Consider the following 115,343-nt stretch of genomic DNA (forward strand, 5'->3'; position numbering starts at 1 on the left):
TATAACTCTTACCGCTGACCTCGGTCAGGGCGAAGAACTTGACGGAATTGAGGAAAAAGCCCTCAGAACCGGCGCAACCAAAGCTTTCGTCGAAGACCTGCGTGAAGAATTCGCACGTGACTTTATTTTTCCCGCTTTCCGTGCCGGTGCAATCTATGAAGGACGCTACCTGCTTGGAACATCTATTGCCCGTCCGCTGATTGCCAAAAGAATGGTTGAAATCGCGGAGAAGGAAGGCGCACAGGCACTTGCTCACGGTGCTACCGGTAAAGGTAACGATCAGGTACGTTTTGAGCTGGGCGGCATGGGTATGAATCCCAAGCTTCAGCACATTGCTCCCTGGCGTGAATGGGATCTCAAGTCCCGTACCGATCTTATGAAGTTCGCTGAAGAAAACGATATTGAAATTCCGAATACACGTAAGAAACCATGGTCCATGGATGCCAACATGCTGCATGTCAGCTTTGAAGGTGCTGAATTGGAAGATCCTTGGAATGCGCCTTCTCCCGAGTCATATCGTTACTGCCGTCCTCTTGAGCAGACACCTGATGAAGCTGAAATTATCACCCTTGATTTTGAAAAGGGTAATCCGGTCGCCATCAACGGCACAAAGTATTCACCGGCTGCGCTGGTTGAAAAGCTTAATGAGCTTGGCGGCAAGCACGGTATCGGCCGTGTAGATATGGTTGAAAACCGTTTCGTCGGCATGAAATCCCGCGGTGTATACGAAACTCCCGGCGGAACCATCATGCATATCGCCCATCGCGACCTTGAAGGTCTTTGCATGGACCGTGAAGTCATGCATCTGCGCGACAGCCTGATTCCCAAGTATGCGGAAATGATCTACAACGGTTTCTGGTTCGCACCTGAGCGTATCGCCCTTCAGGCCATGATCGATGAAACTCAGAAAACCGTTACCGGTACCGTAAGACTGAAACTTTACAAAGGTAACGCAATCCCCGAAGGACGTAAGTCTCCTTATTCTCTTTACCGCGAAGATCTCGCTACCTTTGAAGAAGATGAAGTATACAACCAGAAAGACGCTGAAGGTTTCATCAAACTGGTGGGACTGCGTTTGAAAGGTAAAACTTCTTCAGGTTCCGAGTGGATTAAAGAAGCTAATGTAGAAGACGTTGATTAATAATGTTTTATACAGCCCGGGCGGACGGAAGTTCGTCCGGGTTTGAAATATTTCCGCCTGTTCCCGGCACAAATGCTGACGACAGGCGTTTTCTTTGATATTTTTCATTGCGTGTCGCTTTACAGCGGATACGGAATAAAATTTCGCAAAAATCAAGCTCTCCGTCAGCGAAGCTCCGTCAAAAATGGTTTGAAATTGATGGAGTCTGGGGAGGCTTCCGAGGTAAAACATGGCAGATAATAAATTATGGGGCGGCAGATTTGCGGCTAAAACTGCTCAGTCTGTTGAAGACTATACTGAATCCGTAAGTTACGACCAGAAGCTTTACCGTGAAGATATTTCCGGATCCCAGGCTCACGCCCGGATGCTGGCCGAGCAGGGTGTGCTGACTGATGATGAGGCCGACACTCTGGTTAAAGGTCTGGATCAGGTTCTGGAAGAAATCGAATCCGGCAAATTTGAATGGAAAAAGGAGATGGAAGATCTCCACATGAATATCGAAAGCAGGCTGACCGAAATTGTCGGGCCTGTGGGCGGCAAACTGCATACCGGTCGCAGCCGTAACGATCAGGTCGCCACTGATTTTCGCCTGTATGTTTTGAATTCCCTTGAAGCATGGAAATCGGCTCTTGAAAAGCTTATCGCCGTATTTACCGACAAGGCTGATCAAAACAGGGAAGTTTTATTGCCCGGTTATACCCATCTGCAGCCTGCGCAGCCTGTCAGCCTTGCTCATCACATGCTGGCTTATGCGTGGATGTTCAAACGTGATCACAGCCGGGTTGTTGATTGTATTAACAGGGCGAAAGTATGCCCGCTGGGTGCTGCCGCTCTGGCCGGAACCACCTACCCGCTCAAACCGGCGACATCTGCGAAATTTCTCGGCATGGAAGAAACTTTCCGTAACAGTCTCGATGCTGTTTCCGACCGTGATTTTGTTATGGAAGCCATGTTTACCGGAAGTCTGGTTATGACCCATTTGAGTCGCATCTGTGAAGAGCTTATCATCTGGGCAAACCCTTGTTTCGGCTTTATTAAGCTGCCTGATGAATTTTCTACCGGATCATCCATCATGCCTCAGAAGAAGAATCCTGATGTCTGTGAGCTGATGCGCGGTAAAACCGGACGTGTCTACGGTGATCTCTTTTCGCTGATGACCACATGCAAAGGGCTTCCTTTGGCTTACAACCGTGACATGCAGGAAGATAAGGAACCGTTTTTCGATTGTGATAAAACTGTCCATGCTTCCGTAGTAATCATGGCTGATATGATGGATGCCATGGGTTTTAATCCTGAAAACATGGAATCTGCCCTCAAAAAAGGTTTTCTCAATGCCACTGAGCTCGCCGATTACCTTGTTGGTAAAGGAATTCCATTTCGCGAAGCGCACCACATTACAGGATCCGCCGTTGCAAGGGCGGAAGCTGAAAGCAGGGGCCTTGAAGATATGAGTCTGGAAGAACTTAAGACTTTTTCAGATAAAATTGAAGATGATGTCTTCGAGGTTCTTTCCTATGAAGCGGCAGTCAGACGCAGGGTTTCCCCCGGCAGTACCGGTCCGGAATCCGTAGCTGCCCAGATAGGCGAACTTAAAATATGGCTGAACGGTTAAATTCTATTATGGATTAAATAAAAAATGGCCGGATTCCGATAGCTCTGCTGTCGGATTTCGGTCTTTTTTTATTGCCAAGGAACCGTCCTGCTGATTATCATATGATATGTATGGGTAAATATTTAGGCTGAAAAATGAATGGCGGAAGTGTATAGGAGTCGAACCTACCGACGAGGGTTAACCCGTCCACTGGATTTGAAGTCCAGGCGCAACACCGGTTACGATACACTTCCTCTTTGAAGAAAAAATGGCTAACAATTTTGAAAGCAAAGGGCAAGCATTAATAATATTTTGGTTTATGACTTGCCTTTTCCTAAATTAGCCTTATTAATAGCTGATTGATACTGAAAAAAATGTAAATACAGTTCGGTGTTTGCCGCATATTGACAGGCTCTGGCAGGCCGAACGCATATCCAAGGAGATTGACTTTGAATAGTTTTGCCAAGAATCTCTTGGTCTGGGTAACCATCATGCTGGTTATGATTGTCTTGTTCAATCTGTTTAACCAGCCTCAGACTTCCCAGCTCAAACTTTCCTACACCGACTTTTTAAGCAGGGTCGATGAAGGAGAGGTCCTTCAAGTAAAGATTCAGGGGCAGAAAATCAGCGGTGTAATGGTCGGTGATAAGCGTTTTATCACCTTCAATCCCGATGATCCGTCCCTTGTTCAGCATCTGCTAAAAAACAAAATTGAAGTTGTGGCCGAGCCTGAAGAGGAGGCTCCATGGTATATGACTTTGTTCATTTCATGGTTCCCCATGCTGCTTCTGGTTGGGGTCTGGATCTTTTTCATGCGTCAGATGCAGGGCGGCGGTGGAGGAAAAGGCGGAGCTATGTCTTTCGGCCGATCCCGTGCAAGGATGCTGAATGAAGAGACTGCCAGGGTTACATTTGATGATGTCGCAGGCGTAGATGAAGCCAAGGATGAACTTTCCGAGGTAGTACATTTTCTAAGTGAACCAAAGAAATTTACCCGCTTAGGCGGACGAATTCCTAAAGGTGTTCTGCTTGTGGGCCCCCCCGGTACCGGTAAAACACTGCTTGCGCGCGCTGTTGCCGGTGAGGCTGGCGTACCTTTCTTCTCCATTTCAGGTTCTGATTTTGTCGAGATGTTTGTCGGTGTCGGTGCTTCCCGCGTGCGTGACCTTTTCGCACAGGGTAAAAAGAATGCGCCATGCCTGATCTTTATTGATGAAATTGACGCAGTCGGACGTCAGCGTGGTGCCGGACTCGGCGGTGGACATGATGAGCGTGAACAGACTTTGAACCAGTTGCTGGTTGAAATGGACGGTTTTGAGTCCAACGAAGGTGTTATTCTCATCGCCGCTACCAACAGACCCGATGTTCTAGACCCCGCATTACTGCGTCCCGGTCGTTTCGACAGGCAGGTTGTGGTTCCCACTCCCGATGTTCAGGGGCGTGCGCGTATTCTCAAGGTTCATACCCGCAAGACTCCTCTTGCCGGCGAGATCGACCTTGATGTTATCGCCCGCGGCACTCCCGGTTTTTCAGGTGCCGATCTTGAAAACCTTGTTAACGAGGCCGCCCTGTACGCGGCTAAGAACAATCAGGATCACGTCTTGATGGCTGATTTTGAGGAAGCCAAGGATAAAGTCCTTATGGGCCGTGAACGCCGCAGCCTGATTCTTACTGACGAAGAGAAAAAGACCACTGCCTATCACGAAGCAGGTCATGCTCTCATCGCCAAGCTGCTTGAAAACTGCGACCCTGTTCATAAAGTTACCATCATTCCCCGTGGCCGCGCTTTGGGTGTAACCCAGCAGCTGCCGGTGGATGATCGTCATAACTACAATAAACGCTATCTTGAAGATACTCTGGTAATGCTTCTTGGTGGTCGCGTGGCTGAAGAGCTTATCTTCGATCAGGTTACCACAGGGGCTAGCAATGACATTGAGCGTGCTACCAAAATGGCTCGTTCCATGGTCTGCCAGTGGGGTATGAGTGAAAAACTCGGTCCCATGACTTTCGGTGAAAGTCAGGATCAAGTCTTCCTCGGTAAGGAACTTGTCCAGCATAAGGACTTCAGTGAAGATACCTCCCGTCTTATCGACTCAGAAGTGCGAAGAATTATTGATACTGCTTACGTGACTGCTAAAAAGCTTCTTTCAGAAAATGAAGAATCTTTGCACGCAGTTTCCGAAGCCTTGCTTGAACGTGAGACTATTGATGCGAGCGACCTTGAGACTCTTATGACAGGTGGAGAACTTCCCCCGCTTGAAACTGTAGAAGCACCCAAGGCCGGTAGCGTTTCACGGGCATACGGCTCTACCACTAAAGCAGGCTATACCCCCGTAGATGAGTCAGGCAGGGAAGATGAAAAAACAAAGAGCGAATTCGCTTTTGAAGATCATCCCGCAGACGAATCAGCTGAAGAGGAAGAGCAGAGTGAAGTCTCTGCAGAATCCGCAACAGACGATGTTACTGAACAAAAAGAAGATAAAGCTGAAGAAGGTAAAACTTCTGACGATAAGAAAAGTTCTGAATAAGGATTTAGGATTTATGTCCCGTAGTTATTCATGGACCGTCAAGGGGGGCAGGGTGTTAGGCCCTGCCCCTTTCTTTATTGCCGGTATTGTTAATGTTACCCCGGATTCATTTTATGACGGCGGTCAGAATTTTGATACTCATAAAGCTGTGGAGCATGGTCGTTTGCTCGGCGCGCAGGGAGCAGACATACTCGATGTAGGCGGCGAAAGCACAAGACCTTTTGCTGATCCTGTATCGCTTGATGATGAACTTGCCCGCGTAGTTCCGGTTATTCGAGAACTAAGCCGTGATTACATTGTTTCCGTTGATACTGTAAAAAGTGAAGTAGCCAGATGCGCAGTCGAAGCCGGAGCGGCAATCGTGAATGATGTTTCCGCCTTTGCTCAGGACCCTGCTCTGCTGGAAGTTGTTGCTGATCTCAAGCCCGGTTATGTGCTTATGCACAGTCAGGGAACCCCTGAAGAGATGCAATTGTCTCCGAGTTATGATAATGTATTAGACGATATTTTGAGTTTTTTTGAAAAAAGTCTTGAAAAACTCATAAAGTCAGGCTTACCGGAAAATCATATAGTAATTGATCCCGGGATAGGTTTCGGCAAAACTCTGGAACATAATCTTGAGATTTTGCGCCGGATTGATCGTTTTGTGGACTTGGGATTTCCGGTCTACATGGGTCTTTCCAATAAATCGCTCTGGGGTAAATTGTTGGGATTGGAACCGGACGAACGGCAGAATGCCACTCAGGCTGCTACAGCTGTGCTGGCGGCCCGAGGAGTGCCTATACATAGGGTGCATGAAGTCGCTTTGACCAGCCAGACGTTGAAAATAGTGAAGGAGATCGGCAGGGGGGCTTGATGTTTGAATTTCTGGGTTTTCAAATTTCCTGGAAAGAGCTGCTGGATATCGGTCTGGTGGCAATTGTCTATTTCTATATTATTCTGCTTGTCCGCGGAACCCGTGCTGCTGCGGTTATCTGGGGATTGCTGCTGGTCCTGCTTGTCTACTATCTTTCTGATGTTTTCGGTCTGTATACACTCAATTGGCTTTTGACCAATTTTCTGAGTTCAATCTTTTTAGTTATCATCATCCTTTTTCAAAGGGATATCCGTAAAGGTCTGGCCCAGATGGGGGCAGGTCGTTTTTGGCATAAACAGGATTTTGAAATGGGCGTGATTGATGAGATCTGCTCAGCTATGGATTCCATGAGCCGCCAAAAGATCGGGGCGCTGCTGGTTATTCAGAAAAACGTACCGCTTGGTGATATCTTAGAAAAAGGAATCGAGATAAACGGAATGGTCAGCAAACAGTTGCTGATAAATATTTTTTGGCCCGATACCCCGCTTCATGATGGAGCTGTGGTTATCAATTCGAATAAGATTGTTGCGGCTTCCTGTATTCTGCCTCTGGCGCATGTCTCCACTAGGCAAAGTTCCATCGGAACCAGACACCGGGCCGCTCTCGGGATCAGCGAGGAAACTGATGCCATCGCACTTGTTGTGTCTGAGGAACGAGGGACCATGTCTGTCGCTATCGGTGGTAAGCTGACCACCAGTCTTGATCTTGTCCGCCTGAAAAGGGTACTTACAAACGTTTTGACGTGATTGCCATGAAAACACAGCACTGGAAGATCGCTTTCACCGCCCTCCTTATGTCCCTTTTAACCTGGTATCTGGTTACTGGGCGTGACCTTGTTGAGACATGGGTCGAATTTCCCCTCGAGATTATTAATCCTCCGCAGGGAATGATTATCCGTGATGGTATGATCAGCAAAGTCTCTGTGCGTTTGCGCGGCCCCAAAGGGCTGATTCGTAATCTCGATACGAAAAAGCTGGCCTATTCGCTTGATACCGGGCATTTGACTGTCGGTAACAATCCATTAACCATTGTGCCCGAGAATCTTGGGCTGGGAAGTGCCCTTGAGGTTGTGGAAATCAATCCTTCGCATATCAATCTGGTTATGGATATGTTCGTTAAGAAGCAGGTTAAGGTCATCCCTGTGTGGGAAGGTGATCTGCATCGGGATTATACCCTTAAGTCTAAATACAGCGAGCCGGACGAAGTTACCTTGCATGGGCCGGCCTCGGTATTGAAAAAGATTACACAGATTAGAACACAGCCCATCCTGCTGGATACTGATTCTCCGGGTTTTTCTCAGCTGGAAGTCCCGTTGCAATTGCCTGAAGCAGTGGAGTCTAATCCCTCTCTGGTCAATGTTACGCTTGATTTCGCAGTTATGTCCGGGAAGATGTGGGTTAAGGTTCCGCTTTACATTTTAGGATCGGATGATATTGACTTTACCGCCAGTCAGAATTACGTCAGGCTGCTTGTGGAGGGTCCCAAGCCCTTCTTCAGGAAAAAAGGGTTCAGAGATGAAATTACCGCTTCAATTGATTTGAGCACCACCATCCCAGAAGGCAAGAATGTTGTTCCTTTTGAAGTAAGTCTTCCCAAGGGATGTTCTGTGATAAAAAGAAAACCTGAAGCAATAACTGTAACTATATCAAGGCCAGAGCCGGAGGCGAATTGATCCGTGGCCTGTTTACTTTTGGAGATATGAATGAATAAACGTTTATTCGGGACCGACGGTCTGCGCGGTCAGGTTAATATTTTTCCCATGACTGCTGAAGTTGCCCTGCGTATGGGGCTTGCCGCCGGTTATTATTTCAGAAACGGAAAACAGCGTCATAAGGTTATTATAGGTAAGGATACCCGTCTTTCCGGCTATGTTTTCGAGTCCGCTCTTACTGCCGGACTCTGTGCTATGGGCATGGATGTTTTTCAGGTAGGGCCCATGCCTACTCCGGCTGTTTCTTTTCTGACCCGCAACATGCGGGCCGATCTTGGTATTGTAATTTCTGCTTCCCATAATCCTTTTATGGATAATGGCATTAAATTTTTCGATTCCAACGGCTATAAACTTCCCGATCAAACGGAAGACGAAATCGCCGAAATGGTTCTTTCACAGGACACTCAGTGGGCTTATCCGGAAGCGGAAAAAGTCGGGCGTGCCTTCAAAATTGAAGATGCCCGAGGACGTTACATTGTATATTTGAAATACAGTTTTCCGCAGGATATGACCCTCAAAGGCGTTAAAATCGTTCTTGATTTCGCCAACGGAGCAACCTACAGCCTCGGCAATATGTTTGAAGAGCTGGGGGCAGAAGTCGTGCGTATCGGCGATAAACCAAACGGATTGAACATCAATGACAAGTGCGGTTCGCTTTACCCGGAAATTCTGAGTCAGCGTGTAATTGAGGAACAGGCCGATATCGGTCTCGCCCTTGATGGCGACGGTGATCGCCTAATCGTTGTTGATGAAAAAGGGCAGGTTCTTGACGGCGACCTGATCATGGCCATGTGTGCTGCCGATCTTATGGAACGCGGCAAGCTCAACCATAATATGCTGGTTGCAACGGTTATGAGCAACATGGCTCTCGAAAATTTTATGAAGGAAAAGGGCGGAACCTTACTGCGTACCCCGGTCGGTGACCGTTATGTGGTGGAGGCTATGCGTCGTGAAGGAGCCATCCTCGGTGGGGAACAGTCCGGGCATTTGATTTTCAAGGAATTCAGTACCACAGGCGATGGGCTGCTTGCAGCCTTACAGTTATTGCGTATACTGTGTGTGAAGAACAGACCGCTTTCAGAACTTTCCGGACAGCTTGAACTTTATCCGCAAAAATTACAGAATGTTCATGTTAAGCGGAAAATTCCTTTTGAAGATGTTCCCGCTATACAGGAGGCTCTTAAGCAGGTTGAGAGTGATCTGGCTGGAAAGGGCCGCGTGCTTCTGCGTTATTCAGGTACTGAAGCTGTTGCCCGTGTGATGGTTGAGGCGGAAGACAGGTCTAAAGTTGATCTTTATACTTCCGAGCTTGCAGGAGTTTTGGAAGAATATTTACGCTGATAATTCTGATTGATTGCTTTACGCATCCAATATTTCAAGGAGATATGATCAATGGTCATCAAGAAAGTTATTATTCCGGTTGCTGGTTGGGGTACTAGATCATTGCCTGCCACCAAGAATATTCCCAAGGAAATGTTGCCGATCTTCAAAAAGCCTGTTGTGCAGCACGTGGTGGAAGAGGCCATGGCCAGCGGACTCACTGATGTTATTTTCATTAATAACCAGAACAAAAAAATTATTGAAGACCACTTTGACTACAACCTTTCCCTTGAAGATGTTCTTGAGCGTGGTGGTAAAACAGAAATTCTTGCGGAAGTAAGAAAAGTTGCGGAAATGGTAAATATCATTTCCGTACGTCAGAAAAAACAGCTGGGTCTCGGCCATGCTGTGCTTTGCGCCAAGGAAGTCTGTAAAAACGATCCCTTTGCCGTTATGGTCGGTGATGATCTTATGTTCGGCATTGAGCCGGGCATCAAGCAGCTTATTGATGCTGCCCGTACCGAAAATATGGCCGTTGTCGGCGTTATCGAAGTTCCTGAGAACAAAGTTAACCGTTACGGTATTATTCAGGGTGAGGAATTTGCTCCGGGTATGTACCGGGTACGTTCTCTGGTTGAAAAGCCCGCCATTGGTGAGGCCCCTTCAAGACTTGCCATCGTCGGCCGTTATGTTCTGCTGCCGGAGATCTTTGATCATCTGGAAAATCTTGAGCCGGGTGTGGGTGGAGAGATTCAGCTCACCGATGCTTTGCAGGGACTTGCAAAGGATAATAAATTGCTGGCCGTAAAACTGCGCGGACAGAGGTTTGACGCCGGTGATTGGGTAGAGTATCTTACCGCAAATATTTATTTCGCCCTTCAGGATGAAGAGTTGCGTGATGACATTGTATCCAGATTGCGGGAGCTTTTGTCTTGTTCTTAAAAAAAATTAATTGCTATATAGTACTTTCAGTCCTTGCCGTGAGCCTGTTTTTGAGCAGCCCGGCAAGGGCTTTTTTTCCTTCTGATGAGGCTGTAAATGATACCATGTACCAGAATTATGGTACGCTGACCTCATTTGAAGCGGAGTTAACCTTTCCCTCCGAGCCGGGTACTTCCCTTGTGATACGGCGCGGAAATGACCACTGGCAGCAGACTTTTACTGAAGCCGGAAGCAATTCGACCGTAAAAACTGAATCCGTGGGCCAGTATTTCAAAACTATCGCCCAGTGTCCTGCTGACGCGGGCATGCCTGTTTCTTTGTTTCAGCTCTGGACACCGGATGATCCCGTTGCCGATTGGATGGGTATGGGGGTGACTAACGCGACTCGAAGCTACGGATTTTACGATGATACTCCGGCCTTTGTTTTGGGCGCAGAGCAAGGTGATTTAAATTCTCCCCAGATCTGGTTCGATAATGAAAATTTTTCGCCTGTTAAAATCGTACTTGGTCCGCAGCGTGAGATTAGTTTTGGAACCTTTTCAAAATTTGCCGGTTTCATGCTTCCTCACACCGGTATCCTTCGGGTTGGCGATGAAACCCTTAACTTTCGGGTTGAGTGGAAGAGTATCCGTAAAAAGATATCTCCTTCAGTTTTTGCTCCTGCTGCAATCAGGAAATCCAAAGGTTGCGGCCAGCCTTCCGGGGCTGTTTTTAATTTTCTAAAAGAATGCCTTAAATTAGGAAAAGAATAGTAATGACTATACTCTGGCAGGCCTGCCTCGCCAGTCCTCCATATTCTATTTACACTTACGAAGCACCCGCCGATCTTCCTGAACTGATGGAAGGACAGCGGGTGCTCGTTCCTTTGGGGCGTTCCGTGCGGGTCGCTTTCCTTATTGAAAAAGTGGATCAACCTCCCGAAAACGTAGAGCTCAAATCCATCATCTGGCCTCTTGAACGTGAACCGCTTCTGAATGCCAATCATTTTAAACTTTACCGCAATATCGGGGCCCGCCAGATGCAGCCTCTCGGCAAGGTGCTGGAAAATGTGGTTCCCAAGAGATTTCGCAGTGCAAAGGTCTCCTTCAAAGTGGCGGATCGCTCATTCCCAGCGCGTCTGAAATCCCTTGATATCGCCCGGTTGCCATCGGAGCGCAGACTGGAGCTGGTTCGTATTTACGATGAAGGGCGTATGAATGTCAGCCTGCCTGCATCCATTGAAAAAGAAGAATATGTAAGCCTCACCTCCGACCCTCCGTGGCCGGTACGACCGAATGCTGTACGGCAGTTACAGATTCTTGAATTTATTTTCGAAAACGGTCCCCGTGAAAAAGGATTTCTTAAAAATGTGATGGGTGACTGGACCGTCGGGGTAATCAAGAAACTTCATTCCGATTCATTGGTTAAGATAGGGCCGCCTCCGGAAGAAGAGTGCGACCCGGCTGAAAAATGTATCGCCACAGGACCGAAGTGGGATTTTACACCCTCGGAGCAGCAGCAGGCAGCCATTGATGGATTGCTTTCCGCTCTTGATGAAGAGAAAAGCGCGGTCAAACTGCTGCACGGAATAACCGGGAGCGGCAAGACTCTTGTCTACATGACTGCGGCTCGTAAATGTATGGAGCAGGGCAAATCCGTTATCGTACTCGTGCCTGAGATCGCGCTTGCGTATGCGCTCTGGAACGGAATCTGTCCGCTTTTCCCTGAGACACGAAAATACCTTTATCATGGCTATCAGACTCCGGTCCGAAAAGAAGCAATCTTCCGTGCCTTGGCAGAAGATGACAGCCCGGCATTGATTGTAGGTACACGTTCAGCTCTTTTTCTCCCCGTGCGCAATCCCGGCTTGATAATTGTTGATGAAGAGCATGATGAATCCTACAAGCAGGAAGAACGATTGCCGTATCAGGCCAAGGAAGTTGCTTATGTGCTCGCTCATATGACAGGGAGCCTGCTTGTTCTCGGCTCGGCTACCCCGGACATAAAAACTTTTCACGCTGCTCAGCAGGGTGCTTTTGAAGTAATTTCAATGGAGAAACGGGTAGGTAAATCCAAACTTCCCGCGGTTAAGGTTGTGGATACCAGCTCTATTAAAGATCCTGAAAAACCTTTTGCCCCGGAGACGGAAGCCAGACTGAAAGAGGTGGTAGAAAAGGGTGAGCAGGCCGTAATCATGCTAAACCGGCGTGGATTTTCCCCGCTTATCTATTGCACTGATTGCGAAGAACCTTTCAAATGTCCGCATTGTAATGTCAGCATGACATATCATAAAGGGCGCGAACGGGTAATCTGTCACTATTGCGGCAACGCTTATCATTTCCCTCTGCCGTGCTCAACCTGCGGCGGCAGTAATCTCCTGCCGCTGGGCGGGGGTACGGAACGGCTGGAAGAACAGGTCGCTAAAGCTCTGCCGCCGGAAACGAAAATTTTACGCATGGACCGCGATTCTACCCGCAGGCAGGAACGGCTCGATGAAATCCTGAAAAGTTTTGCCCGTGGTGACGCGCAGGTTCTGGTCGGAACTCAGATGCTTTCCAAGGGTCATAATTTTCCCGGAGTGACACTGGTGGTTGTCTCCGAGGGAGATTTAGGACTCAACCTGCCGGATTACCGGTCTGCGGAGCGGACCTTTCAATTGCTGGTGCAGGTTTCAGGGCGTGCGGGCAGGGGAGAAAAGCCGGGTGAAGTTATAATCCAGACCCGTAATCCGCAAAATCCGATATGGTCCGCGGTAACTTCTGCTGATTATGCTACTTTTTTTGAAAAGGAAATTGAGAAACGCCGCCGGTTCAAATATCCGCCTTTTACCAAGCTGACCCTGATCCGCATCAGTCATCCCATGGGTTGGGAAGGGGAGCAGCTCTGTCCGCCTTTTTTCAGCCATATCCGTGAAGCGGCAAAACAATCCGGGATTATGGCCATGGGACCTGTTCCCGCCCCTCTGGCTCAGCTGCGCGGACGCAAACGTTTTAATTGTCTATTAAAATCTGATGATTGGCTGAAAACGCGTGAGCTTTACGCTGAAATATTGCGGCGAAATCCTGATAAAAAACAAATCCGGATAACTATGGATCTTGATCCGGTGAATATGCTTTAGCGGTTTATAGATCGTTTATTATCCCCGGAAAATCGTTAAAAATTACCGTTGCACCGGTTTTGTGGATGATGTTGGTAAAATTATCAGAAATATTACTGATAGTTATATTTTTACCTTGTTCACGAAATTTACGGCTCAGAAAACACAGTGTTTCAAGACCAGTAAGAGTAGCACCGCTGGTTTCTGATAAATCCAGAGCCGGTGAAAAATTACGCTTCAGCATCCTCATCCCGGCACGGAGAAGCTCAGGGGCTAAGTCTTCGTCAAGCACTCCTATAATTTCTATTCTGGGCGGAATGCAGGTCTCGGTGTAATTAACGGAAGAGCCCATGGATAATGTTCTTTTCCGGCTCAAATCTTCAAGAAAATTTATTTCATCACGCAGGAGCAGCAGCGGAGTCAGAATATTTTCCATCTTGTCCGTGAATTTGTTCTTGTCGAGATCCTGCGGAATGCAGATCAACATACCTCCATTAAGTTCATTATAGATATCGGCAAGATGCCTGCCGATTGATTCTGGTGGAGCGGAAATAAGCACGATATCAGGCTGTAGATCGTTCGCGCTGGCTACAATGGATTGCGCATCAAGCTCGTCCAGTTCCCCTGCGGTTTTAAAATGGGTGAATAAATCCCATGACAGGGGAACAAAACCATCCCGCACTAGGATATCCGTTTTTAGCGCCGTTTCAGAAACATGGAGCATGCTGAATCCGTAATGGGCGCATATACGGGCTATCTGTTCAGGAAATTCAAAATACTCTATGGGCATTTTAAGTTTAATTCCGGCTTTCTCGGCTATGGCGAGCAGAGACGAGTCCGCAGGAAGGATGAAATCCGCCGTAAATGGGCAGAAATCAGGATGCTTGGCATAATCCAGCATCCACGGAAAAGAGGGCGCGAAGATCATGCTTTTATCTTTTATGCCTGCTTTTTCGCCCACGGTAAGCATCAGCTCATTGAAATCCATATTGAAGAATGGGATTCCGAAGGCCAGCTTTATACGGTCCGGGTTATCAAAAATGTCCATGTACAGGACCTTAATTTATTAAATTGTTGGTTGGTTTCAGAGTTGTATAACCATTAAGCATCCCAGTCGATGCTTTTAGCCCATTGCACCTTGCCCTTAACCTTTTTCTGCTTGCGTAGAAGGATGTAGATGGCTCCTGCTCCGCCGTCCTTGGGTTGGGCAGTGCAGAAAGCGAGTACTACGCGGCGGAAAGGTTCCCGGGTCAGCCATTCCTGAATTTCTCTTTTGAGAACTGAGTGCCCTCCGGGGGAATTCTTGCCCCTGCCGGTGACCGCCAGAACACATCGCTTACCCTGCAGGAATGATTCGCGGATGAAGAAAAGCAGGTTGTCATAAGCCTGTTCAGAATTCATGCCGTGCAGATCTATATGAGATTCATAGCTGAATACGCCCATTTTCAGCTTTTGGAAAACTTTTGAGTCTGTGCCGCGTACAAAACCGAACATAAACTCATCGGAATATTCCATTTCAAATTCAATTTTTCCGGACACAAGGCTGCTCAGGTATTCTTTGCCTTCGTCTTCTTCTGATTTTTTTGTTGCAGGTGCCGGTTTGGGAGGTGTTACCGCTACAGTGGAATTGTCCATACGATCAACACCGACCATGGCGTCCATGAACGCCTGATCATCATTCACTTCTACTTCCTTTTCCTGCGGTTGAACGGGGGCCGGTTTTTGTTTTACAGCTTCAAGTGCCTTTCTAACCGCTTTGGATAAATGCTTATCTTTTTTATCATCTTTGAACTTCAAACCTTTCAGATCAGAAAGGGAGTTCATTTTTTTCTTAGCCATACAAGTTTCTCCTGAAAAAATAAGCTATCAAATTAGTCATAATCCTTATCGAAGTAAATCTTTGTATTCAGTAAATTTGAGTTTTTATTTTTTGTGTCTTGACTTTTTTGCAGCCGTGACCATTTTTTTTCATGGCGCGTGCTGTAAGTGGCAGGTCCGGTCATTTTGAAATTATTAATTATTTATTCTGGACTTGAAATGTTAATTTTATTAGCTCTTCAGTGCGTACTAAATTCGAATAAATAAATCCATTTTTGGTTTTCTCTTATAAAGTGAGGAATTTCAATGCTTAAGATAGAAAACTTGCACGTCAGTATTGGCGATAAGGAGGTCATTAAGGACCTCAACCTGCATATAAAAGAAGGGGAGACCTTCATCCTTTTCGGACCTAACGGTTCAGGTAAAACTTCCCTGCTCATGACTCTCATGGGCTTCAGTAATTATAATGTTACCAAGGGCAAAATCACCTTTAAGGGCGAAGATATTACTTATGCTCCAATCTATGAGCGCGCCCGTCTCGGTATCGGCATGTCCTTCCAGCGCCCGCCGACCATCCACGGATTGAAAACCCGTCATCTGGTAAAAATGTGCGGTAACGGTTCCAATGTTGATGTTGAAATGCTGGCCCAGCGAGTAAACATGACAAATTTTCTCGATCGCGATATTAACTCCGGTTTTTCCGGTGGTGAGATCAAGCGTTCCGAGCTCCTTCAGCTCATGGCCCAGAATCCCAGCCTGCTGCTTTTTGATGAGCCCGAATCCGGTGTTGACCTTGAAAACATGCACCTGATCGGTAAAATGGCCCGCACTCTGCTGGATGGCGAAATTAAGCCGAGCATTGATCTGAGCATGAAAGAGCAGAAAATCAAACAAGGTACTGATACCTGTGGTTTGATCATTACCCATACCGGGCATATCCTTGATTACATTAATGCTGACCGTGGACAGGTCCTTTTTAACGGACATCTCTGCTGTGAAGCCAGACCCCGCGATATTCTGGAGCACATCCGCAAGTACGGATATAAAGAATGCGTGAAATGCTTGAATTAGCAGTGTAAATCCACGGAGAAATATCATGAGTAAAGTTGATCTGAACGATTTTAAATTTGAAGGTCTGGAACACGCGGTAATTGAAGATCTGACTTCAATTGAAGCTGATGAAAAAGAGCAGTTGATCATGGCCGGTGTGGACGTAGATTCCAAAGACGTCAGTGCTACCTTTATGCAGGTGGACCACTCCAACGTGCACTGCGGCAGTAACGATAAAGATGTTGAAGTTATGGACATCAAGAAGGCACTTGAAAAATACGACGGCCTTCCTGACTACTACTTCAAGCTCATCGATAAAGACAAAAACGAAATTACCCGCAATGCAGCAGAAAATCTGCACGGCGGTTATTTTGTCCGCACCAAGAAGGGTGCCAAGGTCGAGAAGCCTGTTCAGTCCTGTCTTTTCCTTAAAGCTGAAAATTCCGGCCAGAATATTCACAACATTGTTATAGTAGAAGAAGATTCCGAACTGCACATTATCACTGGTTGTGCCGCCGCTCACGAGAAGTTTTCCGGCGGACATTTCGGACTTTCTGAAATCTACGTTAAGAAGGGCGGTAAGCTGACCTTCACCATGGTTCATAACTGGGGTGAAAACACCGTTGTACGTCCCAGCACCATGGGTGTTGTTGAAGAGGGCGGAACGCTCATCAACAACTACGTGCTGATGAAAAAGGTTAAGGACTTACAGTCCTACCCGACTATTTTTCTGAACGGTGAAGGCGCGGTTGCCCGTTTCAATTCTGTATTGGTTGCTCCTGAAGGTTCCTATGTTGATACCGGAACCCGCATCATTCAGAACGCGCCTGATACAAAAGCGGAAACCATTTCCCGGACCATTACCACCGGCGGCACCATCATCGCCCGCGGTCATATTCAGGGTAACAATGTTCCCGCACGCGGACACATCGAGTGTCAGGGACTTATCCTCGGCGGTGGACGCATTCATGCTGTTCCCGAGCTGGAAGCTACTGTGGAAGGTGTCGAACTTTCCCACGAAGCCGCAGTCGGTAAAATTGCTCAGGAAGAGATTGAATATCTCATGGCTCGCGGAATGGATGAGGATCAAGCGACCTCAACCATCGTTCGCGGTTTCCTGAATGTTGATATTATGGGACTGCCTGAAAAATTGCAGAAGGAAATTGATAAGCAGATCGAGGAACTTGATTCCAGTGATGCTATGTAGACCTATACTCATACGATAATTCAGATGGTGCCATTCCGCCCGGGATGGCACCATCTTTTATTTTTACGATCACTGGTTAAGCGTAGAAAAATTCATCAGATGGACAATTTGAACTTTATTAAATATATCCATGTGCAGAAAGTTTATGTTTTACTTTAAGTTTATTTCATTTAAAAATAAGTGGTTATAAAATGCCTGGATATAAAGTTCATATCAGTGGCTCCTTTGTTGCCGGAATTTTGGTTTTATTGGGATTAGTAAATATCGGGTTGTATGTGATTGATCCGGAACAGGTGGTGGCCCTGCTTGTGGTCTGTGTGCTGGGGGGGCTTTTTCCTGATATTGATACGGATTCAAAAGGTAAGAGGCTTTTTTATTCCGGGATGCTCATGCTCGCCTTGGCGCTGATTTATCTAAAACATTTTCAGTGGGCGGCTTATCTCGGAGTTCTGGCTATGCTGCCCGGGGTAAGCGCTCATCGCGGCTGGACTCATACATGGTGGGCCATGCTTCTGGTGCCGATGCCCATGCTTATTCTGCCGTATTATATTTACGGGCACCCCCTTCCTACCTTGCTGCCATATTACGTGGCCTTTGTTACCGGGTATTTTTCACATTTATTTTTGGACCGTGAATTTTAAAAAATAAAAGGAATTGAGTGTGGCGCTCAATTCCTTTTATTATTAATACGTGAAAAACCAGTGCGGAAGTTTCCGCCTGATTCTTCAGGAGGAGGGCTGGTTAATCATCGCTATTTTCCAGTGCATCCATAAGGCTGATTGTCAGTTTCAGGAAATCAGCTTCGGTAAGGATGCCGATAAGTCCATTCTTTTCATTCACAACCGGGAAACAGCCGTATTTATGGTCGAGCAACGCTACCGCTGCATCTTTCAAAGAAGTATCTTCGGAAATAGTCTTGATGTCAGTGCGCATAATTTCCCCCACGGGAATACCGGAATCAATTTCTCCTTGTGTTTCCGGGTCGATATCCGCAAGCTGAGAGATGGTGGCACGCAGAATATCCCTATGGGTGATCAGACCTATGAATTCGCGTTCTTCATTTACAATTGGAATATGTCTGATGCGTTGCAGGTCCATGAGCGACCTTGCCATTTTCAAATTATCGGATTCGCTAAGGGTGAATAGTTCCTTAGTCATCAGGTCGTTTACTTTCAGCATGTGGTCCTCCTTTTGTCCTTACTATAATCTCTCTTTATGTCGCTTTTGTGTCAAGTTGTAAGTGGAAAAAGGGTCTTTAGCCCTCATTTTGAAGCATTCTGGTTGACTTGATCGCTAAAATCTGATTTGCAACTGCAAACAATGAATTATTACGGTTGATATGATCGGGCCGGTAATTCGTAGTTCAAAATTTATTTCAGGCATTGCCTACCGAATAGAATGGGGTGCCTTACGGGGGATATGTGCGTATCGATCCTAAAAGATCCAGGAAGAAAATGGTGCAGGAACAGATTGAGGCCCGTGGAGTGGCTGATAAAAATGTTCTGGATGCCATGAGTAAAATACCCAGACACCTGTTTGTGCAGGATGCCCTGGCTTCACGCGCATACTCCGACAGTGCCCTGCCTATCGGAGAAGGGCAGACCATCTCTCAGCCGTACATAGTAGCCGTTATGTCAGAGCTGCTTCGGATTGAACCGGGACATAAGGTTCTGGAGATCGGAACAGGATCAGGCTATCAGGCCGCGGTGCTGGCTGAAATGGGGGCGGATGTCTTTTCCGTTGAGCGCATTCGAAAGCTCTTCATCGCCGCGCGTAAACTGCTCTTTGATATGCGGTATTTTAACATTCAGCTCAAACTTGATGACGGTACCATGGGTTGGCCGGAAAATGCACCGTATGACCGTATAATCGTAACCGCCGGGGGGCCGGAAATCCCGGATTATCTCATTGAACAACTGGCTGATCCGGGCATACTGGTTATCCCGGTCGGCGGCCAGAGACGGGTGCAGCGGCTTATGCTGGTAACCAAAACTGACGGTAAAATCGAAACCACAGACATGGGCGGATGCGCCTTCGTAGATCTGGTTGGTAAACAGGGCTGGTAGGTTATAATGAATTTTATTCAAGCTTGGAAAGAAGGCCCGGGACCAGACTCCCCGCGTGATTACCTTGTGCTCGTGCTCAAAGGAATTTGTATGGGGGTAGCGGACATCATTCCCGGAGTTTCCGGCGGAACCATGGCCTTTATTACCGGAATTTATGATAATCTGATTGACTCCATTCGCTCTTTCAACGGCAGTTTTATTAAAAGCCTGCTTAAACTGGACCTGACCGGAGCCATCGCCGAAGCACATCTTAAATTTTTATTGCCTCTGCTGTTTGGCATCCTGATGGCAATGGTCTCCATGGCCCGGGTGATCCATGCCTTGTTGGGCAGCCATCCTGTGCCTGTATGGTCATTGTTTTTTGGACTTATTGCCGCTTCGGTTCTGGTGGTAGGCAAAAGGGTGGGTGAGGTTTCCGCGAAGAATGTTTTTGCGGGAATCTTTGGAGCCGCATTCAGCTACCTTTTGGTGGGATTGATTCCTGTGACCACACCGGATACCCTCTGGTTTGTGTTTCTCTGCGCTTCTATTTCCATTTGCGCAATGATTCTCCCCGGCATAAGCGGAGCTTTCATTCTTCTCCTTTTGGGGAAATATGAATTCATCACCGGGGCGATACGCAATCCCGCGAGTATGGAAAACGGCGCTATCCTGCTGGTATTCGTCTGCGGGTGCGCTTTCGGTATTTCTCTTTTTTCCCGTGTTCTGCATTTTTTGCTGGAAAAACATCACGCGATTACCGTGAGCCTGTTGACCGGATTCATGGCCGGGGCCATGCGCAAGATCTGGCCATGGAAAGAGGTTCTCGATTCGGTGGTGATACGGGGTAAGGTTCATGTCCTGAGCGAGGCCAATGTGCTGCCTCCGGCTTATGATGTGAAATTTGCAACTGCCGTGCTCCTGATGGTTGCCGGATTTGCAGCAGTGATTATCTTGGAATGGGTATCTTCAGCCAAGGACAGCTGAAGTTGAACGGAGACAGTTCTCCCTGATCTTTTAATATACAACAAAGGCATTGATATGAGTTCATCATGCAGTTCCTGTTCTTCCGGCTCACAGAAGAACGGTGACAAAAAGGCAAGTGCTGCCCAGGCTTTGCAGAACGAGTTGATTTCCTCGACTCTGCAGAAGATTAAATACAAAATTTTTGTAATGAGCGGCAAAGGCGGCGTAGGTAAGAGTTCCGTGGCTGTAAATATCGCCGCAGCCCTCGCGGACAAAGGGTTTAAGGTCGGTATCCTTGATGTTGACATCCATGGCCCCAGTGTTCCGCATCTGCTTGGCATTACCGGCCAGCTCGATGTTGAGCGCGGTAACCTCGTAGTTCCTAAAAAAGTAAATGATAACCTGCATGTTGTTTCCATGGAATCACTGCTCAAGGACCCTGATCAGGCTGTCCTCTGGCGCGGTCCCATGAAAACTTCCGCCATCAGGCAGTTCATTTCCGACGTACAGTGGGGCGAGCTTGATTTTCTCGTGATCGATTCCCCTCCGGGTACCGGTGATGAGCCTATGACCGTTCTGAAAACCATTCCGGAATCTCTTGCCGTGGTCGTAACCACTCCGCAGGAAGTTTCCCTTGCGGATGTTCGTAAGGCTATCAACTTCCTGCAGTACGCCAAGGCCAACATCATGGGCGTGGTTGAAAATATGAGCGGACTCGTCTGCCCTCACTGTCATGAGAATATCGACCTTTTCAAGAAGGGCGGCGGTGAAGAGCTGGCGGCTAAGTACAGCCTGCCGTTCCTCGGGGCTATTCCTCTGGACCCGACAACTGTTGTTGCCGGTGATCTGGGCAAGCCTGTGGTACTTCTTGATGAGGATTCTCCTGCAAAACTCGCCTTCCGCAAGGTTGCTGAGGAGATTGCAGATGCAGCCGAAAGCAGTTTTGAAGTAGCTTCCAGCACTCATACTTAATAAAAATCACCTTTTTTTGGGTGTAAATCAAATGCCGGGTTGACATACTGTCTTCCTCGGCACAGAATCATGCAGTTTCCGCGGGGTCCGTTTAATACGGTCCCCGCGTTACGCAAAAGCTCAATAGGTTTCAGGGCCGCCGCCCTGACTAAATGAATTTCTCGACCCGGGACACTTTATGTTCAATCTTGCCAATTCCCTTACTCTTGGACGTATTCTTGCGGTACCTTTAATCGTTGCTCTGCTTTATTATCCGAATAAGCTGACCATGTTTCTGGCGGCTTTTGTCTTTTTTCTGGCATCGCTGACCGACTTTTTTGACGGCTATATCGCCCGGCGTAGCAATCAGGTTACTAATCTGGGTAAATTTCTCGACCCTCTGGCAGATAAACTGCTCATCTGTTCCACCCTTATCATGCTCAGCTACATGGGTTATGTAAGCGGCTGGATTACAGTAGTTATTGTCTGCCGCGAATTGGCAGTTACCGGACTGAGAGCCATCGCCGTGGATATGGGGCTGGTTCTGGCTGCTGATAAGTTCGGCAAGCTCAAGACTCTCGTCCAGAGTTTCGCTCTCGGACCTCTGTTGCTGCACTACCCGTACTTCGGTATTGATATGCACCAGCTCGGCACCTGGATTCTTTACGTAGCTGTATTCCTGACCGTATTTTCCGGTGCTAATTATATGTACAATTTGCATAAAGTCTGGTTAACTAGCGAATAATTAAAATTTATTAGAAAAAGTTTACAGACAGGATTATCAATGAACGGTAATGACCGACAAAATCTGGTACTCAGACTCAATAATTGCCTCGAAACAATTATTGAGATGGAACAGGAACTTGAAAGACTTGACTTAAGTCGCAAGTTCCTAGAAGAACTTGAGGTCCTTAAGAGGTTTATGAGCAAAATGGAAAAAATCAGGGTTAGCGAGGCCGAAGTGGAACGGATCGAAACCGCAACTGATAATTTTTTGGTTGAGCTCAGGGTTCCGCTGGGGCAGGTTGATTCGTCCAGAAAAATGTTTACCCGGCTTCAGTAAAGGAACGTTTGATGCTGAGGCGTAGAGCTTTGCTGGGATTGCTGGTTGTAATCAACCTTGTGCTTCTTATTCGCTTGGGATTAAGTGAACAGGGTTTTTTAGGTTATCTTGAACTTGATGATAAAGTTCAGGAACTTGAGCATAAAATCGAAGCCGCTGACAACCGGACCCTAGAGCTGAGCAGAGAGATCCGCAGGCTTAAGAGTGACCGTGCCTATCAGGAGAAAATCATCCGTAGCAGGATGAATTACGTCAAGGGAAACGAAGTGTTGTACATTTTTCCTGATTCAGGAAAAGAAAAGACCCAGGGAGCAGGTACAGATGCAAAGCAAGATTGAGTGGTATCAGGAAGTTCTGGCTCTGGAGCCCAGCTCCAAAGTTTTTTTCCCTCTGGCCCGCCTTTATGTCGAAATGGGCAGTCTTGAGAAAGCAGTGACCACTCTTCGGATGGGTCTTGACCGCCATCCTGACTACCTTGAGGCTCGTCTGCTGCTGGTTGAAACTCTTGCTAAACTTGATCGCGAATCTGAAGCGAAGGCAGCTGTTGCGCCTTTGACCAGACTCTTTTCTTCATACCCCTCATTCTGGAAAATGTGGGGTGCTTCTATTTCTGAGGGTAACAGCGATGTTGCCGGAGCTATGGCTTTTCTGTTTTCGGCTCTGCACGGTTCCCCTATGTCATGGTCAGACGTAATGGCCGAGGGGATAAAACAGCTTACCGGTATTGCTTCCGGCAAAGAGACGGATGAATCTTTCTCGGCAGATGCAGCTGAAAGCGAAGTTCCCGCAGGCAATTATGCGCGTCCGGCACCTGAAAACAGTGATTTGCTTGTTGATGAAATTTCTCAGGCCGCAGCCCGTGTTGATGCAGACGGTGAAAGTGACGAAGAGCTGACCAGCCAGGTTGCTATGGACAGCCTCAAGACCAAGACCATGGCCGAAGTTCTGGCCTCTCAGGGAGATCTTGAGGGCGCTCTCGAAATTTACCGCGAATTGCTTTGCAAAGCATCTGATGACGAAAAAGATGAGCTTATGTCCTTTATGGCAGATATTTCAAGCAGGATAAGTAATGCTCCGCTTGATGATGTCGCCGGAGATGATGCAAGTAAAGATCCGTACTTCAAACACGCCAAAAGTAAGCTGATGAGTACCCTTGAACTTCTTGCGGACCGTCTGGAAGCCAGGGTTTCCAGATAAACTACCTTGTTTCGGCCTTATTTAAAGATACAATTTAATAATATGCATAAGGATTTGTGCTGTGTAAGCACAAAATCCAGGTATTAATTATGGAATTTAAAAATTCAGTGCGATCTTTCGCACTTTTTGCTTTTCTGTTGCTGCTCCTGTGCGTAAGCGGGTGCGAATACGGCAGTAAGGTCTGGCACGAAGCCCAGCAGACTGTAGACCCCAATCCCGAAATTAATTTAAAACACGGCGGGCTCGAAAACCCCGACGATAATAAGCTGGCTCTACTTTTTACCCCTGTGGATGCTAAGATACTCTCTCTGTGCGAAGTCTTATCCACAGTGGACTCACATCCCGATGAAAATTGGTTTAAGCTGCTTTTTATGCGTTTTCCTTGGATCAGTGGTGTTCTTACCGTTGATGATGAAGCCAGTATTCTGGTCAAACTTCCCGAAGTTGAGATCAAGCCTTTCAAGCCGGGGCCGCTCATCGAATACGAAGGAGACTGGAATGAGATCAAATTGAAATCATTTGTCAGTTACTCCGAATTCGGTCCTGAAATGTATCTCGCCACTCCCTTCTTTAAAGATGCCGTCTTCAAAGGGCTGGTGGTGGTCCATTTTGATCCTCGCATTCTGCTGAATTTTTGTCCTGATCCTAAACAGCTGATTATTATGCAACCCGATGGCGGCGGCGTATGGACCGGGGCTGAAGATATTAATAAAAAGGCACTACTGCAAATAGACTGGGATGAGTTGCTGGATGAAAATGTCAGAGGCGTTGTTACAGTTGACGGGCAGAGATATGTCTGGCTTTCCCGCTATATAGGGGATACTCAGATCGTATACCTGACTAAAGCTATATCCAAGAAAGACGAAGATGATGGCTTACTGTTTTTTTAAAAACGTAGGTCTTATCTGAAAATTATGATATAGAGCTTATTACTTTCTGATAATTGCGCAGCAGGGACATTCCGAAGGAGGATTAATGACCCAGCAGATCACTGTTACAGAGCACCTGTTATTGCACCAGAAGCAGATTCCCGGAGCTACCGGACAGTTTACCCACCTATTCAATGAGTTGGTTCTTTCGGCCAAGATTATTTCAAGGGAAGTGAATAAGGCCGGTTTAGTTGATGTTCTCGGTTTTACAGGTGAGATCAATGTTCAGGGCGAGGAAGTAAAGAAGCTTGATGAATACGCCAACCGTATTCTGATCCACCGTATGGCCCGTTCCGGTGTGCTTTGCGCTATGGCCTCAGAGGAAAATGCTGATATAATCGAGATCCCGCACGGTCTTCCACAGGGGAACTACATCATCATTTTTGATCCTCTGGACGGTTCTTCAAATATTGATGTTAACGTCAATATAGGAACTATTTTTTCTATTTTTAGACGTAAAAGCAAACTGGGAACTCCGGTACAGTCCACAGATGTACTGCAGGCAGGGTGTGAGCAGGTCGCAGCCGGTTATATTTTATACGGTTCGTCCACCATGCTTGTCTTCACTACTGGAGACGGTGTCCATGGTTTCACCTTAGACCCCGGTGTCGGCGATTTTCTTCTTTCCCATCCGAACATACAGATTCCGGATCGCGGAAAAATCTACTCGGTTAACGAAGGCTATTGGCCTTACTGGTCCGAAGCTACCCAGAAGGTTGTCCGTCATTTCAAGTCTACGGATAATATTCATGGCAAGCCGTACAGTCTGCGTTACATAGGTTCGCTGGTTGCTGATTTTCACCGTAATCTTATTTACGGTGGAGTATTCATGTACCCTGCGGATAACCGGGACCCCGCTAAGCCGAATGGCAAGCTGCGCCTTCTATGCGAAGCTTCGCCCATGGCCATGCTTATAGAACAGGCCGGAGGCCTTGCAACGGACGGTACCCAGCGTATACTTGATATCGTGCCGGATGATTTGCATCAGCGCGTTCCCCTCTTCATAGGCTCACGCCACGAAGTAGAGACGATCAGTTCCATTTATAAGGAGCATGACGGATAATGCTTTGTCTTGGTATTGAGAGCTCCTGTGATGAAACAGGACTCGCTCTTGTGCGTGACGGAAAGCTTATTGCCGAAAAGCTAGCATCACAGGTCGATGTTCATGCCCTCTTCGGTGGTGTTGTACCTGAGATAGCTTCCCGCGAGCATCTGCGCGCTTTGCCTGTCCTGATGCGTGAACTTCTTAGAGAACAGAATCTGACTACTGATGACATTGACGTTGTCTCAGTGGCAAGAGGGCCGGGGTTGCAGGGCTGCCTGCTTATGGGGCTGAGCTTTGCAAAAGGTCTGGTTCTTTCCACCCGGGCGAGGCTTGCCGGGGTCAATCATCTCTGGGCGCATCTTACAGCCGCCGGGCTTGAACAGGAGTTACAGTATCCTTCGCTTGGATTACTTGTTTCCGGCGGGCATACTCATATCTACCTGATTGAAGGGCCGCTCGAATTTACATTGCTTGGGCGTACTCTTGACGACGCCGCCGGTGAAGCCTTTGATAAGACTGCTAAATCCCTGAATCTTCCATATCCTGGCGGTAAGCTTGTTGATGATCTGGGCAGGCAGGGAGTGGTCAATAAAAAGCTTTTTCCGGTTCCTTACGTTAATAACGACAATCTCGATTTCAGCTTTAGCGGCTTGAAAACCGCAGTGGCCACTTACGTGAACCAACATTCCCATCTGCGACTCGACGTGATGGGCCAGCCTGATGATCGTGATGAGGACCCGGCCATTGCGCAAGAGCGCAAAAATATGCTGGCCTCCTTTAACTATACCGTCGGGCGAACTCTTGAAGTGAAAGTTAAGCGGGCTCTTGAACGCAACCGAGGTGTTAAATCTTTGATTGTTGCCGGGGGAGTCGCCGCCAATTCAGTGGTTCGTTCGGTGATGGCCGGTGTTGCGGATAAATTTTCCATTCCGCTGGTTTTACCCCCAATGCATTTATGCACCGATAATGGAGCCATGATCGCCTATGCCGGGTATTTAATGGCGGAGGCAGGATGCTGGCACGATTTAGATCTCGATGCTATCCCGCGTGGGCGGGTGGTTCCGTGTGATTGGATCTGTGATGCCTAATCTGCCGCGAGGGTGTTGCCTTTGCCGTTAAGGGTGGGTATTATCAAAATTAAGTTATTAGCAGTTGTGTCTGTTCGTCTTGACACACCGGTTAACCATAATTAGATTTAAAAATTGAATAGCACTCTTAAAGAGTGTTCCGGAAGAAGATTATTTGGTGTGACTCTTCTCTACAGAAGGGCATAACTACCAGAATACTGTAACAAGGAGAAAATCATGGCTCTGCAGGTAACCGATTCCAGTTTTCAAGAAGAAGTTCTCAATAGCGATAAGCCTGTTCTAGTTGATTTCTGGGCTCCGTGGTGTGGCCCTTGTCGTGCAATGGGTCCTGTGATTGATGAATTGTCTGAAGAATTTTCCGGTCAGGTAAAAATTTGTAAGATGAATGTTGATGACAACCCCGCATCTCCCGGAAAGTACGGCATCCGTGCAATTCCGACTCTCATCCTCTTCAAGGGTGGCGAAGTTGTGGACCAGACTACCGGTGCAGTTTCCAAAAGCAGCATTAAGGAAATGATCAGCAGCAAGGCTCTGTAAAGAATGAAGTCTTATGACGCCGTTGTTATCGGGGGCGGCCCTGCCGGAATGGCGGCCGCCCTTTATCTTGCGAGGGCAGGAGTAAATTTTCTCGCCCTTGAAAAGATGTCTCATGGCGGACAGATGCTCCTTACGGATGAGCTCGAAAATTTCCCCGGATTTCCTGATGGGATCAAGGGGTACGAGCTGGCTGACAGAATGGATAGGCATGTTAAGCATTACAAGTTTGACCATGTTTATGATGAAGTTTTGCAGCTTATTCCCGGTGAGGAGTTTCATGAAGTTGTGGTTGCCAGCGGTGATCATGTAAAAAGCCGGGTGGTTATTATCACCTCCGGTGTTGCTTTCCGGAAATTAAAAGTTCCCAACGAGGAAAAATTGCTCGGGCGTGGGGTTTCTTACTGCGCTTTGTGTGACGGCAACTTTTATCGTGATAAGGTTGTTGCTGTCATCGGTGGCGGCAATTCCGCTCTTGAGGAATCAATCTATCTTTCAAAACTAGTAAAGAAGCTGTATCTAGTGCATCGCAGGGATGAATTCAGGGCTGATGTGGTCTATCGGGACAAATGCCTCGCGAATCCTGTTATTGAACCGGTACTGAATTCAGTTGTTTCAAAGATTATTGGTGATACGGAAGTTACCGGTGTTGAGATTAAAAATGTTGATACTGGAGACTACTCCGTCCTTGATGTGGATGGAGTGTTTATTTTTGTTGGTTTTAACGCCGTATGCAGCTTTTTCCCTGACGAATTGGCGCTCGATCAACATGGATTTATAAAAACAACCTGCGAAATGGAATCAAGTATTCCCGGAATTTACGCCGCCGGTGACATCCGCTCTAAAAAATGTAGACAGGTTGTCACGGCAGTGGGAGATGGCGCTACTGCAGCCACTGCCGCTTATGCGTATCTGGAACACAAATAATGCGAAATAAATTTTTTTCTATTGTTATTGCTTCTCTTCTCCTTATCAGCCTTTCCGGCTGTGGACTCATCGACTATTACTTCCTACCCAAACCTGAAGATACCGCGCAGGAACTTTATGAAGCCGGCGTGGAAGCGATGAAAGGTAAGGACTATTATGATGCTGCCGATTATTTTTCTAAACTGAAGGATCGCTATCCTTTCAGTCCGTATACCTTGAAGGCCGAGATCAGCCTCGGTGATGCGTATTTTCTTGATAAGAAATATTTTGATGCCTCAGAAGCCTACAAGGAATTTTCCGCACTGCATCCCGGTAACGAAGAAATTCCGTATGTGCTTTATCAGATCGGCCTGAGTAATTTTAACCTTTTCAGTTCCATTGATCGGCCTCAAAGCAATATCAATGAAGCATTGGTTTATTTTTACAGGGTGGAGGAAGCGTACCCGGACAGCGAGTATGCAAAAGCCGCAAAAGAATACATCGTAAAATGTCGTCGTGCCTTGGCTGACCATGAATTGTATATCGCCGATTTCTTCTGGAGATCGGAAAAATTCGGATCAGCTTGGAAACGCTATGCATACGTTGTACGCAATTTTAAGGACCTGCCTAAAGTTCGCAAATATGCCATGAAGCAGGCCGAGATGTCTTATTATGAATACCAGAAGACTCTTTCTCAGGAAGAACGCGAAAAATTGCAGGGAAGCTGGAAAGAGTTGATGAACTGGCTTTAAGCCTGTTCCCAACGATTCAAATAAAGCCCGACAGACCAGTGTCTGTCGGGTTTTTTTTAGTGATAAATGTTGCTAAGTTTAGCATACGCATCTAAACATAACTTATCCATAACCACGCATAGTTATTTTCTTTAATTAATTTTCGGATTAATAAATCCTTTTGTTAAGGGATGAAGCCCCGGAGGCATTACATATGTTTGAATTTCCTGAATGGCTGCATGATTATCAGATAGAAGACACAACCTTCGGCGATGCTTATGAGGATACATTGCCTCCGAAACGGGCATGGCTTAAAAAGACGATTGCGCAGGTCTATGGAATCAATTCCCCTGATGCCCCCGGTAAAACATGGAATGTTAATACATGGCGTGGCGGTTTTGAGACCGAGGTTTCAACCGAACCTTTGGAGTGGGCTGTGTTGCTTCTTGATGCAAAGTCAGTTTCTCCTGTACGCATTCTGGCCGCTCTGGTGCCCGCTTTTGCCGCCGGAGTGAAAAGCGTGCTGGCTGTTTTCTGCGGAGAAGGTGAGATATCCCGGTCAGTGCTGGCCGGATTCGAGCTTGCCGGACAGGAGAATGTGGTCAAACTGCCGGTGGATAAAGTTGACCTGCTTCTCGGCGAGATAATTCATTGCGGTATCGACGGGGCACTGCTCGATCTGCGCGGTGAGCCGGGTTACGTAAAGCATGGTCCGGGGGTGCGCTACTGGCGTGTGCCGGAAATTTTAAGTATATCAGTCTGCAGGGAAGATGATGCCCCGGATATGGAAGTACTTGCTTTTGCTCATCCTGATGTCGAATTTGTTGAAATTGACGAGGATTCCATCGCTGAATCAGAATCCGACGCAGTGGTTGTGCCTGCCGAATTAGTGGGTGATGGACTGATGAATTTCAGTATAGTACTTTCCCACGGTCAGGAAGGCTGCTGGGCTTGGAACGGTTTTAACAGTTCTTTTTTTAAACGCGAATGTGTTGCTCTTGCTGTTGCTGAATAAGTTTTACTCAGGGAAGGTGCTCCGTGAATATCAAGCCTGATTTTTCTGTGAAAGGTATTGGAAAAATACGTAATATCGGCGTCATTGCCCATATTGACGCGGGTAAGACTACGGTTACTGAACGTATGCTTTATTTTTCAGGCCGAATTCACCGTTTAGGTGAAGTTCACGAGGGAACCGCAACCATGGATTATATGCCTGAAGAGCAGGAGCGCGGAATCACGATCACTTCCGCGGTGACCACCTGTTACTGGGGTGCGAACACTATCAATATAATCGATACTCCCGGCCATGTGGATTTTACCATTGAAGTAGAACGTTCCCTGCGCGTGCTTGACGGCGCTGTTGGGGTTTTCTGTGCAGTCGGCGGTGTGGAACCGCAATCGGAAACCGTCTGGCGTCAAAGTGAGTCTTACGGCGTACCTAAGCTTGTTTTTATCAACAAGATGGATCGCTTAGGGGCAGATTTTGAGGCTGTACTCAAATCCATGTCTGATAAACTTGGAATCAGGAGCCTGCCCGTGCAGATTCCGGACGGCGCTGGCGAAGATTTCAGCGCTGTTTACGATATCATTCGCATGAAAAAACTGGTTTTTGATCAGGAGAGCAACGGTGAAGAGTTTGAGGAACTTGATCTGGATCAGCAGGATGAAGAATTTGTAGCGCCGTGGCGTGAGCAGATGTGCGAAGTGCTTTCGGAAATTGATGATGAATTTATGGAACGTTATCTTGAGGATGACATTGAGCCCGCGTACATTGATGAAGTCATCCGTAAGGCTACTCTTAAACTGGCTGTGGTTCCGGTCTTTTCCGGTTCGGCATTGAAAAATTCGGGTGTACAGCCGTTGATGGATGGAGTCGTTAAATATCTTCCCAGTCCGCTTGAAGCGCCTAAAGTCAGCGGTATAAATCCACAAACAGGGGTTGAACAGGTAGTGGAGCCGGAAGCCGGCGGTCCGTTTCAGGCTCTTGCGTTCAAGGTTGTTATGGACTCGGGACGCAAGATGGTCCTTATGCGAATTTATTCCGGTAAAATCAACGCCGGAGATACCGTCCGAAATTTTACACAGGGTAAAGATGAACGCATTGCGCGTCTTTTTAAGATACATGCCGGACGCAAGGAACGGCTCGATATTGCCGGTATCGGCGATATCGTAGGGGCTGCCGGACTGAAAGAAACCCGTACCGGAGACACCCTTTCCACGGCGGAAACTCCGCTGGTGCTTGAACAGATTGAGATGTACAAACCTGTTATTTCCATGGCGATTGAGCCGCGCAATGTAGAAGAATCCAACAAGCTTGAAGATGTGTTGGATAAGTACCTTCAGGAAGATCCCACCCTCACTTTGAATACAGATGAGAATACCGGACAGATCATTCTTTCCGGTATGGGGGAACTGCATCTTGAAGTTGTTCTGGACCGCATGCGCCGTGAATACAAGCTTGATCCGCGGGCTGGTAAACCGCAGGTTGTTTATCTGGAGGTTCCCGGCGGCAGCGCAGAAGCGGAAGAAGAATTTGACAAGTTTCTCGGTGAGGACAAGCACTACGGATATGTGCGTCTTTCAGTTGAGCCGCGGGAGCGGGGAGCAGGCCGGGATGTTGTTTTTGAAATCGATACCGGTGAATGGTCCTCTGAGTGGATGGATGCCGTAGCCGAGGGAATTGATGACGGTTTACAAAGCGGCGTAATCAAAGGATTTCCCGTTCAGGACGTAAAAGTGCGCATCCTTGAGCTGCGTAAACGGGATGGGGAATCATCAGTTCCCGGATATCATATGGCTGCCGGCAGGGCGTTGAAATCCGCCTTGAATGCTGCTTCTCCGCAGCTTATGGAACCTATTATGGATGTTGAAATTTCTGTTCCCGAAGAATTTGTAGGCGATGTGATCGGACTTCTCGGGGCTAAGGGCGCTCGCATAGAAAATATGCTTGATCGCAATAAGCAGAAGATTGTGCAGGCTTTGTCGCCGTTGCGGAATATGTTCGGTTTTTCCACCCATCTCAGATCGGCAACACAGGGAAGAGCCGGTTTTGCTATGAAATTTCACAGCTTTGATGTGTTGGATTAATCCCTCAGCCCGTAAGGTGTAAGTAAAACAAAATCAACAAAGGGAAGTTGATGCAGATTAATTATAGCAGAAAAGAGAAGTTCAAACGGCTTTTCAAATTATATTACCTTAAGGTTATGCGGATTAATGCTTCGCCTCATAATATTGCCTTGGGGGTTGCATGCGGGGTTTTCGGTGGCTGCTTTCCCGTTATTCCCGGGTTGCCGCTGCAGACTGTTATCGCGGTGGTTTTGGCCTTTATAACCCGCAGCAGCAAGATCGCGGCAGCTATTGCTACCTGGATTTCCAATCCTTTCAACTGGCTGCTCTTCTACTACATTCAGTTTAAGATAGGCACATTTTTTCTGCCCATAGATTTAGCTTTTGACCCGGCCAAGTGGCAGGTTTCTGATTTTATGGATATCGGCTGGCAGGGGTTGAGTATTCTTATCTTCGGTGGAGCGGTGCTCGGCATTCCTCTGGCAGTAATTTCATATTTTATCGCCTTGTATTTTGTGCGTCGTTACCGCAAACGCAAAACCATGCGTATGCTCTCCAAGCGTAAGAAATTATAAGCTTATCCAATTAAATTGGCGCTAGGTAACAATGCTTTTTGCCACTTGTTTAATATTTATTCACAATTAAGGCTCTTTGATGACAAAGAGTCTTTTTTTGTTTTTTTCGAGTATGATAATTATACTGCTTGATTGAAACTGATTAAGTGTTTAAAAATAGAAGTGATTCTCAGCCTACTTAAATGATTTGGAGATTTTTTTATGTCAGATGATATGACAACTCAAGTTTTTAAAGAAGAAGCGTATGAACTACTGGGCGAGCTTGAAACCTCTTTGCTTGAGCTTGAGGATATTCCTGATGATATGGATACGATCAACCGTGTTTTCAGAGCCTTGCATACTATTAAAGGTTCCGGGTCCATGTTTGGCTTTGAAGCCATTGCTGAATTTACCCATGAGGTTGAAACAGTATTCGATAAGGTCAGGAACGGAGAATTGGCCATATCAAAACCACTGCTGACTTTATCACTTTCAGCTCGCGATCATATTTATTCTATGCTCGAGTCGCCCACCGGAGAAGGCGATTTTGCTCTTGGGAACGGTATATTGGACGGGCTGAAGGATATATCCTCCGATTCATTGGAAGAAGGGAAACCGGACGATGGGAAACCGGAAGAGGCTGAGTCGTCCGATGCAAAGCCGCAGGAACCGGAAACGAAAGTTTCTGCCGCTGAGGAGTCTGGTTATAAGCCTCCGAAAACTCTTTTTCAGGTTATAATAAAGGTCGCAGCCGGCGGCGATGTCGATGATGACAGTCTTGAGCCTCTGTTGAAGGAATTGGAAAAACTGGGTGAAATTCGTTTTAAAGTTGTTCATACTGAAGCTGAACCTTATTGGGATATTATTTTTGAAAGCAACGCCGAATCAACATCCATTGAGGAAATCTTCTTTTTTACCGATGTTCCGGTAACAGTCAGTATCAGAGAAATCGCCCGGGAAAATGCTGCCGATTTTCTGGATTTTTATGATGATAGCGATGAGGATGATCAACCTGCTCCGACAAAGAAACTTGGTGAGATACTCGTGGAAAGAGGGGATGTTCCGGCGGAAACTATTGATGCCGCGCTTTCCACCCAGAAGCCACTTGGTGAACTGCTTACCGAAAGAGGCGTTGTCAGCAGAGATAAAGTGGACAGTGCCCTTGCCGAGCAGAGCGCAGCCACTCAATTTAATAATTCTTCCAAAAAAGCACGTAAAAAGGTCGATACCGCCTCATCCATAAGGGTCTCCGCCGAAAAACTTGATTATCTTGTCGATCTTGTCGGTGAACTTGTTATCGTTCAGGCCCAGATAAGCCAGGTGGTAGGCTCGAAAGGTGATCCTTCTCTGACCGCACTTTCCGAGGAACTTGAGCGCCTTTCAGATGAACTTCGCGACAGCACACTTGGAATCCGTATGCTGCCCATAGGTACCACATTCAGTAAATTCAGACGGTTGGTCCGTGATCTTTCCGAAGAATTGGGTAAAGAGATAGACCTGCATACCAATGGCGCCGAGACTGAACTGGACAAGACCGTCATCGAAAGACTTGGTGATCCTCTGGTTCATCTGCTGCGTAATTCTATTGATCATGGAATTGAAGATCCTGATACTCGCGGTGCACGGGGTAAATCCCGCCGCGGAACCATTACTCTTTCTGCGGAACATTCCGGCGGCGATGTCATGATTCTTATAGAAGATGATGGCAAGGGAATGTCAACTGAAGCCATCAAAGCCAAGGCCGTAGAAAAGGGGCTGATTTCATCTGATCAGGATCTTTCTGATAAGGATATTTTCAACCTTATTTTTGAACCCGGTTTTTCCACGGCCCAGAGTGTTACGAATGTTTCCGGGCGCGGAGTCGGAATGGATGTCGTTAAACGGGCTATTGATTCCCTGCGCGGCAGCATCGATATTAACAGTGTGGAAGGCAAAGGGACAATTATCACTATCAGGTTGCCTTTGACCCTGGCTATTATCGATGGACTGCAGGTGCGGGTGAATAATGATTTTTTTGTTATCCCGCTCTCACTTGTTGAAGAGTGCGTGGAACTTACCCAAAAAGATGTGGAGGAAGCCAATGGTCAGCAGTTTGTGAATCTGCGCGGAGAGATAGTTCCTTATATCAGAATCCGTGAGTGGTTTGAAGTGGAAGGAGAATCTCCGCCCATAGAACAGATAGTTATTACCGGGCTTGACGGCAGCAGGGTAGGGGTTGTGGTTGATACTGTCATCGGTGAACATCAGACGGTAATCAAAAGTCTTGGTCGTGTTTACAGAGATGTGGACGGAATATCCGGGGCAACCATCAAAGGTGACGGAACCCTTGCTCTGATTTTGGATATACCTAAGCTCTTCCGTACAGTTCTTACGGAATTAAAGGCGGCAGGTTGATGGCTTTGAAAAAAGATAAAAATGAATCCGAGCAGAGGTTTCCATGCTTGAATCCCAAAATGTCGGATTCTGATTTTGGAAAATTCAGCAAATTGATCAAAGAAGAATTCGGGATCAAGATGCCGCCTACCAAAAAGACCATGCTGGAAGCTCGTCTTCAAAAAAGGCTGCGTGCTCTAGGGTTTGATAACCATGCGCAATATTGCGATTTTTTATTCAGCCCCGGTGGGTTTGAAAGGGAACTGACCCAGCTTATTGATGTGGTCACGACCAATACCACTGATTTTTTTCGGGAGCCTAAGCATTTTGAGCTGTTGCTTAGCACTGTTCTGCCCGATTTATGCCAGCGTAGCAGAAGGCCGGTCAAAATATGGTCTGCCGGTTGTTCCAGCGGTGAGGAGCCTTACACCCTGTGTATGGTTATGAATGAGTTTGCTGAAAATAATCGGGATTTTAACTATTCTTTATTGGCAACGGATATTTCTACTGACATTCTGCGTAGAGCCATGAACGCTGTTTACCCCATGAGCAAGGTGGAAGTGGTCCCTATGGCGCTGAAGAAGAAATACCTGCTCAAAAGCAAAAATAAGGCTAAGCCGTTAGTCCGGGTTAAGCCTGAGTTGCGCAAAAAAGTTGATTTTCGAAGATTGAATTTTATGGAATCTTTTCCGTTCAAGGATCATAAAGATATAATCTTTTGTCGTAATGTGGTCATCTATTTTGATAGAGCGACCCAGTATACTCTTTTTAAAAAGTTCTGTGCCACGCTTTCCAAAGGTGGTTATCTGTTTATCGGTCATTCAGAGAGTATTTCCGGAATGGAGCTCCCCGTCCGGCAGATTGCTCCTACTGTTTATCAAAAGGTCTAGCCATGAAAAAAATAAAGGTTTTGATTGTTGATGACTCCGCTTTGGTTCGTCAGGCTTTGCAGCAGCTGTTTTCCACCGACGGTTCTATCGAAGTAATCGGCAGTGCCGGGGATCCGTTTGCCGCTGCTGAAATTATGAAGCGGGTTGTTCCTGATGTGATTACCCTCGATATTGAAATGCCCAGAATGGACGGGCTTACTTTCTTACGCAAGCTGATGAGTCAGCATCCATTGCCTGTGGTAATTTGCTCCACACTTACAGAGCAGGGGTCCGATGCGTATATGAGAGCTCTTGAATATGGCGCTGTTGAGGTGATTACAAAACCTAAAGTCGGGACTAAGACCTTTTTCGAAGAATCAAGTATCAGGGTTTGTGATGTGGTCAAAGCGGCTGCAATGATCAAACCGCGCAAACTTTCCGCGCGGCCTATGGCTGTTCAGCCCAAGCTTTCCGCAGATGCGGTCCTGCCAAAATCAAAACCGCGAAGCGTTCCTTTACAGACTACGGAAAAAGTAGTGCTTGTAGGAGCTTCTACCGGTGGGACGGAGGCTATTCAGAGTTTTTTACAAAGTATGCCTTTAGATAGTCCCGGTATAGCCATAGTTCAGCATATGCCTGAAAAATTTACTGCCGCATTTGCTATGAGATTAAATTCCATATGCCGCATTAATGTAAAGGAGGCATGTGACGGGGACAGTATATTAAGGGGTCAGGCTTTAATCGCCCCGGGTAATAAGCATATGCTGCTCAAACGTTCCGGTGCCCGTTACTATGTCGAGATTAAGGATGGCCCACTGGTCAGCCGCCACAGGCCTTCGGTAGATGTTCTTTTCCGTTCCGGGGCATCCAGTGCCGGGAATAATGCGGTTGCGGTAATAATGACCGGAATGGGTGATGACGGTGCCAAGGGCATGAAGGAATTGCACGATACCGGTACGTATTGCATCGCGCAGGATGAAGCTTCCTGCGTTGTTTTCGGAATGCCGCAGGAAGCCATCAAGCTTGGTGGGGTTGATAAAATTATGCCGCTTAAGAATATCCCCGGAGCGGTAGTTAATTCATGTAAATAAGTTAGATAAAACTACTGCTTAGCACCTTCGTTGTGTTTATGAATTTCAATGTTCACCTCTTCTGAAGTGACCAGTCCTTCAGTCATGCTTTCATTTAGGAATGCTTTGAAGCTCTCAATTTTTTCAGCTTTGTCGATAATTTCGATGATCAGAGGTAAGTCTTCGGAAAGTCTTAGGATTGAGGTTGTGCGAACTTGACTGTTGGCCCCGTAACCCATGACTCCCCGGTAGACCGAAGCCCCGGCAAGACCTTGCTTTCGCGCCTCTTCTACGATTACTTCGTACAGGGGGCGGTGTTTGAGCCTGTTTTCTTCACCTGTGAAAATTTTGAGTCTTACAGCCTTTTCGGTTAATGTCATAACAGGTTCTCCGTTTAAGTGGGTTATTTGAAATCAGGAAACTATGAGTCTGCCAAGTGCCAGGCCGCCGACTATGCACAAAAATCCCAATAAGCTTTGTCCACCGACATTTAGGGCAGCCATGACCCATTGGCCTGATTTTACCAGGGTTGTGGATTCAAACATATATGTTGAGAAAGTGGTAAATGCTCCCATGAAGCCGGTCAGGATGAACAGTCGCATCTCAGGTGGAAAGCCGAGGCGTTCTTCAAATAAACCGGTTACAATGCCGAAGAAAAGACAACCAAGCATGTTTACAGCAAATGTTCCTGCCGGGAAAGAGGAATCGATCATGCGCTGGACCATTCCTGAAACCAGATAGCGGGAGAGGCTTCCGGCTGCCCCGCCTGCCGCGATGAATAAAAATTTATGCATATCAAAGTCCTTCAATAACTTTCGTTTATTAATTTTATGTAGCACTTCAAGCTGAGAGAGAAAAGCAAAATGGCTCTTGAAACCGAATTGAAATATCTGAACGCGGACCATGATGAAGTCCGAAATTTTATGCAGAGGCATAGCGGTAAATTTTTAACCCGACACTATGAACGTAATATTGTTCTAGATGATCCGGGTCGGACCCTTTATAAAAGATCGGCACTTCTGCGGGTACGGCAGGCGGAAAAAATAACCATGACCGTTAAACGTATTCCGGCCGGCCCGGCTACCGGCAAGGCCAAGGTGTACGTTGAGCATGAAACCGAGGTCTCGAATTTTGACGAAACGGTGGCCGCCCTGCAGGTGCTGGGCTACGCGCCGGTTTTTAGTTACGAAAAAATCCGGGAAGAGTGGCTTTTTGAAGGCTGCCATATATGTCTGGATATTCTTCCCTTTGGCCCGTTTATTGAAATTGAAGGATCAGAAGACGAAATTTTGGCTTGCGCCGGTCTGTTGAAGCTCAAGCCGGAAAACGCATCTAAAAAGACTTACCATGAGCTGAATAAGGATTATAGAAAGACGAATGGACTTGATCCGGATGAGAATTTTATCTTTAAACCGGAAGAAGTAAAAACACTGCTTTAAAGCGGACAGCAGCATACAATAAGTTTTTCATAGCTTAAAAATAAGTAAAACTTCCTCGACAGGTGGGGAAATAGTTCTTATTGTTAACTATAGTCAAACATAAAAATATTTATAGTAAAGAAAGATGCCTGAATATAAAGAAAATTTTGAGTCAGATGTACTGCTTGAGGATGATCTCAAGGAACCGCGGAAGTTCCGGGTGCTGCTGCACAATGACGATTATACTTCCATGGAATTCGTTGTGGCCGTGCTCATGCAGGTTTTCAGGAAAACAGAAGAGGAATCCACGAAAATAATGCTTCAGGTCCACAATGACGGGGTCGGGGTTTGTGGAGTTTACACGGCCGAAGTTGCTGAAACACGCGTTGAAATGGTCAAGCAGCTTGCACAGCAGGCAGGCTACCCGCTGAAATGCACAATCGAAGAGGTCTAGTATGCTCAGTAAGACATTGGAACAGGCATTGACTTCTGCGGTTAACGAAGTCAGGCTCAGAAATCACGAGTTTCTCACTCTTGAACATCTGCTTTATGCGATAGTTCAGGAGGAAATGGGAGCGGACATCATTGCCGGATGTGGCGCAGAGCTTCCAAAGCTCCGTAGCCAACTGGAACGTTTCTTTGACGAAAACCTTGAACCTCTGCCCACCGGGGTTGATACCGAAGTCATCCAGACTCTCGGAGTTCGACGGGTATTGCAAAGGGCGATTTGGCAGAAGAAGGCCGCCGGAAAGGATGTGGTCGAGGTTGGCGATGTGATTGCCGCCATGTTTGAAGAGGAAGATTCCTACGCTGTCTATTTCCTCAAGACTCATGATATTTCACGGTTGGATATTCTTGAATATATTTCCCATTCCATGAGCGAAGGCGGCGACTGGGCAGAAGGTTTGGACATCAGTCCCAACCCGCGTACCGGAGACGGCGGTTCTTCCGCTGAAGGAAGACCTTCATCCGGTGCCGGCGACAAGCCGTCCCCGCTGGAGGAATTTACCACGAATCTCACCCAGCGCGCCCGCGACGGTAAGATCGATCCGCTTATAGGACGAGACAATGAGGTTGAGCGCACCCTGCAGGTTCTTTCCCGTAGACGCAAGAACAACCCTATTTTTGTAGGTGATCCCGGCGTCGGTAAGACTGCCATGGCTGAAGGTCTCGCCCTAGCTATCGCCAAGGGTAACGTGCCTGCCGCTTTTGAAGATACCGACGTCTTTGCCCTTGATATGGGCTCGCTGCTGGCCGGAACCAAGTACCGCGGCGACTTTGAATCCCGGCTTAAGGGCGTGCTGGCCCAGCTTAAGAATATGGATGGAGCGATCCTTTTCGTGGATGAAATCCATACCATCGTAGGGGCCGGAGCAGTAAGCGGTGGTTCCATGGATGCCTCTAATATTCTCAAGCCCTTTCTGGGATCAGGTGAAATCCGTTGCATCGGAGCCACGACTTACGAGGAATATAAGAATCATTTTGAGAAGGACCGGGCTCTTTCCCGTAGATTTCAGAAGATCGACATCACCGAACCTTCGGTGGAGGAGACCATTGAAATTCTTAAGGGCCTCAAGCCTTATTACGAGGAACATCATAATGTTTTTTACGCTCCGTCGGCAATCAAGGCCGCGTCGGAGCTCGCAGCAAGGCATATTAATGAGCGTTTCCTGCCTGACAAGGCTATTGATGTTATTGATGAGGCCGGAGCCTTTTATAATCTCAGCCAGCGCAAGCGTAAGGATAACCGCATTGTCGTAGCTGATGTTGAAAAGGTTATCTCCAAGATGGCCCGCATCCCGACAAGGCGAATCACCATGTCCGACCGTTCCCGTTTGCAGGAACTGGATGTGAACTTAAAGAATGTTGTCTTTGGTCAGGATAAGGCTGTTGATATCATCACTAAGGCTATCCTGCGGTCCCGTGCGGGCATGAAGCAGATCGGCCGTCCTACCGGTTCTTTCCTGCTTACCGGTCCCACCGGTGTTGGTAAGACTGAGCTTGCCAAGCAGCTGGCTTCTACCATGGGTGTTCATTTCATGCGTTTTGATATGAGTGAGTACATGGAAAAGCACGCTGTTGCCCGCTTGATCGGTGCCCCTCCGGGCTATGTGGGATTTGATCAGGGAGGATTGCTCACAGAGGGTGTGCGTAAGAATCCGCATTGTGTAATTCTTTTTGATGAAATCGAGAAGGCCCATCCGGATGTGTTTAACATTCTGTTGCAGGTCATGGATTACGCCACCTTGACTGATAATAACGGCCGCAAGGCCGATTTCAGGCATGTTGTCCTGCTCATGACCTCCAATGCCGGAGCGCGTGAAATGGCCAAGGGCGGAATCGGCTTTGGTGCCAGCGTGAAGGGCGGCGAGGATAAGGGACGCGGACTTAAGGCTGTGGAAAAGATTTTCAGCCCTGAATTCCGCAACCGGCTTGATGCTATCGTGCCTTTTAATTCCCTGCAGATTGATATCATGGAGCTTATCGTTGAAAAGTTCATCAAGGAACTCAACGGACAGCTGCTTGATAACAAGGTAACCATCGAGCTGGATAAGAAGTCCCGCCGCTGGTTGGCCGAGAAGGGACACGATCCGGCATATGGGGCAAGACCCATGGCCCGTTTGATTCAGACTTCCATCAAGGATGAGATCGCCGATGAAATTCTCTTCGGTAAGCTGGTCAAGGGCGGAACAGTTCAAGTTTCTACCAAGGGCAAGGATGAAGACGAGAAGCTCAGCTTTAAGTTTAAAACTTCGACTAAGAATTAGGGTTGTTTGACCCGTATGATATATTAACTTCTACAGGGGAGGCTTCCGCAGGGGAGCTTCCTCTTTTTTTGCTTAATTATAATAATAGCAGCGAATATAATAAGTTTAGCTCTATTGCCAAAACATAATAATCGTTTATTATTAGAGAGAGTCTGCAAGTCCAAGGATTATTATGGTTGTTTATAGACTGATAGAAGAACCCATTTTCCCGCATCCGGATGAAGCCGAACCGGATGGATTATTGGCCGTTGGCGGTGATTTAAGCCCCGAGCGCTTACTTTCCGCATACGCAGCGGGTATTTTCCCGTGGTATGATGAGAAATCCCCGATTCTGTGGTGGTCGCTTGACCCCCGCTTGATATTGAATCTGGATAAACTGCACATTTCACGCCGCGTAAAACGCAAGATCAGAAATCAGGAATATACCGTTACCTTCGATCATGATTTTGAAAGCGTAATTTCCAATTGTGCCCGGAAATTTCGTCCGGGTCAGGCTGGAACATGGATTTTACCCGAAATTATTGAGGCTTATGTGAAATTGCATAGGCTTGGTTTTGCGCACAGCGTTGAAGTCTGGAATAGTCATGGCAATCTTGTCGGAGGGCTGTACGGAGTCTCGCTGGGTAGAATTTTTTCCGGTGAATCCATGTTTTTTCTTGAGCCGGATGCATCAAAATTCGGTTTTTCCTATCTTGTGCAGTGGCTTAAAAATCGGGAATTTCACTTTGTTGACTGCCAGCAGCCCACGGATCACCTTAAATCTCTCGGAGCAGAGGAGGTAAGTCGGGAATCTTTTCTGGAGAAACTTGATGCGGCTCTGGAGTTTCCTGCCTTGCGTGGACAATGGGAGTTTATGGAAGGTGAATACCGGCTGATAACTAAAATTCTGAGTTAGAATAATAACAGCGGAGGATTCTTGAAGAATCCTCCGCTGTTAAAATTTAGACAAAATATTGAAGAGCTTTCGACAAATTCTACTTATTGAAAATGCTGTGAATTTTAGGCTCTGTGGAAAAAGCTTAAGCCGTATGTTTTAATTGTCATCGTTTTCGCGGGTTTCAACCAGCGGGCGGTGCGCGCCGAGGTTGTATAGGCCGCGCAGAGCGAAGGGCAGGTCGAAATGAGGTACTTTTTCAAACTTGATCAGCCCGATATCTTTACCCTCAGTGATGGAGGAAAGCGGCGGCAACCCTGTGGGCACGGGGAATTCCATGGGAGTGGAGAAGATTGATTCCAGCCTTGAGGAGTAGTGATCTTTTAGATAATCAACAACCTGATCACGTTCTTCCACGGTGAATGATTCAAGGATGATTTTGCGATCTCTCTCTTCATTGGGAACAGCATCAAGAGTAGCGGGACCGCCGAAAAGATTATCCCACTTTATTTCAGTTTCATCCGCGTCATTCCATTCGGGACGGAAAAGGTGTACTTCAACGTCGCGGCGACCTTTGAAGCTTTTGATGACCATGGATACCGCGTATCCGCGCGTACTGGGGATTTCCCCGTTTTCAATCTGGATTATAGGAATCATTGCTACCTCGCAAAATGAATGTTTTAATGAGCATATCTGCTTGTTAATCTATTCTACATAACTATTTTAATTTAACAGCACAAGTCGGGAACCTAGCATAATGGCGAACAATTTTGAGCTTGTAAGTGAATATACACTCAAGGGCGACCAGCCTGAAGCGGTGAGAGAACTGGTCGAAAATATAAAGCACGGTGTGCAGGACCAGGTCCTGCTCGGCGCGACCGGTACCGGTAAAACCTTTGCCATGGCCAATGTGATCAAGGAATTGAACCGTCCCACGCTGGTTATGGCTCCCAACAAAACTCTCGCGGCCCAGCTTTTTAATGAATTCAAGGCCTTATTTCCGCATAACGCCGTTGAATATTTTGTCAGTTATTACGATTACTATCAGCCGGAAGCCTATCTGCCGCATTCCGATACCTACATTGAAAAAGATTCGTCCATCAATGACGACATCGATAAACTGCGTCACTCCGCTACCCATGCACTGCTGACCCGGCGGGATGTTTTGATCGTAGCCTCTGTTTCCTGTATTTACGGTCTTGGTTCGCCGGAATTTTACGCCAAAATGATAATCCCGGTGGAAGAGGGGCAGGAAATGTCCATGGAAAAGCTCATGGACCGGCTGGTGGAGGTCCAATACGAGCGTAATGATTACGATTTCCATCGCGGAACTTTCCGGGTGCGCGGTGATGTTATCGAGATCATTCCGGCATACAGTCGCGAACAGGCCCTGCGAATCGAATTCTTCGGGGATGAAATTGATTCCATACTTGAAACAGACCCGCTTACCGGAGAAGTCACCGGACGCAGGCGTAAGACAGTAATCTATCCGGCAAGTCACTTTGTTTCCGATCAGGATAACCTTGAGCGCGCAAGGGAAGACATCCGAAATGAACTTTCCGAGACTCTTGTTAAGTATAAAAATGATAACAAACTGATTGAGGCGCAGCGCATTGAGCAGCGCACTATGTATGATCTGGAGATGATTGAGGAGATTGGTTACTGCAACGGTATCGAAAACTATTCGCGGCATCTTGATGGTCGTAAAGAGGGTGAGCCTCCGGCAACCCTGATTCATTATTTTCCCGATGATTTTTTGCTGTTTATGGACGAATCACATATTGCCGTACCGCAGGTGGGCGCCATGTATAACGGTGACCGCTCCCGTAAAACAACTCTGGTTAATTTCGGGTTCCGGCTTCCTTCCGCTCTCGATAACCGTCCGTTATGCTTTGAGGAGTTCCTCGACAAAATAGGGCAGACCGTTTATGTTTCCGCAACTCCTGGACCTTGGGAAATGGAGCGGGCGCAAGGTCTGGTCGTGGAGCAGATTATCCGGCCTACAGGATTGCTTGATCCCGAGATTGAAGTGCGTCCGGTCAAGGGCCAGATGGATGATCTGCTGGCTGAGTGCAAAGAGCGGGAGAAACGCGGTGAGCGGGTGCTGATCACCACGCTGACCAAGCGTATGTCCGAAGATCTGACCGAGTATTTCAATCAGATGGGCGTGGAAGCCAAGTACCTGCATTCTGATATCGACACCATGGAACGTATGGCGATTATCCAGTCTTTGCGTGCCGGAGAATTTGTGGCTCTGGTCGGTATTAACCTCTTGCGTGAAGGTCTTGATATTCCTGAAGTTTCACTTGTCGCCATACTTGATGCCGATAAAGAGGGATTTCTGCGTTCCACCCGGTCCCTAATCCAGACATTCGGTCGCGCGGCCCGTAATTCTGAGGGGCGTGTTATTCTTTACGCGGATAATGTGACCCGTTCCATGCGTACCGCCATGGATGAAACTTATCGCCGCCGTGCAAAACAGATTGAGTACAATGAAACTCACGGCATTGTTCCCCAGACTATTGCAAAATCACTGGATAATATGCTGGGTACATTGTACTCTGATACATGGTCGGGCGGTGAGGTCAAGATCGCGGCTGAAGAAGCTGCCGAGTATGGACTTGATCCCGCAAAGATGGAAAAAGAAGTTCGTAAGCTGGAAAAGGATATGCGTAAGTACGCGGCTGAGCTTGAATTTGAGAAAGCAGCCGAACTGCGTGACCGGATTCAGAATTTGCGCGAGAAGATTCTCAGTCTCGGATAATACTGTCGGTTAACAATCAACCTGGACTGTCAGGAATGAAATCCAAATCCATATTCGTTAGACTGCTGCGCTTGAGGCGCGACTTTGGAATGTTCTGGGGGCTTATCTCCGGTGTCATTTACATGGCGTTTGTGTTTATCGCAGGCATTATTGGTTATATGTGGATTGAGGGCTGGAATTTACTGAATAGTTTTTACATGGTCGTGATCACTTTATCCACTGTGGGATTTATGGAAGTGCTGCCTCTTTCGGATGACGGCAGGCTTTTCACTTCTATTCTCATCCTTGGCGGTGTTGGTGGTTTTGCATATTTGATCGGTGCTTTTTCCCAACTGCTTGTCGAAGGGCGGTTGCAGGCAATCTTAGGGAGACGCAGAATGCATAAGACAATAGGGAAATTTAAGGATCATATAATTGTCTGCGGTTATGGACGGATCGGTGCCATTGTGACCAATGAAATTCTGGAAGAAGGTCTTAATGTTGTTGTCATTGATAACAATCCGGAGCTTATCTCTCAGATGGAATCCGCCGGGATAGCCTGTATTGAAGGTGACGCTACCTGTGATGAAATTCTCCAGCTGGCCGGACTTTCCAATGCAAAGACCCTGATTGCCGCGCTTTCGGATGAAGCGGCCAATGTTTACGTTACCCTGATAGCCCGTCAATCAAATATAAATGTGAACATTATCGCCCGTGGTAATGATACCGCGAGTATTTCCCGGTTGGAATTTGCCGGGGCTGACCGGGTTGTGCTGCCCCATACCATCGGTGGAATCCGTATGGCGCAATCAGTTCTGCGTCCCACAGTTACAAACTTTCTCGATATTGCCATGCGCGGCAAGATCGATTTGCAGATGGAAGAGCTTTTCGTTACCGATTCTTCCGAGCTGGTCGGGATGGACCTGATTGAATCAAAAATTAGGCCCCGTTTTAACCTGATCATCATTGCCATTCGTAAAGGAAGCGGCGAAATGGTTTTTAATCCCGGTCCTAAAGAAGTCATTGAAGCAGGTGATACTCTGCTCACAGTCGGAAAAAATTCCGACCTTTCTGCCATTGGTAAGATTTTATAGATGCCTCCGGCGGCCCTTCGGGAACCGAAGAACCCTTTTGGAAAAGGGGTCTTTGGACTTTTCTGATATTTTTATTGGGCTATGCCGTTCTATTCAATAATTTTTCCTTAAATAATATAATATTGTGAAAAATAAAAATAAAGAAATTAAAGAGTTGGTTTCTCTTCTTGAGAAGCATAACGAAGCATACCGCCGCGGTATGCCTACTATCAGCGATGCCCGTTATGATGAACTTACCGAGCAGCTTCGTGACCTTGATCCTGAAAACCAGTTTCTGACTAATGTAGAGCCTGAGAATTTCAGCGAAAAGGTTGAGGTGCGTCATCCACGGCCTATGCTATCTACCGAGAAAGCATATACGGTTGAAGAGTTGACCAGATTTGTTTCCCGCGTGGAAAAAGAAGCTAAGGCTCTGGGCATTAAAGAAGTAAGCTACCGGGTTACTCCGAAGCTGGACGGTCTGGCTGCCCGTGATGACGGAAAGATCTTTGCCACCAGAGGCAACGGTGAAGTCGGTTACGAAATATCCAGTGCCTTTGCCAAGGGTGTTGTCGCTGTCGGCGGTCGCGCGCAGGGTGTGGGCGAGATTGTATGCAGTCAGGAATATTTTACCGAACACCTTTCCAACTCCTTTGAGCATCCGCGTAACATGGTTGTGGGGATTATTACTTCGGACAAAGTAAATGAGGCTTCTAAGCAGGCTTTGCAGGACGAAGCAGTTCGTTTTGTGCCTTACAGCACCCTTCCTAACAAGGTCGTAGACGGTAAAGAACTGGTCAATCGGGTCTGGGAGATTACAGATGAGCTCTGGGCAGCTACTGATTATCCTCTGGACGGCATGGTCGCTGAAGTTACTGACGTGGCTCTTCAGGAGCGTCTTGGCTCCACAGCCCACCATTATCGCTGGCAGATCGCCATTAAGAAAAAGGGCGAATCCTCGGTTACGGAAGTTGAAAGAATCCGTTGGCAGGTAGGACGCATGGGATCGGTCACTCCGGTTATGGAAGTCAAGCCAGTTTCTGTCTCCGGCGCGACTATTCGCAACGTCACCGCCCATAATGCCGGAATACTGCGGGATCAGTCCATCGGCGTAGGGGCGACCATACGAATTATCCGCAGTGGTGAGGTTATTCCCAAGCTGGAGGAAGTTATCAAGCCTGCAAGCGAAGTGGAGCTGCCTGAAAATTGTCCTTCCTGCGGTGCGAAGCTTCTCTGGCAGAATGATTTTTTGAAGTGTCCTGATTTTACTTGCCCTGCCCGTGTCGAGCAGCGGCTGGAATACTGGTTCAAGACCCTCGGTAATGCTGATTGGTTCGGCAAAAAAACTATCGCTAAGCTGGTTCAGGCCGGGTATAATTCTCTGGAATCCGTTTACCGCATGGCTGAAGATGATTTCCAGAACCTTGGTTTCGGGCCTGTTCAATCCACAAATCTCGCGGAAGCCCTTTATCTCAGCAAGACCAAGGAAACTGACGACTGGCGTTTTCTGGCGGCATTCGGAATTCCCGATCTGGGCAAGGCGGACAGCCGCAAATTGCTGGGGCATTTTAAATTGGAGGACGTGGTAAACGTCAAGCAGGAACAGTTAATCGAATTGCACGGCTTCGGCGATATCACCAGCAGATCGGTGACCGAAGGAATAGCGGCGATCAGGGAAACCATCCTTCACATGCTGGAATTCGATTTCAACCTGCGCAGGACCCCGCTGATTGCCGAAACTCAGTCAGCGGATAGCCCCATCACCGGAAAAGGTGTAGTCTTTACCGGGAAAATGGAGCAGGGCAGCCGCGAAGATATGCAGGCCATGGCAAGGCGTCTGGGTGCGAAGGTACAGACATCTGTTACCGGTAAGACTGATTTTCTGGTTTGCGGCAGCAAGGTTGGAGCCAAGAAAATTGAATCCGCCAAGGCCAAGGGCGTTGAGATCATGAGCGAAAGTGAATTCATGGATATAGTTAATTAGAGCACAATTTTTAATATTCCGGTGGCGAATCTTTACTAAAAGTTATTGAGATTCTTAAACTACCTTTGAAAAAAGGGTGTAAGCTACCGGGGCAAAATCATAAATAAAAGCGCAAAGCGCATCAAATTTAAAGGAGCACGATATGACTGATGTAGTAATTATTGGCGCGAAGGGGCGCATGGGTGACACTCTGGTTCGTTGTGTACAGCAGAGCGATGATCTCAAACTAGCAGCAGTCCTGGAGCGTTCCGGTTGTGAAGACGGTCTGGATGCACTCGGCTGTGTGTGCGGAACAGACGTACAGGAAGTACTGACCAAAGTTCCCGGTGCGGTCGTGGTTGATTTTACCGCTCCTGAAGCTACCTTGAAATTGCTGGAAATTGCTGTTGTAACCGGAAATCCGGTGGTTATCGGCACTACCGGCATGAGTAACGAGCAGATAGCCAAGGTAGAGGAATTCGCAAAGAAAGTTCCTGTGTTCCTCGCCCCGAACATGAGCGTAGGGGTAAATGTCCTGCTTAAGATTCTGCCCGAACTGGTCCGTATGCTCGGCCCTGCCTACGATATGGAAATGACTGAAATTCATCACAACAAAAAGGTGGATTCCCCCAGTGGAACCGCGCTCAAGCTGGCTCAGTGCATGGCGGAAGCGCGCGGCCTTGTATACGATGAAGTAAAAAAACATTCCCGTGACGGTATCATCGGAGCCAGAACAAAAGATGAAATCGGCGTAATGGCTGTTCGCGGCGGTGACGTAGTTGGTGATCATACCGCATATTTTCTCGGACCCGGTGAACGTATTGAAGTAACCCACCGAGCCCATTCCCGCGAAACCTTCGCACAGGGTGCTTTACGTGCGGCTCGTTGGCTTAAAGATCAGAAGCCCGGAAAACTTTATTCCATGGCTGACGTATTCTAGTTTTGTATGAATAATGATTTTTACAGGCTGCATCTGAATGGTGCGGCCTTTTTTTGTTAACTACGATTTAAATATGGTGTTTTTACCGCCGATCCTGCTTAATATAGTTTCAGCCAGAATTGAACAGTAATCTTTTTTCAGGATAGCCATGTCATTTTATTTAAAAGCTACATTTATTTATATAGCTTTCTATCTGTATGTCCGACTCTGGATATGCCGGATGCTGGTGGATAATCCCAGGATCAAACGTGGAGTGCTCATTGCCACTGATCTGATGACCATCATTCTGCCGATCACTATCTTTTTACCTGAGAACCTGCCGTATCTGTTGAAGATCCTTATGCAGGGAGCTGGGTATAGCTGGGCGGCTATCATTGCTTGTATGGTCCCGGTGGGGCTGTGCTTTGAGCCTATTCGCTGGGGCGTTAAGCTGCTCGGAAACGAGATCAAGATTTCGGGATTGAAAATTTTTGCAGCACTCTGCCTGATTTCCATAGTCATGACTGTGGGTGGGTACATTAACGCCACTTCTCCCGTCGTAAAGGAAGTTAATTACGATTTTTCAAAGGGAAGCACGGAGGCCAAAGAGTACCGCATCGCGGTTTTTTCCGACCTGCATGCCGGTAAATTGATGACTCAGGAACGAGTCGGTGCGGTTGTGAATCTTGTTAATTCCCTTAATCCGGACATAGTGCTCATGGTCGGCGATATCCTTGATGACCATGACTGTGAAGTAAGCGGGGCGGTTAATGAACTGGAGCGTATTAAAGCTCCGTTGGGTAAATTCGCCGTGCTTGGAAACCATGAATATTATCTCGACCACGACTGGGCGCGGAGGTTGCTGGAAGATCAGGGAATAAAGGTTCTTGTGGATAGCAGCAGCGTGATTGATAACCGGTTCCTGCTGGTGGGACGCAACGATTATGTGGCTCTGCGTGGTGGTGGGAAACGTTTCGCGTTGCAGAATGTAATTCCAAGAGGAAACAAGCTTCCGGTTATCCTTATGGATCACACTCCCCATCATCTTGAAGAAGCTGAACAGAATAACGTGGCCTTACAGGTTTCCGGCCACACTCATAACGGACAGCTTTTTCCCTTTAATCTGGTAGTAAAACGAATTTATGAAGAGGAGTACGGAGCCTATCAAAAGGGGAATACTCAGTATTACGTCAGCTGCGGCGTAGGATTCTGGGGTCCGCCGCTACGCACCAACAGCAGACCGGAAGTGGTGCTGATGAAGGTTCGGATTTAGATGGAATGAGGCCGGGGAGATTGTTAAACCATCCCCGGATGGTTAATTATCTTGGGAATGAACCGTTGTTGATATCAATGCATGAACCGTTAATGTATTCAGGGCAGTCTGTTGCCAGCCAGTGCATGGCGGAAGCTACTTCTTCCGGTTTACCGAAACGTCCGGTATAGACCGCAGCTTTGATTGCATCACGGCGGGCTTGGGGAATTGTGTTCAACATATTGGTTTCAATCGGGCCGGGAGCAACCGCATTGATCACGATTCCGTGCGGGCCGAGGATTTTGGCAAAGCTTTTGGTCATGTTGATGACTCCGGCTTTAGTTATTCCATACCAGACATCTGGGTGTCCTATTTGTCCGGCGATAGACGCGTTATTTACAATCCGGCCCTGTTTTTTATCTTTCATTGATTGGGATACAGCGGTAATCAGGGCCACCGGAGCCTCGATATTGATCTTGAGGATTTGATCTACGCTTTCAGCTGTGTATTCGTCATACGGGGTAGCGTACATCACTCCGGCATTGTTTATCAGTACGTCTATTGCAGGCAGTCCGGCAATGAATTCCGGAATCCCTGCCACATTGGTAAAGTCGAATTTCTCTGTTCTTACCTGCGGGTGCTGGTTGTATTTGAAGTTTGAGAAGTCACGGGCCGCGACGATTACGTTGGCTCCGTCCGCGATGAACATCTCAGTCAGCTCAAGGCCGATCCCCTTGTTCCCGCCGGTAATTAAGACATTTTTATTTTCCATTTTGAGTTTCCTTTTGATTTTTTTGCTTAATATTTAAAGTCTTGGGTGAGTTATTCAGTCGAGCATAAAGGAAATTAAAAATCAAGTAATCATCAATTTATCTGATCAACAAAGCGGCTCGCTGTTGTATACAGCAGGAAATTAATTCAGGTTTAGCGTCTTATATGATGCGGAACGGGATAAATGCATGAAAAATGAAAAATTAAAAATAATCGGCTATCATATACTCAAAAATCTAGATTCAGTTGCCCAGCTAAATGCGGATTTGTTTATTAAGCATCAGCCGCGTTGGTTTGCAGGTATGGAACCTGAAGAAAGTTTTAGAATTGCTGCGTGCGGCCTCAAAATGAATCTTGAATGTTTTATCCGCGGGGATTTATTTCCGCTGGAAAATTATTTTAAAGGTTGCGCGGGGATAAAACTCGACAGGGGTGTAGGAATACGGGATGTTGTCGAAGGGACTTTACTCCGCAAAAAGGTTTTTATTTCCGCGGGATTTGAGTTTTTTAGTGATAAGGATGATTTTATCGCTTTTCTGGAGGAGCTTGAGGATTATTATGTTGAAGTCCTAACGCTGACTACAGAACGTTATTCCAGCATGCTTCTTTCCCGTTTGAATGCCGAGCATATTCGCAATAAGTTATTGCTTGAGGCCTCGCGCACAGTGACCAGCGCCCTTGACCCGGATGAAGTCCTGAGTCGATTGGCCGAAGTGCTGGCCGGAACCGTGGGTGAAGGATGCTGTACCATATTTCTGGTCAATCCTGAGACCGGAGGTCTCGCACCATGCGCGGGATTCGGCTATGGAACAAAGGAGTGCCAGAGTGCATTGCAGGGGCTGCGGCTCTGTCCGTCCGGTAATACTCTTAGCGGTGTTGACGGCAAAAGTTACGGATTCTGTTCTTCCAATAAGGCGGGCTCGTCTTTCGCGGATATTTTACCCGAGGCGGTCCGTTCCGGCAGCGCATCACTTTTTCATATTACCAGCAGTGACCGGATGGTCGGTGTGGCCCTTGTTTCCTCCGAGCAGCCGGGATTCACTTTCGACAATGCCACCACCGAACTCATCGGTGGGATTTTGAATACTGTGGCGGTTGCCATTGAAAGCGCTGCCGCGGCGCGCCAGACAAAGCGACAGCTTATGGAAAGTGAAAGTCTGCGCCGGGTGGCGAACGTACTCCTTGAGAGTCCCGAAGGCAGAAACGGGAGTATCCTTGGCCTCATTGCCGATGAAGCCCGGACTATTGTTAACGGCATGGGTAGTGCCTTGTTGTTGCTGGAAGGTCAGTCCCTTAGATGTGTCTGCGGTTCAGGGACACCAAGATGTCCTGTAGAATATTACGATGTGGAATCCACTTACTACGGAAATGTTTTTAAGAAAGGTAAAACCATCATCGTCCGCGATGCCCAGAGTGAAATTCCTGAAGTTGAATTTATTGATAAAGTGCGGACGCTTATAATCGTACCCTTGTTGGAAGGGGATCGAAAGCTCGGTTTGCTTATGGTTTCCAATAAAAGCGGGGGCTTTGACCATGCGGATAAGCGGATCATGGAAATGTTCGCCGCACAGGCGGTTCTGGCCCTGCGGAACAGCCGGTTGTTTGAGCAGAGTGAAAAGCTGGTTGTACAGGGCGAACGCCAGAGGCTGGCCCGAGAGCTGCACGATTCAGTAACTCAGGCCCTGTACGCGATTACTTTCTGTTCCGGTGCCGCAGTACGCTCTCTTGAGTCCGGAAAAAGGGATGCCGCGGTCGATCAGCTTAAGGCTTTGCAGGGTATGGCTCAGCAGGGCATGCGCGATATGCGTTCCCTCATTTTTGATCTGCATCCACCAGAACTGGAAAGCGAAGGTCTTGTCGGTGCTATTCAGGCCCGGTTGAACTCCGTTGAAATACGTTCCGGTCTGGACGCGGAGTTCTTGATTGATGGAGATGAAAGACGGTTGCCGTTGCGGGTAGAGGAAGAGATCTTTCGTATAGTCATTGAATCCCTGAACAATTCCGCCAAGCATTCTAAGGCCGGGTCTGTTACAGTGCACGTAGATTTTACCGATAGTGAAACCGTGGTAAAGATCATCGATGACGGTCAGGGATTTGATATTGCAACCCTGCCTACCGGCGGTATGGGCTTGCGCGGTATTCGCGAACGCGCAGATAAAATCAATGCCGAACTTGAGATCAACAGTGCCCCGGATAAGGGCACTGTACTTACTGTTAAAGTATCTGTTGATGAAGAAACCGGAGATAGAGATGAGTAATTTGATTAAAGTGCTGCTGGTGGATGATCATGATATCGTGCGTATCGGTGTCCGTAGCTTTCTGGGCAGTTTTGATGATATCGAGGTAGTCGGGGAGGCCGCTAACGGTCAGGAAGCGGTAGAGCTGACAGCCGATCTTTCCCCGGACATAATCCTTATGGATATGCTCATGCCGGTTATGGACGGTATTCAGGCCATCCGCGAGATCAGGGACCGCAAGCTTCCCGGTCGGATTATCGCCCTTACTAGTTTCGCAACAGACGATAAACTTTTTCCGGCAATCAAGGCCGGAGCAATGGGATACCTGCTAAAGGATTCAACTCCCGATGAACTTCTGGAGGCCATACGCCGTGTGCACCGTGGCGAACCTTCCCTTGCACCGGATATTGCCCGCAAGGTGCTCTCCGAGCTTTCTCAGACCGGAGACGAATCCGCGACCCCGACGCCTGATCCGCTCACCCCGCGGGAGCTGGATACTCTTAAGCTCGTGGCCAAGGGTAAAAGTAATAAGGTTATTGCCGGGGAGATGTTTGTCAGTGAGGCCACCGTACGTACCCATATGACCAGCATTCTTTCCAAACTGCATCTGGCCAATCGTGTGGAGGCTACCCTTTACGCCCTGCGCGAAGGAATTGCTTCTCTTTAATTTTTTGCGTTGCTGGTCACGAGCAGGATTGCGTTTTACGGCGACAGTTCTGAATTTCTACATGGTTAAAGCAGGGGTCGTCTTGGCCCCTGCTTTTTTTTATTACGACAAATGTTGTGGATGCTGTGTGCTGTCTTTCATCATTCCTGCTGATATCTTTTTCTGTGCAGTTGTATATATTTCACGGGTACTTGGCTACGAATAGCTATTGACAGACTTGAATAAAAAAGAAGTATAAATAAAGAGAATAGTGTTTGATGATAAAAATAATCAAAGCTTGCGCTAAAGGCGAAGCTCAAATTTCAACTGACGGTTCGTATCATGTTCAGCAAGGATAATTTAATTCTGACCACACGTATCAAGGCTAAATCCGGTCACGAGGATGAAATGCGCTCTGTACTGGAAGAAGGTATACGTAGGTGTGCCGGGCAGGAAGGTTTGATAATATACAACCTGCAGCAGGATAAGGATGATCCGACTTTGTTTTTATTTTATGGTCATTTCACGTCCGAGGCATCTTACCGGATGCATATGGATAGTGAACCTGTGCGCAGGATATATGATGAGGTAGTCCTCCTTGCTGAAGGAACTCCTCAAACCCGGCTCTGGATTATGCTCGAAAAAGTTGAGTAACGATTTTTTTAAACTCTTTATAAGGAGAAAATAATGAAAAAGGAAATTAAACCTAACACACTTGCTATGCCGACCCCGGTCTGGTGCGTCGGCACTTACGATAAAGATGATAAGCCGAATGTCATGACTATCGCATGGGGCGGCATTTGTTGTTCCACACCGCCTATGCTCACTGTTTCTCTGCGTAAGGCTACTTACACTTACGGAGCAATTATGGAGCGCGGTGTATATACTGTATCCATCCCTTCCGCTAAGTATGTTGTCGAGGCTGATTATTTCGGCATTGCCAGCGGCAAGGACACTGATAAATTTTCCGCTACCGGGCTGACTCCGGTTCGGTCCACCGTTGTGGATGCGCCTTATGTAGACGAATTCCCGCTTATCTTTGAATGTAAAGTAGTTGAAACAGTCGAGCTTGGACTGCATACACAGTTTGTTGGTGAAATTTTAGGTATAAAAGCCGATGAAAATGTCCTGAATGAAAAAGGGAGACCCATGATGGACGCGGTTGATTGTTTTACCTTCAGCCCGACAACTCGCGAATATTTAGGGCTGGGCGATGTGGTCGGCAAAAGTTTTAGCATTGGTAAGAAATTTTTGAAGTAAAGATTAACGGCCACGTCGTTATATTTAAATCTATGGGTGAAATATGAAAAATTTCTCTGTTAACGAAGATCTTTGCGTTCTGTGCGGACTCTGTGCGAAGGATTGCTTTTTTGGCATAATCGAGCTCGATGAGTACCCGCGACTTACCGACGAAAATAAATGTTTCGCGTGTCAGCACTGTCTGGCGGTCTGTCCTACCGGCGCTATTTCCATACTTGGAAATTCTCCTGAAGATTCCACTCCGCTCAAGGGAGCAATGCCGAGTGAAGATGAAGTTGCCATGCTGATCAAAGGCCGCCGTTCTGTTCGATCCTACAAGCAGGAACCTTTGGCTCCCGAAAGAATTCAAAAACTGCTCGATACTGCATGGCATGCTCCTACCGGAGTGAATACGCAATGTGTTCACATTACACTTGTTGATGACCCGGAATCGGTTAAAAATTTAAGTGACGAAATATTCAGCCGTCTTGAAGAAGCTTTGGAAAATGGAATTTCTGAAATTTCTTATGTTGAAGAGCTTTTCAGAATGGCCTGTCGGCGGAAAAAGGAAGAGGGGGTGGATATACTTTTTCGAGGTGCTCCCCACTTCGTCCTCGTTTCCGCACCGCGCACCTTTCCCAGCGGGCCGGCGGATATGGCCATTTTCCTTTCGTATTTCGAACTCATGGCCCAGTCCATGGGAATAGGTACGCTCTGGAATGGTATACTAAAAAGGGTAGTCGAATCCGTGCTGCCGGACCTGAAAGGTAAACTAGGCATCCCGGAAGATCATGATCTGGGCTACGCCATGCTTTTCGGCGAACCTGAATTCAAATATCAGCGCACAGTTGAGCGCGCCCCTGCCCGAGTGCGACGGGTAAAGTGGAAAAGTTGATATCCGAGCCCGGCATTTTATTTTAAATGCCGGGCTTTTTATTGCTCTTCGTCTTTAAAAGAGTATTATAAAATAATGGTAAATCAGCAAAATAATTTATGGACAGTGCGCTATATGGTGATTGCGGTGCTTACCATTCTGGCTTTGCAGTCCTGCATTGTTGTAGTGCATGAGTTTACGCACAGCACTATGGCTTTTCTGCTGGGTGAGATGAAAAGTCCGCTGGATATAATCTGGGGCAATCCCATTATGATGACCGGATGGGATGAAGGTGTCCATTACACGGATATTTTCGCGCAAGGTCATTTTTGGCAAGGAGCGGTGATAGGATTCAGCCCGCTGATTATGCATTCCATTGTGACCGGTATATGTCTTTATCTGATGAATACCGGAAAGCTGCTCAACAGGTGGATATATCATGTGATTTACTGGCTGGCTGTAGTGAATCTTATGGAATTGGTGGCCTATGTCTACATGCGCGCTTTTGCGGATAGCGGAGATGTTGGACGATTCAATCAGGGAATGCACTTATCGCCGTGGTGGGTTTTTCTGATAGGCGGTACGTTTGTTACCCTGCTGCTGCGGATTCTTTTTCATAACTCCCTGCCCAGACTTCAGATGTTTTTTGCTCTTGGAAATATTACATGCGCCCGGGCAATGCTCGTGCTCAGCTCCTTTACTATCTTCCTGTGGGGTAGCGGCATACGGGTGATGGCCTATGTGGACGGCCCTGCGAAGCTTTTCGGGGTGGGCGGAGTCATAATTTTTTTACAGACGCTTTATGTTTTCAGACCGCGTTCTTCCTCGGCATAAATCAAACCAAATCTGATATCCTCACTCCCGCATAGCTTGGACGGACTTTGTCAAGCTTTTGCAGGTCCGCTTGATCCTTAAAATAAATAATTAGCGAAAGGTCGATTAATTATTAGATTTTAAGGAGAAAGAAATTGAAAAAAATTAAATTGTTACGTGTTGAACGGGGAAATGAAGCCACGCTTGGCGTGATCGTCGTCGCAGGTAAAGCCGTGTGCTGGACTCTTGAAGAGCCGTGGAGAAACAACAAGGCGGATATTTCCTGCGTACCCGAGGGGAAGTATCCATTGAAACTTGAGTTTTCCCCCTCCAAGGGCCGGCAGTTATGGACGATCAAAGATGTGCCGGGTCGTTCGTATGTACGCATCCACACCGGAAATACGGTTGATGATACAGAGGGGTGTCCGTTGACTGGAACGCGTCCCGGATATTTGAACGGGAAAAGGGCGGTTCTCGGCAGCAGGGAAGGATTTAAGGACTTTATGGCTGTCATGTCCGGCTCAGGGAAAGCCGAGATTGAGATTAAATCATTCGGTTAAGGGCGCTGTGTCCGGTATGGCATGAGCCCAACGTTTTAAGACTTTGAGGCGTATGCAGAACTAAAGATAAACCTCCTGTTTCGAAATACGGAACAGGAGGTTTATTGATTCTATTTACTCCGCGATGGTGAATTTCCACGCGCAGACCCATTCATCGGGGTGTTCATCCGGTGGGCAGCCGATACATTCACAGCGCAGCCTGGAATCTATTTCCTTAGCAAATCCTGTATATTCAGTAATTCCGCCTGATTTGCATGGATAATCTGCCAGACCTTTACGTTTTCTGGCGGACTGGACCCGGCATTCAGTCATGCGGAAGATTACGGAATTATCGGTTTCCTCGAGGAATTCCCAACTGTTAAGATGTGCGTACATACGCACGCCAAGTGCGGATTTTAAAGCCTGAATCCCGCCGTTTTCAGGCAGGCTCAGTATGTCTTTTGCCCGTCTTGCTTCCAGTGGCGAAAAGCGTGACCAGCAGGAATCATTCACCCGTTTGGCGGTAACCATATCCGTCTGTCCTTCAATGGCCTGAAACCAGACTCCATCCGCCGCTAGCCATGCTGAGCGCAGGGCCATACCTATTTTATCAAGTTTTTCCTGATCAACACCAGAAAGCAGATCCTGCGGGCGGAGTCCCAATGCCCGGCCAAGCTTGCCGGAAAGAATAGTGAAGAAACGGTCGCCAGCTTCTTTTTCCGCATCAAGGGCAGCCTCAAGGCCGAGCTGATGTACACTTTCGGCTAACCAAAGTCCGTAGTGGGCGGAAAGCTGGCGGATTATTTCTGTTATGTCTTCAGCTGCTGTGGGTTTGGATTCATTCATGTGGCTCAACTCCATGACCAACGCATCCCGCAGACGTGAGATGGGGCGGTTGTGCTGTTAAATATTACGTTCTTTAAGTCCGAGTACTTCTTGAATTTCAGGCTGTTGCAGATTTTCTTTAGTGATCAAATGCACTTCAGTTGTGGTTTCGGGGGGAATGCTTTTTCCTTTGGCCGCCATTACTGCTTGATCTATAGCAATCTTACCGATTTTGTAAGGGTCCTGAGCTATACCGGCTGAAATGATTCCCTGCTGGATATCTTTCACCATATTCGGGTCGGGGTTGAAAGCAACAAAAGTAATCCCTTTCATCATGTCCATTTCTTTGAGATTTTTAAGCAGTGTTTCGCAGCTGCTTTCGTTCATCCCGATCACGGCATCGGTTTTTACATTCATTTTATGGTTGAGTTTACCGCGCCACATGGCAATATGAATCTTGGATTTGTTTCTTTTTTCGTTTTCATCAAGGTAAAAGGATTTAGCGATCTTAATTTGTGATCCGGATTTGTCTAATTGATGTTTGAATCCTTTGATTCTGCTGAGAACAGGAGAGTTTCCCCGCTCGAACATACCAAGAAGCACTGAACCTTTGCCGTCCAGTTTTTCGTTTAAGTACTTAGCGGCCAGTATTCCTCCCTGAAAATTATTGGAATGGACATAGCCTGAGTTCTTGCCAAACGAAATTCCGGAAACCATCTGAATTACAGGTATTCCTTCCTTTAAGGCATTATTTATGGACGTTTTCATTTTTAGACTGTGTATCGGGGAAATGACGATGGCATCAACATGATTCTCGATGCACCATTCTATTTTTCTCTGCTGCTCTTTAAGGTTGTCTTCGACGTTCGGCGCTATCCAGAGTATCTTGACATTTCCGTTATCAATCGCTGCCTGTGTGGCCCCTTTTTTCAGCAATTTCCAGAAATCAAGATCGCCTCGCTCAGGAATCACCGCGATGCGAAATTTTTGGGTGACAATGCAGTTCGAGGCTTTCGTCTGTTGTGGAATGCAGAAGATTGAGATCAGTAAAAATGCAATAATCAGGAATTTATTAAGAGCTGAGTCGCTATAAAGTATCATTCTATCTCCTTCAAGTTTGGAAATTTTGACTGCGAGTGTATCTTTAGCGATGCGAGAATTCAAGGATAGTAGTAAAATTGTCCGTATTGCATAAAAGCAAATGTACAATTATAAGCTGATGGTGAATATTGCCGGGATATACAAAAGCCGCCTTGTATATTCAAAGCGGCTTTTGTCTTGTTACTTATCTTGAAAACAGGAATAAAACAGTGTGGATTTATTTCCGGTGGGAAATTTAATTGAAAAGTTTATCCCCGCTTACATTGCCGAGCCCGGGGTGAATATCAAAACGAACCGCGCCGACAGGAACATCCACAGCGGCAGCAATTTTAGCTGTTCCAACAGCGCCGAAGCCACCACAAAGCTCAATGGCTCCGATGCCTTCTTTTTCCACCAGATCACGGGCTACAGATTCGGCCTGCTCATAGTTGCTTACGCCGATGGTCAACACTTCGACTGCTTCTGAGCGAACCCAGCTTCTATGTTTTTCGGGATCAGCATTAGGGGCAACGAAAATGAATGCCGCTTTTAATACATTACTCATAAATTACCTACTATGTCTTTTAATGTTAAAAAAAAGCTTTATGATTCATGAATATAAAATTTTGAATTATGCGAGTCGATATGGTTATTTAAAGGCTAAGAATAATGGTGGTAGTTTAAATTTAATAAAAAGTACAGTGCTACTGACGAATAAAATGGACTGTAGCCTAATTGTCAGGCAATTGAGGTGCTTAATAAAAATAATGGTCAGTGAGGGTCTGCTGATACCTGATCATATGCCTAGAAATAATATTTCATATAGATTCCACCATAGTCTCCTATTGATCCAAACTCACTGCGGGGAATATTTGGAGTTGCTTGGGACGGTTCTTCGCCGGCGGTAATAGCCCAGAACAATTGAACATCAATGTTGTCCGTCACCGAGATATCAAGCAGAGGCCTCGCAAAGACAGAACCGTCCAGAATATTCCAGAATGAGAGTAACTTAAGTTCAACTAGCGGAGTAATGGCATAAGAAGGTCCGAAAAGAAGGTAATGCTGGCCGTAAAATGCGTTTAAGCCATCATTGTTTGCTGCGGAGTCTTTAACTTTCAGATATTTGTCAGGATCGTTTTCTCCAGCACCGTTATATAAATACTCCACAATAAAATTGATACCATTTTCAAAACGATACCAGGCTTCAATTCCACCGACGACAAAGGAAGAGTGTATATCTCCACCTTCCTGATTTACGTCTTTACCAACATAAAATACGACCTCGCTTTTTAAGCCCAGCTCACCGATATCTGTCGCAAATCCTCCGCCGATCATGGGCCGTTCACGCAGTACCCCGGTAACACCCAGTATATCAAAACCATTTATGTTTTGTGAAAAATTGACAAGATAACTGTTGTTTTCAACGCCATCACCTAGAATAACACTACCGCCTAACTGGCCCCCCAGATCAAAATAGTGAGTGGCGCGTATGGCATCGACGCCGGAACGGGTTTCGGTATCAAGTGCTTCCGGTGAAAACGGTTCAACAACATCAAGAGGTGAAAATAATGACATCCGTCCGTATCCGATCGCCTGTCTTCCGACAGTCAGCTCTCCATTGTCAAAATTTTTTCTGATAAGCAGTCTGTCAATGTCCAGCTTATCTTCGGAATATTTATCGGTAAAAATTGTCGATTCCAGTTTAACAATGCGGTTTACCGATTTATGAGTGAAAGGATCAAATCCCGATAGAGGATTTTCGGAATATATTAAATTGTTCTCGGCAGACACTTCAAATTCAAACTCACTGATTTCGCCCGTAAGGTCGACACGTTGCTGGTTGGAAGTGGTAAAACCGGAAGGGATGCCCGCCAAAGGAGAGGGTTGCATGACTATATTGAGGGATTTCGCATAGCCGCTTACTTCGATATTATTAAATAATGCTTCGCAATAACCGTCTACGGGTACCAAAATAAACAATAGATAAAAAAAGACAATCCATGATTTTATCAGGTAGCGGGGCTTTGTTAACGATTGCAAATCAATCATGGGAGTCACTGCTCTTGAGCCGTCCATCCTGCAAAAGAATAGTACGTTTTGAGTAATCCATAACCATTGGGTCATGTGAGCTGGCGACGATAGAAATTCCTTTTCTGTTGTTCAGGTCAAGGAACAATTCAAGCAGGTCGGAACTGGTTTTGGAGTCAAGACTGGCAGTTGGTTCGTCGGCAAGAATCAATTTCGGGTTAGGAGCCAAAGCCCGTGCGATAGCGACTCTTTGTTGTTGTCCACCTGATAACTCTTTAGGCATTCTGTTCTGCAGACCATTTAACCCCAGCTCCTGAAACACTGAATCCACAATTATTCGCCGTTCCTTCTTAGGGACTTTTTGCAACAATAAAACATACTCGGCATTTTCGGCAGCAGTCAGGACGGGGATCAGGTTATGATCCTGAAAGATAAAACCAATAGATCTTAAACGAAATTCTGCAAGATCTTTAGGTCTGGCTTGATCAATGCTGTATCCGTCCACGTTTATAGTTCCAGCTGTCGGCTGATCAAGTCCTCCCATCAAGTTCAGCAGTGTTGTTTTGCCACTGCCGGAAGGACCCGCAAGAACGGCAAATTCTGTTTTTTCAATTTCAAGGTCAAGATCACATACCGCATGGACAACTTGTTCACCGAATGTGTATGTTTTTGATAAATTCTTGATTTCTATCAGGCTCATTACAGATTCTCTTTTAAGGCACATTAGCCACTTTTAATATCGGTTTCTTATATATGCCTAAGCGCTTTTACTGGTGATATATTTGTAGCTTTCATTGCAGGATAAACTGAAGCGGCCAAACATAAACAAAAAAGATACAGAGCGAATTTGCACATCCATGGAACATCCCATTGAGCATAAAGTAGAGCGGAAAAGAGTACCCCTCCGAATTCCAGATTAGCCGGTATGAACAAGCGTAAGTCAAATCCATAATGGACCAAATAAAGAGTCGCAACAGAGGCAAGCGCGGACCCCAGAACTGTACCCAGGACGCCAAGAAGCAATGCCTCAACCATGATCATTGATCGGAGTTGGTTTGGTGATGTCCCTATTGCTTTTAGGACTCCGAATTCATAAATGCGCTCCATGACCCCCATAAGCAGGGTATTCATAACACCAACAGTCACGATCATCAGTACGATTATGGAAAGGAATTTCATACTTACATAATCCCAACGGATGGCATTATAAAGATTGGGCATGGCCTTTTCCCAGGAAAAAGCTTTTAACTCGAGTCTGGTTTTCAATAAACTATTTACCGCAGGAAAAGCCTGCTCTATGATTCCTGCATCATTCAGGACAACAGCCAGTTTATGGGTAGCGCCGGGGACACCAAGCATTGAAGAAGCTTTAGTACTACTTATCATCACGAGGGAACTGTCCACCGCTCTAATACCGGTATTCAATGCTCCTTTCACCCGGAATAATTCGCTGACAAGCTCACCGTCGTCTCCTTGAGCGGTTACAACAAACTTTTGCCCCGGTTTGACCTGCAATTCCTTCAGAAGAATGCTTCCCACAAGGGCATCCCTTTTATGCCAGTTTGCAAAAATATTACCGGAGACGTCCCTTAAAAGGGGATTTACAGTTCTTTCTTTAGCTATATCAACCCCTGCGACCCTAATATTCCTGCTTTCCCGGCTGGATTGAGCTAATCCTGAAAACTCTACCCGGGGCAATACGGTTTGAACACCCGTAAGGGCTGAAATCTTTTTAGTAAGATCTCCGGGAATAAAAAAATTTTCGCTATCCTTACTTTTAAGATAATTTTTCCTGCATATTACGATATGTCCGCTTCCCGACCGGACCCCGGTTTCCACCATGTAGGAGTAAACCCCTTTTGTGAAATTATGAAATGTCTGAACAAGAGCGAGGCTAAGGCTTAATCCTACCAGAGTAAGTAAAATACGGCCTTTATGCCGAAAAAGATTCCGCCATGCCAGTTGGAATGAATTCAAGCTAATCTCCTCGTATCACCTGAACAGGATTTAATTTTGCAGCTCTGTTCGCGGGTAGAAAACCCGCTGCAATACACACGAAAAGTAAAAAGAGTGCAGCCGAAATCTGATAAAAAAAGTCAATCGAAGCATGAATTTTCGGTAGAATGGTGCCTCCGGCATAAGTTATCGGCTCAACACTCCCGCTCAAATCGATACCTACATTCTGTAGATAAATGTTTATACCGAGTCCCAGCCCGGCACCGAGAGTCACAGCAATTAACCCCATGAAGAATGTCTCCAGCAAAACCAGAAGTCTTATCTGCCAAGGCCGTGTGCCCAAAGCCATCAAGATGCCGAATTCATATGAACGTTCCATGACCGACATGTAGAAAGTGTTGAAAATGCCAAGCCCGGTAGCCAGATAAAAAATTGTCATTACAATGATATTGGTGACATAGCTGATAGCAATGGCATCCCTGATTTCAGGAAGGAAAGAACTCCAGTCCAGCACTTCAAACCTATTGCCGAACATCCTCTGGAGCTTTGCGGCAATCGGCTTGGCCCGCATAGGGTCCTGTACGCTTACGGCCAGAGAATGGATCGTATCAGGCAAAACCAGAATGTCCTGCAACCAATGGAGGTTTAGGAGGATTAATTCATTGTCATTGCGAAAATTACCTGTTCTGAAAATACCTTTTACAACCAGAATTCCATTACCGACTGAACCATCACTGGCACCGGAAACAAAAGCCAAATCATCTCCGGGGCATACTCCAAGTTTCCGGGCCAAACCTTCTCCGAGAAGAACTCCGTCAGGATCATTTCCGAGCTGTGTGCCCGCTATGAGACTGTCCTGTAGAACAGTTACATCCTTTTCCATCTCAGGACGAATGCCCAATGCTTCGACAGGTAACGAATTTTCCTTACAGCAAAGAAGCCCGAAACCGCGCAACCTTGGGGAATATCCTTTAACGTAATCCAGCCCTGAAAGAATTTTCAATTGCTCCGGTTCTAACTGAAAGTTTGTAAATATACTTCGGCTCTTCTGATACCCTTTGCCGGAAATGACGATATGGCCATAATACTGGTCTGTTGCCGAGGCGAGCATATCCTGCATTTTACCGGCCGATACCCCGATAGCCAAAAGCAGCATGGCGGAAGAAAGTACCATGGCTGAGATGGTCAATAAGGAGCGGCGTTTATTACGCATGATATTGCGCAGGGCAAGAGACACGAATAGCATCTTAACCTTTTATTCCCGGTTTCTGCCAAGATGGCTTTTATATGTGCGCATCTGTTTTAATTTAAACAGTGAAAAGAAATCCTCCTGTATTGAAATATCGAAATCAATATTGGTATAAGTGAGTACAGTTCGCTCATCCGGCTTATCTTCCGGCTGGACGGTCATTCGCAAAGGGATGATATGTCCATCCATCACTTGAACATCATCAAACGAAATAGATCGTACCTTAAGCATATCTTCATCAAAATATTCTATAACCAGCGGAACATAATCCTTTTTTAAAATTGTATATATAATTTTGCCCCAGACCACCGGAGCATCCGGTTTGGGTATACATTTAATCTGCCATAGCTTCGGTGTTTCTTCGATGAGGCTTAAATTATAGTCCAAGTCAACATGATTAGCTTTGACGAGATCATCATTTGAAATATGACTCCCCATCCACGGAGCCCCCATCATGGAGGGTGGTATTTTTATCACTCTATCAATGCGTGGCAGATAATTCCAAACCTCTTTGCGCGCTTTGAGAGTCGCTATCCCTTTTTCTTTTTTGGGTTTGAGAATTTTAGTCAGGCTGAAACTACGTCCAAGGGACCAGCCCTTAATTGCGATTGTCCGGTCCCAGTTACCGGTTTTTATCTTCATAATTGCTTCCACATAAGACGAGTCGCCGTTGTATTGCTCTTCCACATTACGAATCACAGTCTGCAAATCGAGCGCAAAAGCAGATTTAGGAAACGCGTTGAAGAGCGCAACAAACAAAAACAGAATGAGTATCAACTTATTGATTTTTTGCATATTTTTCATGTACCTCAAAAGCAAAACGGTCTAATAATTCAGGGTTTAAGGATTCGCCGTTTACGGCTACAGCAAGGCATATCAATCCTGTATCTTCATTTACATGCTGAAACTGGGATTCAACAATTTTATTAGGCATGCATTCATGTGGTCCAACAGTTACCGTACCGATGATTTTATCATGGCGGTACTCATGAAGCGGTCCGCCAAGACTTAAAACAGCCTCACCTATAAGTGCCGGATTGATATAAGGGGTTGCAGCCGTAACGATGTCCTCCACAGGGGATACAGGCCCCCATTCCAGCTTTGACCCTACGGCTTTATGCAATCTTTCAATAATTTGTCGTTGAACTGTATGAGTTATAAAGGAGCCGAGTTTACTGTCTCCGGGTAACGGACGTTTTTGACTGCATCTATCCCTCTCATTGAGTGTACAGTAAACAAGCCACTCGGAAAAAGGAGCAAGCACGCAACGCAGACCGCGCTCTTCCAACTTTAAAACAAGGTCGTTGTTTGCAAAGGTGTCGAGGCGGACGTATATCTCACCTACCACCGCGACAGTCGGAATATCTTTTTCAAAGTCTTTAAGCTTTGAAAATTCCTCCCCGGCACGAGTCAGCAGCTCTTTAAGCCCGAAGCATCCCGACCAGACCTGCCTGAAAGCATTAAAGGTTCCGACACTTCCAAGGCGTACCATCATCTCTTTCAACTCGGCAATGTATCTGTCATATATCTTTTGAGTTTCACCGGGTATTTTTTCTACCGGCCGAACATCATGAAGGGCAGCCTGCAGCATATCCGTTGCAATAAAGCAGGCGAGTGCGCGCAGTTGGAAATCTACAGGGACCTCTGCAAAGTAGTCTTCGTCAGATGGAGATATGATGCGAACTTTATCTGAAAGTCCTATTCGCTCAAAAATAATATTCTGAAGAATATTATACATACCGAAACGACAGGGACCGTTGGCTCCCGGCAGGAGAAAAGCAAAACGCTCATCAGTATCTTTAGTCTGCTGCACTCTGCTAAGGAAACTTCCCAGTGTTATAGCCATCGGGATGCACTCCTTGCCGGAGGTATATTTGCGGGCTAATTGCAAATCCTCTTTTGTCCCGAGAGCTAAGGCTTCCGCCCGCACTCCTTCCGCATTAAGGAGAGCGGCGATTGTTTCTGCACATGGTCCCATTCTCGGTACCATAAGAGTTTCACCTGTATTGCGGACGTTGAGTATAGGATCTCCTGCAACCCTAGTATCTCTAAAATCGTTTAAACCCTGATTCGCAGCTCGGGCAGACTTCTTAATGTAGGAAGAAACACAGTAAAGAAAGGCTTCAATACGGGTCTTTGTCCCGGCATCGCCGGAATGTCCGTCTGTCTCAATTATGGTGAACGGCTTGTTTTCCATTATGTATGAGAAGAAATGCAGGGTAAAACTGTCAGGACCGCATGAGTAGTTTGAACAGTAAACAGCATATTGGCCCGGGCTTCTGCGAATTTGGTGGGCAGCGCGTAAGCAGCTTTGGGCAGAATTCCAGTAGACTTCTGAAAATACAGGTGTTTCTTTGTTAATGGGATAACAATCCAAAGGAATGGCCAATGCTCCCTGTTCACGAAGCAGGTTGGGTACATTGGCATTAAGGATATCGTTATGAATTGTATAGCAACGCCCGATAACAATAACAGCCTTCAAATCATGCCGTTTTGCAAATTCTAAAGCGTTATGACCTAAATTGCGGCAGGACTCTTCAAAGGATGATTGAGCCCGGCATCCCGCATCAAAAGCTTCTTGATATTCAGTCGCGCCGAGCTGACCGGCAAGTATTTTTACTGATTCAATGAACCTTTCAGATTGAAAATTTTCTATTCCGATATCAATACACGGATCTAAAATTTTCATCTTTTGCGAAAATTTTTTGGAATAGACCAGATCCGGGCTGGCTTGGACTATTGGACAATTGCAGGCATGAAGTTCCGTTCCATGCCGGGGATTTTCCCGAAGTCTGGGGGCAAAAAAGAAATCTTCGTTCCCTGTATTGATAATTTTTGAGACTATTCCTTGATAAATCTGCATTGGTGCACAGAAAGGAACATTACTATTCTCAATACCCAGCTTAAGCGAAGCTATTCCTTCTTCAGAATATACTTTTATATTGAATCCAAGTTCACTGAAGAAATAACAAAAAAACGGAAGCCAGCTTTTTAAAGCGAATTCTTCAACCAGAGCAACTGTAGGACGCTCAGGTTGCTGTGGGAGTGAGGAAATTAGCGAAGATACCAGTCTACGCCTTTCCAGAAAGGGATCAGGCGTGAGGTCCGGAAGTTTTTTCTTTTTAGTTCCCTTTTCGTATAGCGAACAATTACCGCCCCAGAGAAATACTTTTTCCTTGTTTTGAACAACAGTTTTAATCCGGTCAATTCGGCATTTATTGCCACTTCCGCCGCAGCCCTGATTTGATTTACAGTTGAATGTATCCTTGGTCAGAATTTCAGCACCAAGAAAAGTGCTCATATCAAGATCATAATCTGAGCTGTTTTCCTGTCTGCCTGCAATTAATGCTATCCCCAGCGCACCGATTGTTCCCGGATTCGGGGGTACAATAATATTTCGAGAGGTTCTGTTTGCAATGGCTGCCGGCAGGGAGTCAGATTTAAAAGGCATTCCCTGACAGAATATTTTCTTACCGACGGAACGGGGCCCTTTGACCCTGTTTAGATAGTTCAGGGCAATGGAATCATACAGACCTGCTATGATTGAAGTTTGGGGCACTTTCTCAGCAATTGCATCAGCAATGACCTCGGCCATGAAGACAGAGCAATGTTGCCCGAGGGAAACCCCGTATTCGGCTTCCATGGCAATCCTATCCATTTCGGTAACATTGCTGATTCCATCGAATCTGCCGCCCTGTTCGGCTATGAAAGATCCCGTCCCGGCACTACAGGCTTCATTCATTGCCGCATCAATTATGTGACCGTCTTCAAGGCGGGAATATTTTGCATCCTGACCGCCTATTTCAAAAATTGTGTCTACTTCAGAATCAAAATAAAGAGCTCCTTCAGCATGAGCCGCAATTTCATTCATGATGACGACCGGCTCATTCCCGTAACAACTTCCCATCAACGAGCCGACAAGATCCCTGCCGGACCCGGTAACGCCGACAGCACAAACTTTATGTTTACAGCCAGTCTCTTCTAAAAACAGGCTTACAAGTTTCTGCGCTGCTGTAATGGGATCGCCCTGAGTATTTATATATTTTTCCCACACAGGCTCAAGCGCATTACTGTTTACCGCAAGGGCCTTGGAGCCGGTTGAGCCTATATCGAAGCCTAAAATAACGTCGCACAAGGGATCGTCTTTTATCCATGTTTCATCTGAAATACGTTTAACCTTCTCAAAAGATTTACTCAGCGGTATAACCCTTTCAAAAGTCCCTTTACTTTCATTTCGAAATAGCTGTTCAAGTTTTGGAGATTCCGGTTTTTGCTCATAGGCAACAAGAGCAGCCCCCACGGATTCGGAAAAGTGAGTGGAATATTTATTATTATCGAGAAGTGACAGATGGCGTGAATTGGAGAAAGAAGCAAAATTGCGCCGGATACGGGCAGACTGGGTAACTCCGCCTGTAAGAATGATTTTATCGGGAGAACTTTCGGGCTTGAGCAGGGATTGTACATTCGTACAGACAGCGTCAAACAGACCTGCAAGAATGGTTTCAATGTCTTCACCCTTGTTTGCAAGGTGAGTCATATCCGTTTTTAAAATTACAGGGCAGCGTCCTGAAAAAACAAGGGGTTCTTCAATGTCTACGCACTTTTGGCTCGCCTCGGATATATTTAACCCGAATCGTTCAACAAGCTGACAAAGAAAATTACCTGTTCCCTGCGAACATCTGGAATTTTCCCGGTAAAGATCCTGACCATCACTGCGTAATTCCAACACAGAAAAGCCCTGGCTGCCTATGGATATTACGCTGCATGGAGAAGCGTCTGGATGGGTAAAACGGATGCCGCGTGCCAGTGCTGCTTTAACAGGCACGCGCAAGCATGTAAGTCCTCGGCTATATCTGCCGGTCGCTGCTATCGGGTATGAAGGTGTCCAGCCGGATTTCTGAAGAAGCACACGTAAAATATTGAATGGATCTTTATCGTGCTCTTTTTTATATGTTTTTTGTATATGTGGCTCGCCATTGCTTTCAGCCAAAACAGAAACTTTTACAGTTTCTGCTCCAAGATCAATTCCCCAAAATAATTTGGCATTTATTGCCACGTATAGCCTCGTTTTAAAAAAAATATCTAATCAAACACTAGCTGCAGTCATCTAGCATTGTTATGCGGCTCGTTCTATCAAATCCTTGTGTCCCAGCCTGTTATAAGAATTTAAATGAATGCTTGGTTTTCTGTAGCATGCATACGTATCTAATGGAATATTTGGATAAACAAAGATTTTTTTGGCTTTATTAGCATAAGAAAACACGGCCTTACAACACATAATTCATGCTACTTTATGAGCGTTGAAATAGCGGAAAGCATTGTTGCAATGTCTGCCAGAAATATGGGAATAAATCAGGTCATAGTTTCAGGAGGGACCATTGCGGAAGCGATGTGTTTCAAGGCGTCGCGGTATCAATCCGGTTGTCTACTATAACTTTTTTTTGTAGAAATAGTACGTGTTCGTAACTTACGATAAAATTGACGTTTTCCCGTCTCGAATGATTTGAAATTAATTAAGGGATGATTTGGTGCCAGAAAAATACGAAAGCAAATTTGAAAGCTATATCCGATCCGAGATGGTTCAAGATCCAGCTCATGATATTAACCATGTTCGTAGGGTTGTTAAAACAGCCAAAGAACTGTGCGATAAAGAAGAAGCTAAGCTGGAGGTAGTTTTACCTGCGGCATACTTGCATGACTGTTTCACCTTTCCTAAAAATCACCCAGAGCGAGCATCCAGTTCCAGAGTTGCCGCAGAAAAAGCGGAAGAGTTTCTTCTATCGATCGACTACCCGAAAGAGTACTTGGAGGAAATCAAACACGCAATTGTGGCACATAGTTTTAGCATGGGAGTCAAGCCGAACACCGTTGAGGCTCAAATAGTCCAAGATGCGGATAGGCTTGATGCTCTCGGTGCGATCGGCATATCACGATGCATTCAGGTAAGCTCAAGTTTTGGTACCAGCTTATATCACAGTGAAGACCCTTATGCTGAAAACCGTGCACTTGATGATAAAACTTATGCTTTGGACCATTTTCAAGTAAAACTTTTTAAATTAGCTGATCAAATGAATACGGCTTCGGCTAAACGAGAAGCCAAGAAAAGAGTTCAGTTTATGGAATTATATATAGAACAGCTTGCTACTGAGATGTAAAAAACAGCTTACAATGCATTTAAGCGCGAGATCGTAACACTTAATCTGTAATCAATTACAACTTAACCAATTATTGAGTTAGTTTTCCACCAACCATTCTCATTTCCGGTCCGCTGGCAGAACTCATATACGAGCTGCAAGGAACCGGTCCCATCGAAAAGGTTTTCCTGAATTGCAGGGGGCTTCCCTATAATGAAGCTCCCGCTGCATTTGCCCGTGAAACCAAAAGTAGCGGGTTTATCGAAGGATGCGGCAGATTAGACCGCATCATTTTTCATACAATTCGCCATAACGCGGCAACCGAACTGACAAATGTACTGAACCTACGTTTCCTGATCGACTACATATACCCGCATGAAATTATTGGTCGCTGAAAGACTTACACTGTTGACTATATGTTAGCTGTTTTTTGCGTGATTTGCTTTATTCTTACTAACCTTTTGCGCAATTATGTATATTAATACACTGATATATTTGAATAAATTATAGGTATGCTCTTTGCAATCTGCTAGATGGTCATAATTATGCAAAAAAAATAAAGAGGTAGTTATGAGTATTAAAAGTAAATTGCTGTTGGTGTTCATTTTCATTTTATTAGGGCTGTCCAGTATTTTTGGAGTTAATTTTTACGGAGGGGTATTAATAGAGCAAACTCGAAAAATTGAATTACTCGCTAATCAAGGTGCGGCAGATTGGCTTCAGGCTAGGAGGCAGGAGAAAAATTTTATTTTGCGCAGGGATGAATCATACGCTGAGAAAACTAAAAAATATGCACAACGCGCTGGAGAAACCCTCAAAAAAATAGGTTCGATGCAACCTGAAATGACTAAGCGGTGTAGTGATGCACTACAGCTTTTATCTAACTATGAAACTTCAATGTCTAAGGTTGTTTCTTTATATAAGCAAATAGGCTTGACGATGAATGATGGGTTGAGATGGCGTTTTATTTTAAATGCACGAAATATGGAAAAGGTTTTCAATGATAATGAGCAGACATCTGATTTTGTAGTGCTTTTGTTGCAAATGAGACGTCACGAAAAGAACTATATCATCAGAGGTGATGATAAATATTTGAAACGTGTTGATGAAATTGCGTTGAAGCTTCGTAGCTTTGTTAACGAGCACTATCTTGGCGATAAAGGTAAAAAACAGCTTAGTGCGCTTGATGAATATTTAAATACATTTCATGAATACGCAAAATTAGAGAAGGCTGTGGCTGAGCATACAGAAAATCTTATCCAGGTAACCAGCATTCTTGAACCTTTATATGCGGGGATTGCTGCGGAGAGCGCGGATCAGTCACAGCATGACGCAATGTTTACCAATTATTTAATAATTGGAATTGAAATTTTTGTAGGGCTGGTAATTCTTGGTTTGTTGTTGTGGGTAATGGTTTCTGTAACCGATCCCCTTAAGCGTTTAATTGCTTATGCTAACAGCGTTGCAGCGGGTAACCTTGATGAAGAACCCCAGGGTAGCTTTTCTGCGGATTTGGATGAATTGCGAAAAGTCATAGTTGGTATGGTTTCCAATCTTAAATCACTTATTGATGAAGCTAAAGAGATGGAGCGCGGAGCTGTTATTCAGGCCAAGGCTGCCGAAGTCGCGAGAGACGAAGCCTTAGAACAAAAAAAGTATGCTCAGTCTCTTGTGGGGAAGATGGGAGAAGCCGCCGTCAGAGCTGATGGAGTTGTTAGTGAACTGATAAATGCTTCTCAAGAATTACATTCGAGAACAGAAGTTATTAATAAGGGCGCGGCTGTTCAGACGGAACGGATGGCTGAATCTGCTACCGCCATGGAAGAAATGAACGCTACAGTTACTGAGGTTGCTCGTAATGCAGGCAATTCATCAGAAGCGGCTTGTGAGGCTAAGGGAGAAGCCGGAGAAGGAATCATTGTTGTGCAACGCGCTGAGCAATCTATGTTCAAGGTTGCTGAAAATGTTTCTATTTTGGAAGAGGATATGTCCAAGTTGGGGGCAGATACAAACTCTATCGGACATGTTATCGGGGTAATAAATGAAATTGCTGATCAGACCAATTTGCTGGCTTTGAACGCTGCAATTGAGGCTGCTCGTGCTGGAGAGGCTGGTAAGGGGTTTGCAGTAGTCGCTGATGAAGTTCGGAAACTTGCGGAGAAGACAATGCAGGCTACCAAAGAAGTTGAAGCTCGAATTGTCGGCATTCAAGATGCCGCGCTTCGAAATGTTAGTGGTGTTAAGCAAACGTTGGCTTTTGTTGATTCAGCTAATCAGGAAGTGGCTAATTCCGTAAAAGTTTTCCAAAAAATTCAAACGTTTTCGGATGATGTTGCCGTACGTATCGAAGGAATTGCTGCATCAACACAGCAGCAGTCAATAGCCTCGGAGCAAATCAGCAATGCTGTTATTGAGGTAACTCAGCTTGCATCAAATTCTGCTGCCGCTGTAAATGAATCAGCACAGGCTATTTCTGGGCTGACTGTTTTAGCTGAGAAATTGTCTGTAATTATTGGCGACCTTCGGAGTGAAGGACAAGAAGCTTCTTTAAATATGTGAACGGAGAAAGGTCCTGCTCGCTACGGTGCAGGACCTTTTATATTTGGAAGCTGTTACTGTGATGATAAATTTTAATCACTGTTTCACTGAGACTGCATATCTGGTAGATGGTCCTTTGCCTTGCTTGGTTAGCATTCCACGTCTGACGAAATCTTGTAGATCATATATGGCCGTGCGAGTTGGAAGACGTCCGCCGACGATGTCTTGATATTCTTTGCGGGTAACTGTCTTTTTAGTTTGGATCTTAGACCACGCCATTTTTTGCCTTTCACTTAACGGAGACGGGTTGTCTATGGTCTCAATCTGTTTATTCTTTTTATGGTTTTGATTTTCTAAAGGCTTTTCATCTATAGGGATGACGGCTTCTTCTACCTCTGAAAAAGAGGTTATTTCAGCCTCGGAGGCTGGTGTTTTTGATTCTAGTTCACCCTCGAGTCTTATTTCCTCTGGTTGAATAATATTGCCTTCTGCCATGACTGTGGCTCTCGTTATACAATTAACAAGTTCGCGAACGTTACCTGACCATTGGTAGGATATCAGCTTACTAAGTGCTCCTTTACTGATGCCTATATTCGTTCGTCCGGTGAGTTGTTCGGCTTGTTTAAGATAATACAGGCTCAACATCGGTATATTTTCAGGGTGCTCGCGTAGTGCCGGTGTCGCAATTGAGATGACTTTCAGTCTGTAATATAAATCTTCTCTGAATATTTTCTGCTCAATCAGTGAAGGTAGATCAACGTTAGTTGCGGCGATGATTCTTACATTGAAATCAAGTTCCTTATCACTGCCGAGCGGCTTAATCTTTCGGGATGCGATAGCTCTAAGTAAGGACTGCTGAACTTTTGGTGAAGCTGATTGGATTTCATCCAGAAATAAGGTTCCGCCGTTTGCTTCATTAAAGGCTCCGCTCCGGTCAGTTTTAGCGTCGGAAAAAGCTCCTTTGACGTGTCCGAATAATACGTCCAGCAAAAGGTTTTCATCAAGTGCGCCGCAATTTATTGATACAAAACGCATTTTTTTGCGTTTGCTCTGATTGTGGATTGCTTCCGCTACAAGCTGTTTACCGGTTCCTGTCTCACCGGAAATAAGAACATCTACATCGACCTTAGCTGCTTTTAATATATCAGATTTCAGGTTCGTGATAATAGGTCCATGGCCTATTATTTCGGGTATGAGGCTCAATTCTATGTCTACCAGCGCTTCTAATTCCCGTTTAAGGTTTGCGGGTTCGCGCTTGTTAACATTAAATATGGCTTCATCTTTGGCCTGCAGCTCAGTCACTTGCTGTTTAACTCGCCTGATAATGTTATTGATTGACCTTTGCAGCATCTCAACATCAAATCCGTAGTATGGAAGATTAATTTCCTCCAATGTTTCCAGCGAACTTAGTTCGTTCATTTTAGTAGCAAGTTTAAGAACCGGGGTGGTAAGTATTCGTCCGATGCAAAAGATAAGGAGTGATATGACCGCAATTGAAACAATTGTGACTAGAAGCATTACATCAAAATGTTTATACCCTGCGATAATGGGTAACTGGCTTCTGTCTATAAAAACAATGCCACCGTAAACCATGGGCGAAGCGTTAATCGCAGTTTTAAATGTTACCGGAGCGTAGGAAAAATAAAAAGATTTAACGTTTGAATTGGCATCATCTTTTTCAGCAATTTTCAGCAAACCGTTTGCGTTGTTCTTTACTTTTTCGAGAGCCTGCCAATACATTGCGTGATTTTTATTTGGCCTGAAAGCAGAGGCGTGCCCTTGTTTGCCTAAAGTTCCTTCAAAGTTTTCTCGCGCAAGAAATGTCGTGAGTTCTTTGTCTTTTTCATGAATCGAAGCCGACTGGAAAAGAATCCAGCCTTCAGTATTAAAAAGGTAACTGAAGCGTAGTTCCTGACTTCTGGGGAATGCCCATAAGGGTGATTTTTCCGAGTTATACAGTGAAAGAATATTACGTATCTGTGAGGCCTCGACTGAAAGAAATAGAATCCCGGGAGGATTATCACTATCTCCCGGAAAGTAAGTGTAAAAGCGAATGACATGAGTGCGGACATGGAGATTCGAAGCATTGGCATCGGGAATAGGGTAAACAACTTCCATTACCTGTGAGGGTTGAACTTCCCCTTGCTTCAGCGAATTTATTTTTTCGAGCTCAAGCAGAGGGTCCGGCTCTATCCGGGATGATTCGGTTAAGTTCATCTCGGTAATTCTTCCATTTCGCTGTACAAGGACGACTGGTTTTCCTCCTGATGCAGGAAGATAAACAAGTTCGAAATAATTGTTGCCGCCCGCCTGCAAGCGTCTTTCCATCATATCTCGCAATGATTCAGCTCGCATATCGCCTTGCGCGAAGAAAAGCAGATCTGTTCTGCAAGTTTCCATGTATTTTTCGACTTCGTGAACAATTGCCAAAGTGTGAACTTTGACTGTCCGAGTCAGTGCAATATCAACATATTCGTCAGCTACGCGGTAAGATGTATATCCTGTAAACAGAAGAATTGCTAAAATTGAGGGGAGGAGAGTGAGTAACAACTTGCCTCTAAGTCCCAGTTTTCTAGATATTTTGTTTACGATGCTTCGTAAGCCTTCCTTCTTGGAATTTCTATCTGAATAGGATTCAGCCATGCCGTTCTCCTTGGGTACAGATCGTTATCACTATGGATAGTTCAAAATTTCACTATCTTTTGCGGTATGTCGCTTCGCTTAGTATTGTCAATAGCTTTTTGGCATAAGCCTTGCTGTTTATGCATGACATGCGTGAAGTGCGAATATGGTTTTTAATATACAATACAGTAGTTTGTAATATTTATATAATAGAAAAAAACTGGCAACTTCGAGCAAAAGGATAGTGTAATGAAAAGACTGATGGATCGCGGAGTTCATAAACTCCTGCTTATTACAATGATTGTTGTTCCCGCCATACCGCTGCTTTTAGCAGTATTGATCGGATATTATTCTTATTCGACGACAACTGAAAAGCTGGTCGTGAGCGCTATCCGGCAATCGGCTATAGATCATAGGGATATAATTTCAGCATTCTTAAAAGAGCGGCAGGCTGACTTGCAGGCTTATCTAAATTTAATTCCTCCAGATCATCTGAAGCGTGGGCTGGAGCATGATGATATTGCGTTGATGTTTAAAAGTGCAGGCGGAGTATTTCAGGATTTAGGGTTGATATCCCCTAACGGCGTTCAGATGTCATATGCCGGAGCATATGAATTAATTGAAAAGAAATATCTTGGTGCACCTTGGTATCAAGACGCAGTAAAAAACGGTTATCATGTAAGTGATGTTTTTTTGGGCTATCGAAATGTTCCGCATTTTGTTGTGGCTGTTACGCGGCTTATTGACGGCAAACCGTGGGTGCTGCGAGGTACGATAAATCCGGATATATTTAGAAAACTTGTTGATGGAGTTAAACTTGGAGATACTGGTGAGGCATATATTGTAAGTCTGGATGGCAAGTTTCAGACTGTCCGCAGATCCGGTGGAAGACTCCTTGAGAACGATTTTTTTAAATATCCCAAACAGGAAAAAAATATAATTACGTTTCTCGGGAATGATCATGGTGTTGATTATTTATTTGCGTCCGCTCTAATGAATGATGGTAAATGGCGGCTTATTGTCCGGCAAAAGAGAGCTGATGCATTCCGGTCAACCAATTATGCTGGGTATACAATTCTCATTATTCTTTTTTGCGGAGGAGTTGTGATAGTTGTTTTGGCATTTTTTGCCAGCCGGAAGATATGTGAAACACTTGAGCGGCAGGCCGGTGCTGTCTGTGCGCTTGAAAACCAGCTTATGCGCGCAGCTCGTCTTGCGGAGCTAGGTGAAATGTCGGCAGGGTTTGCTCATGAAATTAATAATCCATTGCAAATAATGAAAAGCGATCTCGCATTGCTTGAAATGGTTCTTAAAGATGCATTATCAAGCGATTTCGATCCGATAATAGGCGATGAAGTTCAGGATATTGCCGATCAACTTAAGCTTCAGATAGATCGTTGCGCGGGCATTACCCGTGAAATTCTAAATTTCGGGCGAAGCAGTAAGCCGGAATTGCAGAATATAAATCTCGAAGTATACTTGCCGGGAGTAGGGGCTATGGTTGAAAAGAAAGCCACTGTTCATGGTATACAACTGAGCTGTGCAGTCAGTCCTGATACTCCTTCAGTGGAGGCCGATCCGAGGCAGTTGCAGCAGGTTATGGTTAATCTGTTGAATAATGCGATTCAGGCTGTGATTGACAGGCATGGTTCTAAGGGGGGAAAAGTCAGTGTCGAGGCTATGCGTGGTGAGGACGGAAGTGCTATAATTAAAGTGACTGATAACGGAACAGGGATCAGTTCTGATAATTTAACCAAAGTTTTTGTACCTTTCTTTTCGACCAAAGCTCCGGGAAAAGGAACAGGGTTAGGTTTGTCAGTGTGCCACACAATAATAGACACTCTTGGCGGTGAATTAACTGTTGAAAGTGTCAGGAACGAGGGCTCTGTTTTTACGATAATTTTACCCGGAATTAATTGCTAGTTTTGAATAGTAGAGTTCTATTATATTGTATTTTTGTAGTTCATAATCATTAGTCAGTTTTAATATTGATATTTTAAAAAATCCTTTTTGAGTCAGCAGAAAATTGCTGGTCAAGAAGGATTTTTTTTTGCCGTTGCTAGATTTGTTAATCGGGCAATAGGATTTTTGCACGATTTATTACAGTAATTTTAAGCACTTACACTTGGCATACTGGTTGCAAAAATGGTCGCAGGGAATTTGAAAAATAAGTTGGGAAAAGGCCCAAAGAAGTCAGGCACAATGTGAGACAGCTATGGAACAGATGAAAATCATGCTTGTAGATGACGAAGAGCGTCTACTCAGCACAACAAAGAAACTTTTCGAGAAGATGGGGATTGATGTTTTTACATCAACATCCGGAAATGGTGCGCTTGAACTGCTCAGGACTGAAAAAGTCCATGTTATTTTTCTCGATATTAAGATGCCGGGAATGGATGGCATGGAGACTTTGCAACGCATCAAGAAGGATTACCCGCTTATCGAAGTGATCATTCTCACGGGACACGCAACTATGGAGTCTGCAGTTGAAGGTTTGAAGCTAGGTGCGATGGATTTCCTGATTAAGCCGGTGAGTATGAAGGACATTCTCGGGAAGGTTGAGGAGGCTTTTGAAAAAGTCTCACGCCACAAGCAAAAAATTATTTCTGCCAAGATGGCTGATACGGCTGCTGGTGGAAAGTAAAAAACGATAGAACTTCAAGGAGGTTGATAATGAATAAAATTAAAGTCCTCATGGTTGACGATGAGGAACGCTTCCGAAACACGACAGCTAAGATACTGTCCCGCAAAGGATTTGAAACAATTCTGGCTGAAAGTGGTGAAGAAGCTTTGGAAAAAATGGGGGAGAATCCGGATGTAGTAATTCTGGATGTGAAGATGGGTGGAATGGACGGGCATCAGACATTGGAGCGGATTAAGGCGATTGTGCCGGATGTTCCAATTATCATGCTTACTGGGCACGGAGACATTTCCGGTGCTAAAAAAGCTCATAAAATTGGTGCGTTCGATTTTCTTGCCAAGCCTTGTGATATCGATCTTTTGGCTGACAAGATTCATGATGCTCACGATTTTGCCTCTAAAAAGCCGTATCGGGAAAGATTGGCAGGAGAGGTCATGATTCCTCTTGATGACTATACCATGATTCCAAGTGACAGCACCGTGCGTGATGCCATCACAGCACTGAAAAAGGCTATGAGTGAATTTGTGGCAACTAATAGGTTGATGGATACCGGGCATCGCTCGGTTGTTGTCACCAACCCTGACGGCAGTGTCGCTGGTATACTTAATCCTTTAAATCTCATTAATGAAATCAGGCCTGCTTATCTGACAACCCCTAAGCCTTCAATGGCAGATAGTCTGCAGTATTCAGCCATGTTTTGGCAGGGGCTTTTCACCTCCCGCGTCAAGGAAATTATGAACAAACCTGTGTGTGAGCTGATGTCTGACACTCTTCCGACCATCAGCTTTGACGCCAACCTAATGGATGTTGCCAACAATATGGTGACAATCCCTGCGCGGCGCATGGTTGTTCAGAAAGACGGTAAGGATATCGGAATTGTCCGGGAGCAGGAACTCTTCTATGAGATCGCCCGGATAATCTCATCAAGCTAACTATATTGAAGTAAAGCGATAGAGGTGAAACATGGCTCAAGCAGTAAAAAGGGCAACAGGTTACGACAAGTTCGTTAACTGGAAGTTGCTGATAATCCCGGTTGTAATATTTACGATACTCCTTCTTCTTCCCGCATCACAGGGAATGAAAAAAGTGGGAATGCAATATTCCGTGGGCGCTAAGGTTGTGACTAATTATATTAGTGAACAGCTTTTTCATAATGAAAGTTCCAAGGTTGAGCAGTGGCAGGTGCTGACTGCTCAAATGATGGAACAAAACATGCGGATGGGAGCTTTAACCAAAGACCGATTTATGAAGCGTGATGCAAAGTGGCTGAAGAAGTATAAGATTCAAGGCGATTCCGCCAATTTGAAGAAAGCTCTTGAATACGTAAACACCAAAATTACAGACGCCGCCTATCTTACGGTTATGAAGGGTGCGTTTGATCTTCGGAGCAATAACCTATCATATGAGGATTTGTCTTCCGCCGATAAAAAAAGTGCAGACAAAGGCGCATGGAAAATAAAGGTCGCCATTGCCATGATGGTCTTTGTTGTCTTTTGTTTTATGACGGAATGTATGCCGCTTCCAGGTGTAGCTTTCTGTATTGGGTTGATTCTTGTTTTCACAGGAGTTGTTTCCCGAAGTGAAGTTGCTGGACTTTATTGGGATGATGCCTGCTGGTTTATTATGGGTTCGCTTATGTTCGCGGCTGCTTTCGTAAAAACGGGAGTGGATAAGAGGATGTGCCTGCTCATGTTTAAGAAACTGGCAGTGCCGAATGTTCGTTGGATTACGCTTATTTTCTTTCTCGTAATCAGTCCGCTTGCTGCGTTTATTTCCGATCATGCTCTGGCGGCGATGTTCCTGCCTATCGGTATGTTGCTTTATCAAAACAGTCTTACTGACGAGATTCCTGAAGATAAGGAACTCGCTAAGATGCTGATGATCGCAATTGCTATGGCTTGTAATGTAGGTGGACCGGGTGCTCCGTCAGGTGGTGCTCGAAATGTTATCATGATGACCTATCTTTCCGACATGTTCGGCATGGACATTGGTTATGCGCAGTGGATCATGTACTGTATGCCGTTTGTTATCGTCATGATTCCGCTCACATGGATTATAACCAATACCGTGTTTAAACCGAAAATTCGCTCTCTGGCTCCGGCTATGCGCCATCTTGAAGGTGAAATAGTAAAGATGGGTAAGTGGAATAAGAATCAAATCTGGGCCATGATTATCTTCGCAATAATGGTCTTCGGCTGGTTTACTGAGAAGGAATTCTACAACATGGGAATTTATCCCATCCGTCTTGGGATCGGCGTAATAGCCGTTGCCGGAGCCGTGGCTTATCTGCTGGCCGGTGTTGTTAACTGGCGAGATTATCAGGAAAAGGTGGATTGGGGTGTAGTCTGGTTATATGCTGGTGCGATTATCTTCGGCCGTACCTTGGATAAGACTGGAGCTGCATATTGGCTGGCTCAGTCGGTTATCGATACTCTTGCCCCGCTCGGTATGGACAAGGGGATTCCCCTCATGTTGACTTCAAACGGTTTAACCGCCGTATTAACAAACTTAATGGCTGACGGCCCCGCCGCCGCTGCAGTTGGTCCTATAACTTTGAATATGGCTAGTATTGTCCATCCGGGAACAACGTTCCTGCCGTTTATGGCGATGGCTACAGCTATTTCATCTTCCTTCGCATACTGCCTCATTATCGGTACTCCTCCTAACGCAATTGTATACGCTTCAGGATATCTTGAGCCTAAGGATTACCTTAGAGTCGGGGTGCCCATGTGGTTTATCGCTAATATTATGATTGTCATTCTCACCTCAATTTACTGGTGCGGAATCGGATTCGGTGGATTGCCGGGATTTTAACAACGACAATGAGGCTTATATACCCCGGCGGTCTTTATTTTATAGGGGCCGCCGGGCCATGAGGAGAAAATTATGAAAAGTAACAAAAACAATAAACAGCTATTTGTTTATGAGAACGGAACTACTTATTTCAGCAAGCAAACCGAGCGGAGAGTTCTTTTTATTCTGACGCTCATCATGCTCGTCTGGGGCATGGTTGAAGGTTTCAGTCGATTCATAGGCTAGGAGAAGTGTCATGGAAGTTTTATGCACACATAGTGAAAAGATGGGAATCAGAGAGTTCATGGATACTCTTTTTGCGATTATGCGTTCTCCTGCAAAATATTTTGAAAGTATTGCGGATGAAAGCGGATCTAGAAGAGCGCTCTTCTTTTTAATGATTTCAGGAATTTTTTATTGTTCCGTAAGCATGACATATTTCTTCGAAAATTCTCTCACAATGGGCGTTATTATGATGGTAAATGCCGTCTTGATGCCTGCATTGGCCGCTGCTTTTACTTTTTGCATTATCAACATGTCTACTTTGAGCAGGGTTCCATACAGCAAAGTTTTCAATGTTTACGCTTATGCCGGCGGGGCGCTCATGGTCATTTCATGGATTCCCGGTCTCGCAATGGTTATGGAACCTGTTCGCGCTGTGCTCGTAGGAATCGGATTAGTTAAGGCATGCGGTTTAGGAAAGCTGCAATCGGCTCTTTTGGTTATTCTGACCGCCGCGTTATTGTTGATATTTTTCTGGACGGCCGCACCTCTTATTTTGGAATTGCGTGCAGGTTTTGAGTAGCGCTTTAAATTATTAATATTTCTATCTTATGCAACATGCCCTGCTAACCCCCTCACACGCTGGACCGGGGGCATAGAGTCCCCGGTCCCACTGGTAAGAAATACATACAGGAGTCAGGAAGTGAAGAAGATTAGATTGTTGCTTGTAGACGACGAAAACGATTTTCTTAACGCCTATGTGCGGAGGCTGGTTCGACGTAATGTTGATGTAAGTGTGGCGTGCAGCGGGCGTGATGCCGTTGAGGCTATAAAAGCCGCAGATTTTGATGTCGTCGTTTTAGACGTAATGATGCCGGGAATGAACGGAATTGAAACACTCAGGCAGATTAAAGCGTTTTCTCCTGGTCTTCCTGTCATCATTTTAACGGGACATGCAAAATCCGAAGTGTTGATCGAAGGAATGGATTGCGGGGCTTTTGATTATCTGCTGAAGCCGGTCGGAACCGACGATTTATACTGCAAAATGCTGGATGCGGTCCGGTCCAGGACGTTTGATCTTGTTTGACCGTTCGGAGATATAATTATGCGCTCAATCTTTGATATTATATCTAGAGTTGTACGGAATCCTTCAAATGAAAAGGATGACGGTTCACGAAATTTTGTCGCGCGCTGTGAAAATTTCAGACTCTTACTTGCCGCAAACAGCAAGGCTTTGGAAATGATGGCAGAGATGAGTGAAGAATCCCGTTCAAATGGTTTTTTCGCAATGTCTCATGTTAGGTCTCAAAGTCTTAAAGTGTCGGCAAATGTTCGCCAGATGATTGAACGTTTATGCCGCATGAATCCCGGGAAGTATGAAGCTTTAAAAGATGTTTTCAATCTCATTGTTATGGCTATCGAAAAGACTTTAGACAGTCGAACCGGTCAATTTCGGGGAGGGCTGATTTTAAGTATGGATGAAATCAGTGCTAATTCTATTTCTGAAACGGGATCGAAAATGGCCATGCTTGGAGAAATAAGGTCTAAGCTGGGCATTCGAGTCCCTGAAGGTTTTTCCATAACAGCTTCAGCCTTTTTCTATTTTATGGAAAATTCCGGTCTGGATGATGAAATCAATCGTTTGATTCAGATAGCTGGCAGTAATGATTTAAATAATCTTTATACTTTGGAAAAAAATATAAAACATGCAATAGATCTTGCTGCCATGCCTGCTGAACTTGAAGATGCTATTGAGAATTATTGTGCAGAACTTTCGGCAGACAGGCCTGATTTACGGTTGGCAATACGCAGCAGTGCGCTCGGAGAAGATTCCGGCGAGGCCAGTTTTGCAGGGCAATTCCTTTCAATTTTGGGAGTTTCATCAGAGAACATACTTGATTCTTATCGAGCAGTTGTTGCAAGCATGTATTCTGCTACCGCCATGACCTATCTACTTAATCAGGGGCTTCGTGAAGATGAGCTGGTCATGTGTGTAGGTTGTCTTGAGATGATTGAAGCTGTGGCGGGTGGAGTTATATATACTCGCGATCCCATGGGAAAGCACGACAATGCGTTAATAATAAGTGCAGTGCCGGGGCATCCCAGTTCAATTGTTGATGGAAGTTCGCCTGCTGATACGTGGATTATTGATCGTACCGATCTTACTCTTCTTGAAGTTTTTATAGCAGATAAAGTGTGGCAATGCTCAGTTTCCGCAAAGAGTGAGATCAACAAAGTTAAAATCTCGGAATACAGCCGCAGTGCCCCTTCAATTTCTTATTCTACAATCATTGAACTGACTGAAATAGCGCTAAGCATTGAAGCCCATTTCAATTGTCCTCAGGATATAGAATGGGTTAAATCTTCGGACGGTCATATTTATATCCTCCAATGTCGCCCTTTATCGGTTGCAGTATCACAGAGCCTAATCGATCAGAGTTCTGAATATGATGAACATGAATCTCTTGTTGTTTTCAGCAATTGTGTTTCTGCCAGCCATGGATTTGCCTTTGGTAATGTATTCGTAGTTGAAACAGATGACGACATGCTCAATTTTCCTGACGGCGCAGTTCTTCTTACTCATAATGCGAAACCCTGCTTGGCTGCATTATTGCCGCGAGCTGCGGCTCTTATTTCTGAACATGGCAGCGTAACCGGACATCTTGCCAATGTCGCGAGAGAATTTGGAATTCCGGCTTTTATCGGGATTAAAGGTGCCGTGGAGAAATTATCAGGCCTTGGAGGCGTTACTGTAAACACGGCTACGGGCAAGGTGTATAGGGGGTGTCTTGAAGATCAAAATGCAACTCGGGAGAAGGCGCCTGTTCTGCCGCAGATTAGTTCTGTCGCCTTGGCATTACGTAGTATACTGCCATTTATTGTTCTGCTTTCTTTGACTGATCCTGAGGCTCCTGAGTTTACACCTGAAAATTGTGTTTCATTGCACGATATCACTCGATTTTGTCATGAAAAGGCTGTGGCGGAAATGTTCCGTGACAGCGCTATGCCGGCGGCAAACGCCAGGAGATTGAAGGGTGAGAATCTGCTTCAGTACTGGCTGATAGATCTAGGAGGGGGAACATCCTCTTCGGCTGATGATAAATATATAAGTCTTTCCGATATAAGTTCAAATCCCATGAAATCTTTATGGATAGGTATGACAAAAATTCCATGGGAAGGACCTCCACCGGTTCAGACTTCCGGACTTATGTCAGTCATATCTGAAGCAGCCTGTAATCCGGCTCTGGCTCCCGGGATGTCTAATGATATGGGCAATAGGAACTACTTCATAGTGTCCAGAAATTATTGCAATCTTCAATCCCGCTTCGGTTTCCATTTTTGCACGGTGGAGGGGTATGCTGGTGATGATCCTGATGAGAATTACGCCTTTTTTCAATTTTCAGGAGGTGGGGCAGACAAATCGCGCCGTATTATCCGTTCATGGTTGATAGCCGGAATTCTCCAAAAGCAGGGATTCATTGTTGATGTTAAGGAAGATTCGCTGTTTGCCCGAATCGAAGGTGTTTCAGCAGAAGCTGTTGAACGGGCCCTTGCCGTAGTCGGATATTTACTGGTGCACACCAGACAGATTGACATGGTTATGTCTGATTCCAGTGCGTATCAGGATTATACGCTTAAATTCGAGAAGGATATCAAAGTTGTTTTATCCAGCTACAGTCTTCAATCTTTTGGGCTCGGGGGGGGCTTATGATAGCCACGTCCTATACAAAGCTCAGGTGGAAGCTGATCGCTATAACTTTAAGCTTTTCCCTCATCCCTCTTTTTGTGTTGGGTTTTGTTATCCATGATCAGTTCAGTAAGTCTTACGAAGAAAAGATGACCAGTAATTTGATGCTCGTTGTGAATAGCAAGCGGGACACAATTGATATGTTTTTAAATGAACGAGTGGTGCAATTGCAGAACCTTGCCAATACTCACACCATCGCGCAGCTGACTGACCAGACTTATCTTAATTCTCTTTTCGACATAATTCATAATACATCACGGTCATTTATTGATCTCGGAGTTGTGGGGCAGGATGGCAGACATGAAGCTTATAGCGGTCCGTTTGATCTCAGGGATGTAAACTACAAAGACGAGGCTTGGTTTAATCAGGTCATGCTCAAAGGTCTTTATATAAGTGATGTGTTTATGGGATTCAGGAACTTTCCACATTTCATCATAGCCGTGAAAAGGCGTGAGGCTGGTAAAACATGGATATTAAGGGCCACCATTGATTCTGATGTTTTTACCGCCCTTGTCAGAAATGTCCGTAGTGGCAAGCTTGGGGATGCTTACCTCATCAACCGGAACTGGGAACTTCAAACTCCTTCAAGATTCGGCGGTAAGGTTTTATCCAAAGCCGGTCTTCCTGAATATTCAGGTGGTAGAATCGTGGACATTTGTGAATGGACTGAAAACGGAACGCCGCATGTTGCGGGCATAACTTCTTTGTCACTTACTGATTGGAAACTTGTTGTGACGGAAAGTCCCGGAGAGGAGCTTTCTCCACTGCTACGGGTTCAATATATGGTTTATATTTTGTTTCTGGTTTGTGCATGCATGATTTTCGCAGGTACGTACCTGACTATAACCTCTGTGGTCGGGAAATTAAAGGCGGCAAATGATGAAAGGGCTGCTATGGATGCAACTGTTATACAATCGAGCAAAATGGCTTCTCTAGGCAAAATGGCGGCAGGAGTGGCGCATGAGATTAACAATCCCTTGTCCATAATTAGAGAGAGTGCCGGATGGATTCGTGATCTGATTAATGATGGAGAGTTAGACGGTTTTGAAGCTTTGGATGATCTCAATGAGGCCGTTAGCGACATTGATCGCCATGTGGAAAGAGCACGCACCGTGACACACAGAATGTTGGGGTTTGCCCGTAGAATGGAACCTGCTCAGGAAGATGTGGATCTTAATATGTTGGCTAAACAGACCGTTGGCTTTCTGGAAAATGAAATCAGGCATCGCAATATTGAGGTCGTTTTCGATCTTGATTCGAATCTGCCGTTAATAACTACTGATTCGAATCAGGTTCAGCAGATAATTCTCAATCTGCTGGAAAATTCAATTGATGCTGTTGGCCAGAATGGACGTATCACACTGGAAAGTCATGTTGAAGGTTCCTTCATTGCTATGGGGGTCAGCGATACCGGCATGGGCATTCCGTCGGACCAGCTTTCAAAGGTGTTTGATCCTTTTTTTACAACAAAATCTGCAGGCGAGGGCACGGGGTTGGGGTTGTCTATCATATACAGCACACTGAATAAACTGGGTGGTAAAATCATAGCGCAAAGTGAACATGGACAGGGGGCTGTATTTACTTTTTTTCTACCGCTATCAGGCGTTGCCAGCGATAGCTAAGGAGTGACCATGTCCAGAGTAAGAGTGCTTGTGGTTGATGATGAGCCTACTTTTTTAAAATTGATAGGTCGCAGGCTTGCAAAGCGAAATGTGGATGTTGATGTTGCAAATACAGGACAGGAAGCTTTGCAGTTTTTATCAAAAACTTCCGTCAATGTGGTTATTCTGGATGTTAGAATGCCGGGGCTCAGCGGGATTGAGACTCTTAAGGAAATTCGGCGTCGTTATAGAGATACTGAAGTGATTATGCTTACAGGGCATGGGTCCGTACAGTCGGGAATCGAAGGTATTAGTCATGGAGCATATGACTATATCCTCAAGCCGTTTTTGATTGATGATCTGCTTGAGAGAATACTTGCCGCCAACGAGCATGCTGTTCTTAAACGAAAGGTCAGAGGTGTTTAATGAATCTGGCTCGTACCAAGAGAGTTATGCAATTGGGACAATATGCATACCCAGTGTCATACTTGGCAATACTGGCTGTTGCCTATAAGTGGCCTCTGCCCGGAAGTATTGTTGCTGTTGCGGCTTCTGCCGGTTTGTGGCTGCTCCTTAAATCCTCCTTTTGCTGTCTTAGTAAAGTGTGTGATGAACACGCTGATCTTAAAAATCAACTGGTGCAATCCCAAAAAATTTCTGCTCTCGGTGAAATTTCGACCGGTATTGCGCATGAAATAAACAATCCTTTGAATATTATCATGCAGGAAGCCGAGTTGATGCGGGTGAATCTTCATGAAGATTCGACGAAGGAAGAAATGTATGAGGTTCGGGAAAGTCTGGAAGTTGTTTTTCAACAGATTGAGCGTTGTTCTGATATTACTCGGGAATTGCTGGATTTTGCTCGAAAGCGGCACCCTGTTACGCAGGTTGCGGATATTAATAGATTGCTGCTGGATATGCTGATGTTGGTTCAATCTGAGACAGAATCTAAAAATATCCGGATAGTAAAAATGTTCAGCTCTGATATTCCGAAAATTAAAACAGATCCTCCTTTATTGCGTCAGGTTTTTCTAAACCTGCTTAATAACGCTGTTCAAGCTGTAGAGAGGGATGGTGAAATATTTGTAACCACTTGGCACAGTGACGATATGGTTTTTGCAAAGGTTTGCGACACCGGAACGGGGATACCGGAAAATGAAATAAAACAAATTTTTAATCCCTTTTATACAACCAAGCCTCCCGGAAAAGGCACTGGACTCGGACTGTCGGTCAGTCTTCGGATTATAAACCAGTTAGGCGGCTATATCTCCGTAGAATCGGAACCGGGAAAGGGGGCTGCTTTTACAGTTCATGTTCCCATTTAATCAGGAGGATAAGATGGAAAATTCTCTAAAGGATCTTGCCCGGGTTCTGATTGTCGACGACGAGGATCGTTTTCGGCAGACAACAGTCCGTATGCTTAAAGATAAAGGCTACGCAGTGGACGAAGCTGCTGATGGATCTATTGCTCTTGAAAAACTGGCGGCAGGTGATTTTGATGTTGTATTGCTAGATATTAAAATGCCCGGACTGTCCGGCGAGGAAACGTTTCATAAAATTAAGCAGAATTGCTTTGATGTGGTGACAGTTTTTCTTTCAGGGCATGTCTCTATTAGCCGTGCTGTGGATTTGATTCAGCATGGAGCGTTCGATTATATTCTAAAGCCGGCATCATTTCAGGATATAGTAAAAAAAGTAAATCAGGCATATGAGCAGAAAATGCTTCGTAATGGCAAAATCGGAATCCACGACCTGTTGAACAATCCTGATTAATCAGGGAGATATCTTATGACTGAATTTTCTCAAGATAATATGAATATCTGCTATTGGAACGGTTCAATGAAGCCCTTTAATATCGGGATTGTCGGGATTGGAGCTGGCTTTAAGGTGCTTTTGGATATTATTAACAATGATGTTTTCAGGGAGTTTCTTCCTGAGATGACGCTGGCAGCGGTGAGCGATGTCCATCATCAGAAAGATATTACCGCGCTTGGTGAGCTTGGTATTCCAATATACACCACTTTTGCTGATATGCTTGAACACCACGGTGATATTAATCTGGTAATTGAAATGACCGGCAGTATCGAGTTGTTTTCGACCCTGAGACAACAGCTCCCTGATTCCATTTCTCTAATGGATCATCGGGAGATCATTTTCTTTTGCGGGTTGCATGATATGGCTCTGGTGAAGGGTAATTATAAGAGTAATATTGCTCAGCAGCAGGTTTTGATTCAGTCGATTATTGATGAAATACGTGAAGATATCTTTCTTATGGATAAGAACGGATGTGTTGTGGATTTGAACAGTGTCGTCTGGCGGAAGGCCGAAATTCCCAAAAGTGAATTAATCGGCAAAACCTGCTGGAATGCCGCGCGCCAGCGTGACGGTTCAGTTTTTTGTGATTGTTTTGATCCGGAGTGTCCATTTCATAAGACTCTTTGCAGCGGGCAAAAAGAAGAATCCCTTGTAACAAAGGTGAATCGGGACGGACTGCTTCAATATTACAGACTTTACGCTTACCCAATTTTCGACATCCGGGGACAAATGACCCACATCATGGTCATGCACCGGGATATAACTGAACGAACTCATCGTGAAAAGCACCAGAACCAGCGCGACAAGCTTGCTGTTATCGGTGAGATGTCCACGTATCTGGCGCATGAAATTCGTAATCCGCTCTTTGCAATAGGTGGTTTTGCCAATTCATTATCAAAGTCTTCAGACCTTAATGAAAAGGATCGTGAAAAGATTCAGATAATTGTTGAAGAAACAAAGCGGCTGGATAGATTGCTTACGAATATGCTTAATTTCGTCCGTTCTGCTCATATTTCAAGGAAAGAGGTAGATATCTTGTCTGTTGTCCAGAGTGCTGCAGAATTGATGTCTATCGGCTATGGCCAGCGAGGTTACCGGATAGAGGTTTGCTCTGCATCGCTCCTTCCTAATGTACTCGGGGATGAAGATGCTTTGAAGCAGTGCATAGTTAATCTAGTCAAAAATGCTGTCGAAGCAATGCCAGAAGGCGGTGATATTACTCTAAGTCTTGGTTTGCAAGGTGGTGATGTTGTCTTGCAGGTGACTGATACTGGAGTTGGCATGAATGAACATGAGCAGGATCGTGTTTTTAATCCTTTCTACTCTACCAAGAAAGACGGCAGCGGGCTTGGATTGGCAATGATCAAGAAGATTGTTGAAGAACTGGGCGGGCGGGTGAAACTGGCAAGTAAACCTGGGCATGGAACAACTGTTTCGCTATTTTTGCCTTCGGCTCTTGATGTCGAGACTACAGAAACAAGTGAAGCCGTCACAGGTTAGTTTCTGAGGATATGTGGGAATTTTCAGTAAGAGGCATTCTATTTTTTTGATATGTATCTTCATTAATTCCTTGAATAAATGATACTATTAAACCTATAATACAGTTGCTGACAGAGTTTGTGTGCCGGCCTTAATTCTTGGTAATTGTGAATAATTATTCGGTAAAAAAATCCGTTATGGTTGATAAAATACATCCCGGTTCTCGCCGCTTTTCTTTGCGCGTAAAATTATTATCTTTGCTGATAGGCCTTGTGGCTGCGACTTTAGCCGTAGCTGGAATGACGTTGTGGTATGTCTACGCAACTCAGAATATTTTCCAACATATGGAAAAATCAGACATTAGCGCATTGCTTTCCGCACAGGGGCTTGAAAAAGAGTTGATGGCTCAGCAGGGACTCACGACATATTATTCACTGGACCATAACGATCAGTGGCTTATTCGTCTTGAGAAGCATAATAGGCAGTTTGAAAGTTTGCTCAGTAAAGCCAGAGAAACTAATTATCTGGATAAGGGACGGACTATTTTAAACAGTATTGAATCAGACTATCTGCGTTACATCCATTCCCGAAGTGAAGTTATTGATTTGTACAAGAAGAATCAAAATACAGAAGGCGTTGAGCTGCACCGTAAGATTCGCGCTCGATTTCAGTCGATTTATGATTTGTGCGAGCAGTACAAACAATTGCATCAGGAACGAATTCGTCTGGCGGCAGCCAATTACAAAGATCAGGCAAAATTTTTGACCGTTTTGTCTCTTGCGGCAGTTCCTTTGTCCGCGATACTGGCAGTTTGGATCGGTTTTATCTTGATTAGACGTATTCTTGATCCGATTCGCCGTTTATCCAGACTGGAAGAAAAGGGTGTCCCTGATTTTCTTTCCGGTGAAATGGGCGCATTGTCCGAGCGCATGCAAAATTTGATTGATGATGTAGAAAATGCCTACGACATGCTTCAACATAGCCGTGATCAGGTTGCCCAGTCCGAGAAAATGGCTACAGTCGGCAAGCTTGCAGCAGGTATGGCTCATTCTATTCGTAACCCCCTGACCTCTGTGAAGATGCGCTTATTTTCGCTGGAGCGTAGTCTTGACCTTGATGTCGTTCAAAAAGAAGATTTTGAAGTTATTTCAGAAGAAATCAGACATCTGGATACAATTATAAGAAATTTTCTGGAATTTTCCCGTCCTCCCAAACTTCGGCCTCAAGTGGTGTCTCCGTCTGATTTGGTTGACAGTACCCTGACTCTGCTCAGTCATCGGCTCGAATCATGCGGTGTTGCAGTCACTGTTTGTCGCAGGGAAAAATTGCCCAAAGTGAATGCCGACCCGGAACAGTTCAAAGAAGCTCTTATGAATTTGATTCTTAACTCCTGCGAATCAATGGTCGATGGAGGCAAAATATCCATCATAGAAGACTCTATGACTATTGCTCCTTACGGAAAGATGGCGACTGTAACAGTTTCGGATAATGGTCCCGGAATTCCTGTTTCATTCAGAGATGATATCTTTAAGCCGTTTTATTCTACCAAGGAAGAAGGAACAGGACTGGGCTTATCCATTTCTAATCGCATTATGACTGAACATGGCGGGTGGTTACACTTTAAAGACTCGGGGGCGCAGGGAACCTCTTTTGTGATGGCTTTACCCCTGAAGGAAGCAAGTACATGGCTGAGATCCTGATAGTAGATGATGATTCGCAACTGCGACAGAGTTTTGAGAAGCTCTTGAAGCAGGAGGGGCATGTTGTGCGTGTTGCTTCTTCTGGTGAGGCTGGCGTGGCAGCTGTTAATCACACGATTCCAGACTTGGTTATTATGGATATGCGCATGTCCGGCATTACCGGGTTGGAAGCTTTTCAGCAGATGCGTGAGACCGCTCCGCGTTTGGCTGTAATAATTATGACCGCTTACGGCACAACTGAAACAGCTATCGAAGCCACTAAAATGGGGGCCTACGATTATATTTTGAAACCGTTTGATATTCCGGAAATGTTAGCCTTGATCAATCAGGCTTTGGACACATCCAGGCGGAGCAGAGAACATACCGAGACACGGGAGCAGGTATCTTCAACAACGAATCAATTGCTGGGCAGCAGCCGCGCTATGCAGAAGGTATACAAATCTATAGGCCGGGTTGCGGCAACAGATGCGCTGGTGCTTATCCGTGGGGAATCAGGAACGGGAAAAGAGTTGGTGGCTCAGGCTATTTACAAGCATAGTCTGCGTCAGGAAAAACCTTTTTTGATTATTAATTGTGTCGCGATTCCTGACACTTTACTTGAATCTGAATTATTCGGGTATGAAAAAGGGGCGTTTACCGGAGCAAACCTCAGCCGGGCAGGACGCATTGAACAAGCTGCCGGAGGAACAGTTTTTCTTGATGAAATTGGGGATATGCCTCTTAATATTCAGGCAAAAATTCTTCGGTTGTTACAGGAAAAACAGTTGGAGCGTCTCGGTGGCGGAAAATCAATTCCGGTTGATGTACGTATTTTGGCGGCAACCAATCGTGACCTTGAGAAAGCTGTGGCGGAAGGAGATTTTCGCGAAGATTTATATTACAGGCTTAACGTAGTTACTATCAGGCTTCCTAAGCTTTGCGAACGAAGTGATGATGTGTTTGAACTTGCCAATCATTTTTTAGATCATTTGAGTGCTGAAATGGAGATGCGTAATCCTGGTCTGTCTGAAGACAGTAAAGAGTTTTTGGCAACTCATGAATGGCCCGGTAATGTCCGTGAACTTTCAAATGCGATACAGAAAGCTCTGATTTTCAACCGCGGCGCTCCCATAACCCGGGATGAGCTTACGCAGGTTGTCGGTCTTGGTTCCGACAGACACACTTCTTCTGATGTTTCGGATGATGCTTTCAGAGCTGAAATTCGGCAGGTGCTTACAAAACATGCCGGGGAAAACGGGTTTGAAATGCTCATGGATTACGCAGGGCGTCTTGTTGTCGGTGAAGCTTTGGAAATTACAGGAGGAAATCGGACCCGCGCAGCAAAATTACTCGGTATGACGCGGCCTACTTTGAATGCCCGCATTGATAAATATGGTTTGAGAACACACACTAAAGTTAATTAAGAATTTTCGCTATACCTGCTTAATAAAAGCCGTTGTCCATGTTTGTGGGCGACGGCTTTTTTTTCGTGTTGTAAAAAAAACGGACAGCTATAAGGCGATTTTGTTTGTTTTGAGTAATTTTTTTTAGATTAATATCTAATTAATTTAGGGTGTTGATGTATTCTTATTTTGCTTAAGTCCTTGGCACAACTATTGCCATAACCATTCCAGATGTAAACCTGTTGGAGGAATGGATGCAAAGGACTGAAGTTAGAATTCTCATAGTAGAACGTAACCCCCGCATGCGGGATTTTTTGCGTCGGGAATTTTCAAAACGAAATTTTATCGTAGAGGGTGCAGGGAACAGCAGTGAGTTGTTTTCTAAACTCGACTCAGACACTCCGACTCATCTTGTTCTGCTCGCTGTGAATACTCCTGAGGGGTTGGATGGCGGGCTGATACAGCAGCTTGTGAGTAATTATCCGAACATTCCTGTTATCCTGCACAGCTATCTTGAAGAGTTATCCGGCGATCCTTCTCTTCAAAAGGTTGCCGCTATGGTCGAGAAGAGCGGTAACCCTGAAACCCTGACCAGAATGGTTTCAATTGTACTTTCCCGTTTTTATCCGGATTTGATTGAGGATGATGAGTCGGGGGAAAGTTATGTCTAACCATTACTATCATGGTCTTGCCAAGAGTATGATGTTCACGATTATTCTCGTGTCGTTCACTCCTTTGCTCATTATCACACTTCTAGCCGGGTACCAGTACAGCGTTGCGTATAAGGAAAAAGTTATAGCCCACTTACGTGAACTCGTTCTCAAGCACGATCAAAGTGTTGATTCCTACCTTAAAGAAAAAATAGCTGAAATACAGGTTCTGGCGGATGTGGAAGGTATAGCCAATTTAAAAAACGAAATCCGTCTTGAAGCCTTGCATAATTCTTTACTTCGCCATCATAGAGGGGCTTTTGTTGATCTCGGGCTGGTGAATAGTAAAGGCATTCAGGTTACTTATGTGGGACCATTCAATCTTCGAGGCGCAAATTACGCCGAAGCAGGCTGGTTCAAGAATGTACAGGAGCGCCAAGTATACGTCAGCGATGTTTTTCTCGGTCTTCGAGGGGTTCCGCATTTTATTATAGCCGTTCTTATAGAATCGGAAGGTGAGAAGTGGGTGTTGCGGACTACTCTTGATTTCATCGCTTTCAATAAGCTGGTGGAAGATATCCGCATAGGTGAAACCGGCTTGGCTTTCATTATTAATCGTAAGGGTGAATTTCAAACTACTCCGCGCAAAGATATCATAAAAGAGGTTCCTTTTTTGAAGGAATTGGCTGCCGGAAAGAATAAATTTTCAGGTTTAGTGCGGCGTAGGGCTTCCATCAGTATGGAGACAAATCCCGCAACCGGGCATGAGACAATTTTTGTGATCAGCCCTATCAAAAACGGCAATTGGCTGATGATTTATCAGCAGGATGTGAGTGATGCTTTTTCCGATCTCAATCAGGCCAGAAATCTGGCGGCAGTAGTTCTTTTCTTCGGTGGTATGTCCATTATTGTAATGGCTTATCTCATGTCTAAACGGATGGCTCGTAAGGTAGAGCTGTCTGATATTGAAAAGGACATTATGAATGAGCAGGTCATAGAAGCCGGAAAACTGGCTTCCGTCGGTGAACTGGCAGCCGGAATCGCTCATGAGATCAATAACCCTGTAGCCATTATGGTTGAAGAGGCTGGGTGGATTCAGGATTTGCTTGGTGAGGGGCTGTATGTAGACGACAACGAGCGAGAAGTTGCTCGTGCTCTAAATCAGATTCGAAGTCAGGGAACCCGCTGCAAGGATATCACTCATAAACTGCTGAGTTTTGCGCATAAGATTGATCCGACCATTATACGGGTTCGTTTAAATGACCTGATCCATGAAATGGCTGAATTATGTGAACAGCGCGCTAAGTATGCCAATGTTAATATTGAAACCAGCCTGGCAGATAATTTGCCCGAAGTTGCTGCGAGTCCTTCTGAATTGCAGCAGGTTTTTCTAAATCTCATCAATAATGCCATCGATTCAATGGACCCCGGAGGAGGGGAGTTGGATATCGCAACACGCTCTGAAAACGGTGTTGTGATGGTCTCTATCTCAGATACCGGATGCGGCATTCCAAAATCCAATCTTCCTCGAATATTTGATCCTTTTTTTACGACCAAGCCTGTTGGAAAAGGGACCGGACTCGGGTTGTCCATAATCTACGGCATCATAAGTAAAATGAATGGCGAAATCACTGTGAAATCAGCTCTAGACAGAGGAACCGTGTTTACTCTCAAACTGCCTTCAGTTGGATCTGAAATAGGGAAGGACGAATACTCGGGAAATTAGTGATGTGTGCTGTAATTAGTGTTCAGTATATAAAAATAAAATAAAACAGGAGGTTGTATCATGTTAGCTACTGTTCTTCTTATTGATGACGAGCATGGATTTGTGGACACCATGTCAAAGCGACTCAGCAAGCGAAGTTTGACTGTTCACACGGCTTATAGTGGGCAGGATGGACTTGAATATCTTGCAGAGAACAGCGCCATTGATGTTGTTGTTCTGGACGTGAAAATGCCCGGAATTAACGGAATTGATGTCCTTAAAATAATTAAGACAGAACATCCGTTGGTGGAAGTTATTATGCTCACCGGTCATGCCACGGTTGAAAGCGCCATTGATGGCATGAAAAACGGAGCATTTGATTACATGTTGAAGCCCTGTGAGATGGAAGAGCTTCTTGCAAAAATTAAAGATGCCTATTTGAAAAAGCAGTCTCAGGAAACAAAGATTTATGAAGCCAGAGCTAGGCATATTGAATTGCGCAGAGGCGATTAGGGGAGCTGCCATGACTACTGAAGTGATCCGGGTCCTGCTTGTAGATGATGAAACCGGGTTTACCGATGTTTTGCGAAAACGTCTCGGGAAACGCGGTTTGGATATTCTTACTGCAGTCGGGGGCACCACAGCAATTCAGATTCTCAGGAAGAATGATTTTGATGTCGCGATTCTGGATCTAAAGATGGAAGACATGGATGGCATAGAGGTTCTCAAGATATTCAAAAAGATGGACCCGGACATGCCTGTGATCATGCTTACAGGGCACGGTTCGGAGAAAGCGGCCAAAGAGGGCGTGGAGTACGGTGCTTTTGATTATCTTTTAAAACCTTGTGATCTGGAAGAGTTACTCGAAAAAATTCATCAGGCTGTTAATCATTAAAATGGAGAAAACTGCAATGTGCTCCATCAAACTGCTTCTTGTTGACGATGAGTTGGATTTCCTCCGCACACTGGGCAAGCGGCTGAGTAAGCGCGGAAATTCAGTTGAACTGGCCGTATCAGGCGAACAGGCTCTCAGTCTGCTTGAAACCTTTGAGGCTGATGTGGTTCTACTCGATGTCAAAATGCCCGGTATGGACGGTCTGACCCTTCTTAATTTGATCAAGCAGAAATGGCCGCTGATTGAAGTCATTATGCTCACAGGACACGCCAGTGTCGAGGTCGCCATTAGAGGCATGGAGCTGGGAGCATTTGATTATATGATGAAACCGGTAAAATTCGAGAAGCTCTATTACAAATTAGAAGATGCCTTCAGATGCAAAGCGCATCAGGAGGAAATAATAACGGCAATGGCTAAGAACGGGTAAGTAAAAAATAAAATAAGGATGATTTTATGAAGTTCGCACGAAAATTTTATGCAGCTATGCAGGAGGCAGCGATAGCTCATGCAAGATGGGATCTGGAGGTTTCTACCAGCATTATTCAAGATAAACGCAAGGTGTGGCTTCTTGCTGCGCTTACTGCGATGGGGCTTATGGTTTCTCTCGCATTTGCGGATACTATTGACTTGCCGTCAATGCTCGGTGGTAAAAAAGCCTACACTCCCGCTTTTTATACCACTGGTATTTTTATGGCATCTATTGCTATCGGGCTGTGTGCTGGTCTGATTACGGGGTGTATCGGGGCTGGTGGAGGTTTCATCATTACCCCAGCTTTGATGTCGGCAGGTATCAAGGGTATTCTGGCAGTAGGTACCGACCTGTTTCATATTTTTGCAAAAGCGATCATGGGAACGGCTGTACATAAAAAACTTGGCAATGTCTCCGTTGGACTGGCCATTGCGTTTTTAGTGGGGTCAGGAGCAGGTGTACTCGGAGGCGGAGTTTTGAACCGCATGATTTACGAGGCTAATCCTGTTGCTTCTGATGCTTTTATCTCTGTTATCTATGTTGTTCTGCTGGGCTTCCTGGGCATGTATGCCATGACTGACTTTCTGCGGTTGCGCAAGGCTGGCGGAGGCGGTGATGCTCACGGTGGAGGTGGTGGCGGAACAGGTGGACTTCCTGCCAAGCTACAGTCTGCGAATATTCCACCGATGATTTCATTTGATGAAGATTTGATTCCCGGCGGTAAAAAAATATCCGGCCTGTTTGTAGCTCTCTGTGGTTTAATCGTGGGATTCATGGCTGCAATTATGGGCGTTGGCGGTGGCTTTCTGACCTTTCCGATGTTTGTATATGTACTCGGAGTGAGTTCTTTCACAACTGTAGGAACTGACATTCTGCAGATTATCTTTACCGCTGGATTTGCTGCAATAAGTCAGTACGCAATTTACGGTTTTATCTTTTACACACTGGCAATGGGGATGTTGCTTGGGTCACTGCTGGGTATTCAGGTAGGGGCACTCGTAACCAAGCTTGTTCCCGGATTATATATCCGTGGATTTTATGCTCTGGCTATTTTGGCCGGGTTTGTAAACAGGTTGTTCGCTATGCCCGGCAAGCTTAACGACATGAAGATTCTTTCTATAAGTCAGGATTTATCTATGTTTCTAACAAATATAGGTAATTGGCTGTTCTTCTTGACTATAGGTGCTTTTGCATTGTGGGTAATAAGCACGTTCCTATCCAAAACCAAGGGACTTAGAGAGGGTTAAGCTATGTTGGTACGCAATAAAAAGGTATTTTATCAGGGGCTGACTCTTGCAATAGGTTTTTTGGCAGTTCTCTATTATATGTTCACCCCCAGTTTTAACGGTATGAACGCATTTCATGCTTCAGATGCCCTGTTCAATTCAATTTCCAAGGGATCAACCTATTATATCCCTCAAGTCATGGAAGGAATTAAAAAGTTTGAAGGGAAAAAATTTGAAACAACTATCTTTGAAGATGCGCCTAAATATATTCCTTATGCTACGACTATTTTAGAAAAGAATGGTTTCAGCATTATTAAATCAGGTCAGGGTATTTCGGTTTCAGGAGATATCGGAAAGCTCATGACCGTTGCAACGGAAGATTCAGATGCAATGTTTCACAATAAGGGACAAGTCATTGAAGAAAAATACGGAATGGACGCAAGACAGGCTCTATATGTATGGTGGCAGACGATGAAAGAAGTGAAAAGCTCTCTGGATCAGCAGAAAGCTTTTCCTCCGGCAACGTTCATCAGTAAGAACGTCATTAATCGTGCCATAGAAGTTGGTTACAACTATTATGGTATTGAGGGACAACAAGCTTCGGAGCGCTGGGGAATCATCCTTTTTTCATTGGTTTTCTACGTTGTTTACACCATGTGGTGGGGTTATGCGATATTCTTCATGTTCGAAGGTTTAGGCCTGGAAATGAAGTCCAGTAGAAATAAAGACATGTAGTTTTAGTTCTGTAAAACAACTAATTATAAGCGGGTTGCGAACGTATGAGTTTCTTTAATTGGTTTCCTTTCAGGAAAAAACAAGCCGAGAAAACACAAGAAGATCTGGCTGAAATACGCCGGACGTTCGCAACTCGCTATGATCATTTCAGGTTGCTCATTCAGGCTAACACCGCAACTCATGAATTGATGGCTGAACTTGAAGAGGCTCTTCGCGGTTTTCAGCCCTACGGAATGCATTATGTACGAGCTTTGTGCACTCGTATTTCAACATCAATTTTCCAAATGATAAGGCATCTTAATGAGCTTGATCATGGCTCATATGAAAAGCTCTATGATCAGTTTTTTGTCATTCAAAATAGAATATTACCGCATCTTGAATCCAGACAGCATGTTGAGGAAGGAGAGTTTGTTATTGCCCTTTCCGATGTAGGACGTGATCAAGCTGATTTATGCGGTCCTAAGATGGCAACTCTTGGTGAAGCAGGAAATAAGCTTGGCCTTAAGATTCCAGCCGGATTTGTCGTAACAACTGCTTCTTTTCACAAATTTATGAAAAAAGATGGTCTGGAGGAAGAGATCGACCGACTGATCCAGACTGCGGAGACTGATGACCGCGAAGCGATGTTTCAGGTTTCATCAAAGATCATGCAACTGATAATTCAATCTGATCTGCCGGATGATGTCGCTACAGAAATTTTGAATGCATATGACTCTTTATGTCGCAGTCAGGGAGAAGCGGTAAAGGTTGCGGTCCGTTCAAGCGCTTTAGGTGAAGATACTGAAGGTGCCGCTTTCGCAGGCCAGTATCGATCCATTTTAAATGTTGATCGCAGTTCTTTGATTTTGGCCTGTAAAGAAGTCATGGCTTCTAAATATTCTCAGCAGGCGATGGCTTACCGCATCAATCGGGGCATTCGTGATGAGGATGTTGCAATGAGCGTCGGGTGCATAATGATGATTGAAGCAGCCGCAGGCGGAGTTGCATATTCGCGTAGTCCAATGAATATCCGCGATGAAAATATATCGGTTTATTCTGTGTGGGGGCTGCCAAAGGCGGTTGTTGACGGTACTGCGGAGGCTGACGAATTTAAGGTCAGTCGGACTAATCCCATGCAGGTGATAGGTCGTCATATCGCAGATAAGGAAGATAAATACATATGTGATGCCGGAGAAGGTGTTTGTAGTGTGCAGCAACTTTTCAGTCGCAGGAATGAACCGTCTTTAACTGATGAGCAAGCTGTGATCGTTGCTGAGAGAGCAGCTCGTATTGAGGATCATTTCGGACATCCGCAGGATATTGAATGGGCAATTACAGAAGATGGTGATCTTTATATTTTACAATGCAGACCTTTAATGCAGCTTGAAGATTCTTCCGAAGTTGTGTTGCAAAGTTCATCTGTGTCCATTCCAGTGATTTCAGGGGGAAGGACTGCCAGTCCGGGAGTTGGATTTGGCTCGATTTTTCATGTGCGCAAGGATGCAGACACTCTTCGTTTTCCAGATGGTGGCGTTTTGGTTCTGAAGCAGGCTTTACCCAGCCGTGCCGCTCTTCTTAGCAGATGTAGTGCAGTGATAACGGAGCAGGGCGGTATTGCCGGACATCTGGCCAATGTTGCCCGAGAATTCGGAGTGCCTGCACTTTTTGGAGTGAAAGGAGCTTTGACAAGTTTTGAAGAAGGACAGCTTGTAACTGTGGATGCGGATGGGCGGGCTATATATGCCGGGCAGATTGATGAATTGTTTAAAGAAAAACCAAGGCACCGACTCATGCGTGGGAGTTCTGTTCAGGCTACGCTTCGAAAAGCAGCTAGACACATAGTGCGGTTGAATTTGACCGATCCTGACTCCCCTAAATTCAAACCGTCTAATTGTAAAACCTTGCATGACATTATGCGTTATTGTCATGAAATGGCTGTCCGTGAAATGTTCGAGTTCGGTACTAAAAAAGAGTTTGTTCAGGCCGCTTCCCGCCAGCTTATTTGTAATGTTCCGCAGCAATTCTGGATTCTTAATCTTGGTGACGGCATCGCTCCTGAAGGAAGAAAAAGAACTGATAGATGTGTACTTCTGGAACATATAAATTCTGCTCCCATGCGTGCGTTGTGGGTCGGGATGCAAGCCGTGCCTTGGGAGGGACCTCCTGCTGTGCATACTCAAGGTCTGTTGTCTGTAATGTTTGAAGCCACGGTTAATCCTGATTTGAATACAACCAGCTCATCACGTTTTTCTCAGAAAAATTATTTTATGATTTCAGAGAGATATTGCTGCTTGCAGTCTCGCTTCGGATTTCATTTCTGCGGAGTAGAAGCATTGCTTGGTGATCGAGTAAGCGAGAATTATGCAAGTTTTCAGTTTAAAGGAGGCGCTGCCAATCTGGAGCGACGTATTTTACGGGCAAAGTTTGTCGGCGAAATTCTTGATGAGTTCGATTTCAGGGTAAGGATCAGGGAAGACAATCTGAATGCCCGGCTGGAAGGTCTCGGACGTTCGAGTATGGAAAGGCGACTTAAAATTTTAGGCTACCTCATCACTCATACCCGTCAGCTTGATATGATCATGACCAATAGTTTAGAAGTCGAAAAATATAAGACAAAATTTTTCGAAGATTTTAAGCTGTTTCCTGCTGTACAATGAACGCACGACTAGAAAATGCCTGTGAATATGCTTCTGGCAGATGACGTATAAGGTTTAGGGTGTTCTGGGCAGATATATCTGTAATGCCCTTAGAGCCGATGTACGGGAAAACATGGTTTGTAACCCGTCTGGCACATACGATATATAGACATCTTCGACACATCTCGAAGCCCAATCTCTTAACAGATATTCTTTTGTTGACATGGTTATTGGCTTTCTATATTTACTTCACTAGTCAAATACTAATCAACCATTAAGCAAGGAATGTTCAAATGAATAACGCAGCACTCATTATATCCATGGCTACTCTTCAATCAAATTTATTGAAGAAAATAGACCTACAGCTATCCGTACACGGAATAAGTTTTACCGAATTCCTCATCTTGTACCATCTTAGTAAGGCATCAAAGATGACAATGCGACGAATCGATTTGGCTGAAAGTGTCGGCTTGAGCGCCTCTGGAGTGACACGGCTTGTGAACCCGATGGAAAAGAACCACTTGGTCCAAAAGAAAAGCAACCCGCGTGACGCTCGAGTCAGTCTTGTCGAACTTTCAGAAACAGGAGCCAATCTCTTCAAGGATGCATGGAGCAGCTTTCAACTTATAGCCGATTCCATCCTTAAGCCGCTCAATGACAAACAAACTGAAACACTCTCAGTGCTTATTGATAAGCTGCAGTAAATTAGAAAGATAAACCAAACCGATCTCGAACCAATTCAAAAATCGGGTCCTGCCATAAGCGACCTGCAACACATTTTCAATACAGTTAATTCTCTGATCAGCAAGTTCAGTGTATTCATTTAGGAGCATCCCATGCTTGACGCGACAGTAAAATATCCAATGGTCATGCCGGATGGCACTGTTATCCGGAGTGTCGTACAACTCAACCATGTAATAGACCACCCACGCATTGTGGTGGGTGATTTCACCTATTATTCCAATTTCAAAGAGGTAGAAGATTACGCGGCAGAAATTGCGCCGTACCTGTTCCCCCTGAGCCTTGAAAAGCTCATTATCGGCAAATTTGTTCAGATGGCGCATGGTTCCCGTTTCGTCACAAGTACGGCCAACCATAACATGAGTGGCTTTTCCACGTACCCTTTCAACAACTTCACGATGACATCAAAGACAACCAGGGAAGACATCCAAGCAATGTTCGATACACCGGATAGAAAGGGAGACACCATAGTGGGGAATGATGTGTGGATAGGTATGGATGCCACAATCATGCCTGGAGTGACCATAGGCGACGGAGCAATTATTGGAGCCCGCTCCGTAGTAACAAAAGATGTGGAGCCATACACCATTGTCGGCGGTAATCCGGCCAAAGTAATCAGGAAACGATTCGATCCACAAATCATCGAAAAACTCCTGGAGATTCGCTGGTGGAATTGGCCCCAGGAAAAGATACTTGAGAACGTCGACGCCATCACAGGAGCGGATATCACTGCACTCACCATCTAATCGTTATTGCCAAGAAAAATGAACGGTTGGAAATTTGATCAATCGGGCTTACGCACAGTTCCACAGCTAACACAGCTTGTACTGTCTGCCTTAAGGAAATCCCCAATGTGTGTACCAAGTGTGTACCGAAGTGTACCCAAAATCCCGGTACACACCAGAGTACACACAAGTGGTGCCGGCTTGGGCTGGATTACACTGGACAGTATCAGCCATAAAACGCAAAAAAGCCCCTGAAATTCAGGGGCTTTTTTGCGTCCATAAAGGACATTAAAAATCTATTTAATGGTGGGCAATACAAGATTCGAACTTGTGGCCTTCAGCTCCGGAGGCTGACACTCTATCCAACTGAGCTAATTGCCCACGCAGAAAGACTTACTATCCACCACAATGCTTTTCTGTCAAGGAAAAAGTCTTTAATTTCGTAATATATTCAATATAGAATTGCCACGTAATCCCTTCTTTGTTCAGTAGTTCTTATATCTCATCCTGATTTATATTATTTTTGTATTAAGTGTAGTGATTTGAATCGCTGATTAATTTTCACAAAACGACATCTTAAAGACAAAATCGTAACATATTGTTGACGCGATCTAGTTTGTTGAGTAATAACGAAAATAATTTGTTCGGAATTGTTTATTGGCGCCGATGAGTGTGTTCATTTATGCTCATTTGTAGATTGATTCTTTTAGGGGTGTTTTGTTTTTTCGTTGAACCTTTTGTGGAAGAGGGTGCTATGAAGGTCAAAATGATGATCGGAGTGTTTTGTTGCGCTGTGCTTGGGGCTTTAGTTGTGTTTGCCGCTCATGAGTTCAGCCCGGATCCAAAGTCGGTTTTATTTATTACTGCCGGCTCTGTTTTTGGTATGGTTTTGCTGGCCGGAATTATTACTGTACAGATTATTTCGCGAGGTAATTCAAAAAATCTGGAAAGTCTTGTTGTCTACCTGAACGGTGTTGCTGCAGGCGATTTCAATTCCAATAAACCAGATTCCTGTTCCGGGGAATTCGGACTTATTGGGGATCAAATTTGTTCTACTATCAACGCCTTGAAAAAGAGGATCGGTTTTTCGGAAGGGGTTCTCAATGCCATTGCCGAGGCGTACCCATTTATGACTTGCGATGCCGAGGGCAAGGTTAATTTTGTGGGCAGCAGGCTTTTTAAAATTTCTGGCAAAACCGGTAAACCCGAAGATTATTACGGACTGACAACCGGGGGGTATGTTTACGGGGATGATTCTCGCAAGACCCGTACTGACCGGGTTGTAAATGAAGGAATACGGATTGAGGGCGAGACATCTTTTGAAGGTGAGGGTGGTCTGCACGAGCTTCAATTTTCCGGTGAACCATTTTATGATCTTGATAATGATCTGTGCGGTGCGCTAACGATTTATTTCGATCTCACCGAGGTAAAACAGCAGCAGCGTGAAATTCAGGCGAACTCCGAAAAAGTGTCCCAAATAGCCGCTGATCTTGTTGATATTACCGGGCAGGTAAATTCCGCCGCCGGTGTAATCGCTTCTCAGATTGAGGAGGCAGCCAAAGGTGCGGGATTGCAATCGGAGCGCATTACCGAGACGGCTTCCGCCATGGAAGAAATGAACAGCACGACTCTTGAAGTTGCAAGAAATGCTCTTGATGCCGCCGACAATGCGACCGATGCCAAGAACAATGCCGGGGAAAGTCAGAATGAGATCCGCTCCCTGATTGAATCAATTGAAACCATGAATAGTCATGCCAAGAATCTTGGTATGTTCATGGATGAACTGGGTAAGCAGACCGATTCCGTCGGCTCTGTTATAACAGTTATTCAGGATATCGCGGATCAGACCAATCTACTGGCCCTGAATGCCGCTATCGAGGCAGCGCGGGCAGGTGAGGCCGGTCGCGGTTTTGCCGTAGTAGCCGATGAAGTACGTAAACTCGCAGAAAAAACGATGACGGCTACGGATGAAGTCGGTAGTGCCATTAAGGCTATTCAGGAAGGCGCTCAGCGTTCCATTGAGGGTGTAAATCTTGCCAGTCAGGCGGTGGAACAATCTACCGAGATAGCGTATAGTTCCGGTCAGAATCTGGAGCTGATTGTGAAGCTTGTCAGCGGAACATCCGATCAGGTTCAATCCATCGCTACCGCCGCAGAGCAGCAGTCCGCAACGAGTGAGGAGATCAACAGGGCGGTTGATGCCATCAATTCGATAGCTTCCGACACTGCCCATGGTATGCATTCCGCCAATGAAGCCAGTTCCGAACTTGTAAAAATGAGTGATGAGCTTAATACTTTGATTAAACAACTTTCCTCTTAGTACAGCCATGTACTCCATTGTCCGAAGCAGGCCGTATTATTTAATGCGGCCTGTTTCATTTTTATGGCGTAGTCCGTGTAAACGAAGGCAGATCGTGCTATCATTACAACAAATGCATTTTTAATCTCAGCAAGGGTGGGATTTATGACTAGTTCGGTATCTGTCGGCTGGGGAGTGAGGATAAGGGTCTTTATCCTTTTTGTTCTGGGGGCCTTGCTGTTTGTACCGGGGGCGGTGATGGTGATGGTCGGAATTTTTGATATGGATCTTAATTCTGATGATACCGTTGCTATGCTTATAATGGGCGGTGCGCTCAGCTTTTGCGGGCTCGTCATCTGGGTGACCATGCGTAAAATTTATCGGCGCGGTAAGCAGAGAGCTGCCTATATACGCAGTCAGGAAGAAGAGGGGCTGCTGATGGGAACAGGGATGATACATATGCATAATATGGCTGCCATGCATGATGTGGACGAAACAGCTGATGATTCGGATATTAACACGGATATTGATTCCGGCGACGATTTTGATGACGGAGGCGGTGATTTTGATATCGGAGATTGATCAGCAGGATTTATTTAATAGTTTTACATAAGCGTGTGCGGTTAATCCGTACACGCTTTTAAATTGACGGTTAAAGTGGGACAGATCGTAAAAACCGCATTTGATCATAACCGTATATAATTCCAGACCTTCATCCAGATATTTTTTAGCTTGTTCTATCCTGTGCGCCAGAAAAAACTGATAAGGAGAAAGCCCTTTGATGGCCTTGAACTGACGGATGAAATGAAATTTCGACATTTCAATTTCACTGCAAATTTCATCCAGCTTAAGGGGAGCTTCAAAGTTGCAATGCATTATTTCAATTGCTTTATTTATCGCTTTGAAATTTTTGGGTGTTTGCAACTCATCGTTTGTGTTTGAAGCTCGCCGAACCACGTCCATTATCAATTCACTGATCAGCAGCTCTCCGTGCCCGGCCTCGATTGAGCGGGTTAGTCGGATAATGCTTTCCGCCAGTTTGTGGTCATAGATAATAGGAGATGAAAATAGAAACACATCCTTTTTTCCAGAAACATTTTCAAATAATTTCCGTGGAATGTAGGACATTACGTATTCAAGACCGCTCTTATCTCCGGAACAGCCGTCATGCAACTGCTCCGGCTGAAAAAACATTATTCCGCCGGGACCGGACTTTAATGTTTCACCTTCCAGCCAGTATTTTTGAATACCGGTCAAGGTTACTCCTATGGCGTACTCCTCGTGTGAATGCTTGCGGTATTCGAATTTATCGAATTTCGCTGAAAGTACGGTCAGGTCATCATGTTTTGTGTAATTAAATTCTCGCATGGCACGTGTTTAGATAAGATTTTCTATTCCTGAAATCGACCATGCACAGTAAACCATGGTCAGGGCAAGAATAACGTTGGCCTGTTTTTGATATGGGCGCAGGTAGCGGCGGAAAAGTGACCCCAGTACAACCCACGAACTATAAGCGCACATTCCTATAAATGAAAGTATAAGGACGTAGCGGGCAATGTCGAGCGGATCGGTATAGGCGGGGATTACGAAGCTGCCGATTACAGTCAGGGTGAAAAGTACCACTTTCGGGTTGATGAACTGCATTGTGAACCCGGTGACAAAGCCGCCGCAGCTACCTGCCTCTCCGCCGCTATCCATGTGCAGTATCTTCCATGCAAGATAGAGTATGTATGCGGTCCCGATGCACTGCATCACGACCTGTATACCGGGGATAAGCTCCATAAGGTAACTATTCAAAGCCGCTGAAAGGCTGAGCATGATGGCAAATGCAAGTGAAGCCCCGGCGACAAATTCAAAGGCTTTTTTAGGGCCGTGGTTCTGGGCGGTGGAAAAGATTACTATATTTGAAGGTCCGGGCGTGAAGGTGACCACTATGCTGTATGCCAGGAAGGCTGCAATATTCATTGTTTTTCTCCATGCTGTTTTTATTCTGATCACGAATGTGACATGGAGGCCGTTTTAATGAATAGTACAAAGTTGCTCAGCTCACTTATAATTTAATTATTTAAGACAGCCGCCTTCGCTGCAATTAATCAGCTTACTGATATCCTCAATCCGTATTTCACTGCCATCGACTGAGATTAATCCTCCGGCGGCCATTTTTTTCATAGCACGTGAAAGGGCTTCCGGAGTGATACCGATGATCTTGGAAAGTTCACGGTAGGATATATCCATTTCTACTAGTCCGTTTTTTTCGCGGGTCAGGAAATAGGCTGCAAGTCTGGAGGGAACCTGTTTCAGTGCCAGTGAGTCGATCATTTCCATGGCATCTTTCAGCCGTCTGGACATGATGCGCATCATATGCATTAAAATGGTCGGATCTTCCTGAGCCAGTTTTTCGTATTCCGCAGGCTTGATGAAAAGCACCCGGCTGTCTTCCAGTGCGCCAATATTTGCGGGCAGGACTCCATCCGAGAAAACGGAGCAGAGGCAGAACGGCTCGCCCGGACCGAAAACGAAAATTGTCTGTTCCTTTCCATCATCTGATATTTTGAAAAGCTTAACTTTTCCGGAAAGCAGAATGTGAAGTCCTTTGGATGAATTGTCTTCGCTGAAGAAGATCTTTTTTTTGGGGACTTCACTCACCGTTGCATGCAGGGCTATTTTTTCCAACTGTTCTTTTTTTAGTCCGGAAAAGATTGCGAATTTACTGATTTCCAATTCTAGTTTTTGTGTATTCATATTTTTTGAAAAAAAGTGTTTGTGTTGATCATGATCAATGTGTGTTTGCTTTTCTTGCTTTAGTTTTTAGCCCATGAGGATGGGGTTGGGCAACAATTGAAATTAAAAGCAAAGGAGAAGAATATGTGGACTATTTTACAGAAAATTACAAAAAATTTGATCGTCGCCATTCCGATTATGATGATTGCGGGGTTTCTGTTTGGCATGGCCTTTAATCCTCCATGGCTTAAGTCCCTGATTGTTCCTTTCACCTTTTTGATGGTCTATCCCATGATGGTCACTCTAAAAATTAAGAAGGTCTTTGAGGGCGGCGACACCAAGGCTCAGTTTTTGACCCAGTTAATAAATTTTGGAATCGTACCTTTTGTGGCATATGGTTTCGGATTATATTTCTTTAGTGATAAACCCTACATGGCTCTTGGTCTGTTGCTGGCCGGACTAGTACCCACCAGCGGTATGACCATTTCATGGACCGGTTTTGCAAAGGGCAATATGTCCGCGGCTGTCAAAATGACCGTAGTCGGGCTTATTGCCGGTTCGCTGCTGACTCCTTTTTTTGTGAAAATGTTGCTTGGAACTTCGATTGAAATCAACCTTCTTGCTGTGTTTAAGCAGATTGTGTTTATCGTCTTTTTGCCCATGATCCTTGGTTTTATTACTCAGCGTGTTCTGGTCCGCAGGTACGGGCAGGAGGATTTTCAAAAGTATATCGGACCGAAGTTCCCTACTTTGTCCACGCTGGGCGTGCTGGGAATAGTTTTTGTGGCTTTGGCTTTGAAAGCCAAGACCATTGCTTCCGCGCCGGAAGTGCTTTTAAGTATCCTTGTTCCGCTTTTGGTGCTCTACATGTTCAACTTTATACTGAGTACGCTGATAGGCAAGTCCTTTTTGCCAAGAGGTGACGCTATAGCTCTGGTCTACGGGTCGGTAATGCGGAATCTTTCCATCGCATTGGCTATTGCCATCAATGCCTTCGGTCCTCAGGGCTCGGATGCCGCTCTGGTTATCGCTGTAGCTTACGTTATTCAGGTTCAGTCAGCGGCGTGGTATGTGCGTTTTACTGATAAGATTTTTGGCGACAATAAGGCGGTTAAACTTGCTTGCCAAAATGGATAAGTCTTAAACAGCCATAATTTTAATAGATTATGACACAAAAATGACCTCACCTGAATAAGATGGGGTCATTTTTTTTTGCAACCCTATTGACAATGAGAACCGTTTTCAATAAATTAAACTCAACAAGATGACGTTGTAATGAATAAAAAGGACAGGAAGTAGATATGTGTAATTTAGGTAAAGCATGGAATTTGAGCAGGGAAGGCATGAAAGCCTGCAATGAAGGTGATTTTGAAAAAGCTGAAAATAACCTGAAAACCGCAATTCAAATGTCTCAGTGCAAGTCAAAAAAAATCCATCGGGCTACTCTGCATAATAATTTAGCGGTAGTTTTGCAGATGTCCGGTAAAGTGGAAGATGCGGTCAGCGCATACGATCTGGCAATCGGTTTTTTGAATCCGGATCATAAAGGACAGGCGGCTTTGATAGATAGAATTGCTTCAAAGCGCGATGAGCTAAAGCGAAAAATAGCGGCATAAATTTCTGACATACGCATCTCCTCCTTGATCAGGGCGGAACTCCGGTTATGGGGTTCCGCCTTATCTATTTAATGATGAAAATAGGTTTTATTGATCGATTGAGCGCTAAAGTAGGAAAAATCGACACTAATTGTGGAGGAACTCCTTTAAGGGGGTTGACTTTGTGGGGAAACTGCCTAAATAATCCCAGTTCTTTTGTTGGAATAATGTAAAAAACTTCACTTAGACCGACACAAGCCAAAGTACACAACTGCCGGGGCGATTTGCTGCCGGCGGATATATTTTCCAGGAGGATGCCAAGATGGATTTTAATATTGAAGAAGTATCAGCGGTAGAAAGAGAGATTAAAGTTTCCGTACCCGCTGAAGAAGTCGGTGCCGCTCTGGACGCGACCGTTGCCCTGTACAAAGTTCAGACCCCGGTTAAGGGTTTTAGAAAAGGTAAGGTTCCCGCTTCCGTTATCCAGTCCAAGTATAAAAAACAGATCATCAACGAAGCAACCACTGACCTGATTAACTACCAGATCAATGAAATCCTCAATGGCGAGTCTTTCGTACCTGTTTCCAAGATTGATGTTGACGCTAAGGAACTCGTTCGCGGTGAAGACTTCAACTATGTGATCAAGTTTGAAGTTGTTCCTGAATTTGATACTCCCGGCTACCTCGGTCTTTCCGTTGAAGAAGAACGTGCAGAAGTTGCCGAAGATGAACTTAAGGATGTTGAAAACAGACTCCTGCAGTCCATGGCTAAGATCGCTCCTATCGAGGAAGATCGCCCCGCTAAAGACGGTGAACTCGCTTCCGTTACTTTTTCCGCTGAAATGGACGGTGAACCCATCCCCGGTGTTCAGGCAGACAACTTTGACCTGCCCATCGGTGAAGGCCACTCCCTTGAAGAATTTGAAGAATTCGTCAAGACTCTGAAATCCGGTGAATCCGGTGAAACCGACATCACCTTTCCTGAAGATTTCATTAACACAGACCTCGCCGGCAAGACCGCTACCATGAAGGTAACAGTTCATGCTGTTAAAGAACGCAAAATGCCTGAACTCACTGACGAAATCGTCAAGCAGGCAGGTGGCTTCGAGTCTGTTGAAAAAATGCGTGAAATCGTAAAGCAGTCTTACACTGCAAACCGCAAACAGCTCAACAAGTCTGCAGCCCAGACCAAACTGATCAGCGGAATTGTAAAAGAACTCGACTTTCCTCTTCCTCCTTCTCTCATGAATGACCGCCTTGAACGTATGGTTGCCGATGTTATCACTCGCGCAGAACGTTCAGGTAAGAGCTTTGAGTCTCTTGGTAAAACCATGGAAGAGCTTCGTGAAGAGCAGCGTCCCGTTGCTGAAGAATCCGTACGTACTGAAATCTTCCTGCTTACCGTTGCCAAACGTGAAGAGCTCGAAGTTCAGCCTCAGGAAGTTGAAGGCGCTCTTTACCAGATCGCTCAGCAGACTCAGCAGGATCTCAGCTCCGTTAAGTCCTACTACGAAGAGAACAACCTTATCGTTCCCCTCAAGGACCGCCTGCTTGCAGACAAAGCAGCTGAGTTCATTTATGAAAACGCTGATGTTACTGAAATCGATCCCGTCAAAAAGGACGAAGAGTAATTTCGACCCGTTTATAGACATATCCGGCGGCGTGGTTGCTCTGACCGCGCCGCCTTTTTGCTTTTGCAGGAAATGGGTTGTGAATAATTCTATATGCGGTTAACAGTGTATACTGTTGAACCAGCCGGATTTGTACTTGTACTCATGCATTCAAATGTTTAGGATGATGACAGGTTCTTTCCGTTCCACAGAGGACGGAATTATTTTCAATTGGTTTAAGTTTTATTAATATTACTAAATATTTCCCGGAGATATAGATGTCTGGAACCATACCTATTGTTGTTGAAACTACCGGGCGTAGTGAACGCGCTTATGATATTTACTCCCGCCTGCTCAAAGATAGAATCATTGTGCTCAGCGGTGAAATCAATGATCATGTCGCCAGTGTGGTCTGCGCTCAGCTGCTTTTTCTGGAGTCTGAAGATCCCGAAAAAGAAATCTATATGTATATTAATTCCCCCGGCGGTGTGGTAACAGCCGGAATGGCCATTTACGATACAATGCAGTATATCTCCGCTCCGGTTGCCACCCTGTGTATGGGACAGGCCGCCAGCATGGGCGCTTTTCTGCTCAGTGCGGGAGAGAAAGGACAGCGCTATTCCCTTCCTCACAGCCGTATCCTCATCCACCAGCCTCTGGGCGGAGCACAGGGACAGGCTACTGATATTGATATCCAGGCCCGTGAAATTTTAAGACTTAGAAAATCCCTCAACTCTATCATGGCCGAGAATACCGGAAGATCTGTGGAAGAGGTTGAGAAGGATACGGATCGCGATAACTTCATGTCCGCTGATGAAGCTGTTAAGTACGGCCTCATTGATAAGGTCCTGAAGAATCGCGGAAATATTGAATCCAAGGAAGGTTAATTCCTGATGAGTAATGAAAATAAAGGTTCAGGACAGGACCTTCATTGCTCCTTTTGCTCCAAGTCTCAGGACGAGGTGCAGCGGCTGATCGCCGGGCCGGATGTCTATATCTGCGACGAATGCGTCCAGCTTTGCAATGACATCATGGCTCAGGAAGCGGTCGGTGAGGAGTTTGATGCAGGTAAACTTCTGTCTCCACAAGAAATTAAAGATTTGCTTGATGAATATGTTATCGGACAGGAACATCCCAAAAAGATTCTGGCCGTTGCTGTTCACAACCATTATAAACGTGTTTTTTACACCCAATCCAGCGGCACTGATGATATTGAAATCGATAAGAGCAACATTCTGCTGATCGGTCCTACCGGTTCCGGTAAGACGTTGCTCGCGCAGACTTTGGCCCGGGTGCTTAAAGTGCCTTTTGCCATTGCAGATGCTACCACACTGACCGAAGCCGGTTACGTTGGAGAGGACGTTGAAAATATTCTCGTCCAGCTTTTGCAGAATGCCGATTACGACATTGATGCCGCATCCCGAGGAATCATCTACATAGATGAGATCGACAAAATCTCCCGTAAGGGGGACAGTCCGTCCATCACCCGTGATGTCTCCGGTGAAGGCGTGCAGCAGGCGCTGCTCAAAATCATTGAAGGAACTGAGGCTAATATTCCGCCCAAAGGTGGACGTAAACATCCGCAGCAGGAATTCATCAGGCTCGATACTTCCAATATCCTCTTCATTCTCGGCGGTGCTTTCATCGGTCTGGATAATATTGTGCAGCAGCGCATGTCCGGTTCCGGTATCGGCTTCGGCGCTAATGTTGAGAGTAAAACAGAAAAGGGTATCAGCGGGATGTTTTCTAAGGCAGAGCCCGCCGATCTGGTCAAGTTCGGCCTTATTCCCGAATTTGTAGGTCGTATCCCGGTTCAGACCGCTCTTTCCGAGCTGACTGAAGAAGATCTGGTACGTATCCTTCAGGAACCCAAGAATGCGTTGGTCAAGCAGTACAAAAAGATGTTCGATCTTGATGGAGTCCGTCTTACCTTCACAGCCAATGCCCTGAAATCTATTGCTTCCAAAGCAGTGGAACGTAAAACAGGTGCTCGCGGCCTGCGTAATGTTCTAGAGTCTATTATGCTCGACATTATGTATAAGCTTCCCTCCATGAGTGGAGTTAAAGAGTGCGTGATAAATAAGAGCGTGGTTGAGAACGGAATGGAACCCATTTTGTTTTTTCATAATGAAGTGAAAAGCGCATAGCTCTTAAATAGTTAATGATCACTAAAGCCTCCGGTCTGAATGGACCGGAGGCTTTTTGTTTTTATTCCAGACTGGTTAAATGATGTAATAATTTTTTACTTAAGGAGACTTTATCAAAGGGATTGGCAAAAAATGATTAATGACGTATTAAATACATTGACTAAATTAATTAATTTTTAATTATTCTACAGCAGTTTACCCCGGTTCCTATATGAAAAAAATTAGTATTGTTACCTTGTTTGTAATATCGTTGTTGATTTTCTTTTCTGTTGCCGTTCTGGCAGCGGAACGCAGAGTTCTTCTCATTAGTTCTTATCATCCCGGTTTCCCAACTTTTTTTAAGCAAATTGAAGGTATTAAATCTGCTTTGAGCCCGGCAGGAGTCCATCTCGACGTTGAATTCATGGATTCCAAACGGTTCATGAACGAGCAGAACTTAAATGCTTTTAAAAATATGCTTAAGGTGAAGCTTGAAGCCTTGGATGATTATGATGTTATTATCACTTCAGATGATAATGCCTTGAATTTTGCTATTGAAAATCAGCAAGAGCTATTTCCCGGCATCCCTGTTGTTTTTTGTGGTGTTAATAATCAGGATAAAGCCCGTTCCATGAATAAGAGTGACAGATTCACCGGGGTTATAGAAGCTGTCTCCATGACAGGGACAATCAAGGCCATCACTGATTTATTTCCCGATGTTACAAAAATATATTCCATAGTGGATTCCACGCCGAGCGGACAGGGAGACCTAAAGCTTTTGCGGCAAAAGATGCACGATTTTCCCGCTCTTGAATTAAATGTGATTTCGTTGGAAAAAATCAGTTGGAAAAAACTGGGAGAGACTTTGGCTGTTCTTCCTGAAGACAGCGCTGTTCTGCTTCTATCTGCATACAGGGATAAATCAGGCATTGCAAAAAGCTTTGCGGATGGTCTTCAGGTAATTGTGCAGCAATGTAAGCGACCTGTCTTTCATCTTTACGAGCATGGGCTTGGCGATGGGATTATCGGAGGCAAGATTATTTCCCATTATGAACAAGGGGCAATCGCAGGCCGCATAGCTCTTGATATTATGAACGGAAAGCCGGTGAAAGATATCCCGGTTGTAGAAGGCGTTGATGCCAATAAACTTATTTTTGACCGTACAATTCTGGACCGTTTCAATATCAGTGATGCTTCTTTGCCGCCGTATAGTCTCATTCTCAATGAGAATGAGACCTTTTGGACAACACACAAAACAGCAATCGTTGTCGGATTTTTTATTATCGCTGTTCTTTTCGTTTTTTCGATAGCCCTGTCCCTTGCATATATAAAATTGCGTAAAATTCAGGAGCTTGTCCGCGAAAGCCGTGAGAGATTTGCTCTCGCCATGGCCGCGAATAAAGACGGAATCTGGGATTGGAATATTTCAACCAATGAAGTTTATTACAGCCCCGGGTACAAAGCTATACTCGGGTATGGAGAGGATGAATTCCCCGAGCATGTGACAACCTGGAATGATTTGATTCATGAAGATGACAAGGAAAGAGCTCTGCGGGAAAATAGAAGATGTATTGAGAATGAAGTAGAGAATTTTGAAGTTGAATTCCGCATGCTTGCCAAAGATGGCCGCTGGATCTGGATTTTGGGCAGAGGGAATGCGGTTGAAAGGGATGAAAATGGGTTGGCGCTGAGAATGATCGGCACCCATACGGATATCACTGAACTAAAGAATTCCGTTGAAGAAATCAGACAACTGCGTAACCACTTGAAAAGTATCATTGATTCCTTACCTTTTATTCTTGTAGGTCTTAATGGTGACGGGCAGATTACATACTGGAACAGAAAAGCTTCAGAGATAGCCGGAGTTGTTGATAATCAGGTGCTCGGCCAGAGGGTAGAGGAAGTTTTTCCGTTCCTCACCGAGTACAAACCTCAGGTAGGGAGGGCCCTGCATACTAATGAAGTATGGGAGAGTCCTCGTGTTGCATATAATAATAACGGCTCCATTTTTTATGAAGATATTCGGATTTATCCCATGTTTGCCGAAGAGCGGCAGGGGGCTGTAGTTCAAATTGAGGATGTTACAGAGAGGGTCCGGCTGGAGGATATGCTTGTTCAAAATGAAAAGATGCTTTCCGTAGGCGGGCTGGCTGCTGGAATGGCGCATGAAATCAATAATCCGTTGGGAGCTATCGCCCAGGGCACCCAGAACATCAAAAGACGTATCTTTGGCGATTTGAAGTCTAATTATGCTGTAGCTGAAAGAATGAATATCGATATTGATGCAATGCGCGGTTACCTCGAAGAAAGGGATGTTGTGAAGATTCTCGATTCCATCACATCCGCTGTTGTTCGCGCGGGCGATATTGTCAGCAATATGCTTAGCTTCAGTCGTAAAAGTGTGGATAATTTTAACGAGTACGATCTCGCGGAGCTGCTTGAAAAGACAATTGATCTTGCCAGCAACGAGTACGATTTTTCGACCAAATTCGATTTTAAGAAGATTGAAATTGTTCGGGAGTATACGGAGGAGGTACCAAATGTATTATGTGAAGGCAGCGAGATTCAGCAGGTTTTTCTGAATCTTTTAAAAAACAGTGCCCAGTCCATGAATACTAAGGAGTACGAGTCTGGTGGACCGCGATTTGTACTTAGAACATACT

Annotated in this window: 103 protein-coding genes and 2 tRNA genes (2 of these 105 cut by a window edge); 83 read left to right on the top strand and 22 right to left on the bottom strand. The window is 45.5% G+C overall.

All coding sequences use genetic code 11. The features are described 5' to 3' along the window. Together ACKU35_RS12720 and argH are read left to right on the top strand one after the other, a co-directional pair. Positions 1-1,141 carry the 3' portion of an argininosuccinate synthase gene (locus tag ACKU35_RS12720; protein WP_319759596.1) on the top strand. Its footprint begins 95 nt before the window's first position, so only the last 1,141 of its 1,236 coding nucleotides appear in the window; the start codon falls outside the window, past its left edge; its stop codon occupies positions 1,139-1,141. Between the two features lie 229 nt (positions 1,142-1,370). Further along, positions 1,371-2,753 (top strand): argininosuccinate lyase, encoded by a 1,383-nt coding sequence (argH, locus tag ACKU35_RS12725; RefSeq protein WP_319759597.1) that lies wholly within the window; start codon positions 1,371-1,373, stop codon positions 2,751-2,753. 139 nt (positions 2,754-2,892) lie between these two features. Here argH and ACKU35_RS12730 read toward each other — a convergent pair. Continuing rightward, positions 2,893-2,986: transfer RNA gene (locus tag ACKU35_RS12730), tRNA-Sec, on the bottom strand. Between the two features lie 195 nt (positions 2,987-3,181). On the opposite strand from ACKU35_RS12730, the gene ftsH reads away from it, so the two are divergent. Genes ftsH through priA form a run of 8 tightly spaced genes read left to right on the top strand, consistent with a single transcriptional unit; the run spans position 3,182 to position 13,186 of the window. Continuing rightward, positions 3,182-5,260, top strand: coding sequence for an ATP-dependent zinc metalloprotease FtsH (ftsH, locus tag ACKU35_RS12735; RefSeq protein WP_319759598.1), 2,079 nt, complete (start codon positions 3,182-3,184; stop codon positions 5,258-5,260). A 13-nt stretch (positions 5,261-5,273) separates the two neighbouring features. Beyond that, a complete protein-coding gene (gene folP / locus ACKU35_RS12740) occupies positions 5,274-6,116 on the top strand; it encodes a dihydropteroate synthase (RefSeq protein ID WP_319759599.1) in 843 nt (280 codons plus the stop codon). Further along, positions 6,116-6,862, top strand: a complete 747-nt coding sequence (gene cdaA / locus ACKU35_RS12745; protein ID WP_319759600.1) for a diadenylate cyclase CdaA — start codon at positions 6,116-6,118, stop codon at positions 6,860-6,862. Before folP ends, cdaA begins: the two co-directional genes overlap by 1 nt. A 5-nt stretch (positions 6,863-6,867) precedes the next feature. Further along, positions 6,868-7,788, top strand: a complete 921-nt coding sequence (locus ACKU35_RS12750) for a CdaR family protein (RefSeq protein ID WP_319759601.1) — start codon at positions 6,868-6,870, stop codon at positions 7,786-7,788. Between the two features lie 30 nt (positions 7,789-7,818). Continuing rightward, positions 7,819-9,168 (top strand): phosphoglucosamine mutase, encoded by a 1,350-nt coding sequence (gene glmM / locus ACKU35_RS12755; RefSeq protein WP_319759602.1) that lies wholly within the window; start codon positions 7,819-7,821, stop codon positions 9,166-9,168. A 51-nt stretch (positions 9,169-9,219) separates the two neighbouring features. Next, entirely contained in the window at positions 9,220-10,089 is an 870-nt protein-coding gene (gene galU / locus ACKU35_RS12760; RefSeq protein ID WP_319759603.1) for a UTP--glucose-1-phosphate uridylyltransferase GalU, read from the top strand. Further along, a complete protein-coding gene (locus ACKU35_RS12765; RefSeq protein WP_319759604.1) occupies positions 10,080-10,841 on the top strand; it encodes a hypothetical protein in 762 nt (253 codons plus the stop codon). The genes galU and ACKU35_RS12765 overlap by 10 nt, the downstream gene beginning before the upstream one ends. A 2-nt stretch (positions 10,842-10,843) precedes the next feature. After that, positions 10,844-13,186, top strand: coding sequence for a primosomal protein N' (priA, locus tag ACKU35_RS12770; RefSeq protein ID WP_319759605.1), 2,343 nt, complete (start codon positions 10,844-10,846; stop codon positions 13,184-13,186). 4 nt (positions 13,187-13,190) lie between these two features. Here the strand turns inward: priA and ACKU35_RS12775 are convergent, their stop codons facing one another. Together ACKU35_RS12775 and ACKU35_RS12780 are read right to left on the bottom strand one after the other, a co-directional pair. Continuing rightward, positions 13,191-14,213, bottom strand: coding sequence for an STAS domain-containing protein (locus tag ACKU35_RS12775; RefSeq protein WP_319759606.1), 1,023 nt, complete (start codon positions 14,211-14,213; stop codon positions 13,191-13,193). Between the two features lie 53 nt (positions 14,214-14,266). Next, on the bottom strand, positions 14,267-15,004 hold the full coding sequence (locus ACKU35_RS12780) for a Smr/MutS family protein (protein WP_319759607.1): 738 nt from the start codon (positions 15,002-15,004) through the stop codon (positions 14,267-14,269). A gap of 285 nt (positions 15,005-15,289) precedes the next feature. Between ACKU35_RS12780 and ACKU35_RS12785 the strand changes: the two genes are divergently transcribed. The 3 genes from ACKU35_RS12785 (at position 15,290) to ACKU35_RS12795 (ending at position 17,881) form a co-directional block, all read left to right on the top strand. Next, entirely contained in the window at positions 15,290-16,054 is a 765-nt protein-coding gene (locus ACKU35_RS12785; RefSeq protein WP_319759608.1) for an ABC transporter ATP-binding protein, read from the top strand. A gap of 25 nt (positions 16,055-16,079) precedes the next feature. Then, positions 16,080-17,240 carry a SufD family Fe-S cluster assembly protein gene (locus tag ACKU35_RS12790; RefSeq protein WP_319759609.1) on the top strand — a complete coding sequence of 387 codons (1,161 nt, stop codon included), beginning with the start codon at positions 16,080-16,082 and terminating at the stop codon, positions 17,238-17,240. A gap of 191 nt (positions 17,241-17,431) precedes the next feature. Continuing rightward, on the top strand, positions 17,432-17,881 hold the full coding sequence (locus ACKU35_RS12795; protein ID WP_319759610.1) for a metal-dependent hydrolase: 450 nt from the start codon (positions 17,432-17,434) through the stop codon (positions 17,879-17,881). A gap of 100 nt (positions 17,882-17,981) precedes the next feature. On the opposite strand, the gene ACKU35_RS12800 is transcribed toward ACKU35_RS12795, so the two are convergent. Beyond that, complete coding sequence (locus ACKU35_RS12800; protein WP_319759611.1) at positions 17,982-18,419, bottom strand: CBS domain-containing protein; 438 nt, start codon at positions 18,417-18,419, stop codon at positions 17,982-17,984. Between the two features lie 242 nt (positions 18,420-18,661). On the opposite strand from ACKU35_RS12800, the gene ACKU35_RS12805 reads away from it, so the two are divergent. From ACKU35_RS12805 to ACKU35_RS12895, 19 genes are all read left to right on the top strand, one after another. Next, positions 18,662-19,306 (top strand): protein-L-isoaspartate(D-aspartate) O-methyltransferase, encoded by a 645-nt coding sequence (locus ACKU35_RS12805; RefSeq protein WP_319759612.1) that lies wholly within the window; start codon positions 18,662-18,664, stop codon positions 19,304-19,306. Positions 19,307-19,312: 6 nt separating this feature from the next. Then, positions 19,313-20,272 carry a DUF368 domain-containing protein gene (locus ACKU35_RS12810; RefSeq protein WP_319759613.1) on the top strand — a complete coding sequence of 320 codons (960 nt, stop codon included), beginning with the start codon at positions 19,313-19,315 and terminating at the stop codon, positions 20,270-20,272. Positions 20,273-20,326: 54 nt separating this feature from the next. Continuing rightward, entirely contained in the window at positions 20,327-21,223 is an 897-nt protein-coding gene (locus tag ACKU35_RS12815) for an Mrp/NBP35 family ATP-binding protein (protein WP_319759614.1), read from the top strand. A gap of 178 nt (positions 21,224-21,401) precedes the next feature. Next, entirely contained in the window at positions 21,402-21,947 is a 546-nt protein-coding gene (pgsA, locus tag ACKU35_RS12820; RefSeq protein ID WP_319759615.1) for a CDP-diacylglycerol--glycerol-3-phosphate 3-phosphatidyltransferase, read from the top strand. Positions 21,948-21,986: 39 nt separating this feature from the next. Then, a complete protein-coding gene (locus ACKU35_RS12825) occupies positions 21,987-22,265 on the top strand; it encodes a hypothetical protein (protein WP_319759616.1) in 279 nt (92 codons plus the stop codon). 11 nt (positions 22,266-22,276) lie between these two features. Then, on the top strand, positions 22,277-22,603 hold the full coding sequence (locus tag ACKU35_RS12830; protein ID WP_319759617.1) for a septum formation initiator family protein: 327 nt from the start codon (positions 22,277-22,279) through the stop codon (positions 22,601-22,603). Next, positions 22,587-23,462: a tetratricopeptide repeat protein gene (locus ACKU35_RS12835; RefSeq protein WP_319759618.1), complete on the top strand. Its 876-nt coding sequence runs from the start codon at positions 22,587-22,589 to the stop codon at positions 23,460-23,462. The genes ACKU35_RS12830 and ACKU35_RS12835 overlap by 17 nt, the downstream gene beginning before the upstream one ends. Before the next feature lie 89 nt (positions 23,463-23,551). Then, positions 23,552-24,352: a hypothetical protein gene (locus ACKU35_RS12840; protein WP_319759619.1), complete on the top strand. Its 801-nt coding sequence runs from the start codon at positions 23,552-23,554 to the stop codon at positions 24,350-24,352. 85 nt (positions 24,353-24,437) lie between these two features. After that, complete coding sequence (fbp, locus tag ACKU35_RS12845; RefSeq protein WP_319759620.1) at positions 24,438-25,454, top strand: class 1 fructose-bisphosphatase; 1,017 nt, start codon at positions 24,438-24,440, stop codon at positions 25,452-25,454. Continuing rightward, complete coding sequence (gene tsaD / locus ACKU35_RS12850) at positions 25,454-26,524, top strand: tRNA (adenosine(37)-N6)-threonylcarbamoyltransferase complex transferase subunit TsaD (RefSeq protein ID WP_319759621.1); 1,071 nt, start codon at positions 25,454-25,456, stop codon at positions 26,522-26,524. Before fbp ends, tsaD begins: the two co-directional genes overlap by 1 nt. Before the next feature lie 216 nt (positions 26,525-26,740). After that, positions 26,741-27,061, top strand: coding sequence for a thioredoxin (trxA, locus tag ACKU35_RS12855; RefSeq protein ID WP_319759622.1), 321 nt, complete (start codon positions 26,741-26,743; stop codon positions 27,059-27,061). 3 nt (positions 27,062-27,064) lie between these two features. Then, a complete protein-coding gene (trxB, locus tag ACKU35_RS12860; RefSeq protein WP_319759623.1) occupies positions 27,065-27,985 on the top strand; it encodes a thioredoxin-disulfide reductase in 921 nt (306 codons plus the stop codon). Continuing rightward, on the top strand, positions 27,985-28,716 hold the full coding sequence (locus tag ACKU35_RS12865) for an outer membrane protein assembly factor BamD (protein ID WP_319759624.1): 732 nt from the start codon (positions 27,985-27,987) through the stop codon (positions 28,714-28,716). Before trxB ends, ACKU35_RS12865 begins: the two co-directional genes overlap by 1 nt. A 193-nt stretch (positions 28,717-28,909) precedes the next feature. Further along, positions 28,910-29,710, top strand: coding sequence for a hypothetical protein (locus tag ACKU35_RS12870; RefSeq protein ID WP_319759625.1), 801 nt, complete (start codon positions 28,910-28,912; stop codon positions 29,708-29,710). A 23-nt stretch (positions 29,711-29,733) separates the two neighbouring features. Beyond that, positions 29,734-31,782: an elongation factor G gene (fusA, locus tag ACKU35_RS12875; protein WP_319759626.1), complete on the top strand. Its 2,049-nt coding sequence runs from the start codon at positions 29,734-29,736 to the stop codon at positions 31,780-31,782. Positions 31,783-31,832: 50 nt separating this feature from the next. After that, positions 31,833-32,336, top strand: coding sequence for a DUF2062 domain-containing protein (locus ACKU35_RS12880; RefSeq protein ID WP_319759627.1), 504 nt, complete (start codon positions 31,833-31,835; stop codon positions 32,334-32,336). 201 nt (positions 32,337-32,537) lie between these two features. Further along, positions 32,538-34,709, top strand: a complete 2,172-nt coding sequence (locus tag ACKU35_RS12885; protein WP_319759628.1) for a chemotaxis protein CheA — start codon at positions 32,538-32,540, stop codon at positions 34,707-34,709. Next, positions 34,709-35,578 carry a CheR family methyltransferase gene (locus ACKU35_RS12890; protein ID WP_319759629.1) on the top strand — a complete coding sequence of 290 codons (870 nt, stop codon included), beginning with the start codon at positions 34,709-34,711 and terminating at the stop codon, positions 35,576-35,578. The genes ACKU35_RS12885 and ACKU35_RS12890 overlap by 1 nt, the downstream gene beginning before the upstream one ends. A gap of 2 nt (positions 35,579-35,580) precedes the next feature. After that, positions 35,581-36,648: a chemotaxis response regulator protein-glutamate methylesterase gene (locus tag ACKU35_RS12895; protein ID WP_319759630.1), complete on the top strand. Its 1,068-nt coding sequence runs from the start codon at positions 35,581-35,583 to the stop codon at positions 36,646-36,648. Between the two features lie 11 nt (positions 36,649-36,659). On the opposite strand, the gene ACKU35_RS12900 is transcribed toward ACKU35_RS12895, so the two are convergent. Together ACKU35_RS12900 and crcB are read right to left on the bottom strand one after the other, a co-directional pair. After that, on the bottom strand, positions 36,660-37,007 hold the full coding sequence (locus ACKU35_RS12900) for a DUF190 domain-containing protein (protein WP_319759631.1): 348 nt from the start codon (positions 37,005-37,007) through the stop codon (positions 36,660-36,662). A 33-nt stretch (positions 37,008-37,040) separates the two neighbouring features. Next, on the bottom strand, positions 37,041-37,421 hold the full coding sequence (crcB, locus tag ACKU35_RS12905) for a fluoride efflux transporter CrcB (protein ID WP_319759632.1): 381 nt from the start codon (positions 37,419-37,421) through the stop codon (positions 37,041-37,043). A gap of 69 nt (positions 37,422-37,490) precedes the next feature. On the opposite strand from crcB, the gene ACKU35_RS12910 reads away from it, so the two are divergent. From ACKU35_RS12910 to aat, 4 genes are all read left to right on the top strand, one after another. Then, entirely contained in the window at positions 37,491-38,066 is a 576-nt protein-coding gene (locus ACKU35_RS12910) for a class IV adenylate cyclase (protein ID WP_319759633.1), read from the top strand. A 124-nt stretch (positions 38,067-38,190) separates the two neighbouring features. Continuing rightward, a complete protein-coding gene (gene clpS / locus ACKU35_RS12915) occupies positions 38,191-38,499 on the top strand; it encodes an ATP-dependent Clp protease adapter ClpS (protein ID WP_319759634.1) in 309 nt (102 codons plus the stop codon). Position 38,500: 1 nt separating this feature from the next. Beyond that, positions 38,501-40,813, top strand: a complete 2,313-nt coding sequence (gene clpA / locus ACKU35_RS12920; RefSeq protein ID WP_319759635.1) for an ATP-dependent Clp protease ATP-binding subunit ClpA — start codon at positions 38,501-38,503, stop codon at positions 40,811-40,813. A gap of 172 nt (positions 40,814-40,985) precedes the next feature. After that, positions 40,986-41,708, top strand: coding sequence for a leucyl/phenylalanyl-tRNA--protein transferase (aat, locus tag ACKU35_RS12925; protein WP_319759636.1), 723 nt, complete (start codon positions 40,986-40,988; stop codon positions 41,706-41,708). 138 nt (positions 41,709-41,846) lie between these two features. Here the strand turns inward: aat and ACKU35_RS12930 are convergent, their stop codons facing one another. After that, positions 41,847-42,344: a hypothetical protein gene (locus ACKU35_RS12930; RefSeq protein ID WP_319759638.1), complete on the bottom strand. Its 498-nt coding sequence runs from the start codon at positions 42,342-42,344 to the stop codon at positions 41,847-41,849. Between the two features lie 100 nt (positions 42,345-42,444). Here ACKU35_RS12930 and uvrB point away from each other — a divergent pair, with 100 nt between their 5' ends. The 5 genes from uvrB to ACKU35_RS12955 all read left to right on the top strand — a co-directional run bounded on the left by uvrB (position 42,445) and on the right by ACKU35_RS12955 (position 49,658). Further along, positions 42,445-44,451, top strand: coding sequence for an excinuclease ABC subunit UvrB (gene uvrB / locus ACKU35_RS12935; protein WP_319759639.1), 2,007 nt, complete (start codon positions 42,445-42,447; stop codon positions 44,449-44,451). Positions 44,452-44,486: 35 nt separating this feature from the next. Then, entirely contained in the window at positions 44,487-45,524 is a 1,038-nt protein-coding gene (locus ACKU35_RS12940) for a potassium channel protein (RefSeq protein ID WP_319759641.1), read from the top strand. Between the two features lie 124 nt (positions 45,525-45,648). Further along, entirely contained in the window at positions 45,649-47,487 is a 1,839-nt protein-coding gene (locus ACKU35_RS12945; RefSeq protein ID WP_319759643.1) for a BRCT domain-containing protein, read from the top strand. 142 nt (positions 47,488-47,629) lie between these two features. Beyond that, positions 47,630-48,406 carry a 4-hydroxy-tetrahydrodipicolinate reductase gene (dapB, locus tag ACKU35_RS12950; RefSeq protein WP_319759645.1) on the top strand — a complete coding sequence of 259 codons (777 nt, stop codon included), beginning with the start codon at positions 47,630-47,632 and terminating at the stop codon, positions 48,404-48,406. Between the two features lie 148 nt (positions 48,407-48,554). Further along, a complete protein-coding gene (locus ACKU35_RS12955) occupies positions 48,555-49,658 on the top strand; it encodes a metallophosphoesterase (RefSeq protein ID WP_319759647.1) in 1,104 nt (367 codons plus the stop codon). Between the two features lie 46 nt (positions 49,659-49,704). On the opposite strand, the gene ACKU35_RS12960 is transcribed toward ACKU35_RS12955, so the two are convergent. Next, positions 49,705-50,409: an SDR family oxidoreductase gene (locus tag ACKU35_RS12960; RefSeq protein ID WP_319759650.1), complete on the bottom strand. Its 705-nt coding sequence runs from the start codon at positions 50,407-50,409 to the stop codon at positions 49,705-49,707. 187 nt (positions 50,410-50,596) lie between these two features. On the opposite strand from ACKU35_RS12960, the gene ACKU35_RS12965 reads away from it, so the two are divergent. The 7 genes from ACKU35_RS12965 (at position 50,597) to ACKU35_RS12995 (ending at position 56,777) form a co-directional block, all read left to right on the top strand. Then, the gene (locus ACKU35_RS12965) at positions 50,597-52,666 is read left to right on the top strand and encodes a GAF domain-containing sensor histidine kinase (RefSeq protein WP_319759652.1); all 2,070 of its coding nucleotides are present in this window, start codon (positions 50,597-50,599) and stop codon (positions 52,664-52,666) included. Next, positions 52,659-53,312: a response regulator transcription factor gene (locus ACKU35_RS12970; protein ID WP_319759654.1), complete on the top strand. Its 654-nt coding sequence runs from the start codon at positions 52,659-52,661 to the stop codon at positions 53,310-53,312. The genes ACKU35_RS12965 and ACKU35_RS12970 overlap by 8 nt, the downstream gene beginning before the upstream one ends. Before the next feature lie 321 nt (positions 53,313-53,633). Further along, positions 53,634-53,945: an antibiotic biosynthesis monooxygenase family protein gene (locus ACKU35_RS12975; RefSeq protein WP_319759656.1), complete on the top strand. Its 312-nt coding sequence runs from the start codon at positions 53,634-53,636 to the stop codon at positions 53,943-53,945. 33 nt (positions 53,946-53,978) lie between these two features. After that, on the top strand, positions 53,979-54,551 hold the full coding sequence (locus ACKU35_RS12980; RefSeq protein ID WP_319759659.1) for a flavin reductase family protein: 573 nt from the start codon (positions 53,979-53,981) through the stop codon (positions 54,549-54,551). Positions 54,552-54,594: 43 nt separating this feature from the next. After that, positions 54,595-55,425 (top strand): nitroreductase family protein, encoded by an 831-nt coding sequence (locus tag ACKU35_RS12985; protein ID WP_319759660.1) that lies wholly within the window; start codon positions 54,595-54,597, stop codon positions 55,423-55,425. 75 nt (positions 55,426-55,500) lie between these two features. After that, positions 55,501-56,238 carry a hypothetical protein gene (locus ACKU35_RS12990; protein ID WP_319759662.1) on the top strand — a complete coding sequence of 246 codons (738 nt, stop codon included), beginning with the start codon at positions 55,501-55,503 and terminating at the stop codon, positions 56,236-56,238. A 134-nt stretch (positions 56,239-56,372) separates the two neighbouring features. After that, positions 56,373-56,777 (top strand): DUF5675 family protein, encoded by a 405-nt coding sequence (locus ACKU35_RS12995; protein ID WP_319759664.1) that lies wholly within the window; start codon positions 56,373-56,375, stop codon positions 56,775-56,777. Positions 56,778-56,891: 114 nt separating this feature from the next. Here the strand turns inward: ACKU35_RS12995 and ACKU35_RS13000 are convergent, their stop codons facing one another. The 9 genes from ACKU35_RS13000 to ACKU35_RS13040 form a co-directional block, all read right to left on the bottom strand. Further along, the gene (locus tag ACKU35_RS13000) at positions 56,892-57,602 is read right to left on the bottom strand and encodes a DUF6125 family protein (RefSeq protein WP_319759666.1); all 711 of its coding nucleotides are present in this window, start codon (positions 57,600-57,602) and stop codon (positions 56,892-56,894) included. 57 nt (positions 57,603-57,659) lie between these two features. Then, positions 57,660-58,682 (bottom strand): substrate-binding domain-containing protein, encoded by a 1,023-nt coding sequence (locus tag ACKU35_RS13005; protein WP_319759667.1) that lies wholly within the window; start codon positions 58,680-58,682, stop codon positions 57,660-57,662. A 235-nt stretch (positions 58,683-58,917) separates the two neighbouring features. Next, positions 58,918-59,226, bottom strand: coding sequence for a DUF6506 family protein (locus ACKU35_RS13010; RefSeq protein WP_319759669.1), 309 nt, complete (start codon positions 59,224-59,226; stop codon positions 58,918-58,920). Between the two features lie 239 nt (positions 59,227-59,465). Further along, positions 59,466-60,710 (bottom strand): hypothetical protein, encoded by a 1,245-nt coding sequence (locus tag ACKU35_RS13015; protein ID WP_319759671.1) that lies wholly within the window; start codon positions 60,708-60,710, stop codon positions 59,466-59,468. Then, positions 60,703-61,389 (bottom strand): ABC transporter ATP-binding protein, encoded by a 687-nt coding sequence (locus ACKU35_RS13020; RefSeq protein WP_319759673.1) that lies wholly within the window; start codon positions 61,387-61,389, stop codon positions 60,703-60,705. Before ACKU35_RS13020 ends, ACKU35_RS13015 begins: the two co-directional genes overlap by 8 nt. Positions 61,390-61,436: 47 nt before the next feature. Then, positions 61,437-62,666 (bottom strand): FtsX-like permease family protein, encoded by a 1,230-nt coding sequence (locus tag ACKU35_RS13025; RefSeq protein ID WP_319759674.1) that lies wholly within the window; start codon positions 62,664-62,666, stop codon positions 61,437-61,439. Between the two features lies 1 nt (position 62,667). Further along, positions 62,668-63,891, bottom strand: coding sequence for an FtsX-like permease family protein (locus ACKU35_RS13030; protein WP_319759676.1), 1,224 nt, complete (start codon positions 63,889-63,891; stop codon positions 62,668-62,670). Positions 63,892-63,900: 9 nt separating this feature from the next. Further along, a complete protein-coding gene (locus ACKU35_RS13035) occupies positions 63,901-64,689 on the bottom strand; it encodes an outer membrane lipoprotein-sorting protein (RefSeq protein ID WP_319759678.1) in 789 nt (262 codons plus the stop codon). Beyond that, positions 64,673-68,950, bottom strand: coding sequence for an acyl-CoA dehydratase activase-related protein (locus ACKU35_RS13040; RefSeq protein WP_319759680.1), 4,278 nt, complete (start codon positions 68,948-68,950; stop codon positions 64,673-64,675). The genes ACKU35_RS13035 and ACKU35_RS13040 overlap by 17 nt, the downstream gene beginning before the upstream one ends. A gap of 472 nt (positions 68,951-69,422) precedes the next feature. Here ACKU35_RS13040 and ACKU35_RS13045 point away from each other — a divergent pair, with 472 nt between their 5' ends. Beyond that, complete coding sequence (locus ACKU35_RS13045; RefSeq protein WP_319759682.1) at positions 69,423-70,049, top strand: HD domain-containing protein; 627 nt, start codon at positions 69,423-69,425, stop codon at positions 70,047-70,049. 549 nt (positions 70,050-70,598) lie between these two features. Beyond that, complete coding sequence (locus tag ACKU35_RS13050; RefSeq protein WP_319759684.1) at positions 70,599-72,587, top strand: methyl-accepting chemotaxis protein; 1,989 nt, start codon at positions 70,599-70,601, stop codon at positions 72,585-72,587. A gap of 75 nt (positions 72,588-72,662) precedes the next feature. On the opposite strand, the gene ACKU35_RS13055 is transcribed toward ACKU35_RS13050, so the two are convergent. Further along, positions 72,663-75,209: a sigma-54 dependent transcriptional regulator gene (locus ACKU35_RS13055; protein ID WP_319759686.1), complete on the bottom strand. Its 2,547-nt coding sequence runs from the start codon at positions 75,207-75,209 to the stop codon at positions 72,663-72,665. A 228-nt stretch (positions 75,210-75,437) separates the two neighbouring features. On the opposite strand from ACKU35_RS13055, the gene ACKU35_RS13060 reads away from it, so the two are divergent. The 25 genes from ACKU35_RS13060 to ACKU35_RS13180 all read left to right on the top strand — a co-directional run bounded on the left by ACKU35_RS13060 (position 75,438) and on the right by ACKU35_RS13180 (position 102,351). Continuing rightward, on the top strand, positions 75,438-77,111 hold the full coding sequence (locus ACKU35_RS13060; RefSeq protein ID WP_319759688.1) for an ATP-binding protein: 1,674 nt from the start codon (positions 75,438-75,440) through the stop codon (positions 77,109-77,111). A gap of 292 nt (positions 77,112-77,403) precedes the next feature. Beyond that, on the top strand, positions 77,404-77,832 hold the full coding sequence (locus ACKU35_RS13065) for a response regulator (protein ID WP_319759690.1): 429 nt from the start codon (positions 77,404-77,406) through the stop codon (positions 77,830-77,832). 29 nt (positions 77,833-77,861) lie between these two features. Continuing rightward, positions 77,862-78,761, top strand: coding sequence for a response regulator (locus ACKU35_RS13070; RefSeq protein WP_319759692.1), 900 nt, complete (start codon positions 77,862-77,864; stop codon positions 78,759-78,761). A 31-nt stretch (positions 78,762-78,792) separates the two neighbouring features. Beyond that, complete coding sequence (locus ACKU35_RS13075) at positions 78,793-80,643, top strand: DASS family sodium-coupled anion symporter (protein ID WP_319759694.1); 1,851 nt, start codon at positions 78,793-78,795, stop codon at positions 80,641-80,643. A 72-nt stretch (positions 80,644-80,715) separates the two neighbouring features. Then, on the top strand, positions 80,716-80,868 hold the full coding sequence (locus tag ACKU35_RS13080; RefSeq protein ID WP_319759696.1) for a hypothetical protein: 153 nt from the start codon (positions 80,716-80,718) through the stop codon (positions 80,866-80,868). A 10-nt stretch (positions 80,869-80,878) separates the two neighbouring features. Continuing rightward, positions 80,879-81,427, top strand: coding sequence for a YIP1 family protein (locus tag ACKU35_RS13085; RefSeq protein WP_319759698.1), 549 nt, complete (start codon positions 80,879-80,881; stop codon positions 81,425-81,427). Positions 81,428-81,547: 120 nt separating this feature from the next. Then, entirely contained in the window at positions 81,548-81,931 is a 384-nt protein-coding gene (locus tag ACKU35_RS13090) for a response regulator (protein ID WP_319759700.1), read from the top strand. A gap of 18 nt (positions 81,932-81,949) precedes the next feature. Then, positions 81,950-84,556: a PEP/pyruvate-binding domain-containing protein gene (locus ACKU35_RS13095; protein ID WP_319759702.1), complete on the top strand. Its 2,607-nt coding sequence runs from the start codon at positions 81,950-81,952 to the stop codon at positions 84,554-84,556. Then, positions 84,553-86,214: an ATP-binding protein gene (locus tag ACKU35_RS13100; RefSeq protein ID WP_319759704.1), complete on the top strand. Its 1,662-nt coding sequence runs from the start codon at positions 84,553-84,555 to the stop codon at positions 86,212-86,214. Before ACKU35_RS13095 ends, ACKU35_RS13100 begins: the two co-directional genes overlap by 4 nt. A 9-nt stretch (positions 86,215-86,223) precedes the next feature. Then, entirely contained in the window at positions 86,224-86,619 is a 396-nt protein-coding gene (locus ACKU35_RS13105; protein ID WP_319759706.1) for a response regulator, read from the top strand. Continuing rightward, positions 86,619-87,518 carry an ATP-binding protein gene (locus ACKU35_RS13110; RefSeq protein ID WP_319759708.1) on the top strand — a complete coding sequence of 300 codons (900 nt, stop codon included), beginning with the start codon at positions 86,619-86,621 and terminating at the stop codon, positions 87,516-87,518. The genes ACKU35_RS13105 and ACKU35_RS13110 overlap by 1 nt, the downstream gene beginning before the upstream one ends. Before the next feature lie 13 nt (positions 87,519-87,531). Continuing rightward, positions 87,532-87,966 carry a response regulator gene (locus ACKU35_RS13115; protein ID WP_319759710.1) on the top strand — a complete coding sequence of 145 codons (435 nt, stop codon included), beginning with the start codon at positions 87,532-87,534 and terminating at the stop codon, positions 87,964-87,966. A gap of 15 nt (positions 87,967-87,981) precedes the next feature. Then, a complete protein-coding gene (locus ACKU35_RS13120) occupies positions 87,982-89,508 on the top strand; it encodes an ATP-binding protein (protein ID WP_319759712.1) in 1,527 nt (508 codons plus the stop codon). A gap of 176 nt (positions 89,509-89,684) precedes the next feature. Then, the gene (locus ACKU35_RS13125; protein ID WP_319759714.1) at positions 89,685-91,187 is read left to right on the top strand and encodes an ATP-binding protein; all 1,503 of its coding nucleotides are present in this window, start codon (positions 89,685-89,687) and stop codon (positions 91,185-91,187) included. Then, positions 91,172-92,590 (top strand): sigma-54 dependent transcriptional regulator, encoded by a 1,419-nt coding sequence (locus tag ACKU35_RS13130; protein ID WP_319759716.1) that lies wholly within the window; start codon positions 91,172-91,174, stop codon positions 92,588-92,590. The genes ACKU35_RS13125 and ACKU35_RS13130 overlap by 16 nt, the downstream gene beginning before the upstream one ends. 233 nt (positions 92,591-92,823) lie before the next feature. After that, entirely contained in the window at positions 92,824-93,240 is a 417-nt protein-coding gene (locus tag ACKU35_RS13135; protein WP_319759718.1) for a response regulator, read from the top strand. Beyond that, positions 93,233-94,945, top strand: a complete 1,713-nt coding sequence (locus ACKU35_RS13140; RefSeq protein ID WP_319759720.1) for an ATP-binding protein — start codon at positions 93,233-93,235, stop codon at positions 94,943-94,945. The genes ACKU35_RS13135 and ACKU35_RS13140 overlap by 8 nt, the downstream gene beginning before the upstream one ends. A gap of 60 nt (positions 94,946-95,005) precedes the next feature. Then, entirely contained in the window at positions 95,006-95,437 is a 432-nt protein-coding gene (locus ACKU35_RS13145; protein ID WP_319759722.1) for a response regulator, read from the top strand. A gap of 10 nt (positions 95,438-95,447) precedes the next feature. Then, positions 95,448-95,819, top strand: coding sequence for a response regulator (locus ACKU35_RS13150; RefSeq protein WP_319759724.1), 372 nt, complete (start codon positions 95,448-95,450; stop codon positions 95,817-95,819). Between the two features lie 16 nt (positions 95,820-95,835). After that, positions 95,836-96,246, top strand: a complete 411-nt coding sequence (locus tag ACKU35_RS13155; protein ID WP_319759727.1) for a response regulator — start codon at positions 95,836-95,838, stop codon at positions 96,244-96,246. 26 nt (positions 96,247-96,272) lie between these two features. Then, entirely contained in the window at positions 96,273-97,535 is a 1,263-nt protein-coding gene (locus ACKU35_RS13160) for a sulfite exporter TauE/SafE family protein (protein ID WP_319759728.1), read from the top strand. 3 nt (positions 97,536-97,538) lie between these two features. Then, complete coding sequence (locus tag ACKU35_RS13165) at positions 97,539-98,249, top strand: hypothetical protein (RefSeq protein ID WP_319759731.1); 711 nt, start codon at positions 97,539-97,541, stop codon at positions 98,247-98,249. Between the two features lie 44 nt (positions 98,250-98,293). Further along, the gene (locus ACKU35_RS13170) at positions 98,294-100,885 is read left to right on the top strand and encodes a PEP/pyruvate-binding domain-containing protein (protein ID WP_319759733.1); all 2,592 of its coding nucleotides are present in this window, start codon (positions 98,294-98,296) and stop codon (positions 100,883-100,885) included. A 272-nt stretch (positions 100,886-101,157) separates the two neighbouring features. Next, positions 101,158-101,568 carry a MarR family winged helix-turn-helix transcriptional regulator gene (locus tag ACKU35_RS13175; RefSeq protein ID WP_319759734.1) on the top strand — a complete coding sequence of 137 codons (411 nt, stop codon included), beginning with the start codon at positions 101,158-101,160 and terminating at the stop codon, positions 101,566-101,568. A gap of 132 nt (positions 101,569-101,700) precedes the next feature. Then, positions 101,701-102,351 carry a CatB-related O-acetyltransferase gene (locus ACKU35_RS13180; protein WP_319759736.1) on the top strand — a complete coding sequence of 217 codons (651 nt, stop codon included), beginning with the start codon at positions 101,701-101,703 and terminating at the stop codon, positions 102,349-102,351. A gap of 283 nt (positions 102,352-102,634) precedes the next feature. On the opposite strand, the gene ACKU35_RS13185 is transcribed toward ACKU35_RS13180, so the two are convergent. Further along, positions 102,635-102,711 (bottom strand) — tRNA-Arg (locus ACKU35_RS13185). 373 nt (positions 102,712-103,084) lie between these two features. On the opposite strand from ACKU35_RS13185, the gene ACKU35_RS13190 reads away from it, so the two are divergent. Together ACKU35_RS13190 and ACKU35_RS13195 are read left to right on the top strand one after the other, a co-directional pair. Further along, positions 103,085-104,650: a methyl-accepting chemotaxis protein gene (locus ACKU35_RS13190; RefSeq protein ID WP_319759738.1), complete on the top strand. Its 1,566-nt coding sequence runs from the start codon at positions 103,085-103,087 to the stop codon at positions 104,648-104,650. A gap of 144 nt (positions 104,651-104,794) precedes the next feature. Further along, positions 104,795-105,211 (top strand): hypothetical protein, encoded by a 417-nt coding sequence (locus ACKU35_RS13195; RefSeq protein ID WP_319759740.1) that lies wholly within the window; start codon positions 104,795-104,797, stop codon positions 105,209-105,211. Here ACKU35_RS13195 and ACKU35_RS13200 read toward each other — a convergent pair whose 3' ends face one another. The 3 genes from ACKU35_RS13200 to ACKU35_RS13210 all read right to left on the bottom strand — a co-directional run bounded on the left by ACKU35_RS13200 (position 105,212) and on the right by ACKU35_RS13210 (position 107,371). Then, positions 105,212-105,997 (bottom strand): AraC family transcriptional regulator, encoded by a 786-nt coding sequence (locus ACKU35_RS13200; RefSeq protein ID WP_319759742.1) that lies wholly within the window; start codon positions 105,995-105,997, stop codon positions 105,212-105,214. It abuts the gene before it with no gap. Between the two features lie 9 nt (positions 105,998-106,006). Then, the gene (locus tag ACKU35_RS13205; RefSeq protein WP_319759744.1) at positions 106,007-106,594 is read right to left on the bottom strand and encodes a LysE family transporter; all 588 of its coding nucleotides are present in this window, start codon (positions 106,592-106,594) and stop codon (positions 106,007-106,009) included. Between the two features lie 96 nt (positions 106,595-106,690). After that, positions 106,691-107,371 carry a Crp/Fnr family transcriptional regulator gene (locus tag ACKU35_RS13210; RefSeq protein WP_319759746.1) on the bottom strand — a complete coding sequence of 227 codons (681 nt, stop codon included), beginning with the start codon at positions 107,369-107,371 and terminating at the stop codon, positions 106,691-106,693. Positions 107,372-107,494: 123 nt separating this feature from the next. Between ACKU35_RS13210 and ACKU35_RS13215 the strand changes: the two genes are divergently transcribed. The 6 genes from ACKU35_RS13215 to ACKU35_RS13240 form a co-directional block, all read left to right on the top strand. Further along, positions 107,495-108,487, top strand: a complete 993-nt coding sequence (locus tag ACKU35_RS13215; RefSeq protein ID WP_319759748.1) for a bile acid:sodium symporter — start codon at positions 107,495-107,497, stop codon at positions 108,485-108,487. A gap of 164 nt (positions 108,488-108,651) precedes the next feature. Further along, positions 108,652-108,966 carry a tetratricopeptide repeat protein gene (locus ACKU35_RS13220; RefSeq protein ID WP_319759749.1) on the top strand — a complete coding sequence of 105 codons (315 nt, stop codon included), beginning with the start codon at positions 108,652-108,654 and terminating at the stop codon, positions 108,964-108,966. A 301-nt stretch (positions 108,967-109,267) separates the two neighbouring features. Continuing rightward, a complete protein-coding gene (gene tig / locus ACKU35_RS13225; protein ID WP_319759751.1) occupies positions 109,268-110,575 on the top strand; it encodes a trigger factor in 1,308 nt (435 codons plus the stop codon). Between the two features lie 257 nt (positions 110,576-110,832). Next, on the top strand, positions 110,833-111,441 hold the full coding sequence (gene clpP / locus ACKU35_RS13230; RefSeq protein ID WP_319759753.1) for an ATP-dependent Clp endopeptidase proteolytic subunit ClpP: 609 nt from the start codon (positions 110,833-110,835) through the stop codon (positions 111,439-111,441). A 6-nt stretch (positions 111,442-111,447) separates the two neighbouring features. After that, positions 111,448-112,701, top strand: coding sequence for an ATP-dependent Clp protease ATP-binding subunit ClpX (gene clpX, locus ACKU35_RS13235; RefSeq protein WP_319759754.1), 1,254 nt, complete (start codon positions 111,448-111,450; stop codon positions 112,699-112,701). A gap of 211 nt (positions 112,702-112,912) precedes the next feature. Next, positions 112,913-115,343, top strand: partial view of an ABC transporter substrate binding protein gene (locus ACKU35_RS13240; protein ID WP_319759756.1) — the 5' portion only. It continues 248 nt past the right edge of the window; the window shows 2,431 of its 2,679 coding nt (coding positions 1-2,431); its start codon is at positions 112,913-112,915; its stop codon lies beyond the right edge, outside the window.

The sequence above is a fragment of the Maridesulfovibrio sp. genome (assembly GCF_963676065.1).
Taxonomy (GTDB): Bacteria; Desulfobacterota; Desulfovibrionia; order Desulfovibrionales; family Desulfovibrionaceae; genus Maridesulfovibrio.

Bases quoted from the DNA above. Each gene is read 5' to 3' on its own strand.
- ACKU35_RS12965 (WP_319759652.1), top strand. From the start codon at position 50,597: ATGAAAAATGAAAAATTAAAAATAATCGGCTATCATATACTCAAAAAT.
- ACKU35_RS12975 (WP_319759656.1), top strand. From the start codon at position 53,634: ATGTTCAGCAAGGATAATTTAATTCTGACCACACGTATCAAGGCTAAA.
- ACKU35_RS13220 (WP_319759749.1), top strand. From the start codon at position 108,652: ATGTGTAATTTAGGTAAAGCATGGAATTTGAGCAGGGAAGGCATGAAA.
- ACKU35_RS13140 (WP_319759720.1), top strand. From the start codon at position 93,233: ATGTCTAACCATTACTATCATGGTCTTGCCAAGAGTATGATGTTCACG.
- ACKU35_RS13130 (WP_319759716.1), top strand. From the start codon at position 91,172: ATGGCTGAGATCCTGATAGTAGATGATGATTCGCAACTGCGACAGAGT.
- ACKU35_RS13035 (WP_319759678.1), bottom strand. From the start codon at position 64,689: ATGCAAAAAATCAATAAGTTGATACTCATTCTGTTTTTGTTTGTTGCG.
- ACKU35_RS13195 (WP_319759740.1), top strand. From the start codon at position 104,795: ATGACTAGTTCGGTATCTGTCGGCTGGGGAGTGAGGATAAGGGTCTTT.
- ACKU35_RS13100 (WP_319759704.1), top strand. From the start codon at position 84,553: ATGATAGCCACGTCCTATACAAAGCTCAGGTGGAAGCTGATCGCTATA.
- ACKU35_RS12830 (WP_319759617.1), top strand. From the start codon at position 22,277: ATGCTGAGGCGTAGAGCTTTGCTGGGATTGCTGGTTGTAATCAACCTT.
- ACKU35_RS13060 (WP_319759688.1), top strand. From the start codon at position 75,438: ATGAAAAGACTGATGGATCGCGGAGTTCATAAACTCCTGCTTATTACA.
- ACKU35_RS12775 (WP_319759606.1), bottom strand. From the start codon at position 14,213: ATGGACATTTTTGATAACCCGGACCGTATAAAGCTGGCCTTCGGAATC.
- ACKU35_RS13135 (WP_319759718.1), top strand. From the start codon at position 92,824: ATGCAAAGGACTGAAGTTAGAATTCTCATAGTAGAACGTAACCCCCGC.
- ACKU35_RS13190 (WP_319759738.1), top strand. From the start codon at position 103,085: ATGAAGGTCAAAATGATGATCGGAGTGTTTTGTTGCGCTGTGCTTGGG.
- ACKU35_RS13065 (WP_319759690.1), top strand. From the start codon at position 77,404: ATGGAACAGATGAAAATCATGCTTGTAGATGACGAAGAGCGTCTACTC.
- ACKU35_RS13165 (WP_319759731.1), top strand. From the start codon at position 97,539: ATGTTGGTACGCAATAAAAAGGTATTTTATCAGGGGCTGACTCTTGCA.
- aat (WP_319759636.1), top strand. From the start codon at position 40,986: ATGGTTGTTTATAGACTGATAGAAGAACCCATTTTCCCGCATCCGGAT.
- ACKU35_RS13080 (WP_319759696.1), top strand. From the start codon at position 80,716: ATGAAAAGTAACAAAAACAATAAACAGCTATTTGTTTATGAGAACGGA.
- trxA (WP_319759622.1), top strand. From the start codon at position 26,741: ATGGCTCTGCAGGTAACCGATTCCAGTTTTCAAGAAGAAGTTCTCAAT.
- ACKU35_RS13175 (WP_319759734.1), top strand. From the start codon at position 101,158: ATGAATAACGCAGCACTCATTATATCCATGGCTACTCTTCAATCAAAT.
- clpA (WP_319759635.1), top strand. From the start codon at position 38,501: ATGCTCAGTAAGACATTGGAACAGGCATTGACTTCTGCGGTTAACGAA.
- clpP (WP_319759753.1), top strand. From the start codon at position 110,833: ATGTCTGGAACCATACCTATTGTTGTTGAAACTACCGGGCGTAGTGAA.
- ACKU35_RS13050 (WP_319759684.1), top strand. From the start codon at position 70,599: ATGAGTATTAAAAGTAAATTGCTGTTGGTGTTCATTTTCATTTTATTA.
- ACKU35_RS13170 (WP_319759733.1), top strand. From the start codon at position 98,294: ATGAGTTTCTTTAATTGGTTTCCTTTCAGGAAAAAACAAGCCGAGAAA.
- ACKU35_RS12955 (WP_319759647.1), top strand. From the start codon at position 48,555: ATGTCATTTTATTTAAAAGCTACATTTATTTATATAGCTTTCTATCTG.
- uvrB (WP_319759639.1), top strand. From the start codon at position 42,445: ATGGCGAACAATTTTGAGCTTGTAAGTGAATATACACTCAAGGGCGAC.
- ACKU35_RS12870 (WP_319759625.1), top strand. From the start codon at position 28,910: ATGTTTGAATTTCCTGAATGGCTGCATGATTATCAGATAGAAGACACA.
- clpS (WP_319759634.1), top strand. From the start codon at position 38,191: ATGCCTGAATATAAAGAAAATTTTGAGTCAGATGTACTGCTTGAGGAT.
- ACKU35_RS13210 (WP_319759746.1), bottom strand. From the start codon at position 107,371: ATGAATACACAAAAACTAGAATTGGAAATCAGTAAATTCGCAATCTTT.
- ACKU35_RS12885 (WP_319759628.1), top strand. From the start codon at position 32,538: ATGTCAGATGATATGACAACTCAAGTTTTTAAAGAAGAAGCGTATGAA.
- ACKU35_RS13020 (WP_319759673.1), bottom strand. From the start codon at position 61,389: ATGAGCCTGATAGAAATCAAGAATTTATCAAAAACATACACATTCGGT.
- ACKU35_RS12780 (WP_319759607.1), bottom strand. From the start codon at position 15,004: ATGGCTAAGAAAAAAATGAACTCCCTTTCTGATCTGAAAGGTTTGAAG.
- glmM (WP_319759602.1), top strand. From the start codon at position 7,819: ATGAATAAACGTTTATTCGGGACCGACGGTCTGCGCGGTCAGGTTAAT.
- tig (WP_319759751.1), top strand. From the start codon at position 109,268: ATGGATTTTAATATTGAAGAAGTATCAGCGGTAGAAAGAGAGATTAAA.
- ACKU35_RS12785 (WP_319759608.1), top strand. From the start codon at position 15,290: ATGCTTAAGATAGAAAACTTGCACGTCAGTATTGGCGATAAGGAGGTC.
- ACKU35_RS13110 (WP_319759708.1), top strand. From the start codon at position 86,619: ATGAATCTGGCTCGTACCAAGAGAGTTATGCAATTGGGACAATATGCA.
- ACKU35_RS13205 (WP_319759744.1), bottom strand. From the start codon at position 106,594: ATGAATATTGCAGCCTTCCTGGCATACAGCATAGTGGTCACCTTCACG.
- ACKU35_RS12900 (WP_319759631.1), bottom strand. From the start codon at position 37,007: ATGACATTAACCGAAAAGGCTGTAAGACTCAAAATTTTCACAGGTGAA.
- folP (WP_319759599.1), top strand. From the start codon at position 5,274: ATGTCCCGTAGTTATTCATGGACCGTCAAGGGGGGCAGGGTGTTAGGC.
- clpX (WP_319759754.1), top strand. From the start codon at position 111,448: ATGAGTAATGAAAATAAAGGTTCAGGACAGGACCTTCATTGCTCCTTT.
- cdaA (WP_319759600.1), top strand. From the start codon at position 6,116: ATGTTTGAATTTCTGGGTTTTCAAATTTCCTGGAAAGAGCTGCTGGAT.
- ACKU35_RS12810 (WP_319759613.1), top strand. From the start codon at position 19,313: ATGAATTTTATTCAAGCTTGGAAAGAAGGCCCGGGACCAGACTCCCCG.
- ACKU35_RS12790 (WP_319759609.1), top strand. From the start codon at position 16,080: ATGAGTAAAGTTGATCTGAACGATTTTAAATTTGAAGGTCTGGAACAC.
- ACKU35_RS12825 (WP_319759616.1), top strand. From the start codon at position 21,987: ATGAACGGTAATGACCGACAAAATCTGGTACTCAGACTCAATAATTGC.
- ACKU35_RS12940 (WP_319759641.1), top strand. From the start codon at position 44,487: ATGAAATCCAAATCCATATTCGTTAGACTGCTGCGCTTGAGGCGCGAC.
- ACKU35_RS13095 (WP_319759702.1), top strand. From the start codon at position 81,950: ATGCGCTCAATCTTTGATATTATATCTAGAGTTGTACGGAATCCTTCA.
- pgsA (WP_319759615.1), top strand. From the start codon at position 21,402: ATGTTCAATCTTGCCAATTCCCTTACTCTTGGACGTATTCTTGCGGTA.
- ACKU35_RS13155 (WP_319759727.1), top strand. From the start codon at position 95,836: ATGTGCTCCATCAAACTGCTTCTTGTTGACGATGAGTTGGATTTCCTC.
- ACKU35_RS13085 (WP_319759698.1), top strand. From the start codon at position 80,879: ATGGAAGTTTTATGCACACATAGTGAAAAGATGGGAATCAGAGAGTTC.
- ACKU35_RS12800 (WP_319759611.1), bottom strand. From the start codon at position 18,419: ATGCTGAAAGTAAACGACCTGATGACTAAGGAACTATTCACCCTTAGC.
- trxB (WP_319759623.1), top strand. From the start codon at position 27,065: ATGAAGTCTTATGACGCCGTTGTTATCGGGGGCGGCCCTGCCGGAATG.
- ACKU35_RS13150 (WP_319759724.1), top strand. From the start codon at position 95,448: ATGACTACTGAAGTGATCCGGGTCCTGCTTGTAGATGATGAAACCGGG.
- fbp (WP_319759620.1), top strand. From the start codon at position 24,438: ATGACCCAGCAGATCACTGTTACAGAGCACCTGTTATTGCACCAGAAG.
- ACKU35_RS12985 (WP_319759660.1), top strand. From the start codon at position 54,595: ATGAAAAATTTCTCTGTTAACGAAGATCTTTGCGTTCTGTGCGGACTC.
- ACKU35_RS13005 (WP_319759667.1), bottom strand. From the start codon at position 58,682: ATGATACTTTATAGCGACTCAGCTCTTAATAAATTCCTGATTATTGCA.
- crcB (WP_319759632.1), bottom strand. From the start codon at position 37,421: ATGCATAAATTTTTATTCATCGCGGCAGGCGGGGCAGCCGGAAGCCTC.
- argH (WP_319759597.1), top strand. From the start codon at position 1,371: ATGGCAGATAATAAATTATGGGGCGGCAGATTTGCGGCTAAAACTGCT.
- ACKU35_RS13145 (WP_319759722.1), top strand. From the start codon at position 95,006: ATGTTAGCTACTGTTCTTCTTATTGATGACGAGCATGGATTTGTGGAC.
- ACKU35_RS12970 (WP_319759654.1), top strand. From the start codon at position 52,659: ATGAGTAATTTGATTAAAGTGCTGCTGGTGGATGATCATGATATCGTG.
- ACKU35_RS12960 (WP_319759650.1), bottom strand. From the start codon at position 50,409: ATGGAAAATAAAAATGTCTTAATTACCGGCGGGAACAAGGGGATCGGC.
- ACKU35_RS12880 (WP_319759627.1), top strand. From the start codon at position 31,833: ATGCAGATTAATTATAGCAGAAAAGAGAAGTTCAAACGGCTTTTCAAA.
- ACKU35_RS13010 (WP_319759669.1), bottom strand. From the start codon at position 59,226: ATGAGTAATGTATTAAAAGCGGCATTCATTTTCGTTGCCCCTAATGCT.
- ACKU35_RS12980 (WP_319759659.1), top strand. From the start codon at position 53,979: ATGAAAAAGGAAATTAAACCTAACACACTTGCTATGCCGACCCCGGTC.
- ACKU35_RS13015 (WP_319759671.1), bottom strand. From the start codon at position 60,710: ATGATTGATTTGCAATCGTTAACAAAGCCCCGCTACCTGATAAAATCA.
- ACKU35_RS13215 (WP_319759748.1), top strand. From the start codon at position 107,495: ATGTGGACTATTTTACAGAAAATTACAAAAAATTTGATCGTCGCCATT.
- tsaD (WP_319759621.1), top strand. From the start codon at position 25,454: ATGCTTTGTCTTGGTATTGAGAGCTCCTGTGATGAAACAGGACTCGCT.
- ACKU35_RS13180 (WP_319759736.1), top strand. From the start codon at position 101,701: ATGCTTGACGCGACAGTAAAATATCCAATGGTCATGCCGGATGGCACT.
- ACKU35_RS13115 (WP_319759710.1), top strand. From the start codon at position 87,532: ATGGAAAATTCTCTAAAGGATCTTGCCCGGGTTCTGATTGTCGACGAC.
- ACKU35_RS12795 (WP_319759610.1), top strand. From the start codon at position 17,432: ATGCCTGGATATAAAGTTCATATCAGTGGCTCCTTTGTTGCCGGAATT.
- ACKU35_RS12930 (WP_319759638.1), bottom strand. From the start codon at position 42,344: ATGATTCCTATAATCCAGATTGAAAACGGGGAAATCCCCAGTACGCGC.
- priA (WP_319759605.1), top strand. From the start codon at position 10,844: ATGACTATACTCTGGCAGGCCTGCCTCGCCAGTCCTCCATATTCTATT.
- ACKU35_RS13070 (WP_319759692.1), top strand. From the start codon at position 77,862: ATGAATAAAATTAAAGTCCTCATGGTTGACGATGAGGAACGCTTCCGA.
- ACKU35_RS12815 (WP_319759614.1), top strand. From the start codon at position 20,327: ATGAGTTCATCATGCAGTTCCTGTTCTTCCGGCTCACAGAAGAACGGT.
- ACKU35_RS13030 (WP_319759676.1), bottom strand. From the start codon at position 63,891: ATGCTATTCGTGTCTCTTGCCCTGCGCAATATCATGCGTAATAAACGC.
- ACKU35_RS13200 (WP_319759742.1), bottom strand. From the start codon at position 105,997: ATGCGAGAATTTAATTACACAAAACATGATGACCTGACCGTACTTTCA.
- ACKU35_RS13120 (WP_319759712.1), top strand. From the start codon at position 87,982: ATGACTGAATTTTCTCAAGATAATATGAATATCTGCTATTGGAACGGT.
- ACKU35_RS13125 (WP_319759714.1), top strand. From the start codon at position 89,685: ATGGTTGATAAAATACATCCCGGTTCTCGCCGCTTTTCTTTGCGCGTA.
- ACKU35_RS13055 (WP_319759686.1), bottom strand. From the start codon at position 75,209: ATGGCTGAATCCTATTCAGATAGAAATTCCAAGAAGGAAGGCTTACGA.
- ACKU35_RS13105 (WP_319759706.1), top strand. From the start codon at position 86,224: ATGTCCAGAGTAAGAGTGCTTGTGGTTGATGATGAGCCTACTTTTTTA.
- ACKU35_RS13160 (WP_319759728.1), top strand. From the start codon at position 96,273: ATGAAGTTCGCACGAAAATTTTATGCAGCTATGCAGGAGGCAGCGATA.
- ACKU35_RS12865 (WP_319759624.1), top strand. From the start codon at position 27,985: ATGCGAAATAAATTTTTTTCTATTGTTATTGCTTCTCTTCTCCTTATC.
- ACKU35_RS12835 (WP_319759618.1), top strand. From the start codon at position 22,587: ATGCAAAGCAAGATTGAGTGGTATCAGGAAGTTCTGGCTCTGGAGCCC.
- ACKU35_RS12990 (WP_319759662.1), top strand. From the start codon at position 55,501: ATGGTAAATCAGCAAAATAATTTATGGACAGTGCGCTATATGGTGATT.
- dapB (WP_319759645.1), top strand. From the start codon at position 47,630: ATGACTGATGTAGTAATTATTGGCGCGAAGGGGCGCATGGGTGACACT.
- ACKU35_RS13075 (WP_319759694.1), top strand. From the start codon at position 78,793: ATGGCTCAAGCAGTAAAAAGGGCAACAGGTTACGACAAGTTCGTTAAC.
- ACKU35_RS12840 (WP_319759619.1), top strand. From the start codon at position 23,552: ATGGAATTTAAAAATTCAGTGCGATCTTTCGCACTTTTTGCTTTTCTG.
- ACKU35_RS12750 (WP_319759601.1), top strand. From the start codon at position 6,868: ATGAAAACACAGCACTGGAAGATCGCTTTCACCGCCCTCCTTATGTCC.
- ACKU35_RS12895 (WP_319759630.1), top strand. From the start codon at position 35,581: ATGAAAAAAATAAAGGTTTTGATTGTTGATGACTCCGCTTTGGTTCGT.
- ACKU35_RS12910 (WP_319759633.1), top strand. From the start codon at position 37,491: ATGGCTCTTGAAACCGAATTGAAATATCTGAACGCGGACCATGATGAA.
- galU (WP_319759603.1), top strand. From the start codon at position 9,220: ATGGTCATCAAGAAAGTTATTATTCCGGTTGCTGGTTGGGGTACTAGA.
- ACKU35_RS13000 (WP_319759666.1), bottom strand. From the start codon at position 57,602: ATGAATGAATCCAAACCCACAGCAGCTGAAGACATAACAGAAATAATC.
- ACKU35_RS12890 (WP_319759629.1), top strand. From the start codon at position 34,709: ATGGCTTTGAAAAAAGATAAAAATGAATCCGAGCAGAGGTTTCCATGC.